General features: G+C 72.1%; 91 protein-coding genes, 2 tRNA genes, 1 other RNA gene, 5 pseudogenes and 1 CRISPR repeat array (1 of these 100 running past the window's edge). Of the genes and pseudogenes, 52 read left to right on the forward strand and 47 right to left on the reverse strand.

The window, feature by feature from the left end:
• A partial coding sequence (locus T328_RS21250) for an IS630 family transposase (RefSeq protein WP_496497707.1) occupies window positions 1–584 on the forward strand: 584 nt, incomplete at its 5' end.
• Window positions 585–1,019: 435 nt separating this feature from the next.
• Here the strand turns inward: T328_RS21250 and T328_RS21255 are convergent.
• On the reverse strand, window positions 1,020–1,742 hold the full coding sequence (locus tag T328_RS21255) for an NUDIX hydrolase (protein WP_496497708.1): 723 nt from the start codon (window positions 1,740–1,742) through the stop codon (window positions 1,020–1,022).
• A gap of 86 nt (window positions 1,743–1,828) precedes the next feature.
• Here T328_RS21255 and T328_RS21260 point away from each other — a divergent pair, with 86 nt between their 5' ends.
• From T328_RS21260 to T328_RS21275, 4 genes and pseudogenes are all read left to right on the forward strand, one after another.
• Window positions 1,829–3,583, forward strand: a complete 1,755-nt coding sequence (locus T328_RS21260; RefSeq protein WP_496497709.1) for an AbeC-like domain-containing protein — start codon at window positions 1,829–1,831, stop codon at window positions 3,581–3,583.
• Window positions 3,580–4,512 (forward strand): 5'-methylthioadenosine/S-adenosylhomocysteine nucleosidase family protein, encoded by a 933-nt coding sequence (locus T328_RS21265; RefSeq protein ID WP_496497710.1) that lies wholly within the window; start codon window positions 3,580–3,582, stop codon window positions 4,510–4,512. The genes T328_RS21260 and T328_RS21265 overlap by 4 nt, the downstream gene beginning before the upstream one ends.
• A 35-nt stretch (window positions 4,513–4,547) precedes the next feature.
• The gene (locus T328_RS21270; RefSeq protein ID WP_496497711.1) at window positions 4,548–5,210 is read left to right on the forward strand and encodes a hypothetical protein; all 663 of its coding nucleotides are present in this window, start codon (window positions 4,548–4,550) and stop codon (window positions 5,208–5,210) included.
• 344 nt (window positions 5,211–5,554) lie between these two features.
• Window positions 5,555–5,897, forward strand: a pseudogene (locus T328_RS21275) (hypothetical protein); the annotation flags it as partial.
• Window positions 5,898–7,139: 1,242 nt separating this feature from the next.
• Here T328_RS21275 and T328_RS21280 read toward each other — a convergent pair.
• From T328_RS21280 to cas3, 11 genes and pseudogenes are all read right to left on the reverse strand, one after another.
• On the reverse strand, window positions 7,140–7,739 hold the full coding sequence (locus tag T328_RS21280) for a hypothetical protein (protein WP_496497712.1): 600 nt from the start codon (window positions 7,737–7,739) through the stop codon (window positions 7,140–7,142).
• Window positions 7,736–11,077, reverse strand: coding sequence for a DUF3558 family protein (locus T328_RS21285; RefSeq protein WP_496497713.1), 3,342 nt, complete (start codon window positions 11,075–11,077; stop codon window positions 7,736–7,738). The genes T328_RS21280 and T328_RS21285 overlap by 4 nt, the downstream gene beginning before the upstream one ends.
• A 35-nt stretch (window positions 11,078–11,112) precedes the next feature.
• Window positions 11,113–11,625: a hypothetical protein gene (locus T328_RS21290; RefSeq protein ID WP_496497714.1), complete on the reverse strand. Its 513-nt coding sequence runs from the start codon at window positions 11,623–11,625 to the stop codon at window positions 11,113–11,115.
• A gap of 83 nt (window positions 11,626–11,708) precedes the next feature.
• Window positions 11,709–11,918 (reverse strand): annotated as a pseudogene (locus tag T328_RS21295) (M24 family metallopeptidase); the annotation flags it as partial.
• Window positions 11,919–12,225: 307 nt separating this feature from the next.
• A CRISPR array of direct repeats spans window positions 12,226–12,680; the repeat unit is 28 nt; unit sequence CGGATCACCCCCGCGTGTGCGGGGAGCA.
• Between the two features lie 19 nt (window positions 12,681–12,699).
• On the reverse strand, window positions 12,700–13,392 hold the full coding sequence (gene cas6e, locus T328_RS21300; RefSeq protein ID WP_496497715.1) for a type I-E CRISPR-associated protein Cas6/Cse3/CasE: 693 nt from the start codon (window positions 13,390–13,392) through the stop codon (window positions 12,700–12,702).
• 29 nt (window positions 13,393–13,421) lie between these two features.
• Entirely contained in the window at window positions 13,422–14,201 is a 780-nt protein-coding gene (gene cas5e, locus T328_RS21305) for a type I-E CRISPR-associated protein Cas5/CasD (RefSeq protein ID WP_496497716.1), read from the reverse strand.
• Window positions 14,198–15,424 carry a type I-E CRISPR-associated protein Cas7/Cse4/CasC gene (gene cas7e / locus T328_RS21310; RefSeq protein ID WP_496497717.1) on the reverse strand — a complete coding sequence of 409 codons (1,227 nt, stop codon included), beginning with the start codon at window positions 15,422–15,424 and terminating at the stop codon, window positions 14,198–14,200. Before cas7e ends, cas5e begins: the two co-directional genes overlap by 4 nt.
• Window positions 15,425–15,438: 14 nt before the next feature.
• A complete protein-coding gene (casB, locus tag T328_RS21315; protein ID WP_496497718.1) occupies window positions 15,439–16,062 on the reverse strand; it encodes a type I-E CRISPR-associated protein Cse2/CasB in 624 nt (207 codons plus the stop codon).
• Window positions 16,059–17,798 (reverse strand): type I-E CRISPR-associated protein Cse1/CasA, encoded by a 1,740-nt coding sequence (gene casA, locus T328_RS21320; protein ID WP_496497719.1) that lies wholly within the window; start codon window positions 17,796–17,798, stop codon window positions 16,059–16,061. The genes casB and casA overlap by 4 nt, the downstream gene beginning before the upstream one ends.
• A gap of 82 nt (window positions 17,799–17,880) precedes the next feature.
• Entirely contained in the window at window positions 17,881–18,282 is a 402-nt protein-coding gene (locus tag T328_RS21325) for a hypothetical protein (protein WP_496497720.1), read from the reverse strand.
• The gene (gene cas3, locus T328_RS21330; protein ID WP_496497721.1) at window positions 18,279–20,855 is read right to left on the reverse strand and encodes a CRISPR-associated helicase Cas3'; all 2,577 of its coding nucleotides are present in this window, start codon (window positions 20,853–20,855) and stop codon (window positions 18,279–18,281) included. Before cas3 ends, T328_RS21325 begins: the two co-directional genes overlap by 4 nt.
• A 353-nt stretch (window positions 20,856–21,208) precedes the next feature.
• On the opposite strand from cas3, the pseudogene T328_RS21335 reads away from it, so the two are divergent.
• Window positions 21,209–21,514, forward strand: a pseudogene (locus T328_RS21335) (tyrosine-type recombinase/integrase); the annotation flags it as partial.
• A gap of 95 nt (window positions 21,515–21,609) precedes the next feature.
• Here T328_RS21335 and T328_RS21340 read toward each other — a convergent pair.
• A tRNA-Ser gene (locus T328_RS21340) sits at window positions 21,610–21,694 on the reverse strand.
• Window positions 21,695–21,765: 71 nt separating this feature from the next.
• Between T328_RS21340 and ffs the strand changes: the two genes are divergently transcribed.
• The 9 genes and pseudogenes from ffs to T328_RS21385 all read left to right on the forward strand — a co-directional run.
• Window positions 21,766–21,862, forward strand: an RNA gene (gene ffs / locus T328_RS21345) — signal recognition particle sRNA small type.
• An 84-nt stretch (window positions 21,863–21,946) separates the two neighbouring features.
• Window positions 21,947–24,271, forward strand: coding sequence for a DNA polymerase III subunit gamma and tau (locus tag T328_RS21350; protein ID WP_496497722.1), 2,325 nt, complete (start codon window positions 21,947–21,949; stop codon window positions 24,269–24,271).
• A gap of 217 nt (window positions 24,272–24,488) precedes the next feature.
• Window positions 24,489–24,824 (forward strand): YbaB/EbfC family nucleoid-associated protein, encoded by a 336-nt coding sequence (locus tag T328_RS21355; RefSeq protein ID WP_027741379.1) that lies wholly within the window; start codon window positions 24,489–24,491, stop codon window positions 24,822–24,824.
• Between the two features lie 146 nt (window positions 24,825–24,970).
• Window positions 24,971–25,570, forward strand: a complete 600-nt coding sequence (gene recR / locus T328_RS21360; protein ID WP_496497723.1) for a recombination mediator RecR — start codon at window positions 24,971–24,973, stop codon at window positions 25,568–25,570.
• A 110-nt stretch (window positions 25,571–25,680) separates the two neighbouring features.
• The gene (locus T328_RS21365) at window positions 25,681–26,343 is read left to right on the forward strand and encodes a DUF5063 domain-containing protein (protein WP_496497724.1); all 663 of its coding nucleotides are present in this window, start codon (window positions 25,681–25,683) and stop codon (window positions 26,341–26,343) included.
• Window positions 26,344–26,623: 280 nt separating this feature from the next.
• Window positions 26,624–27,895 carry an aspartate kinase gene (locus T328_RS21370; RefSeq protein ID WP_496497725.1) on the forward strand — a complete coding sequence of 424 codons (1,272 nt, stop codon included), beginning with the start codon at window positions 26,624–26,626 and terminating at the stop codon, window positions 27,893–27,895.
• Window positions 27,896–28,280: 385 nt separating this feature from the next.
• The gene (locus tag T328_RS21375) at window positions 28,281–28,844 is read left to right on the forward strand and encodes a SigE family RNA polymerase sigma factor (protein WP_496497726.1); all 564 of its coding nucleotides are present in this window, start codon (window positions 28,281–28,283) and stop codon (window positions 28,842–28,844) included.
• Entirely contained in the window at window positions 28,841–30,370 is a 1,530-nt protein-coding gene (locus T328_RS21380; RefSeq protein ID WP_496497727.1) for a hypothetical protein, read from the forward strand. The genes T328_RS21375 and T328_RS21380 overlap by 4 nt, the downstream gene beginning before the upstream one ends.
• A gap of 178 nt (window positions 30,371–30,548) precedes the next feature.
• Window positions 30,549–31,244: pseudogene (locus T328_RS21385) on the forward strand (SURF1 family protein); the annotation flags it as partial.
• An 85-nt stretch (window positions 31,245–31,329) separates the two neighbouring features.
• Here T328_RS21385 and T328_RS21390 read toward each other — a convergent pair.
• Together T328_RS21390 and T328_RS21395 are read right to left on the reverse strand one after the other, a co-directional pair.
• The gene (locus tag T328_RS21390) at window positions 31,330–33,384 is read right to left on the reverse strand and encodes a S9 family peptidase (RefSeq protein WP_496497728.1); all 2,055 of its coding nucleotides are present in this window, start codon (window positions 33,382–33,384) and stop codon (window positions 31,330–31,332) included.
• Between the two features lie 145 nt (window positions 33,385–33,529).
• Window positions 33,530–34,822, reverse strand: a complete 1,293-nt coding sequence (locus T328_RS21395; protein WP_496497729.1) for a TRM11 family methyltransferase — start codon at window positions 34,820–34,822, stop codon at window positions 33,530–33,532.
• 256 nt (window positions 34,823–35,078) lie between these two features.
• On the opposite strand from T328_RS21395, the gene T328_RS21400 reads away from it, so the two are divergent.
• Window positions 35,079–37,646, forward strand: coding sequence for a polysaccharide lyase family 8 super-sandwich domain-containing protein (locus tag T328_RS21400; RefSeq protein WP_496497730.1), 2,568 nt, complete (start codon window positions 35,079–35,081; stop codon window positions 37,644–37,646).
• Window positions 37,647–37,752: 106 nt separating this feature from the next.
• A complete protein-coding gene (locus tag T328_RS21405) occupies window positions 37,753–38,286 on the forward strand; it encodes a GNAT family N-acetyltransferase (RefSeq protein WP_496497731.1) in 534 nt (177 codons plus the stop codon).
• 107 nt (window positions 38,287–38,393) lie between these two features.
• Here T328_RS21405 and T328_RS21410 read toward each other — a convergent pair whose 3' ends face one another.
• Window positions 38,394–39,581 carry an MFS transporter gene (locus T328_RS21410; protein WP_496497732.1) on the reverse strand — a complete coding sequence of 396 codons (1,188 nt, stop codon included), beginning with the start codon at window positions 39,579–39,581 and terminating at the stop codon, window positions 38,394–38,396.
• Window positions 39,582–39,789: 208 nt separating this feature from the next.
• Between T328_RS21410 and T328_RS21415 the strand changes: the two genes are divergently transcribed.
• The 6 genes from T328_RS21415 to T328_RS21440 all read left to right on the forward strand — a co-directional run bounded on the left by T328_RS21415 (window position 39,790) and on the right by T328_RS21440 (window position 45,800).
• A complete protein-coding gene (locus tag T328_RS21415) occupies window positions 39,790–40,437 on the forward strand; it encodes a class I SAM-dependent methyltransferase (RefSeq protein ID WP_496497733.1) in 648 nt (215 codons plus the stop codon).
• Between the two features lie 74 nt (window positions 40,438–40,511).
• On the forward strand, window positions 40,512–41,075 hold the full coding sequence (locus tag T328_RS21420) for a DinB family protein (RefSeq protein ID WP_496497734.1): 564 nt from the start codon (window positions 40,512–40,514) through the stop codon (window positions 41,073–41,075).
• Window positions 41,076–41,219: 144 nt separating this feature from the next.
• Window positions 41,220–41,759, forward strand: a complete 540-nt coding sequence (locus T328_RS21425; RefSeq protein WP_496497735.1) for a SigE family RNA polymerase sigma factor — start codon at window positions 41,220–41,222, stop codon at window positions 41,757–41,759.
• Window positions 41,740–42,702, forward strand: a complete 963-nt coding sequence (locus T328_RS21430) for a hypothetical protein (RefSeq protein WP_496497736.1) — start codon at window positions 41,740–41,742, stop codon at window positions 42,700–42,702. The genes T328_RS21425 and T328_RS21430 overlap by 20 nt, the downstream gene beginning before the upstream one ends.
• Window positions 42,687–43,460 carry a hypothetical protein gene (locus T328_RS21435; protein WP_496497737.1) on the forward strand — a complete coding sequence of 258 codons (774 nt, stop codon included), beginning with the start codon at window positions 42,687–42,689 and terminating at the stop codon, window positions 43,458–43,460. Before T328_RS21430 ends, T328_RS21435 begins: the two co-directional genes overlap by 16 nt.
• A gap of 78 nt (window positions 43,461–43,538) precedes the next feature.
• Window positions 43,539–45,800 carry a hypothetical protein gene (locus T328_RS21440; protein WP_496497738.1) on the forward strand — a complete coding sequence of 754 codons (2,262 nt, stop codon included), beginning with the start codon at window positions 43,539–43,541 and terminating at the stop codon, window positions 45,798–45,800.
• On the opposite strand, the gene T328_RS21445 is transcribed toward T328_RS21440, so the two are convergent.
• The gene (locus T328_RS21445; RefSeq protein WP_496497739.1) at window positions 45,760–47,346 is read right to left on the reverse strand and encodes a hypothetical protein; all 1,587 of its coding nucleotides are present in this window, start codon (window positions 47,344–47,346) and stop codon (window positions 45,760–45,762) included. The two genes, T328_RS21440 and T328_RS21445, sit on opposite strands and share 41 nt — an antisense overlap.
• Window positions 47,347–47,679: 333 nt before the next feature.
• Between T328_RS21445 and T328_RS21450 the strand changes: the two genes are divergently transcribed.
• Entirely contained in the window at window positions 47,680–49,842 is a 2,163-nt protein-coding gene (locus tag T328_RS21450; RefSeq protein WP_496497874.1) for a tetratricopeptide repeat protein, read from the forward strand.
• Here the strand turns inward: T328_RS21450 and T328_RS21455 are convergent.
• The gene (locus T328_RS21455; protein ID WP_496497740.1) at window positions 49,832–51,223 is read right to left on the reverse strand and encodes a hypothetical protein; all 1,392 of its coding nucleotides are present in this window, start codon (window positions 51,221–51,223) and stop codon (window positions 49,832–49,834) included. The two genes, T328_RS21450 and T328_RS21455, sit on opposite strands and share 11 nt — an antisense overlap.
• 583 nt (window positions 51,224–51,806) lie before the next feature.
• Between T328_RS21455 and T328_RS21460 the strand changes: the two genes are divergently transcribed.
• Window positions 51,807–52,397 (forward strand): toll/interleukin-1 receptor domain-containing protein, encoded by a 591-nt coding sequence (locus tag T328_RS21460; protein ID WP_496497741.1) that lies wholly within the window; start codon window positions 51,807–51,809, stop codon window positions 52,395–52,397.
• Here the strand turns inward: T328_RS21460 and T328_RS21465 are convergent.
• The 4 genes from T328_RS21465 to T328_RS21480 all read right to left on the reverse strand — a co-directional run bounded on the left by T328_RS21465 (window position 52,383) and on the right by T328_RS21480 (window position 58,169).
• Complete coding sequence (locus T328_RS21465) at window positions 52,383–54,392, reverse strand: SPFH domain-containing protein (protein ID WP_496497742.1); 2,010 nt, start codon at window positions 54,390–54,392, stop codon at window positions 52,383–52,385. The genes T328_RS21460 and T328_RS21465 overlap by 15 nt on opposite strands.
• Before the next feature lie 14 nt (window positions 54,393–54,406).
• Window positions 54,407–55,888: a TIR domain-containing protein gene (locus tag T328_RS21470; protein WP_496497743.1), complete on the reverse strand. Its 1,482-nt coding sequence runs from the start codon at window positions 55,886–55,888 to the stop codon at window positions 54,407–54,409.
• A gap of 79 nt (window positions 55,889–55,967) precedes the next feature.
• Window positions 55,968–56,954: a phosphotransferase family protein gene (locus T328_RS21475; RefSeq protein WP_496497744.1), complete on the reverse strand. Its 987-nt coding sequence runs from the start codon at window positions 56,952–56,954 to the stop codon at window positions 55,968–55,970.
• A gap of 12 nt (window positions 56,955–56,966) precedes the next feature.
• Window positions 56,967–58,169: an ROK family transcriptional regulator gene (locus T328_RS21480; protein ID WP_496497745.1), complete on the reverse strand. Its 1,203-nt coding sequence runs from the start codon at window positions 58,167–58,169 to the stop codon at window positions 56,967–56,969.
• 256 nt (window positions 58,170–58,425) lie between these two features.
• Between T328_RS21480 and T328_RS21485 the strand changes: the two genes are divergently transcribed.
• The gene (locus T328_RS21485; RefSeq protein WP_496497746.1) at window positions 58,426–58,791 is read left to right on the forward strand and encodes a hypothetical protein; all 366 of its coding nucleotides are present in this window, start codon (window positions 58,426–58,428) and stop codon (window positions 58,789–58,791) included.
• 402 nt (window positions 58,792–59,193) lie between these two features.
• Entirely contained in the window at window positions 59,194–60,186 is a 993-nt protein-coding gene (locus T328_RS21490) for a glycoside hydrolase family 26 protein (protein ID WP_496497747.1), read from the forward strand.
• Here the strand turns inward: T328_RS21490 and T328_RS21495 are convergent.
• Genes T328_RS21495 through T328_RS21515 form a run of 5 tightly spaced genes read right to left on the reverse strand, consistent with a single transcriptional unit; the run spans window position 60,183 to window position 66,107 of the window.
• Window positions 60,183–61,958, reverse strand: coding sequence for a sulfatase family protein (locus tag T328_RS21495; protein WP_496497748.1), 1,776 nt, complete (start codon window positions 61,956–61,958; stop codon window positions 60,183–60,185). The genes T328_RS21490 and T328_RS21495 overlap by 4 nt on opposite strands.
• Window positions 61,951–62,886, reverse strand: a complete 936-nt coding sequence (locus tag T328_RS21500; protein ID WP_496497749.1) for a dihydrodipicolinate synthase family protein — start codon at window positions 62,884–62,886, stop codon at window positions 61,951–61,953. Before T328_RS21500 ends, T328_RS21495 begins: the two co-directional genes overlap by 8 nt.
• Window positions 62,887–62,899: 13 nt before the next feature.
• On the reverse strand, window positions 62,900–63,616 hold the full coding sequence (locus T328_RS21505) for an SDR family NAD(P)-dependent oxidoreductase (protein WP_496497750.1): 717 nt from the start codon (window positions 63,614–63,616) through the stop codon (window positions 62,900–62,902).
• Complete coding sequence (locus T328_RS21510) at window positions 63,613–64,782, reverse strand: mandelate racemase/muconate lactonizing enzyme family protein (protein ID WP_496497751.1); 1,170 nt, start codon at window positions 64,780–64,782, stop codon at window positions 63,613–63,615. Before T328_RS21510 ends, T328_RS21505 begins: the two co-directional genes overlap by 4 nt.
• Window positions 64,779–66,107, reverse strand: coding sequence for an ROK family transcriptional regulator (locus T328_RS21515; protein ID WP_496497752.1), 1,329 nt, complete (start codon window positions 66,105–66,107; stop codon window positions 64,779–64,781). The genes T328_RS21510 and T328_RS21515 overlap by 4 nt, the downstream gene beginning before the upstream one ends.
• A 186-nt stretch (window positions 66,108–66,293) precedes the next feature.
• On the opposite strand from T328_RS21515, the gene T328_RS21520 reads away from it, so the two are divergent.
• The 6 genes from T328_RS21520 to dgoD all read left to right on the forward strand — a co-directional run bounded on the left by T328_RS21520 (window position 66,294) and on the right by dgoD (window position 74,008).
• Window positions 66,294–67,145 (forward strand): SMP-30/gluconolactonase/LRE family protein, encoded by an 852-nt coding sequence (locus tag T328_RS21520; RefSeq protein WP_496497753.1) that lies wholly within the window; start codon window positions 66,294–66,296, stop codon window positions 67,143–67,145.
• An 87-nt stretch (window positions 67,146–67,232) separates the two neighbouring features.
• Window positions 67,233–68,816: an ABC transporter substrate-binding protein gene (locus T328_RS21525; RefSeq protein WP_496497754.1), complete on the forward strand. Its 1,584-nt coding sequence runs from the start codon at window positions 67,233–67,235 to the stop codon at window positions 68,814–68,816.
• 5 nt (window positions 68,817–68,821) lie between these two features.
• Complete coding sequence (locus tag T328_RS21530; protein WP_496497755.1) at window positions 68,822–69,775, forward strand: ABC transporter permease; 954 nt, start codon at window positions 68,822–68,824, stop codon at window positions 69,773–69,775.
• The gene (locus tag T328_RS21535; protein WP_496497756.1) at window positions 69,772–70,650 is read left to right on the forward strand and encodes an ABC transporter permease; all 879 of its coding nucleotides are present in this window, start codon (window positions 69,772–69,774) and stop codon (window positions 70,648–70,650) included. Before T328_RS21530 ends, T328_RS21535 begins: the two co-directional genes overlap by 4 nt.
• Before the next feature lie 8 nt (window positions 70,651–70,658).
• On the forward strand, window positions 70,659–72,875 hold the full coding sequence (locus tag T328_RS21540; RefSeq protein WP_496497757.1) for a dipeptide ABC transporter ATP-binding protein: 2,217 nt from the start codon (window positions 70,659–70,661) through the stop codon (window positions 72,873–72,875).
• Entirely contained in the window at window positions 72,872–74,008 is a 1,137-nt protein-coding gene (gene dgoD, locus T328_RS21545; RefSeq protein WP_496497758.1) for a galactonate dehydratase, read from the forward strand. The genes T328_RS21540 and dgoD overlap by 4 nt, the downstream gene beginning before the upstream one ends.
• A gap of 50 nt (window positions 74,009–74,058) precedes the next feature.
• Here dgoD and T328_RS21550 read toward each other — a convergent pair whose 3' ends face one another.
• From T328_RS21550 to T328_RS21560, 3 genes are read right to left on the reverse strand one after another with little or no spacing between them, the layout of a single operon-like run.
• Entirely contained in the window at window positions 74,059–75,510 is a 1,452-nt protein-coding gene (locus T328_RS21550; protein ID WP_496497759.1) for an aldehyde dehydrogenase family protein, read from the reverse strand.
• Entirely contained in the window at window positions 75,507–76,646 is a 1,140-nt protein-coding gene (locus T328_RS21555) for a mandelate racemase/muconate lactonizing enzyme family protein (RefSeq protein WP_496497760.1), read from the reverse strand. Before T328_RS21555 ends, T328_RS21550 begins: the two co-directional genes overlap by 4 nt.
• On the reverse strand, window positions 76,643–77,296 hold the full coding sequence (locus tag T328_RS21560; RefSeq protein ID WP_496497761.1) for a GntR family transcriptional regulator: 654 nt from the start codon (window positions 77,294–77,296) through the stop codon (window positions 76,643–76,645). The genes T328_RS21555 and T328_RS21560 overlap by 4 nt, the downstream gene beginning before the upstream one ends.
• A 99-nt stretch (window positions 77,297–77,395) precedes the next feature.
• On the opposite strand from T328_RS21560, the gene T328_RS21565 reads away from it, so the two are divergent.
• The 3 genes from T328_RS21565 to T328_RS21575 all read left to right on the forward strand — a co-directional run bounded on the left by T328_RS21565 (window position 77,396) and on the right by T328_RS21575 (window position 79,784).
• The gene (locus T328_RS21565) at window positions 77,396–78,046 is read left to right on the forward strand and encodes a bifunctional 4-hydroxy-2-oxoglutarate aldolase/2-dehydro-3-deoxy-phosphogluconate aldolase (protein ID WP_496497762.1); all 651 of its coding nucleotides are present in this window, start codon (window positions 77,396–77,398) and stop codon (window positions 78,044–78,046) included.
• 344 nt (window positions 78,047–78,390) lie between these two features.
• Window positions 78,391–79,032 carry a DUF433 domain-containing protein gene (locus T328_RS21570; protein ID WP_496497763.1) on the forward strand — a complete coding sequence of 214 codons (642 nt, stop codon included), beginning with the start codon at window positions 78,391–78,393 and terminating at the stop codon, window positions 79,030–79,032.
• A gap of 32 nt (window positions 79,033–79,064) precedes the next feature.
• Window positions 79,065–79,784 (forward strand): PIN-like domain-containing protein, encoded by a 720-nt coding sequence (locus tag T328_RS21575; RefSeq protein ID WP_496497875.1) that lies wholly within the window; start codon window positions 79,065–79,067, stop codon window positions 79,782–79,784.
• A gap of 34 nt (window positions 79,785–79,818) precedes the next feature.
• Here the strand turns inward: T328_RS21575 and T328_RS21580 are convergent.
• From T328_RS21580 to T328_RS21590, 3 genes and pseudogenes are all read right to left on the reverse strand, one after another.
• Window positions 79,819–79,953: pseudogene (locus T328_RS21580) on the reverse strand (transposase family protein); the annotation flags it as partial.
• Between the two features lie 6 nt (window positions 79,954–79,959).
• On the reverse strand, window positions 79,960–80,151 hold the full coding sequence (locus tag T328_RS21585) for a hypothetical protein (RefSeq protein ID WP_496497764.1): 192 nt from the start codon (window positions 80,149–80,151) through the stop codon (window positions 79,960–79,962).
• A gap of 12 nt (window positions 80,152–80,163) precedes the next feature.
• Window positions 80,164–81,012 (reverse strand): helix-turn-helix domain-containing protein, encoded by an 849-nt coding sequence (locus T328_RS21590; protein ID WP_496497765.1) that lies wholly within the window; start codon window positions 81,010–81,012, stop codon window positions 80,164–80,166.
• Between the two features lie 330 nt (window positions 81,013–81,342).
• Between T328_RS21590 and T328_RS21595 the strand changes: the two genes are divergently transcribed.
• Window positions 81,343–82,023 (forward strand): ATP-binding protein, encoded by a 681-nt coding sequence (locus T328_RS21595; protein WP_496497766.1) that lies wholly within the window; start codon window positions 81,343–81,345, stop codon window positions 82,021–82,023.
• Window positions 82,024–82,135: 112 nt separating this feature from the next.
• Here the strand turns inward: T328_RS21595 and T328_RS21600 are convergent, their stop codons facing one another.
• Window positions 82,136–85,372 (reverse strand): AAA domain-containing protein, encoded by a 3,237-nt coding sequence (locus T328_RS21600; RefSeq protein WP_496497767.1) that lies wholly within the window; start codon window positions 85,370–85,372, stop codon window positions 82,136–82,138.
• Between the two features lie 522 nt (window positions 85,373–85,894).
• On the opposite strand from T328_RS21600, the gene T328_RS21605 reads away from it, so the two are divergent.
• The 5 genes from T328_RS21605 (at window position 85,895) to T328_RS21625 (ending at window position 90,949) form a co-directional block, all read left to right on the forward strand.
• Window positions 85,895–86,902 carry an ADP-ribosylglycohydrolase family protein gene (locus tag T328_RS21605; RefSeq protein WP_496497768.1) on the forward strand — a complete coding sequence of 336 codons (1,008 nt, stop codon included), beginning with the start codon at window positions 85,895–85,897 and terminating at the stop codon, window positions 86,900–86,902.
• A 255-nt stretch (window positions 86,903–87,157) separates the two neighbouring features.
• The gene (locus T328_RS21610) at window positions 87,158–88,345 is read left to right on the forward strand and encodes an efflux RND transporter periplasmic adaptor subunit (protein WP_496497769.1); all 1,188 of its coding nucleotides are present in this window, start codon (window positions 87,158–87,160) and stop codon (window positions 88,343–88,345) included.
• Window positions 88,342–89,082, forward strand: coding sequence for an ABC transporter ATP-binding protein (locus T328_RS21615; RefSeq protein WP_496497770.1), 741 nt, complete (start codon window positions 88,342–88,344; stop codon window positions 89,080–89,082). Before T328_RS21610 ends, T328_RS21615 begins: the two co-directional genes overlap by 4 nt.
• Window positions 89,079–90,302 carry an ABC transporter permease gene (locus T328_RS21620; protein ID WP_496497771.1) on the forward strand — a complete coding sequence of 408 codons (1,224 nt, stop codon included), beginning with the start codon at window positions 89,079–89,081 and terminating at the stop codon, window positions 90,300–90,302. Before T328_RS21615 ends, T328_RS21620 begins: the two co-directional genes overlap by 4 nt.
• 170 nt (window positions 90,303–90,472) lie before the next feature.
• A complete protein-coding gene (locus T328_RS21625; protein ID WP_496497772.1) occupies window positions 90,473–90,949 on the forward strand; it encodes a hypothetical protein in 477 nt (158 codons plus the stop codon).
• 111 nt (window positions 90,950–91,060) lie between these two features.
• On the opposite strand, the gene T328_RS21630 is transcribed toward T328_RS21625, so the two are convergent.
• The 6 genes from T328_RS21630 to T328_RS21655 all read right to left on the reverse strand — a co-directional run bounded on the left by T328_RS21630 (window position 91,061) and on the right by T328_RS21655 (window position 96,195).
• Window positions 91,061–92,302 carry a sensor histidine kinase gene (locus T328_RS21630; RefSeq protein WP_496497773.1) on the reverse strand — a complete coding sequence of 414 codons (1,242 nt, stop codon included), beginning with the start codon at window positions 92,300–92,302 and terminating at the stop codon, window positions 91,061–91,063.
• Between the two features lie 79 nt (window positions 92,303–92,381).
• Entirely contained in the window at window positions 92,382–93,035 is a 654-nt protein-coding gene (locus T328_RS21635) for a response regulator transcription factor (RefSeq protein WP_496497774.1), read from the reverse strand.
• Window positions 93,036–93,355: 320 nt separating this feature from the next.
• The gene (locus T328_RS21640) at window positions 93,356–94,126 is read right to left on the reverse strand and encodes a DUF8758 domain-containing protein (protein WP_496497775.1); all 771 of its coding nucleotides are present in this window, start codon (window positions 94,124–94,126) and stop codon (window positions 93,356–93,358) included.
• An 88-nt stretch (window positions 94,127–94,214) separates the two neighbouring features.
• Window positions 94,215–94,895: a DUF488 family protein, N3 subclade gene (locus T328_RS21645; RefSeq protein ID WP_496497776.1), complete on the reverse strand. Its 681-nt coding sequence runs from the start codon at window positions 94,893–94,895 to the stop codon at window positions 94,215–94,217.
• Between the two features lie 242 nt (window positions 94,896–95,137).
• Window positions 95,138–95,211 (reverse strand) — tRNA-Pro (locus T328_RS21650).
• A 12-nt stretch (window positions 95,212–95,223) separates the two neighbouring features.
• A complete protein-coding gene (locus T328_RS21655; protein WP_496497777.1) occupies window positions 95,224–96,195 on the reverse strand; it encodes a metallophosphoesterase in 972 nt (323 codons plus the stop codon).
• 95 nt (window positions 96,196–96,290) lie between these two features.
• Here T328_RS21655 and T328_RS21660 point away from each other — a divergent pair, with 95 nt between their 5' ends.
• A complete protein-coding gene (locus T328_RS21660; RefSeq protein ID WP_496497778.1) occupies window positions 96,291–96,758 on the forward strand; it encodes a GatB/YqeY domain-containing protein in 468 nt (155 codons plus the stop codon).
• Between the two features lie 112 nt (window positions 96,759–96,870).
• Here the strand turns inward: T328_RS21660 and T328_RS21665 are convergent, their stop codons facing one another.
• Window positions 96,871–99,192 (reverse strand): transglycosylase domain-containing protein, encoded by a 2,322-nt coding sequence (locus tag T328_RS21665; protein WP_496497779.1) that lies wholly within the window; start codon window positions 99,190–99,192, stop codon window positions 96,871–96,873.
• A 385-nt stretch (window positions 99,193–99,577) separates the two neighbouring features.
• Between T328_RS21665 and T328_RS21670 the strand changes: the two genes are divergently transcribed.
• On the forward strand, window positions 99,578–99,934 hold the full coding sequence (locus T328_RS21670) for a WhiB family transcriptional regulator (protein ID WP_027753002.1): 357 nt from the start codon (window positions 99,578–99,580) through the stop codon (window positions 99,932–99,934).
• Between the two features lie 170 nt (window positions 99,935–100,104).
• On the opposite strand, the gene bagB is transcribed toward T328_RS21670, so the two are convergent.
• Entirely contained in the window at window positions 100,105–101,346 is a 1,242-nt protein-coding gene (bagB, locus tag T328_RS21675) for an ATPase BagB (protein WP_496497780.1), read from the reverse strand.
• Window positions 101,343–102,326: an ATPase BagA gene (gene bagA / locus T328_RS21680; RefSeq protein WP_496497781.1), complete on the reverse strand. Its 984-nt coding sequence runs from the start codon at window positions 102,324–102,326 to the stop codon at window positions 101,343–101,345. The genes bagB and bagA overlap by 4 nt, the downstream gene beginning before the upstream one ends.
• Before the next feature lie 96 nt (window positions 102,327–102,422).
• On the opposite strand from bagA, the gene sp36 reads away from it, so the two are divergent.
• From sp36 to T328_RS21700, 4 genes are all read left to right on the forward strand, one after another.
• Window positions 102,423–102,578, forward strand: a complete 156-nt coding sequence (gene sp36 / locus T328_RS21685; RefSeq protein ID WP_106963055.1) for a Sp36 family protein — start codon at window positions 102,423–102,425, stop codon at window positions 102,576–102,578.
• Window positions 102,578–103,045: a RidA family protein gene (locus T328_RS21690; RefSeq protein WP_496497782.1), complete on the forward strand. Its 468-nt coding sequence runs from the start codon at window positions 102,578–102,580 to the stop codon at window positions 103,043–103,045. Before sp36 ends, T328_RS21690 begins: the two co-directional genes overlap by 1 nt.
• A gap of 101 nt (window positions 103,046–103,146) precedes the next feature.
• A complete protein-coding gene (locus T328_RS21695; protein ID WP_496497783.1) occupies window positions 103,147–104,124 on the forward strand; it encodes an NUDIX hydrolase in 978 nt (325 codons plus the stop codon).
• A gap of 236 nt (window positions 104,125–104,360) precedes the next feature.
• Complete coding sequence (locus tag T328_RS21700) at window positions 104,361–105,194, forward strand: MBL fold metallo-hydrolase (protein ID WP_496497784.1); 834 nt, start codon at window positions 104,361–104,363, stop codon at window positions 105,192–105,194.
• Between the two features lie 192 nt (window positions 105,195–105,386).
• Here the strand turns inward: T328_RS21700 and T328_RS21705 are convergent, their stop codons facing one another.
• Window positions 105,387–106,061 (reverse strand): Crp/Fnr family transcriptional regulator, encoded by a 675-nt coding sequence (locus T328_RS21705; RefSeq protein WP_407565948.1) that lies wholly within the window; start codon window positions 106,059–106,061, stop codon window positions 105,387–105,389.
• 423 nt (window positions 106,062–106,484) lie between these two features.
• Between T328_RS21705 and T328_RS21710 the strand changes: the two genes are divergently transcribed.
• Both T328_RS21710 and T328_RS21715 read left to right on the forward strand, forming a co-directional pair.
• A complete protein-coding gene (locus tag T328_RS21710; RefSeq protein WP_496497785.1) occupies window positions 106,485–107,552 on the forward strand; it encodes an ATP-binding cassette domain-containing protein in 1,068 nt (355 codons plus the stop codon).
• Window positions 107,549–108,370 (forward strand): ABC transporter permease, encoded by an 822-nt coding sequence (locus T328_RS21715; protein ID WP_496497786.1) that lies wholly within the window; start codon window positions 107,549–107,551, stop codon window positions 108,368–108,370. Before T328_RS21710 ends, T328_RS21715 begins: the two co-directional genes overlap by 4 nt.
• On the opposite strand, the gene T328_RS21720 is transcribed toward T328_RS21715, so the two are convergent.
• The 3 genes from T328_RS21720 to T328_RS21730 form a co-directional block, all read right to left on the reverse strand.
• Window positions 108,367–111,999: an AfsR/SARP family transcriptional regulator gene (locus T328_RS21720; RefSeq protein WP_496497787.1), complete on the reverse strand. Its 3,633-nt coding sequence runs from the start codon at window positions 111,997–111,999 to the stop codon at window positions 108,367–108,369. The genes T328_RS21715 and T328_RS21720 overlap by 4 nt on opposite strands.
• A gap of 160 nt (window positions 112,000–112,159) precedes the next feature.
• Window positions 112,160–113,014 (reverse strand): geranyl diphosphate 2-C-methyltransferase, encoded by an 855-nt coding sequence (locus T328_RS21725; protein WP_496497788.1) that lies wholly within the window; start codon window positions 113,012–113,014, stop codon window positions 112,160–112,162.
• A 162-nt stretch (window positions 113,015–113,176) separates the two neighbouring features.
• A complete protein-coding gene (locus tag T328_RS21730) occupies window positions 113,177–114,325 on the reverse strand; it encodes a family 2 encapsulin nanocompartment cargo protein terpene cyclase (protein WP_496497789.1) in 1,149 nt (382 codons plus the stop codon).
• A gap of 235 nt (window positions 114,326–114,560) precedes the next feature.
• Between T328_RS21730 and T328_RS21735 the strand changes: the two genes are divergently transcribed.
• Together T328_RS21735 and T328_RS21740 are read left to right on the forward strand one after the other, a co-directional pair.
• Complete coding sequence (locus T328_RS21735) at window positions 114,561–115,184, forward strand: TetR/AcrR family transcriptional regulator (protein ID WP_496497790.1); 624 nt, start codon at window positions 114,561–114,563, stop codon at window positions 115,182–115,184.
• A gap of 71 nt (window positions 115,185–115,255) precedes the next feature.
• On the forward strand, window positions 115,256–115,343 hold the beginning of the coding sequence (locus T328_RS21740) for an MFS transporter (RefSeq protein ID WP_496497791.1). Its footprint extends 1,469 nt past the window's final position; only the first 88 of its 1,557 coding nucleotides appear in the window; its start codon is at window positions 115,256–115,258; its stop codon lies off the right edge, out of view.

The following is a 115,343-nucleotide window of genomic DNA, read 5'->3' on the forward strand; positions in this document are numbered from 1 at the left end:
CGGAGAACGCCCTGGTCCTCGCGGTGGACGAGAAGTCGCAGATCCAGGCGTTGGACCGCACCCAGCCGATGCTGCCCATGGCACCGACGACGCCGGCGACGGTGACGCACGATTACGTACGCCACGGCACGACCAGTCTGTTCGCGGCCCTGGACATCGCCTCCGGGTCGGTCATAGCGCAGCACTACCGCCGCCACCGCCACCAGGAGTTCCTCCGCTTCCTGAAAACCATCGACGCCGCGGTCCCGAAGGACCTCGACCTGCACCTGGTGCTCGACAACTACGCCACACACAAGACCGAGGCGGTGAAGAAGTGGCTGATCCGCCACCCACGCTTCCACCTGCACTTCACCCCGACCTCCGCGTCCTGGCTGAACCTCGTCGAGCGCTGGTTCGCCGAACTCACCAACCGCAAACTCCGCAGGTCCGCGCATCGGAGTGTCACCGAGCTGGAGCGCGACATCCGGCAGTGGATCAACGAGTGGAACAAAGACCCCAAGCCGTTCATCTGGACCAAGACCGCCGACCAGATCCTCGACACCCTCACCGCATACTGCCAGCGAATTAACGACTCAGGACACTAGGGAAGTCGAGGTGACGGCTCCATGCCAGGAGTACGACTCGGTCGGGGCGAGCGAGGGCAATCTGAACGACGTTGCCTCTGTCTAGCAATGTTAAGGACTCTCAACTTCCGCCATGGGGTCGGTCGGCAGGCTTGTAGCGTGTCTCCGTATTGGCTGCTTCCAGGGTTCAGGGGGTCCGTCGGCAGTTTCTGACCTGGGTGGACGGGGGGCGGCCAGTCTTCGGTCGACAGCGTTGAATGCAACTGAAACTGTAACCGCATCTGGGGTCCTCATGGGCGGTTGGCGATGGCATCGCTGATGTATTTGCTGCCGAGGATGGTCAGCGGCGGGCCGCGATCGCGGAACTGTGGGCCGCCACTCGCCTTTTCAGGTCTGCAGATGCAGTTTGCGCAGCTGGCGGGGGAATGGGATGGGAGGAAGCCGGCGGTGGGCGGGCTATGCTCCGTGTCCGTTGCTTCGCAGCAAAGGCGGGCTGAGCAGCCACGCTTCCCCCCGGCGGTAGAGGGCGGCTGGGCGTCCGGTGGGTGGTAGTCGCTGTTCCCCGGTGGCCCGCACGAAGCCCTTGGTGTTGAGCACTTTGCGGCGAAAGTTGCTCGGGTCGAGGGGCTGCCCCCAGATCACCTCGTAGATCCTACGCAGCTCGCTCAACGCGAACGACTCTCCGCAGAAGGCCGTCGCGATGGCGGTGTACTCCAGCTTCCTGCGGACCTCCTCCAGGGCGTCCGCGATGATGTCGGAGTGGTCGAACGCCAATCGGATGGTGGCGCTCGTGATGTCCGACACCGGGGCCCAGTAGGCGCGTTCGGCGTCGGTGCCGCCCACGGGCACGGGAAGGTCCGGCCCCAGGGCGAGGTAGGCGATGGTGACGACGCGTCCTCTTGGGTCTCGTGGCGGATCCCCGTAGGCGCCGAGTTGCTCCAGGTGAAGCCGGCTGCCGTCGATCCCGGCCTCCTCCCGTAGTTCGCGCAGGGCGCCGGCGCGCAGGGTCTCGTTCTTCCGGACGTAGCCGCCGGGCAGCGCGGCTCGGCCGAGGTACGGCTGACGCCCGCGATCGATCAGGAGCACCATCAACTGCTCGCTCCTGACGGTGAAGATCGCCAGGTCCACGGTGACCCACGACGGCTCCACCTCGGCGGCGCCCTTCAACTGGTCGTTCATCAGAGCCCCTAAAGGTCATATTGACTTAAAGATGCCTGGGCATTTATGGTCTCATGGACCTTAACCCCGCGAGGTAGGGGCACAGCATGATCAGTACACATGCACTGCCGGCCAAGGAAACGGTCGATGAACCCACCGCGGCCACGCGCCACTTATGCGCGGGCGTGTACGTCGACGAACGATTCCGCGACCTTGTGATCGACGAGGTGTGCACTGCCCCGTACCGGAGGGTCGCCCCCTCCTACGGGTTCGACATCGTCCCCGTCATGCGCCACGCCTGGCGGGCCGCGGCGCTGTCCACCGTCCTGCGCGTGGCTCTGGTGGGAGCGGTGGCCGTCCCGGCCCTGGCCGGCGCCCTGCCGTGCGCCGTCCTCGTCGGGTGCGGCCTCGCCCTGCTCTGGCTGCTGCGCGTCACGAGGATGCTGCGGGAAGCCGATCGGAAGCGGCAACCGAAGAGGACATCGAAACGCCGCGAGTGGGAACACGCGATCATCAAAAGCGACTTCCTCGGGCTGGTCTTTCCCTGGAGGAAGACCGAGAAGCCGCCCGTGTTCCGGCGTATCCGTGTCGTCGCGCTCTCGGTGACCGCGACCGGCGCGGTCGTCGCGGTCTCTCATCCGGGCCAGGCGCTGGTGGCCCTGGCCGTCGCCACGGGCACGGCGGTCTTGTGCCTCGGGGTAGGCGCCACGCGGCAGCTGATGCTCAACCGCATCCACCAGGCACGGAATCTCCGGCCCGCACGCCTGTCCGGCCGGCAGAGGGCGGCGGACCTTCAGCAGCGGCACGCCTGCGCGGTCTACCGCCGGCCCCGCCACAGCGAGGACGACGACGATGAGGAGGAGGGTCTCACCTTCTTCACCGTCTTTGGGGACAGATCACCCTTCGTCGGGGCCGGTGAACTCGTCTATCAGTGGAACCCGCCGATGAACATCCAGCTGTTGCGCCCGAGCGACGACGACGGCGCACAGCTCCATGACCTCGAACACCGGGAACCGCCTTTCCAGACGCACGAACTGGTCGACCACCTGCGTGATGCGATGCGACTGCTCGACACCGACAGCCAGGATGTCCGGCTCCCCATCCAAGTCCGCGACCGCGTCTACGTGGCCGAGACCGACGTGGCGGCGGACCCGTCCCTTCTCGCACTGCCCCTGGACGACGCCGAGCTGCGAGCCGTCATCAACACCCCGGGAGCCAGACGGCACCACTTCCTCGAAGTCACAGCCCCCATGGCGGGTTCGGAGTTCGTTGCGACCGTCCTGCTGCGCGTCAGCGTCCAGGGAAGGACCTTGAGTATCTTCATGGCGGCCTGCGTTCTCGCCCACACGCCGCGCTCCTTCCAGCGGACCGAGGAATTCGGTCAGCAAGGCGCCATGGCCGTGGTCTTGTCCGCGTTCTGCGAACTGGGTGCGCTGCCACAGGAGATCCAGAAGTCGTGGCGGGTCGTCCGTCACCTGCGTGCCCTGGGAAAGGCCGCCGTGCTCCCCCGCGACCTCACCAGCGAGCCGAGGCGCAACATCTTGACAGGAAGCCGGGTGAGCATCAGAGAGAAGGCGAGTCAGGCGTGGTCCAAGGTGCAGCTGGAAAAGAGCGATATCCTGGGCCAGATGAAGACGATCGAGCTGAGGTTGCTCCGGGCCGCCAGTGACTTCCTGTCCACCAAGGACGTGGACATATCCGAGTTCACCAACCGCGCCCTGAAGATCATCAACAGCGGGATTTTCAACTTCGGCGACAACAACAGCTTCGACAACAATGCGGTGGGTGACGCGGCCCACGTCGGCGCCGCGGGGAATCAGCCCGCGGGCTCCGGCAACTCCAGCGAAGGAGGAAAACAGTGACCGGCAACCGAGGCATCATCAGCAACGGGAGCAACAATAATTTCAGCAACAATGCCATCGGAGAACATGCCAAAGTTCTCGGGGGAGCCGCCCCATCTCACGTCGGCGACGCCGCTGGCGGCGACAGGAGCGACTCCGATCCCACGTCCACGTGGGACATCGGAGTAGTCACTATCCTCAGCGATGAATTACGCGCCGTGATAGACGAGTTGGACCTGCGGCGCCACAAGGAACCCGGCGGCCTCTACTTCTACCGGGGCAGCCTCACCACTCCGGATTCGACCGTTCGTGTGGTGGCCGCCCAGAGCCAGAGCCAGGGCCAGCGGTCGGCGATGGCGGCCCTGGAGAACCTGCACCGCCACTACGCGCCGCGTCTGTGGGCCATGGTCGGCGTGGGCGGCGGCATCGACACCGAGCGTGCACGCATCGGCAACGTCATCGTCTCCACCGATGTCGTCTACTACGAGAACCGCAAGATCAACCCACACGGTGACATCCGGCGCCGCGGGGAGCACCGCCAGGCACCTGCCCCGGTCGTCCACGCCGTCAACGCCTTCTTCGCGGAGAACGGGATGCCGGCACACCTGCGCCGACGACTCCGCTCGCGCGCCCCGGAGGAATTCGACGTCTACCCGGGACTGATCGGGTCGGGCGAGGCCGTCATCGCGGACCGGGACAGCGAGATCCGACACTACCTCAAGGGCTACCACGAGAAGGTCCTGGCCGTGGACATGGAAGCCGGAGGGCTCAGCCAGTACTGGCAGGAGCACTCCGTCCACGGTGCGGAGAACCCCGGCTGGATCGTTATCAGGGGGGTGTCTGACAACGCCGATGAGAAGAAGGGTCACGAATATCACGAACTCGCGGCCCGGAACGCCGCGCACGTCTTGCGGGAACTCCTTCCCTTCATCTGCTCACCGCAGTCCTGACGGGTGATGCCACGCAGTCACAGGAGATGGTTCGGATGACCCCCTTCCTCCTCGGGATAGGCAGTTCACTGATAGCCAGCGCGATCGCCCTCGGGTTCGGCCTCCTCCGCAGCTCACGCCCGCAGTGGTGGCTGATCGCCGCCTGCTCCTCGTTCACCGGCACCGGCCTCCGCCGCGTCTACCGCCAGCAATCGTCCGCCGAACAGGACATCGCACGTGACCTCCGCCGTGCCCGCTGGATCAAGGTGTTGTCAGGACGCGGAAACGTACTCACCCGCGAGGCATTCTCCCCTGTGTGGTCCGGGGAATTGGCACCCGACTCCGTCCAGGTCCTACTACCCGACTCCCAGGCCCGAGGAGACTCCTGGCTCGATCGACGCTCGCATGACATCGAGCGGTTCGATCCCGGTTACACTCCTGACCTGCTTAGGAGCCAGGTGCGGACGAACGTGGACTACCTCGCCCACGTCACGTCCTCGCGGAGCAATGTCGAACTCCGCGAGTTCAACCTTCCCAACACCTGCCGTGTGATCGCAACGGACCATGCCGCCTTCCTGACCTTCTACAGCAGCTCCACACACGGCAGGAACACGCCTTGCCTGTACGTCCGGGCACCGAGCCTCTTGTACACCATCGCCCTTCAGCAGTTCGACATCGCCTGGATGCACAGTTCCCCCACCCACCCCACCCATCTCTGATGTGCTCTCTGAAGCCGCCAGGCATGCGAGCGTCGAGACACAAGGTGGGGACTGCTGCGTGATCAGGTGGCAGAGGGGTTTACGCAGCCAGGGCTGCGGTTGGGGTCATGATGGTCTCGTACTCGACGGGGCCAAACGGGCCACGCGTCTCTGACGTCGACGCCGGTAGTAGGTGCGCCCGATCCAAGTCGCGATCGCGATCCGCAGTTCCCCCGCTCGCCGTCAGGTCACCACGACCCGCTGCCTCCACGGATGATCCTCACCAGGCGCTGCCCCTCGTCGTCATCGATCTCGCGCACCCGTACTCGTTCTGACGCTCGCACAGCATGACAATCAAGGGGGATGGGGTCCGGAACGGCCGGCTGCACAACGCCCGGCACACCGTGGCCACGGTGCTGATGCTCCTTGGCGTGCCGGATCGTGTCATCGACATGATCATGGGGTGGGAGCCCGGGTACATCCGCGCGCATGCGGGCGCGGTACCTGCACGTGCCGGATGCTATGCGCAAGGACGTCGCCCAGAAGATCGCCCGCGCCATCCGGGGACCACCCGAAACACCCTCTGTGGACAAAAACCAGGACAACGAGAGCGGAGAGCCACGACGAAGGGCCCTGCTGAAGAACAGCAGAGCCCTTCGTTTTGCCTGGTCAGGCGGGGTGCGGAGGATACGAGATTCGAACTCGTGAGGGTGTGAACCCAACACGCTTTCCAATTCGCCGTGTGTGCGTCCGGGGTGGGCGGCGGGGTTCTGACCTGTGGCTGAGCGGGCCTGGGGCAGAGTGTCGGACGGCGGTGGACTGACGTGAATGCCACCAGAACTGCAACCAGGCGGACCGCCTTGACCGAGGCAAAACCTGTCGCCGTTCGGTGCTACGCCTCTTCGCCGCTGACCGCCACTGCCGCGCAGTTCGCCGGGTTCGCCAGTTTGTCCGGCGTTTTCGGCCTCACCATCCGGTCCGTGGCCGGACGGGTTGAGCAGCACCTGCCTTGGTTCACCATCGTCTTTACAGGCACCGGGTGACGCGGACCGGTGTCCGCGTCACCCGGTGCCGCTCACTTGCCCACCAAGGTCGAGGCGGGTGATGGTCACCGCGGCGGTGGGAGCACCCAGCCTCGCCAGTCTGCTCCGCGGCCTGCGGTTCACCCCGCGCGTGCGGGGAGCACCTCCTGCGGCCCCTGCCGGCCTACAACGTCCGCGGTTCACCCCCGCGTGTGCGGGGAGTACTGCAGCATCTCCAACGCAAGGTTCGCCGCGACCGGTTCACCCCCGCGTGCGCGGGGAGCATGCCAAGTTCAGCACCAACGACTACACGGCCCTTGGTTCACCCCTGCGTGTGCGGGGAGCACACTCGTTGCGCCACGGTGCGAAAGACGAGGGGCGGTTCGCCCCTGTAGGTCCTCAATCGGAGTGTCCCATTCCAGCGGGCCCGCCTGGGACTTCTCGATCGTCTCATTCGTGGGCCACGGCTGTTCCGTCTCACGATCTTGTCCCTTGAGCTACCGTCCTGTCTGCTGGCATGCGATGGTCTCTACCGGTTGGGGTCGGTCTTTCCTTGGCTTCGACGGCTGTCCTCGGCCGGAGCCATGAGGAATGCTGCTCAGGCTCATCACCGCTTCCCGCGTGTTGACAGGCCACCCACTACCGTTCGCGCACACCGCGACGGGCGGATACGGCCGCCTCGATGCCGTGCCGGCGCTGGCCGAAGTTCAAACAGATTGCGTCCGCCCGTTCGGTGAGTTCTGCAAGGCCGCGTAGTCGGCGTATCTCCCGGCCGAGGGGGGGTGCACCGAAGCCAAGTCCCGGTGGGTGGGAACGAAGAGGCATTCCTGACGGTCTGGGAGCCCTTCGCCCCTGCGGTGTCAGGTTGGCTCCGGTTCCCGCTGGGGGCGGTGGCGCTCCTGATGGTCGCGGACCGCAACCCTGACCGTCATGGGCTGCCCCACCGGCACTCCGGGGCACGGCGGAAAGCGGCGGTGAGCGCGGCGTCCTCCTGGAAAGGCATCCCGTGGAAGGTCACCAACTCGAGGCGGGCGAGGGTGTACGGGGCATGGAGCGTCTCCGCACCAATCCACTCGGCGTTCTCCGTGTACTCGAAGAGCTTGGAGTACAGCTTGTCGATGTCCTTGCGGTAGCTGTTCAGTAGCTTCCTTCCGGCTGCCGTCGGCGCTTGGTCCATTGCCGCCAGTCCCTTTCTGGTCCTTCCGACGTTGTTGAGCGTTTTCCTGAGGAATGCCTGGATGGGCTTTCGGTCCGCTTCGGTGGTGTTCTTGGTGATCACCGGGGCGATCATATTCGAAAGGGAGACGGCCTCCATCGGCTTGTCCGCGGTGCATAAGTCGGCCATCCATGAGGCGAGTTCGGCGTTGACCGCGTTGCTGGGGCGTGGCTTCGCCGGCTTCGCATGGTCCTTGGGTTCTGCGGCGGTGCCGCTGCACGCGGATGTTGCCAACAGCAGGGCGAGGAGCGGCGTCAGGTGACGGCGCATCGTGGAGACCTCCAGGGGAATTTGAATGAGTTCACCGGTCATCTGTCATCCGTCGGCAGGCCGTGGAGGATGACGGTGGCGAGCGCGGCCCCTGCCGTGCATGACTGCTGTGTGGTGCCGGAGCCTGTAGGTGTGACCTTGACTGTGAAGGACTGGTCATGCGGCACTGAGACGAGGGTGAAGCAGGCGCGGCGGGCGGGCACTTGTAGGGCACGGCGTCCGCCGACCCGTAGGGGCTCTTCCCCGCGGTCGCGTTCCGCATTGTGGGTCCCGTCTCCCCAGGCGTGGGGCTCGAAGGTGACGAGCCCGTACTCGGTGAGCCACTGGCACTTCCGCGCGTGCTCGTCGGCGGCCGTTTCGGCTCCGGGGCTGAGGCCGATGGTGCTGACGTCGTCGTCGGTCAGTACGGTGCAGGGATGGAGGGTGGCGCCGCCGCTCAGCGGGCCCGCGAGTCGAATGGCGGGGGGTTGCCCTGGACGGCGCAGAGGAGCGCCGCCTTTGGTGCTGTACCACTCGGACGTTTCGCGGTGTTTGATCAGGGCGATGGTGACGGCGCGAGCTGAGATGCTGGCCGCGTTGATGTCGGTGACCGCCGCATTGAATCGGCCCATGTCCCAGGGATCCAGGGACTGCAGGCAGGCGTCGGCCGCACGTGCGGTGCGGGTCAGGGCCGCGTCCCAGTCCTTCTGCAGCTGTGGGTGAGGAACGGGTAGGAACCGCTCAGCTGTATCCGTGTGGCGTCTCATGCGGGAGCACGTCGTGCGCAGCTTGTCCAGGTGTGTCCTCGATGTCAGGCCGCCGAACTTGGTCGCCGCCACCGCGTAGTCGTCGTGATCGGACAGCAGTACCTTCAGCTGTTCCACGCCCCCCACCGCCTTCCACGCGGCGACACGGAAATCGGCTTCTTCAGGCGTCGGTCGGGGCACTGCCACGATCTGCTGGGAGGTCTCAGTGTCGAAGCTGAGGGACAGGGTCGCGAGTGCGGTGCATGCCACCACCACACCCACTCTGCGCCCGAGCAGGCGTGGGGAAGACGAGGGCCGCCGGTCCATCCGGGTCCCTGTCAGTGTCCGGATACGCTTCGGTCCTGCCGCGCCGAGCGCGAGAACGGCAGCGTGGGTCAGCACGATCGCCAGGGCCGCGAGCAGAACGCCGATCCCCAGGGTGGTCGCGACCAGCGGGGGCATGAACTGCCAGGCGGCGTCCGGGTGCCACTGGCATGACTCTGTGGTGACACCGAGCGGCACACCGCAACCGTCGGCGTTGAGCAGCGCGAACACGCAGGTGAGGGCCACGAGACCGGCACCGGCTGCCGCAATGAGGGCCCGGACGAAGCGCTGGCGGCCCACCACCAGGCAGGTGACGACCGCCGTCACGACCACACCGGCGCACAGCAGGACCTCCATCCACACGGTGGCCAGCCACTGCCACAAGGGGAGGATCGGCCGCGCCGTCGCATCGGGCGGTTTCATGAGAAGTGCGCCGAGCACTGCCCCGGTACCGCTCAGCAGGCCGCCGACTACTGCCGCCGCGACCACGGGACGCAGCGACGGCATGGTCCAGTTCCACATCCTCGCGGTCTCGTCCCCCGAACCAACGGCTCGGAGTCTCCACACCGGGATGCCCGAGGGTGGGCGCCGGGTCCACGCAAGCAGCGCGAACACCCACAGAACGCATGTGCTGACGTAGATCAGCCGGTGCGTGGCCACGTGCTGGCTCACCACCAGCCACCGCAGGAGCCAGTCCGGCGCCCGCTCGTCCCACGCTGCGGCGTCGATCCCTGTAATGGATGCCGCCAGCTGCCGTACGGGCAGGGAGCCGGTCACATGAGGGCCCAGGACCGTATCCCATTTGGTGAACCACGCGCCGAACACGCAAGTGGTCGCCGCAAGCCCGGCCAAGTGACCCGGCAGCACCGAGCGCCCGCGGCTGGAGTGCACCCACAGGTCGGCGCACTGTGCATTCCACCACAGCAGTGCCGCCATGACCGGCACGATCAGAAGCAGCCCCGCCGGCCGCGGCGGCAGCAACTGGGTGCTCGTCTCCTGGGATGTGACCAGTTGACCGAGCACGATGCCTGCCCCGAGCGCTAATCCCGCGCCCAGCCCGGAGGGCGAATCCCGGCCTGTGACCGCCGCATACGCGACCGCCCGCCACATCGCGTTTGCGGCGATACCGGCAACCAGGACCGCGGCCAGCCACGGGACGATCTGCATCGATGTTCTGAGCGCGCCGATGCTGAGCACACCTAGCTGGTCGGCCACCAGGACCGCCGCCGCGCCGGCCAGGAACATGGGCAGGGGTGTGACGGCGAACAGGCCCGACGGGTCCTCGGCCATCCGTAAGCGCTCATCCCACCGCGGGTGCGTGCGCCACAGCCGTAGAAACGCGTCGAGCTGTCGAATGGACCACTTCCGGCTCGCGTCACGACCGTCCTGCGCCCGTCCGTCGTCGGGTCGCCCGCCGAGGCCGGGCAGGCGCGCGATGTGCCTCAGCGCGTCCGCGTCCGCGTATGTCTCCCGGGTGCGCAGCACGTCGGCGCGCGCCAAATAGACCAGACCGGCCAGCACTGCCGCTCTGACCAGGTCCTGCACGGTTCCCTGCCACGGCTGCCGCCACACGCTGACGCCGGCCGGCGACGGGGCCGGGAGGAGGCTCACCACCGCGTAGGGAAGGAGCACCGCCGCAAGGAATGCGCGCCACAGGGCGACGCCCGCGTAGGTGATGTCCACATCGCGATTGCGGATGTGCGCCAGCTCGTGCAGCACCACGGCCCGGAACCCCTCCGGGTCGGTGGCACGCTGCACAAGCAAGCCCCCGTGCAGGCACACGGTGTACCGCCCCATGCGGCCGAACACCACGGCGTCCACGGCCGTCGACACCGTGTCCACGACGAACTCAGGCGGCGTTGACAGCTGTGCGGCGGCGACGAGTTCTGCCAACTCGGCGCTCAGGCCACCGGCATCGGCGCCCCCCTCGGCGGCGTATTCGGCGAGCGGCACCAGGCGCCTGCGGTGCCGGCGCCAGCGGGGAGTCGCCCAGTACGTCACGAAGGCGATCAGCAGCACGGCCGCGGTGGTGCCGACCGTCCAGCGCAACGCAGCGTCGTGGACGTCCGCCGCACATGCGGCGATCGCGCTCATGGTGCGGTCCGGCGGTACGGCCGCCAGGACACCGCTCATGTTCTCGATGCCCCCGGCGCCGACGCACAGCGCCTCGCGGCCCCCCGAAAACCCGTCGTCGTACGGCGTCAGATCATAGAGAAAGGACACACTGCTGGCCACGATGAGCAGCAGGAGCAGCACGAAACGCAGCGTCGTGCCCGCGTTCACGACGCGCGTGTCGACGTGGACGGCGTCTTCGTCCCGCTCTTCCTCCACGTGCCCGCGGGTGGGCTCGTCCCCCGTGAGCCGGCTCATTCCGATGAGGGCGGCGGCAGCAGCAACTCCACCGCAACACTGTCCGCGAGGGCCTGGGCGCGTTCGGCGTCCATCCCGACCGCCTCGGCGCGGACACGCACTTTGTCGCGCACGGCGGCCACCTGGACCGGCGTCAGCTCGGGAACGGTGGGGGTCGTGGCCCTGCGCCAGGGAAGCCACCGACGCACCGCGGGGCCGAAGCGCGGCATCACACCGTCCACCCCCTTCCTGACCATCTGGTCGAGAGCGGCCCAGACCACAGGCGCCACCAACGGGACGAGATACTCGAGTCCGAAGCTGAGCGGGTCGTGGCGGCACCTGTTCCGGCTCAGCAGACGGAGTCCGTCACCGTCGTCCGGGCAGCGTTCCAACACCGCGTCAAGCAGCGGAAGTTCCTCCGGCGCGGTCTGCGCGACGACGGCGCGTACCACCGCGCGCACGGTAGGCCGAGGGCGACCCCCGACCGGCGGCTCCGGGGCTTGTGCGGGCGACGCCTCGCTCTCGCTCATGGGGACCAAGGCTAGCTCCGCGACCGGCACGCGAGAGGTCTTTCGCGCACAACAACCCTGAATGGCGTCGAGTTGGGGCGGCACTCGGCGACGGCCAACTCTCGAGCCGTGTTGCTCAGCCAGCGCCCGCCATTCTCGGTCATCGTCACGATGACGTCGACTCGATACGTGCGCCGAACCGGCCCTGCAGGTAGATTCTTGGCGAGACGGAGAAGCAGATGCCGCCGGGCACGAGTGGGCGGTTCTCACCCTCGATCACGTAACGGGGGTTCGTGCGTCGTGACGTCGATGCCGGTCGCGAGTACGGCGAGAAGCAACGCACGCTGACGAGCCTCGCCCGTGAACGCGACGTCACGAGGTACTCATTGCCACAGTGGCCAAATCCTGGGAAAACCCCACTCACAGCCGCGGAAGCGTTCACAACGGCATCGTGAGAATCCGGCAGCCTGAATGCGACAGAACAGAAATACGTCTCATGGCCCTGTCCCTTGGGCCGGGCAGAGGCCACCGTCAGTGAGAAAGAGTCACCGGAAATGCGAGTCTACAACCCCCGCGGTGCGGGGAGCACAACTCATCCGGCGTCGGAGTGGTCAGCAGGGTGGGTTCACCCCCGCGGGTGCGGGGAGCACTCCTCGGCGGTCGGGATGGCCAGTCCGGTCGACGGTTTACCCCCGCGTATGCGGGGAGCACGGCGAGGCGCTGGAGCGGCGCGGTGGTGAGGACGGTTCACCCCCGCGTGTGCGGGGAGCACAAGCAGTTCCCAGTGCTGCCGGTGGGCGTCAACGGATCACCCCCGCGTATGCGGGGAGCACGACCAGCGTCGGATACGGGGCGTCGACCTGCTCGGATCACCCCCGCGTGTGGGGGGAGCACGTGCAGCTACCCGCGTGCTCGCGCTGCATCATCGGATCACCCCCGCGTGTGCGGGGAGCACGTGGCTTCGGTGCCGCACTCGGTCCACGCCACCGGATCACCCCCGCGTGTGCGGGGAGCATCCGCGCAGCGCCTCGTAACGCTCGGCCGGGAACGGATCACCCCCGCGTGTGCGGGGAGCATCCTTCCTGTTCTGCAGTTTCATCCCGCCTTTGCCTGTTCTTGACTAATACCCGTCTCGGTCCGGAGTGGGAGGATGCTCAGCATTCCGCATCCGAATGCCTTTCCTCGTCCCACGCCGTTCACGATGGCGTCCTGGAGCGTCGCAGCGTCCACTACTGTCGCTGTGCCGTCGAACTGCGCTACGGCGTGCCGCATTCCCCGTCCTTTGATCCGATGGCCGCTATCCGTGGCGTCCGGGCGGGGGATCATGACCATGGTCTCCAGCGCCAGGCCGGCCTTGCCTGCGCGGCTGAGCCACCATTCCTCGGCCTGCTCCCCGTGGAGGGCGACCCGCTGCCCGGGCCTGCCCGGCCCGGTGTGGCCGCGGGCGTACTGCTTCGAGGGGTTGGCCGTGAGGCGGTAGCGCACTCGCATGCCGTTTGTGAGGGAGTCCAGCAGGCCCTTCATGCCGATCACTCCTACGTCCCCGTAGCCGTCCGGTAGCGCCGAGACGTCGGGGCGCTGGCTGCTCTGGATAAGTACTCGCATCCCCGCGCCTGCGGATTCGACGCGGAAGAGCACGCCACCGGAACGGCGTGGCTGTTCGCCGAGATCATCGGGGAACAGGGACATGACGCGGCGGTGGAGACCACCGGCGTCGGCGAGGTCGCGCAGCACGTCGGCGCGGTCGAGGCGCGGGGTGATGCGGGTCAGCCAGAAGGGCGAGGACATGGCTCTCCATTGGGGCGGGCGATCCGTTGTCAGGCGAGTGGCGGCGCCGAAGCGGGTGTCAGCAGCTCGTTGGTGAGGGGCACATGGCCTTCGAGGACGGCGCGTGGCTCGTAGCGCCGGTTGTGGTGCTCGAAAGAGACCGGGTGGTCATAGCGCAGTTCCGCGCGCGCCGCGGCCGACGCCGCCTCGGTGTTGTTCGTATCACGCGGCAGGTCGGTGATGGTCCGCAACCAGACCTCTTCTCCGCGCTCCAGCGCTCGCCGTGCGCGTTCACGTTGCGGCTTGCCGTCCTCCAGCCATGGGTGCTGCGTCAGGACGGCCTCCATCGGCTCGCTTAGCTGCGCAGGGCCGCCGGTTGGCGGGGGAACGATCGGCCGGGCCGGGAGGAACGCCTTGCGGCCGAAGAACAGCGGCCACTCTGGACGCCGTAGTTGGGCGTCCAGGCTGTTGATCAGGTCGGGTTCGCCTTCGAGTACGACCAGGAAGAGCGCGTGGGCGAGGTAGTAGCGGCGGCTGAGGATCGTCCTGGGTTTCTTGCCGTCGGTGTTCACCACGCCGCGCGCGGTCTGGTAATCCTCCTCCAGGACGCCCTCGCGTTCCACGCGCACCCCCATGCGCAGCCGGGCGAGCTGCGAGATGCGTTCGGTGTCGTCGCGACGTACTCCGGAGGCGGCGCCCAGCAACCCGACGATGCCGGACTTGGTGGGCTCGGCTGAGGTGTCGCGCCGCGCGAAGCGGGAGCGGATGCCCCAGGACTGCATCGGCGCGTCCAGACACAGCACCAGGGAGGTGGGCTGCTGGGACGTCACCGGCTGGCTCCCGCGGCGGTGGCGAGGCTGGTGACAAGCTCGTTGATCGAGTCGGCATGCTGGGCGTCGGTGATGTCCGGCAGGGTGGCGTCGATGGAGGCGTAGGCGCTGTGCGTGAGTTCCTCGTCGCCGTAGAAGGTGCGGACCTGCTCGAAGTGGTGGGCCAGGCGTTCCCCGGACTCGGTCATGATGTCGGGCACGCCGGCCACGGGGCGGAGAAAGGCGTTGGCGAGGTTCCAGGAGCTGTGGGTGCGGACCACACCGAGTACGGCGCCGACAGGGGTGGAGGCTGCCATGGTGTTCTGCTTGCCGGTGGGGATGGCGCGGATGAAGGACTGGAGCCAAGCGCGTGTGGCACGGCTGATCAGGTCGGCGTCGTCGCTTGTGCCGGCGACGTTCTCGCGGAGCTGGCAGAGGTTGAGGTTGGCGTAGCGGTAGTAGCAGGCGGCGTTGAAGTCGACAGTGCCGATCATGTCGGCGCCCGGCCCCGCGTCTTCCTTGTAGTGATCCATCGCGGTGTAGTAGTCGAACTCGTTCGCGACCGTGTGGGTGGACAGCGCGTGGGCAACCTGGCAGGCGGCGTCGATGTTGAAGTCGGTGTTGTCGGCGAGCATACGGCCGAAGAGCGCGATGTCCGCGGCGGTGGTTACCTGCCCCCGGAAGATGTCCAGGGCGGCCTCCTTCGCCGCGTCTGTGAGTGTTTTCGGCTTCGTGGCCACCAGCTTGGTCGCCGTGCCCTCGTTGTCGTCTTTGTCACCGGTCTTCTTCTTACCGGCCTTTTCTTTCTTCTCTTCAAGGCTCGCAATCGTCGCGTCGGCCTTCTTCTTCAGCTGCGTCCACTGTTTCGTGCAGTAGTCGGCGAGTCGTTGAGCTGCGCCCTTGTCGACGAACAGCAGGTATTGAGTCAGCCCGTTGGGTTCGGTGCCGGCCCTCATGCTGGTCAGTGCGTGCGCGGCGACGAGCAACGCGACGTTCTCGTCGCACTTCTTCTGCTTCATCAGCAGCGGCTTGGTTGCGTCGCACAGCCGCTTGGTACGCCATCCGAGTTCGGAGCCATCGAGGCCGTGACTGGTGAAGAGTTTCCGCGCCGCTGCCTTCTGCGCCTGGCTGGAGATCCGGGCGCGCAGGTGCCCACCGAAGGTGGCCGTCTTGGGCTGGCCGAGGTCGTCCCGGTTCAGGTTGCTGACGGGGAAGGACTGCAGCACATGAAGCTCGATCAGCACGTGGACACTCCGGTTCAGGTAGTGGGGGTCGGCTCGGATGAGGGCTCTGGCGGAGAATTCGGGCCCGAGGACTTGGCGTAGTGGTAGTCACGGGACCAGGCCAGGCGGATCTGCTGGCGACGGTCTGCCAGCCAGCCGCGCGGGTCCGGGTTCATCAGGACCGTCAGGTCGTCGAGGAGCCGTGCGATGTCGTAGGTGATGCCCTTGGTGCGCAGCAGCTGGATGCTTTGGCGCAAGTAGTGATGTAGCGCTGGACCATCGACAGACACCAGGTGCACGAAGCGCCGCAGCACAGCGTCCTCTCCCCGCTCCCGGGCGAGTTCGCCCATGGCCCGCCCGATGGTGCGCGCGTAACGGCCGGGTGCGGGCCGAGGCTGGGGCGAGAGCGCGTACAGCCCGGCCACTTCCAGCCAGACCTTCTCCTCGCCAAGCGGTGGATTGAGGTCGTAGATGATCTGGTACGCATACGCCTCACGGACTGGCCCGGAGAAGCACCGGCGCAGTACGGCCAGTCGGGCGCGGGCTTGCTGCTGCGCGAACTCGTTTCCCCCGTTGATGCTCTGGTGCAGCTTGTACAACCAGTCGACGAACTCCCGCCGCGCGCTCTGCACGTCCGCGACTTCGGGATCTGGGCTCATCCGATTGCCTCTCCGTCTTCGTCGTCGGCGTCGTCGATCCAGTCGTCCATGGCGCGCCGGAAGGTCGTCAGGGCCGTGCGTCGGCGGTTGCCATAGGCGGCGTGGACGGCGCCGGCGGCTACCGAGGCACGTTGGCGGCGCAGCTGTGCAGTCATCCACTGCTCAGCGGCCCGGTCCGCCAGCCCCAGCACAGTCTGTAGCCATTGCTCGCAGCACTCGCGCCGGCGTCGCGCGTCGCCGAGGTCCGCGCCCAGGTCGCGCAGAAAGTCACCGAAGGGCGCATCCAGGCGGGGCCAGTAGAGGATCTCCAAACTGAGCCTGGCTTTCTCTTCTGGGCGCCGCTCACCCTTGCGCTTGGGTGGCGCAAAGCTGGAACGGTATTCCAACTGAAGCAGGTGCAGGGCCCTGCCGAGGGAGTCGGCCAGTTGAACCGCACCGCCGATCAGCTCGCCCAGGTCCTCGTCGTGCGCACGCAACAGCGCCACCGGTACTGGGACGGATTCTTCCTTCCACGCGTCCACGGTGGCGGCCATCTTCCCCAGCTGCTGCCCGAAGACCCGAAGGGTGTAGACGGTGTGGTCCGGAATCAGCTCGCGGGCCACGGAATCGGCGATGTGGGTGAGCGCGGCCGGGCGTCGACGGGCGAAGACCTCGCCCACTCCCGGAGTCGCCCGACCGGACCGCTGTGCTGTACGGGTGGCGGTCGTGGGGCGGTCCCCGTCGTTATCGCGCAGCAGCAACTCGACGGCGTGACGCCACACACCGAGCAGGGGCTCCAGCTTGACCGGCTTAAGGTCCTGCCAACTACGGCGCCCCGGCTTGGATGCCCGGTAGGCGGCCATCAGCTCGTAGAGAGGCAGCTTCTTCTTGTCCAGTGTGGCGCCCGGTGTACGGACGATCTCGTACACCATGGGTCCGGCATCCGTATCCCGGGCACGCAGCAGGGCATGGCGCGACGGCCAGGTGAGCAGGTCCGTCCAGCCCTCTGGATCCCGTGGTAAGGGCTCCAGGCTGCTCGGCTCATCGCGCTCCCACAGTGGAGAGTCCTTGGCGGTGGTCATCGCGGTGGGTGCGCGGCCGACGGCGTAAGGCACCAGGTTCAACGTCAGCGTCTGGTGCAGGTTGGCGCCCTCGACCAGGGTGCAGCCGAAATAGTTGGCAGGCCCCCGCTCGGACTTTCTCTCCTTGCTCACCGGCGTCTTGGTGCCGCCGGGGTCGTACGCCATGAGCGTGACGAGCCAGCGGGCCGCCTCGTCCGCCGGGATCTCGATTCGCCGTGTGGCCGGAGTGTGGTCGAACAGCGTGGCGTTGCTCCCGGTGGAGCGGTACGACACCAGCTCGGCGACGCCGTTGAAGTCCCGGTCGATGTCTTCGCCGTCCGTGCCCGCCCCCTTGCGGATCGCCAAGGAGCGGCACTGCAGGAAGGGGTGGTCAGGGTGGAACAGGTCGAACCGGCCGGCCCACTTGGTGCCGTACTCGCCCAGCTCGTCCTCGGGTAACCCGCTCTCGGAGCACCACAAGCGCTGCCAAGCCTCCGTGTCCGCCGGCCCGTAGGCGCGATGGGCGACGGCCAGCAGCAGGCGGTGGAGCGCGGCGGTGACCGGTGGAGCCTCGGCGACCAACCGGCGGTAGCGCCCGGCATGCACGAGCGCCTCGAAGATCCCGACCTTGGTCAGGGCGCCGTCATCGTGCTGAACAACCGGCAGCCACGGCTCCGTGAACAGGTCGAACTCCACGCTGGCCCCTCCCTCACCCCAACGCGAACGCCCAGTTTTACAGAGGCAGCGACGACTGAAAGGCGGGTTCGCTGAAACTCCCTCAGCCGGTCTCGTCACCGTCCACGATCAGCCCGATCCGAGGCCGGTACGAGACGCGCACTCCAGCGATCTCTGCTATCCCGGAGGACGGCAGGACCAGTGGTCGGGCCTGCTGCAGCCACACACAGCTACGGAACAAGGGCGGCACCCCCGTGTCGCGCAGCGCGAGCACCAGCCGAGCCGGTACGTCCTCCACGGCCTCAAGCCGCAGCAGCGAGGCACGCAGCCGCTCGATGACGCCTACGTCCGCCGCAGCCGAGAGATCTTGGAGATCGACCGGGGCACCGCCGGCCTGCGGCAGCACAGGTCCGTGCTCACCGTCTCGGAACAGGACTGCGACGGTGACGCTGGGTCTGGAGTAGGTGCTCGCGTCGTCATCCATCAGGTCATCGAGCGAGGTCATCCGGTCCGGCCGTCCTTCCGGGTGTCGGAACCGCTGCCGGTGCGAGTGTTGCGCGCGCTCTCGGGGTATTCGGTCAACTCCCCCAGATCCAGGCCGGGCAATGGCGAGGGGATCTGGATGGCCCGCGGATGAATGCTCTCCGTCTCCCGCTTGTACGTATGAGCCGTCCCGTGGACACGTCGCCACTGGTACTTCCACGCCTTCGGGTGCTCTAGATCACGGTTGAGGTCGTAGACGAAGTCCACCAAGTCCTGCACCTCCTCCGGGCAGCGGATCTCATCCCTCTCGTGGAGCAAGGCCCAGGTACGTACGAGGACCGCCTCGTCGTAGACGCTGCGCGTGTAGGCGGGGAACGATACTTCGCAGCCGCCGACCCGAGGGTGATGCTTGTACGTGATGCCTGTAAGGGCGAGCCGCATTGGGAGCTGCTGGCGATCTGGACGGTGGTGGCGCTGCAGTCGACCGATGCGCTGGATAAGGCTGTCGACGGGTGCCACAGCGCTGACCATGGCGTCGAAGTCGACATCCAGGCTCTCCTCCAGGATCTGGGTGCCAATGACAACAGCGCGCTTCGGACGGGCACCGACGCCAGGGTCACCGGGCTTGCCGAACTTCTGCCGGATCGATGCCTCGACCGAGGCCCGGTCGCCGGCTGTCAGCTGGCCGTGGATCAGGAGGACCTCGGGGCGTTCCTCATAGGTAAGGCCCAGGGCGGAGATAAACCTGGCCACGTCGGCGGCGGCCTTCCGGGCATGTCGGACAACATTGTGGACAATCGCCACACACAGCCCCTGCATGGCCTGATCGACGGCCCACTGGGCCGCCTCCACCGCGTCGAGCTTGTGCACCAGCTCGATCACTCGACCGCGGTTGAGATCAGAGGCATCGACCGGCCTCGGCAGCACTGGCTGATCGACGTCGGCGCCCGCCCACACCACCCGCGGATATGGACACGTCGACGGTGCGGAGTCATCCGCGGTCGCCAGCAGTCGATGCACGGGCGTACCGAGCGCTCCAGCTCGCCAACTCGCGACCAGGCGCCTCTCCTTGTGCGCCGGGAGAGTCGCCGACAGCAGCACGACCGGGACGCGCAGCGCCCCCAGCCACTCCATCAGACGCTCCATCAGCGTGGACATGTGCAGGTCGTAGCCGTGCACCTCATCGAAGATGACGACCTTGCCGGACAGGCCCACAAGCCGGACGAACACGTGCAGCGATCGGATAGCACCCATCAGAGCCTGGTCAACCGTGCCGACGCCGAGCGGCGCAAGCAGCCCACGCTTGCCGGCAAACCAACTACGTGCGCGCCGACTGCCCGGCCCGTCTCCGCCGTCTGCCTCCTCCTCATCGATGGCGAAGTCCTCTTCGTCCACATTTTTCGGATCGGGCCGATAGGGCTTTGGCGCGTCGGCACGACGGGCCGCCAGATACTCCGCCGCGTTACTGTGCAGCAACTCCAATCGATACGGCTCACCCAGTGAGACGAGTAGCTGATCGGCCACATCGAACGCCTGGTTGCTGCTCACCCGCGACGGCATGGCGACGAAGAAGCCATTCGACTCCGCGACTCCAGCCAGCGTCGCGGCGGCCTGCAACGCCGCCTGGGTCTTGCCCTCGCCGGTCGGTGCCGAGATGACGAGGACACCCGGGCCGTCAGCGGCCATGGTGACGCTCTCCACCACCTCCTGAATCGCACGCGGTGCCTGTTGGTGAGGGAAGAGCGCACGGAATGTGGTGTCTGCCGGGGGCACCCACCGCTCCCAACGCAGCCGCTCGACCTTGCAACCCTCTGCCCTGCGGGCGACGGCGGTGTACTCGTCCAGATCGACGTCCAGCTCCGCGTAGTCGGCCGGCGCGCGATCAGAGGCCAGCCAGTCGCTCACGGTTGTCAACGCGGCGAGCGCGAGCGCGGCCTGGGAATCAAGTTCCACCTCACGCCATGGCAGCGTCCGCGGGTCCGGCAGCCTCCACGCGAGGCGAAACTCCTCGACCAGGCGACCGTGCACCTCGGCCCAGTTCTTGCCCCCGCCGCCGTTGCGATTGCGGCCGGCGGCGCGCACAGTGGCCAGTCGGGGAACGGTGCCGTGGTGCCCGCCGAGCACCCGAGCAACGGTCATTGAAGTCTCTGGAGTCGCGCCCCACTCACGGAGTGTGGACTCGACGCGCGACGCGGTGATGACGCCGTGCGGAACGTCGGATCGCAGCCCCGGCGTCAGATGTCGGCGGGTTCGTAGCACTGCCCGCGCCAGGGCGGGGTCGAGGAGTTTGGCGGCGATGTCGGACCGCAGGCCCTGAAAGGCGGGCGAGCATTTCCCCGCATCGTGTAGCCCACAGAGGAACGCAATCCAAGACCGTGCATCGCCCAACGGTACGAACGAGGCGACGAGCCGGTCGCGCAACTGCCGCCCCAGCAGACGCCCCAGCAACTCCTCGGCGACTGCAGCAGTGTCGATGGCGTGGCAGATCAACGGATGCGGCTTCTCACCCCGCCCTGCCTTCCCCCACACCCGCCGGACATCCGTATGCTCGGGCCCGTCGAGTTCCTTACCATCTTCCACCATGGACATCACCATGCCGCGACCACATCGCGGGCGGGGACGCTTCCGCCGATCCTTGACAACCGAAGTGACGCAAAAGCGCGGATCTCGACGGTAACGTCGCAGGTCACGAAGTGTCCTCCCCGCACGCGCGGGGGTGAACCGAAATCGTCAGCCGTGCCGGAGTGCTCGCGATGGTCCTCCCCGCACGCGCGGGGGTGAACCCGTCACCGGCAGGTGCTCCAGCAGGCTGCTCGTGTCCTCCCCGCACACGCGGGGGTGAACCCCGGCCGCGGATGTGGAGCAGGCCCTGCGCGAAGTCCTCCCCGCACACGCGGGGCCCCTCAACCCGAAGAACTCGTGACGCCCTTGAAGCTGCACCGCGAGGAACCTCCCCGACCGGTGGCCCTCTGGTGCCAAGCACGGACTACGACGCCTGGAAGCAACTGCTCACCGATGCCGGGGTGCGCGACGGGCGCTTGCACGACGCCCGGTACACCGCCGCCACGGTCTTGCTGATCCTGGGAGTGCCGGAACGGGTCGTGATGCAGATCATGGGCTGGCCATCGACCGCGATGGCTGCCCGGTACCAGCACGTCACCGGCGGCATCCTCAAGGACGTAGCCAAGCCGGTCGGCGGGCTCGTCTGGGAGGTGGCGCACGGCACGGACGAGGGGCGGCAGGAGGAGCCCTAAGCGTCCCGTTGAGACTACAAATGAGACTGCGGACAACGACAGGTCCCGCCGACGCCATCGGCGGGACCCTTCGTTTTGCCTGGTCAGGCGGCGTGCGGAGGATACGAGATTCGAACTCGTGAGGGTGTGAACCCAACACGCTTTCCAAGCGTGCGCCCTAGGCCTCTAGGCGAATCCTCCGCGGGCCACATTACAAGACGGGACGGGGTGGGAGCGAACTCGTTCGTGAGGGTTGGGATCGGTTAAGGTGGAGTCGCCCCTCACGCGGCGCTAACTCGCTGAACTCCCCCAGGGCCGGAAGGCAGCAAGGGTAGGTGGGCTCTGGCGGGTGCGTGGGGGGCGCCTCGTTGTCCGGGGTGGGGCGCGGTCGACGGGGGTGGGGGTTCTCGTGGGTGGGCGCCGTTGTCGGCCGTCACCGATATCGTCGTAGTCGTGTCGCAGCTCGCTCTGTATCGCCGCTACCGGCCCGAGACCTTCGGCGAGGTCATCGGGCAGGACCACGTGACCGACCCGTTGCAGCAGGCGCTGCGGAACGGGCGGGTCAACCACGCGTATCTGTTCAGCGGGCCACGCGGCTGCGGGAAGACGACGAGCGCGCGCATCCTCGCCCGCTGTCTCAACTGCGAGCGGGGGCCGACGCCGGAGCCGTGCGGGGAGTGCCGGTCGTGCCTCGACCTGGCGCGGAACGGGCCGGGGTCGATCGACGTCATCGAGATCGACGCCGCGTCGCACGGCGGTGTGGACGACGCGCGTGAGCTACGCGAGAAGGCGTTCTTCGGGCCGGCCGCCAGTCGGTACAAGATCTATATCGTCGACGAGGCGCACATGGTCACCTCCGCGGGGTTCAATGCCCTGCTGAAGGTGGTAGAGGAGCCGCCCGAGCACCTGAAGTTCATCTTCGCCACGACCGAGCCGGAGAAGGTCATCGGGACCATCCGGTCGCGGACGCACCACTATCCCTTCCGCCTCGTCCCGCCCGGCACCCTGCGCGACTACCTCGCGGACGTCTGCCGCGTCGAGTCGATTCCGGTCGAGGACGCGGTCCTGCCCCTGGTCGTACGGGCCGGGGCGGGCTCCGTGCGGGACTCGATGTCCGTCATGGACCAACTCCTCGCCGGCGCCGGTGCCCAGGGTGTGACGTACGCCATGGCCACCGCCCTCCTCGGGTATACGGACGAGGCTCTGCTCGACTCCGTCGTCGATGCCTTCGCGGCGGGCGACGGGGCGGCGGCGTTCGCGGTCGTGGAACAGGTGATCGAGGGCGGGCACGATCCGCGGCGGTTCGTCACCGACCTGCTGGAGCGGCTGCGGGACCTCGTGATCCTGGCCGCCGTTCCGCACGCCGGCGACAAGGGGCTGATCGACGTTCCGGCGGACGTGCTGGAGCGGATGCGGCGCCAGGCCGACACCTTCGGCGCGGCCGAGCTGAGCCGCGCGGCCGACCTCGTGAACGAGGGGCTGACCGAGATGCGCGGCGCCACCGCGCCGCGGCTGCAGCTGGAGCTGATCTGCGCCCGGGTGCTGCTCCCCGGCGCGTACGGGGACGAGCGCTCGGTCATGGCCCGGCTGGACCGCCTGGAGCGCAACGCCGCGACGGGCCCGCCCTCCATGGGGTACGTACCGGGGCCGGACGCCCACCAGCCGGGTGCCGGCGGGGGCGGAGGCGTAGGTGAGGGCGTAGGCGGGGGCGGGGGCGCCGAGGCCGCTCGCGCGACCGTTGCGGAGCGCGGCGGGCCGGTCACTCCTGGTTCCGGATCCCCCGGTGCTGCCTCTTCCGGTGCTTCCTCTTCCGGTTCTGGGTCTTCCGGCTCTGGGTCCCCTGGTTCCGGGTCTTCTGCTTCTGGGTCTTCTGGTTCCGGGTCCTCTGGTTCCGTCGCCTCCGGTTCTGGGTCTTCCCCCGGTGCCGCGGCTGCGGCGGCCGGTGGCGGCGGTGCCGGGGGGCAGGGGCGGCGGCCCGGGGCGTGGCCCGGGAGCGGCGGGGCGGCGGCTTCCGCGGGGGCGGCGGCTCAGGGTGCGGCTTCCGGGGCTGTGGCGCAGGCACCGGCCGGCGGGGGCGTTGCCGCGGCGGCCGGCGGGGGAGTGCCCGCGCAGCAGGGGGGCGGCGTGGCGGGGGCCGCTTCCGTACGGCAGATGTGGCCCGACATCCTTGAGGCCGTCAAGCACCGGCGGCGCTTCACCTGGATTCTGCTGAGCCAGAACGCCCAGGTCACCGGGTTCGACGGCGGGACCCTCCAGCTCGGCTTCGCCAACGTCGGCGCGCGGGACAGCTTCGTCAACGGCGGCAGCGACGAGGTGCTGCGCGAGGCGCTGGCGGAGCGGTTCGACGTGCAGTGGAAGGTCGAGGCCATCGTGGATCCGACGGGCGGCGCGGGCGGCGGCCCCGCGGCCGGACCCGGGCCCGGCGGCGGTGGTCCCGGCGCAGGCGGCAGCCCGGGCGGCTCCGGGGGCGGTCCCGGGTTCGGCGGCGGCGGCGGTGGGGCCGGGCTGCGGCAGTCCGTGCAGACCGCGCCCTCGCCCTCCGTACCGGCGCCCGCTTCCCACCAGCCCCGGCCCCCGGCCGGCCCGGGCGCCGGAGGCGTGCCCGGTGGCCCGCCCGACCCCGGCCCGCCCCCCGACCCCGGACCGCCTCCGCCGCCGCTGGAGGAGGACATCCCCGACGAGGACGACCCCGACCTCGACGACACCGCCCTGTCCGGCCACGGCCTCATCGTCCGCGAGCTGGGCGCCACCGTCATAGAGGAGATCCGTCACGACTAGGCGGCCCGCCCTGCTGCGTACTCCGGAAGGATGACGACGGCAGGAGGCGCGGCGACTCCCCCCGGGGCAACCACACCAGGGCGCGTCCTCCCTGCGATGGACGGCGGTGCGGCGGGTGAGAACGTAGGCTCGCCTGGACCGGCCCGACACACGACGACCGACGACCCGTACGACGTAGGAACAGACAACTGCAGTAGCGCGACAAGGAGCGAGCGACGTGATGCCTGGTGGTGGCCAGCCCGACATGCAGCAGTTGCTGCAGCAGGCCCAGAAGATGCAGCAGGAGCTCGCCTCCGTCCAGCAGGAGCTGGCCGAGACGCCGGTCGAGGGGAGTGCGGGCGGCGGGCTCGTGAAGGCGACGGTGACCGGCTCCGGCGAGCTGACCGGTCTGGTGATCGACCCGCGGGCCGTCGACCCCGAGGACACCGAAACGCTGGCCGACCTCGTCGTGGCCGCCGTGCGCGACGCGAACAACGCCGCGCAGCAGCTCCAGCAGGAGCGGCTCGGCCCGCTCGCGCAGGGTCTCGGCGGAATGCCGGGGCTGCCTTTCTGACCGCTCCGACCCCGCTCCGCCGGGGTTGTTTCCCGGCCGTCCGGATCTGCCGGGTTTTCCGGAGCCGGACGCCGCGCCCGGAGCGGGTTGAACCCGGCGGTAGCGGCTAGCTTGGTGCAGGAGAGCGGACACGAGAGAGGCTTTGCGTGTACGAAGGCGTGGTCCAGGAGCTGATCGACGAATTGGGCAGGCTGCCCGGCGTCGGTCCCAAGAGCGCGCAGCGCATCGCCTTCCACGTCCTGCAGGCCGAGCCGGCCGACGTCCGTCGGCTGGCGCACGCGCTGACCGAAGTGAAGGAGAAGGTCCGCTTCTGCTCGGTCTGCGGGAACGTCGCGCAGGAGGAGCAGTGCCGCATCTGCGCCGATCCGCGCCGCGACCCCGCCGTCCTGTGCGTCGTCGAGGAGCCCAAGGACGTCGTCGCCGTCGAGCGGACCCGTGAGTTCCGCGGGCGGTACCACGTGCTCGGCGGCGCGATCAGCCCCATCGAGGGCGTCGGCCCCGACGACCTGCGGATAAGGGAACTGCTCGCCCGGCTCGCGGACGGCGCCGTCACGGAGCTGATCCTCGCCACCGACCCCAACCTCGAAGGCGAGGCCACGGCCACGTACCTGGCCCGCATGGTCAAGGCCATGGGCCTGAAAGTGACCCGGCTGGCCAGCGGCCTGCCGGTCGGAGGGGACCTCGAGTACGCGGACGAGGTCACGCTCGGGCGCGCTTTCGAAGGGCGGCGATTGCTCGATGTCTGAAACGGAACCACGTGCCCGCCGGCTGGATCCCGGCGTAGCGCCCAACAGCCCGGCAGGCCGCCACCCGCGGCCGGGTGGTGTGCGGGGCGCCGACACAGGAGGTCTGCTCGATGTCTGACGCCACCCTGCACCAGGCCACCTCGGCCCCGGACAGCTTCGCGGTCCAGATCGCCGACTCGATCGAGAGCTTCATCGTCGCGGTCACCGAGGTCGCGAAGGGCGACGAGCCGAACAGCGCCGTGCCCTTCCTACTGCTGGAGGTCTCGCAGCTGCTGCTGGCCGGCGGCCGTCTCGGCGCGCACGAGGACTTCGTGCCGGACGAGCGGTACGAGCCGGACACCGGCCCCGAGCCGGACGTCGACGAGCTGCGCGAGCGGTTCGCCGAGCTGCTGGACCCGGTGGACGTGTACTCCGAGGTCTTCGACCCGTACGTGCCGCGCAGCACGCCCGTCGCCAGCCGGATCTCCGACGACCTGGCCGACGTGATCACGGACCTGCGGCACGGCCTCGCGCACTATGCCGCGGGGCGGGTCAACGAGGCCCTGTGGTGGTGGCAGTTCTCGTACCTGTCCAACTGGGGGCCGACCGCGAGCGCCTGCCTGCGCGCCCTGCAGTCGCTGGTGGCGCACGTGCGGCTGGACACGCCCCTGGGGGAGCTGGACGGGCTCGACACCGACAGCGACGCGGCGCTGGACGACGGCCGGCTGGAGGAGGAGGCGGGCCGCGTGATGGCGGAGGAGATCGCGGAGCCGCTGGGGCTGCGGCGTAGCTGAGCGGGGCGTACGACCGTACGGCGGGCGCGTGCGGAGGGCCGGGGGCGGATCGGCGCATGCGGGGTGGCGCGTACGGGGTGGCGCGTACACCGTGCGTACGTCCGCGGTTCGTCGGCGCGTCACGCGTACCGGCCGACTCCACACCCCCGGGTGTGAGCTGCCTTACGTTTCCGTGTGCCCGCGGTGGTCCCGGGCAGGTTCGTCACCGAGTCGGCGCGCCCAAGCGGAATCGCCGGCTCGGTAGACTGAGCCGACCGAAACACCATTGCGAGGAGCGCACGTGGGCCTTGTCGTGCAGAAGTACGGCGGCTCTTCCGTCGCCGACGCCGAGGGCATCAAGCGCGTCGCCAAGCGGATCGTCGAGACCAAGAAGGCCGGCCACCAGGTCGTCGTCGTGGTGTCCGCGATGGGCGACACGACGGACGAGCTGATCGATCTCGCCGAGCAGGTCTCCCCGATCCCGACCGGCCGCGAACTCGACATGCTGCTCACCGCGGGCGAGCGCATCTCCATGGCGCTGCTGGCGATGGCGATCAAGAAGCTGGGCCACGAGGCGCTGTCGTTCACCGGCAGCCAGGCGGGTGTGATCACCGACGCCGTGCACAACAGGGCGCGGATCATCGACGTCACGCCCGGCCGGATCCAGGAGGCGGTGGACAAGGGCGCCATCGCGATCGTCGCCGGCTTCCAGGGTGTTTCGCAGGACAGCAAGGACATCACGACGCTCGGCCGCGGCGGCTCGGACACCACGGCGGTGGCGCTGGCGGTGGCGCTGGAGGCGGAGGTCTGCGAGATCTACACCGACGTGGACGGCGTGTTCACCGCCGACCCGCGGGTGGTGAAGAAGGCTCGCAAGATCGACCGGATCCCGTACGAGGACATGCTCGAACTGGCCACCAGCGGCTCGAAGATCCTGCTGCACCGCTGCGTCGAATACGCCCGCCGGTACAACATGCCCATTCACGTCCGCTCCTCGTTCTCGGGGCACCCGGGCACCTGGGTAGGCAATATCTCCGAGGGAGCAGAAGGCATGGAGCACGCGATCATCTCCGGAGTCGCGCACGACGTCTCCGAGGCGAAGATCACGGTGGTCGGCGTCCCGGACAAGCCGGGCGAGGCCGCCGCCATCTTCCGGGCGATTGCGGACGCCGAGATCAACATCGACATGGTGGTGCAGAACGTCTCGGCCGCCGCCACCGGCCTGACCGACATCTCCTTCACCCTCCCCAAGACCGACGGCCACCGCGCGATGGAGCTGCTGACCAAGGCGCAGCCGGTGATCGGCTTCGAGTCGCTGCGCTACGACGACCAGGTCGGCAAGATCTCCCTCGTCGGCGCCGGCATGCGCTCGCACCCGGGCGTCACGGCCACGTTCTTCGAGGCGCTGTCCGATGCCGGCGTCAACATCGAGCTGATCTCCACCTCCGAGATCCGCATCTCGGTCGTGACCCGCGAGGACGTCGTCGAGGACGCGGTACGTGCCGTGCACACGGCGTTCGGCCTCGACAGCGAGAGCGACGAGGCGGTCGTCTATGGCGGTACGGGCCGCTGAGCCGCCGCACGCCGCACCGCCGCCGTATCGCCGTACCTCCGCCGCACCGCCGTGCCGTCCAGTTGTGACCGATCCGTTGGTCCGTACCGCTTGCGTTGCACGCCCTTACCATCCGACGATTTCGGTTCGCGCCGTCTGCAACCGCGGCGGCGCCGTGGAGCGTCTCTGTCCCTGCCCGCAATGGCCGGCTGGCCGGCTGGTCGGGTAGCGAGGGAGTGGGCATGGCAGTGCGTGCGGCAACACGACCGGTGCCGCGGCCGTGCGCGTACAACCTTGACGGGGGTCGGTGTGTCAAACAGGCGTGGCAGAGGCACTCAGCATTGCGACCCTTCCGGCAGGCCCCGGGTTGCGCCCCGGTACGTCCGCGGCGTCCAGGGGGCTGCCGGTGATCGCGCCGTGGTCGTCGCGGCAGGCCGCGACGAAGACCGCGGCGGACGCTGACGACGCCATGGCGGAGGGCACCAGCGTCGACCACCTCACCGAGACGTACCAGACCCACTACCGGTCGCTGCTCGGGCTCGCCGCGCTGCTGCTCGACGACCTCGCCTCCTGTGAAGACGTGGTGCAGGAGGCCTTCATACGCGTGCACTCGGCGCGCAAGCGGGTCAAAGATCCGGACAAGACCCTCGCCTACCTGCGGCAGACGGTCGTCAACCTGTCACGTTCCGCGCTCCGCCGGCGCATCACCGGGCTGAAGTTGCTCTCCAAGCCCATGCCCGACATGGCCAGCGCGGAAGAGGGTGCGTACGAACAGCTGGAGCGCGACCAATTGATCAAGGCGATGCGCGGGCTGCAGCGCCGGCAGCGCGAGGTGCTCGTGCTGCGTTACTTCGCGGACATGACCGAGGCTCAGGTGGCCGAGGCGCTGGGCATCTCGCTCGGCTCCGTCAAGGCATACGGCTCCCGGGGCATCGCCGCACTGCGAACAGCCATGGGAGCGCGGGCATGAGCGAGCGTTTCTACGGATCGGGGCCCCCGTGGGAGCGGGGCGCCGAGGAAACCGGCGGGTCGGGATCCGGGGCCGGCGCCGGGGCGGGTGGCGCGGTGGACGTGGCCGAGACGGCCGAGCTGTCGGCGCGCTCCGACGAGGTGACGGTGGTCGGGACAGTGGCCAGGACGGCGGCGGGGTCCGAGGGGCCGAAGGCGGCGTCGGGTGCGGGCTCGGACGAGTCGGGTGCGCAGGGCGCCGCGGCCGGGGCGGGTGGTTTGGACGGTCCGGGTGGTTCTGGCGGCTCGGGTGGGTCTGACGGCCCGGGTGGGTCTGGCGGCCGGGTCGGTTCTGATGGCCGGGTCGGTTCTGACGGCCGGGGTGGGTCTGGCGGCTCCGGTGCTGGCGGCTCCGGTGGTTTTGACGCCTTCGGTGGTTCGGCTGGGCCGGGTGGTTCGGCCGGCGCCGGCGGTGCGGGGGGTTCCGGCGGTGCCGGGAACCCGCGCTGGCCCGGCGGCTATGGCGACGGTGACGGCGGTGACGAGGACGGCGAGGACGAGCTGCGGCTGCTGCTGCACTCCGCGGTCGGCGGCCTGGAGCCGGCGCCCGGCACGCTGGAGTACCTCCAGCGGGCGGTGCCCGCACGGCGTACGCGCCGCCGCCAGCTGGTGGCCGTCGCCGCGGTCGCGGTGGTCGCGCTCGCGGTCTCGGTGCCGGCGCTGATGACCGTCACCGGCTCGACGGGGGAGAAGAGCCCGCACCAGGACGTCGCCAACAGCCAGTTGCCCGGCAGCGGTCAGGGCGGGGGCGGCGCCGTGGAGGGCAACGACTCCGACGCCACCGCGGGCAGCAAGGAGCCGAGCGGCAAAGAGGAGAAGACCAAGAGCCCGGGGCACGACGAGAGCAGCGTCGCCCCGACCGGCGGCTCCGAGGACACGACCGAGGCGGAGCCGTGTGCGCCGGCGCACATCAGCGAGCCGGTCGCGGCGAGCGGCACGCCGGACGAAGCCGGCCGGGTCACCGGATCCTTCACCGTCACCAACGTCTCCACCACCTCCTGCGTGGTCGAGTCGTCCGGCGGCGTGCGGGTGGGCGGCACGTTCGGCGCGGCGAGCGCGAGCGCGGTCGACACGCGTACGCACACCGAGGGCGACGCCGCGACGGACCTGCTGCCGCCGCCGGAGCCGACGGCCGCCACGCTGGTGCTGGCGCCCAGCGAGTCGTACGTGGTGGAGTTCGCCTGGGTGCCGGAGACCAGCCGCGACGGCGGCTGCACCACCACTACCGGCTCGCCGAGCCCGGAGCCCAGCGGCGACACGCAGTCGGCGCCGCAGGAGGAGACGCAGTCCGAGCCGGACCCGGAGACCGACACCGGCGGCGGCGACACCGGCGGGACCGGCGAACCGGGCGACGGCGAGGGCACGACCGACGGCTCCGTCACCCTGACCCACACGCCGGAGGCCGACTCCTCCGCCGTGGCCAGCGTCACGGTCGAGAACGCCTGCGCGGGCACCGTCTACTACACGGAACCGCTCCCGGGCGCCTGACCGCTCCGGCGCGCCCGACCGGTTGCGCGCGCGCCCGACCGTTCCCGCGTGCCCGGCCTCGCGCGTCCCCGGCGCGTCCGGCCCCGCGCGTCGGACCCGGCCCGGCCGACTCCGCGCGTCGGACCCGGCCGCGGCCCCCTGGGCGGGAGGCCGCCGGGGGAGGCCGTACCGTGGAGGCGTGTACCGGTTCCTGCTGACGCCCCGGTGGTGGGTCGTCAACATCCTCGCCGCGCTCGCCATCCCGGTCTGCCTCGTCATGGGCAGCTGGCAGCTGGGCCGCTTCGAGACGCGGGTGGACACCCACCAGGAGCAGCAGGAGAAGCAGGACCGCGGCGGCGACGGCGTTGCCGGCCGGCCGATGGGCGAGTTGCTGCCGGTGACCCAGGAGACGACCGGCGAACCGGCCACGGTCACCGGGCGCTACGGCCCCCAACTCCTCGTCCCCGACCGCACCCTCGACGGCGAGACCGGCTTCTACGTGCTGACCCTCCTGCGCACCGACGACCCCGTGGGCGGCGACGGCGACGCCGGAACCCGTACCTCCGTCCCCGTCCTGCGCGGCTGGCTGCCGGGCGAGGCCGACCCCGCGAAGGTCCCCGAGCCGCCCGCCGGCGAGGTCACCGTCACCGGCGCGCTGCAGGCGTCCGAGCACCAGGGCTCCCCCGGCGTGCACACCGAGGGCGGGCTGCCGCGCGGTCAGGTCGGCATGATCAGCGCCGCGGCGCTGGTCAACGTCGTGGACGACCAGGTCTCCACGGCCTGGATCACCCTCCTCAAGGCCGACGGCGGGATGCGGCCGGTCCCGGCCGAGGTGCCGCAGGGCAGCGGGCTCGACCTCAAGGCGTTCCAGAACCTCGGCTACACGGCCCAGTGGTTCGTCTTCGCCGGCTTCGTGATCTTCATGTGGTATCGGCTCTTCCGCCGTGAGGCGGAGGTCGCACGCGACGCGGGCCTGGGCCTCACCTCCCCCGATCCTGCGGCGAGAGCCGAAGGTCCGGGTCCCGGTCCCGGTCCCGGTCCGGAGGCGGATCGGCACCCGGGCCCGGATCCGGCCGCGGCGGCTGCGGAGCCGTCGGCTCAGGACGCAGATGACGGCGGACGAAGTCGAGCTCCAGCCTCAACTGCTTGATCCGCTCGTCGACGACCAGTGAGCCGTGCCCCGCGTCGTAGCGGTACACCTCGTGCGGGTGCCCGCGGTCCGCCAGCCGCTCGACGTAGTTCTCCACCTGCCGGATCGGGCACCGCGGGTCGTTGACCCCCGCGGAGACGAACACCGGTGCCCGCACCTTGTCCACGTACGTCAGCGGGGAGGACGCGGCGTAGCGCTCCGGGACGTCCTCCGGAGAGCCGCCCATCAGCGTACGGTCCATCGCCTTCAGGGCCTCCATCTCGTCCTGGTACGCCGCCACGTAGTCGGCGACGGGCACCGCCGCCAGCCCCAGCGCCCAGCTGTCCGGCTGCGTGCCGAGGGCGAGGAGCGTCAGATACCCGCCCCACGAGCCGCCGCCGATCACCAGCCGTTCCGGGTCCGCGAGCCCCGAGGCGACCGCCCACTCCCGCACCGCCGCGATGTCCTCCAGCTCGATGAGCCCCACCCGGTGCTTCAGCGCGTCGGTCCATTCCCGGCCGTAGCCGGTGGAGCCGCGGTAGTTGACCCGGACCACGGCGAAGCCGTGGTCGACCCAGGCCGCCGGGCCGGCCGCGAAGGCGTCGCTGTCCTGCCATGTCGGCCCGCCGTGCACGTCGAACAGGCACGGGAACGGGCCCTTGCCCGCCGGCCGCTGCACCAGCGCGTGGATCCGCCCGCCGGGCCCGTCCACCCAGGCGTCCTCCACGGGCACCGAGCGCGGTGCCGCGGGCCCCGGCGACTGCAGCACCACGGCCCCGTCGGCGGACCGCACCCGCGGCGGCTCCGCGCCCGACGACCAGTGGAACTCCACCGTGCCGTCCGGCCGCGCCGTCGCCCCCGAGATCGTCCCCGGCGGGGTCTCGACCCGGGTCAGCGCGCCGGAGCCGGGGCCCTCCAGCCCGTACCGCCAGAGTTCGCTGCGTGCCTGGTACGTATGCAGCACGAGCAGCGCGCTGCCGTCCGGATACCACTCCGCCGACACGTCCCCCGGCAGGTCCAGCTTCAGCTCTCCGGTCTGCCCCGTGACCGGGTCCCAGATCATCGGCTCCCACCGGCCGCGCCGCTGGTGCCCGACGAGCAGCCGCGTGTCGCCCGCCACGGGCGCGAAGCCCAGCACCTCCAGGCCCAGCTCGTCACGGCCGCCCTTGGTGTCGTCCAGCTCGGCGACCACCGCGTCCCCGCCGGTGGTGCCGCCGACCCGCAGCACGCGCAGGGCGGCGTGCATCGCGTCGCCGTGCTCGGTGTGCTCGATGGCGAGCAGCCTGCCGTCGTACGAGAGGCCGCCGACCCCGGCGGACTCCCGGTGTCGGTAGATCTCGCTGGGCTCGCCGCCGGGCCGGACGAGGTGGATCGTCGTGCCCGTCTCCTCCGTGGACCGGCCGACCAACGCCGTGCCGTCCCGCCCGAGCGCGAGGCCCGCCGAGTACGCCGGGGGGAGGCCGGGCGTCGCTGCCCGGTCCTGGCCCGGGGAGGCGCCCGCGAACGGCTGCCGCCGCCACACCCCGAACTCGTCCCCGTCGGTGTCGCAGAACCACCACACCCACTCGCCGTCCGGCGTCAGCGCGCCGTCCGTCGTGCCGTTCGGCCGGTCGGTGACCTGGCGGATGCCGCCGGTGCGCCGGTCCCAGGTGTACAGCTCGAACGTGCCCGTCACGTTCGACACGTACAGCGCGCGGTCCGGCGCGTCCTCCGCCCACCCGGGCAGGCTGATCCGCGGCGCCCGGAACCGTTGCTCCCACGCCGGCGCCGCGCCCGCGGGCGCGCCGCCACCGCCGTCTCCGTATCCCTCGCCGTATCCCTCGTCGTGTCCCTTGCCGTGTCCTTCGCCGCCACCGTTCGCGTCGGTGCCGGCACGTCCCGCCTTGCCCCCGTCGATCTCGCTCATGCCGACATTCTGCGGCCTCGCCGCAGCTGGGCGGAGCCCGCACCGCCAATCTGTGGATAACTGCACAGTTGTGGATAAACTCCAGCCGCCGCGCCCCGCCCTGAAGTCCCCCGCGCCCCGCTCCCCCCGCCCCGCTCCCCCCGCCCTACGGCCGCACGCCCGACACCGCGTACTCGAAGAGGGCCTTGTTGCTGTTCCGCTTGCGGATGACCTCCACCTCGACCCCCGCGAAGCCCGCCGCCCGGAGCAGAGCCGCGTACCACTCCTGCGCCGGCACCTGGTTCCCGTAGAAGGTGGAGTTGCCGATCACGTAGACCGCCCGCCCGCCACCGCGCACGTTCTTGTACGCGGCCTGGAAGTGCGCCCACATGTCGTGCACGTACTTGCCCACGTAGTTGGCCAGCAGCGGCCCGTTCCGCCCGCCGTCCGTGCGGATCGCCGCCTGCGTCCGGGCCAGCTCGCCGGCGACGGGCTCCGGCACCCCCTCGGCCGCCGGCCCCGGCGGGCGCCAGGCCCGTATCCGCGAGGTGGCCGCGCCCCAGGTGCCGCCGATCGCCTGCCAGTCCAGCCGGCCCGCGTCCTCCGCCCGCCGCAGGTGCCGCATCCAGTACATGTACGGGCGCAGCTCGCGGATGTACGACATGCGGTTCACGTACGGCGGCGAGGTCAGCAGCAGGTCGGAGGGGGTGAGCCGGCCGGCGGCGGGCTGCATGTCGCGGGAGTCGCCGTACAGCACGCGCGCCGCGCCGGGCAGCGGGGTCGCGGCGCTCGCGAGCGTGGTGTCGGCCTCGCGCCGGAAGGTCTCCAGCACGGCCCGGGCGGCGTCGAGGTCGAGCACCCCGGGAGTCCCGCCCGCCGCCGCCGTGCTCGTCTCCCGTTCCTCCTTGAAGGACATGCTCTGGTGGTTGAACGCCGCGTTGCTCGACGCGATCAGCGTCCTGCAGAACGCCACGTCCAGCAGGTCCCGTCCGCCCGGCGGCAGCCCTCCCGCCGTGACGTCCAGCGCCCGGCGCACCGCCTTCAGCGCGTCCAGCGCGCTCGGTGCCCACCACCGCCCGATGTTGTGCAGCTCCGGTTGCCACAGCCCGGCGGCCTGCGGCAGCAGTTCCTCGGCGCGCTGCACCAGCGGCGCGAGCGCCCGCCGGGTCTCGCGCAGGTGTTCCGGCTCGTACGCGGCCGTCTTCATCTTCCCCAGCCAGATCAGGAACGGGTTCACGTCCAGCGACTGCCCCGTCAGCCCGTGCTCGGCGGCGGCGAGCGGGGTGGTGCCGGTGCCCGAGAACGGGTCGGTGACGACGGATCCGGGCGGCATCCGGGCGGCGTAGCGGCGCACCAGGCTCACGGAGTAGGCAGGCGTCAGCCGGAGCCAGCCGTGCCGGCCGGCGCCGGCGTTGGCGCGGTAGGTGAGGTGCGCGTTCTGACGCGTGTCCGACCGCATGCTCTCGCTCTCGCCGACGGGGGTGGGGGTAGCGTGGATCGTAGTGGGCGGTGGCCGGTCGACCGGCGGGAACGGGCCAGTCCCGTCGTACTGAACGGAGGCCCGCCGCGATAAGACGCGCGCGTGTACGCGGCGGCCGTCACCTCGCCGTACTCCCCGGTGCGATCTTCCCGTACGGGCTCGTAAGCGCTTGTCGGCGCATCCTCCATCTGCTTGACTCCGGCTGCCAGTGCCCAACGCACCGGGGGAGGACCCCATGGAGTTCACTCGCAGACGCCTGATGTCCACCCTCTCCGCCGCCGGCCTGCTGGCGGTCCTCCCGCTCCGCACCGCCGCCGCGTCGGCGCGCCCCCGGGCCGCAGACGCCGCCCTCCTCCTCGCCCACACCCGCGCCGTCTTCGCCGGCACCCCCGCGACCAACGCCCGCCCCGAGGCCGCCGCCAAGATCGCCGCCATCCACGACACCGCCCGCGCCAACCTCGCCGCGATGGCCGACACCGGCAGCGCCACCGGCGAGTTGTTCGCCGGCGTCCCCCTCGGCACCAGCGACGTCAACCTCGCCACCTCGTACCGCATGCTCTACGAGATCGCCCTCGCCACCCGTACCCCCGGCGGCGACCTCCACGGCGACTCCGCCGCCCAGCGCCGCGTCGTCGACGGCCTGGTGTGGCTGCACGAGCGCTACTACGGCGACCAGTCCCAGGGCTACTACGGCAACTGGCACAACTGGGAGATCGCCATCTCCACCCACGTCGGCAAGACCTTCGCGCTCCTCGCCGACGTCCCGGACACCGTCCCCGCGGGTCTGCTCACGACGTACGTCGCCGCCATGGACGCGTACCTCCGCAACGGCAAGGACGGCGACGTCGACCTCGACTCCCGCTTCCACACCGGTGCCAACCTCGCCGACATCACCACCAACCGCATCATCCAAGGCGCCCTGCTCGCCGCGGCCCAGGAGACCGGCGGCGAGGCGCGAATCGCCAAGGCCCTCGAAGACCAGCTCACCGTCTTCGCCACCATCGACCCGTACGACATCAGCCACGGCAACACCGACGGCTACTACGCCGACGGCTCGTTCATCCAGCACCACTCGGTCGCGTACACCGGCTCGTACGGCAAGGCGCTCCTCACGCGCGTCGTCCAGACGCTCAAGATCCTCGACGGCACCGGCTTCGCGAACACCGACGCGCTCGTGCCCGTCGTGCAGCGCTGGGTGCGCGACGGCTTCGCGCCGCTGATCTTCGAGGGCTGGATGATGGAGATAGTCAAGGGCCGCGCCGTCTCCCGTACGACCTCCGGCTACACCGACGTCGCCGTCGTCGTCGAGGCCGTCGTCGACCTCGCCGACTACGCGACCGGCGCCGACGCCGCCGCGCTCAAGAGCTACGTGAAGCACATCCGCGCCACCTCGCGCGCCGCGCTCGACCCCACGGGCTTCGTCTCCCCCGTCAGCGTCGTGCGCTACGCCGACATCGTCGGGGACGACGCCGTCCCGCCCGCGGACCTCAACGCCGCCGCGCGCAGCGTCGCGTTCAACGCCATGGACAGGCACGTCCACCGCCGCCCCGGCTTCGCCTTCGCGCTCGCCCGCAGCTCGGACCGCATCAGTAAGTACGAGTACATGAGCGGCGAGAACCTCATGCCCTGGTTCCAGGGCGACGGCGCGTACTACCTGTATCTCTCCGGCCAGGACCAGACGCGCGCGTACGGCGTCGACTACTACACCGTCGTGTCCCCCTACGGCCTCGCGGGCGCCACCGCGCCCGTCGAGCGGCGCGGCACCGTACCGGAGCTGTACGACGGCAGGCTCTGGTACGAGAACCCGGGCCACCCGCTGAACTTCACCTCGTCCTCCGAGTCGCAGAACACGTACGTCTACTTCCCGCGCGGCACCAACCGCCACTCGGGCGGTGCCGTCCTCGACGCGTACGGCACGGCCGCGATGGTGCAGTCCGACGACGTCGCGTACGCCGAACGCGACCTCCTCCCCGACGACTTCGTCGTCTACCGCAACGCGACCGCCGTCAAGTCGTGGTTCATGCTCGACGACGAGATCGTCGTCCTCGCCGCCGGTGTCGGCGACCGTGCCGGACGCGCAGTAACTACTACCGTCGACGCCCGCACCGCGGACCCGTCCGCCGCCGTCACCGTCACCGGTGCGCGCCGCGACGGCCGCGCCTGGGAGGGCCCGGGCACGGCGGAGCTGCGCTGGCTGCGGTACGCGGACGCCGCGGAGGGCACCGCCGTCGGATACGTCTTCCTGGACGACGCCCCGCCCGTCCGGGTCGGCCTGGAGGACGTCACGCGCAGCCGCCGCGTCGTACGGACCGGCAACCCGGACACGGCGGTGACGCGCACCGTGTTCAGCGCCACCGTCGACCACGAACCGGGGCGCAGGCGCGCGCGCCTGGCGTACGCCCTGGTGCCGCACGCCTCCGCCGGTCGGTTGGACACGTACCGCAGCCGCGGCCCGGTGAACGTGATCGCCAACTCCACGCGTATGCAGGCCGTCCACCACTCCGCCCTCCGCCTGACCGCCGCCAACACCTTCACCCCAGGCCGCCACGACACCGCCGGGCTGAGCATCGACGGCCCGGCCTCGGTGCTCGTACGGACCGGGGACGACGGGCGCATGGGCGTGGCCGTCGCGGATCCGACGATGGACCGCGACACGGTCACGGTGGTGCTGCGCGGGCTGCGGCTGCGGAAGGCCGCGGGGGACGACGGGGTGCGGGTGAGCCGGGTGCCCGGGGGGACGAAGCTGGTGGTGGACACGCATCACGCGTACGGCAGGAGCCTGACGGCGAGCCTGGAGAGGTAGGCGGCACTTGGTCCGGTACGGGGTCATGTGCGCGGAGGTAAGCGGGTCTACGCTGGAGTGACAGGGGCTCGTGCGGGGGCCGGCCGGCCGGACCGGGGGAGGACGAGTGGCTGAGTTGTTCTTACGTGGCCTGAGCCGGTGGCAGGCGGACACGCAGCGCGAGGCCGTCGCGGACGTGTACGTCGCGTCGTACAACGGCCGGGTCGGCGGGGCGGCGCCCGAGCGGGAGGGCTTCCTGCGGCGGCTCGAAGACCACGTGCAGCGGCCGGGCTTCGAGATGGTCCTGGCCGGCGGCGACCGCCCGGTGGGCTGCGCGTACGGGTTCCGGGCGGACCGCTCCGGCGCGTGGTGGCCGGACTTCCCGGAGGGGCCGCCGCTGGCGCTGACGGAGGTCACGTCGGCGCCGCGGGCGTTCGTGGTGGCGGAGTTGATGGTGGTGCCGGACCAGCGCCGCCGGCACGTCGCCACGCGCCTGCAGCAGCACCTGCTGGCCCGCTGGGCTTCGTCCCCGGCGGTGGCGCTGCTGCCGCAGGACAACGACGCGGCGGGCGCGGCGTACCACACGTGGGGCTGGACGAGGACCGGCAGCCTCCACCCGGTCCCGCCGACGCCGCCGCTGGACCTCTGGACGCATAAGTAGGAAGACGACCTACTCCGGAGCGCCGCCGAAGCCGATCTCGTTGCCGCGAGCGCCGGCTTCTCCGAACGGGGCTCGATCGCGTCGGACCCTCAGGTCCCCGCCGACCCTCAGGTCCCCGCCGCCGCCCGCTCGGCCGACAGCCGCCGCTCCAGCGGCCGTACCGCCACGCTCGCGGCCAGCGCCAGGCAGCCGACCACCACCCACGGCAGCACCCGCTCCACGCTGTACAGGAGGCCGAAGAGGCCCGGCGTCACCATGTCCGCCGTCGCGAACGAGTACTGGAACGCCGCCAGATACGTCCCCCGCGACCCCTCCGGCGCCGCGTCCGCGGACAGCGCGTTGGAGGCGGGCCCGTGCAGCATCTCCGCGGCGGCCCACAGCAGCATCACCAGCGCCAGATAGCCGACCAGCACCGGGCCGCGCGGCAGCAGCACGGCGAGCGCGAGGGCCCCGCACCACCCCGCCCACGCGACGCCGCCCCACGCCATCGCGCCGCCGCGGGAGGTGCGCCGGCGGATGCGGCGGGTGACCTCGGCGGTGGAGGTGGCGACGGCGGCGGTGGTGAGGGCGAGGAAGGCGCCGACCGCCCAGCCGGGCGCGTCCAGTCCGCGAACGACGTAGACGGGGGTGGCGACGGCGAGGAGGACGGTGCAGATGTTGAACAGTACGTTGACGCCGATCAGCAACAGATATGCGCGGTTGCGCAGCAGATGCCGTACGCCGTCGGCGGGCTTCCCCGCGCCGCCGTCGCCGTCGCCGGGCCGGGGGCGGCTCCGTACGAAGAAGGCGACGGCGCCGGCGGCGAGGACGAAGGAGAGCGCGTTCGCCAGGATCATGCCCCGGTACGCGTCCTGCGAGGCGAGCCCCAGCAGCACCCCGGCGAGCACGGTGCCGGCGCCGGTGCCGGCCGCGCGAATCATCGCGGTGCGGGCGAACCACTGGTCGCGGGCGCGGTCGTCGGACTGTTCGGCGATGAGTGCGAAGACCGACGACCAGTACACGCGCAGCCCGGCCGCCTCGACCAGCGCCGCGACGAACAGCGACGCCGCCCCGTCCACCGCCAGGTACACCAGGAACCCGCCGGCCTGCAGCAGTTGCCCGACGATCACCACCGGCCGCGGGCCGACGCGGTCCACGACCCGCCCGACGAGCAGCGGCAGCAGCAGCGCGGAGGCGGTCGCGGCGGTCATGAGCAGGCCGACGCGGGCCTCGGAGAGGTCGGTGACGGCGAGGAAGTAGACCATGGACAGCGGCAGGTAGAGCCCGGTCCCCAGGGCGTCGACGCCCAGCGCCACCGGAATCGCCCAAGCCGCGCCATCTCGCCGCCGCCGCACGCGCTCCGGTGCCCGCACCCGCACCCGCCCTCCGCCCCGCACCGACCGCTCCCGTCCGCCCTCGACGCCCCGTCCGCTCCATCCGCGCTCCGACAGTCAAGTGCAACGTTGTAACCCCGTGCCCGGTGAAGTCAATACGATTCACGGCCACCGGCTAACGTGTTGCCGTATGGCGGTATTGGACGCGCTTCACCGTTTCAACCAGCGGCATCCCTGGAGCCACAACGACCACTACGGGCCGTGGATCGCCCGCCGGGTGGCCGCGTCGGGGGCGCGGGACGTACTGGACGTCGGGTGCGGGGCGGGGAACCTGCTTGCGTTGCTGCGGCGGCGGGCCGGGGTGGTGACCGGGCTCGAACCCGACGCCGCGCTCGCCGCCGTCGCGGCCGGGCGGTTCGACGGCGATCCCGCGGTCACCGTCGTACGCACCGACTTCGCCGGCCGCGAACAGGGACGGCGCTGGGACGCCGTCACGCTCGTCGCCGTCCTGCACCACATGCCACTGCGCCCCACGCTGCGCGAGCTGCGCGACTGCCTCGCGCCGGGCGGGCGGCTGGTCGTCGTGGGGTGCTACCGCGGGGCCGGGGCCGCCGACGTCGTCGCCGCCCTGCCGGCCGCGGTCGCGACCCCCCTCGTCGGGCTGGCCAAGCACCCGGCCCGTGCCGCCGCGGTGCCGGTGCACATGACCGCGCCCACCGCCGACCCCCGGGAGACGCTGGCCGAGATCCGGCAGGCCGCGGCGGCGGAGCTGCCGGGCGCGCGGATCCGCCGGCGGCTGTTCTGGCGCTACAGCCTGCTCTACGACGCCCCCGACTGACGCGCTTTCCCGACCGGCGTCCGGGCGGCTAAATTCGCTTGCACGTCCGGGTGCCGATCAGCATCGTGTGTACGGTGAGTGACGACGACGTACCCCAGCGGTGGACCGCGGCCAGCGTCTACCCCGACATGTGGGCGGACCCCGACAAGGACCCCCGCAACAACGAGTCCAGTCCCGACGGCGAGTTGGCGACGCTGCAGGACTTCCTCTCCGGCTACCGGCTGACTCTGCGCATGAAGTGCGAGGGGCTGAACGCGGAGCAGCTGGCGCGCCGTTCCGTCCCGCCGTCGACCATGTCGCTGCTCGGGCTCATACGTCACCTCGCCGAGGTGGAGCGGGACTGGCGCAACTGGATCGTGCCGGAGAACCCAGCCCCCAGGATCTACGGCGAGAAGAACGCCGACTTCGACGGCGCCGCCGCCGACCAGGCGCTCGTCGACGCCGCCTTCGCCGACCTCGCCCGCGAGCAGGCGGCGTGCGACGCGGTGCTCGCCGAGTACGCCGACCTCGGCACCCGGCTGGCCACGGACGACACGTCGGTGCGCGAGATGTGGGTGCACCGGGTGGAGGAGTACGCCCGGCACTGCGGCCACGCGGACCTGCTGCGCGAGTGCGTCGACGGCCGGGTGGGTCAATGACGGCTCGGTGACGGCCCGGTGACCGCCGGAGGCGGCTGACCCGGCGGGGCAACCCGGCGCGGCCCTCATCGCGTTCGACGAGTGTGCGACGTGAAGTGGGGACCAGATGGCAGGGGCAGGCGCAGGCGCAGGGACAGGCGCAGGATGCTGAAGCGGGGCGCGACGCAGCCGCCCGGGTTCGAGGAGTTCGTGGCGGCCCGGGGGCCGCGGCTGCTCCGCGTGGCCTGGCTGCTCACCGGGGACGCCCAGCTCGCCGAGGACCTGCTGCAGACCGTGCTGGCCAGGGTGTGGCCGAAGTGGGAGCAGATAGCGGACGGCAGCCCCGAGGCGTACGTCCGTACCGCCATGGTGCACACTCACATCTCCTGGTGGCGCCGCAGCTGGTGGGGCGAGGTGCCGCACGGCGAGGTGCCCGACACACCCGCCCCGGCCGACCCGTTCGCCCGGGTGGACCTGGAGCAGTCCCTCGCCGCCGCGATACGGAGCCTCCCGCCGCGGCAGCGCGCGGTGGTCGTGCTGCGCTACTTCGAGGACCTGAGCGTGCAGGACACCGCGGCGACGCTCGGCTGCGCGACGGGCACGGTCAAGAGCCAGGCCGCCAAGGCGCTGCGTACGCTGCGCGGGCTGCTGCCTGCCGCCGAGCTGGTGGAGGGCGGTGAGTCCGGTGGCCGGGAGCACGGCTGAGCCGCCTGAGCCGGTCGGGCCGGTAGGGCCGGTAGGGCCGGTCGGGCCCGCGGAGTGGGCCGGGTCGGGCGGATCGGCGGGGTGGGCCGAGTCCGCCGAGTCGGCCGGGTCGGCCGAGTCGGCGGAGGAGGAGCGCGAGCTGCGTGTGCTGCTGGAGCGGGCCGTTCCGCGCCCGGTCGCGCCCGCCGAGCGGATGGAGCGGATACGGGGACGGGTGCTGCGGCGCCGCCGCCGGCGGCGCGCGGCGTGGGGGGCGACCGCGACGGCCGTGGCCGTCGGCGTACTGCTGCCGCAGCTGCTCCCCGCCGACGACCCGCCGCCCCGCTACGCGCCCCCCGCCGCCGGGGCCGGGACTCCGGATCCGGCGGAACCGCGGGCGGGGGAGGCCCGGTTGGCGGAGCTGTCCGACCTCACGCTGCGGGTGCCCGCGGGGTGGAGCAGCCGCGCGGTCCGTACGGACTCGCCGGAGGGCGCGTACGTCGGATACGTCGCGAGCCTGGCCCTCGAACCCTCCCCCGAGCCCTGCCCCACCGGCGCCGACGGCGCCTGCACCACGCCGCTGCGGCAACTGCCCCGGCACGGCAAGCTGATCACGCTGCAGCTGCTCTACGGGCCGGAGAAGGCCGATCGGGACCTGCGGAAGCGCGAGGCGGGCAAGACGTGCGTCGTCGCGGGCGGCACCGAGGAGCTGTGGGCCGTACAGCGCCCGGCGGGCGCGGCGGACGGGGTGCAGGTGCTGGCGACGGTGTGCCTGGCCACGCCGGCGAACGGGGACGTGGCGGAGGTTCGTTCCGTACTCGGCTCGATGCGCTTCGAGCCCGCCACGCAACCCGCCACGCAACACGGCACCCAACCCGGCACCCAGCCCGGCGGACGGTCCGGCGGACAGTCCGGCACGCCTTCCGCCACGCAGCCCGGCGCACGGGAATGGCCCGCCCGGTGACCGTCTCCCGCCGCCGGCTGCTGTACGCGGGCGCCGGGCTCCCCCTGCTCACGGCGACGGGCTGCACACAGGCCACCCCGTCGGGCGCGGAGAAGATCTCGCCGCCGGCCCCAGAACCCACGCGCTCGCGCGTCGCGGCGGCCCCCGTCCGACTGCCGCGGGACATACCGGGCCTGGGCCCGCGTATCCGCGCCGATATCCCCGCCGACACCCGCCAGGCCCTCGTCGTGACCGGCACTTCCCGTCGTTCGTCCGACTCGACCGCCGTGCTCTACGAACGCGGTCCCGGCGGCGACGGCGGCGACGGCTGGCGCAGCGGCCCCGCCTGGCCCGCCCACAACGCCCTCCGCGGCTGGACCCGCCACCACACCGTCGGCGACCTGCGCACCCCGGCGGGCGTTTACGGCCTCACCGACGCCGGCGGCCTCGACCCCGACCCGGGCACGAAGCTCCCGTACGACCACGGGCCCGCCTTCACCGCCACCGGCCGCGGCTTCGAGGGCGAACCCCTCGCCGGCTCCTTCGACTACGTCGTGGCGATCAACTACAACCGCCTGCCGGGCACCACCCCGCTCGACTGGACCCGCCCCCTGGGCGACGCCCGCGGCGGCGGCATCTGGGTCCACGTCGACCACGACGGCCCGACCAGCGGCTGCGTGTCGCTCGCCAAACGCCACATGCGCACGCTGCTGCGCCGCCTGGACCCGGCGAAGCACCCGGTGGCGGTGCTGGGCCCGGAGAGCTGGCTGACCCGCTGAGCCGGGGGCGCCGGTTGTCGGACCCGGCCGCTATCGTGAAGTGACGGAGAGTGAGCTGGGTGAGGGGCGGGGGACGCAATGGAGTGGGTGTACGGGGTCGGCGGGACGCTGGCTGTCGGTGTGCTCATGACGGTGTTGTCGTCGGAAGTCACCGACGCCTGGAAGAGGTTGAAGGCGTGGCTTTTCGGGCGCGGGGAACGGCGGGTGCCGGCGGGGGACACGGCCAGGGGTGAGCTGCGGGCCGGGGCGCCCGAGGACGCCGTGCCGCCGGGTCCGGCGTTCTTCGTCGATCGCGAGAAGGAGACGGCGCTGGCCGACGCGACCTTGCTGCCACGGCCTTCGCCGCCTTCGCCGGACGGGGCGGTGCCGCCCGTCCCGATGCTCGCGGTCAGCGGGCTGCCCGGCATGGGGAAGAGCGCTTTTCAGTCGCGTTGGGTGAGAGCGAACAGCGGGCGGTTCTCCGGCAAGCCGGTGTACGTGAACTTCGCGGAGCTTCCCGGCGGCTCGCAGACGGCTCGGCTGTCCGCGGCTGTCGCCGAGGCCCTGCAGCAGCTTGAAGTGGGCCCGCGCCACCTGCCGGACACGCTCGCCGGACTGACGCGGCTGTACCGGCAGTTGTCGGCACAGCGCCGGCTCCTCGTCGTCCTCGACCAGATCACCGAAGCCGCGCAGGTGCGCGCGCTCGTCCCGAGCGGCCCGGGCAGCGCCGTGCTGGCGGCCGGCCCGTCGCGCATCGGCGAGCTGACGCTCATGGGGGCTCGGTTACTGCCACTCCAGCCCCTGGCGCCTGAGCACGGTCTGGACCTGCTCACCCGCCTCGTCGGGGACGGGAGCCGGATCGAGGCCGAGCCCGAAGCGGCCCGGCAGGCGGTGGAGTTCTGCGCGGGGCTGCCGGTCGCGTTAGGGATCGTGGCGGCCAGGCTCGCCATGGAGCCGCGCCTGACGCTGCGTGCGCTGGTGGCCGAGCTGTCGGACGAGGAGCGGCGGCTGGAGGGCCTGTCGATCCCCGGGGAGGAGCTGGGCGTGTCCGCGGTGATCGGGATGGCGTACGCGAAGCTGCCCGCGGAGGCCGCCCGGTTGTACGGCCGGCTCGGGCTGCTTCCCGGGCCGCGGTTCGACGACGAGGTCGCGGCGGCCGTCGGCGGCGTCGGGACCGTGGTCGCCCGGCGGGCGCTGGCCCGGCTGGAGTCGGCGGGCCTGGTCGAGGCGGCGGACGGCAACGGGCGCCGGCGCTTCGTGAGCCTGGTGGGCCTGCATGCGCGCGCCCGCGGGACGGCCGAGCCGGAAGCGGAGCGGAACGCGGCGCTGGCCCGGGTGATCCGCCACTACGTGCGGCGCGTTGCGCAGGCCGACGAGGCGGTGATGGGGGCGCGCCTGCGTGTCACGGACCACGGGGAGGTGCTACGGGACGCGCCGCCCAACCCGTTCGCGGGCGAGGGTGCCAAGAGCGCCGCGCTGCAGTGGCTGCACCGCGAGCGGGCCGACCTGCTGGCCGTACACGAGGCCGCGGTCGCACTGGAGGACCACCGTGCCGTCTGGCAGTTGGCGGAAGGACTGACGGCCCTCTTCCTCAACCACCGTTATCTGCAGGACTGGATAGCCACCGGTCTGCGCGGCGTGGAGGCCGCCGTCCGCGACGGTGAGCCCGCGGCGGAGGCGCGGCTGGCCGCGCTGACGTCACGGCCGCTGACGGACCTCGACCGGCTGGACGAGGCGCGGGTTCTCCTCGAACGCGCCGGCGCCCGGCTGGCCGACGTACGCGAGGGGCACGCGGGCTACGCGGGCCTGGCGGTGCTGCGCCCGTCGGTGCTGGAGTTCACCGGCCGGCTGTGGGACCGGGTGGATCCGCCGCGTGCCATCGCGACGTACGAGGAGGCGCTGGCCGCGTACCGCGGGGCCGGGGAGGAGCGAGGCGCGGCCATCGCCAGGTACCTGCTCGGTTGCGCGCTGGACGCGGCCGGCCGTCCGGCGGAGGCCGAGGAGTCCCTGCGCGCGGCCGTCGACGGCTTCGCGGGCCTGTCCGCCTACGGGCCCGGGGGCGATCGGCGCATGGGCGGCCGTGCCCGGGCGGCGATGGGCGACGTACTGCTGCACCTGGGGCGCCGCCCCGAGGCGTCGGCGGAGTACCTCGCCGCGGCGCGGTTGCTGCAGGCCGAGGAAGCGGCGCACTACGAGGCGGGGGTTCGCGAGAAGCTGGCGGCCCTGGCGCTGGAGGACGGCGACATATCCGGGCATCGGGAGCAGCTGACCCGGGCCGCCGAACTGTACGGGAAGGAGGGAAACCCCCGGGCCGGGGAACTCAGGGACGAGCTGACGCGCCTGTACCCGGAAGCGGAGTGAGCAGCACGTCCTCGGTGCGCCCCGCGAAGCCCAGGTCGGCCGTCCCGGCCGGCGTGACGCCGCAGCGCAGCCGCGCGTAGACCACGGCCGCCGCGACCGCGGTGTCCACCGGCGCTCCGGTGACCGCGACCTCCACGGCCGTGGGAGCGTCCCGGACGGCCACGACGTGGGTACCGCCGGTCGTCGGCACGCCGGCGGCGAGGCTGCCCGGGAAGTCGTCGAGGAGTGTGCGTGCCGCGCGGGCGGCGGCGTACGCGCCGTGGGCGGGCTCGGGCAGCGTGAGCACGGAGGCCCGTTCCGCGTCGGCGGAGCTGCCGTCGCGTATCTCGCAGGACAGATGCCGGAAGGCGTACGGGCCTTCGGACGCGGCGTGGTCCCCGGGGTGGCGGGCGGCTGCCGCGGCGGGGTAGCGGGTGACGGAGACGGCGTGCCCGTCCGTGGCGCCGCTCACCGTGGTCCGTACGACGGTGGCCGTATCGCCCTGGGGTGGGTCGCGGGGCTCGGCGCGGGGGTGGGGGAAGGGAGGCGACCGCGGTGGTTCCCAGGCCGGTTCCGGCAGGCGGAGCAGGCGGTAGAGCGCGGTCCGCAGGAGGTGCTGTGCCTTCCCGGGGGCCCGGAACGCCCGTGCCGCCACGCTCGCCGCTCCCGCGGTGTCCTGCTCCTCCACCGCCCGGTCGATCTGCCCGCGCAGCCCGCGGGCGGGGTCGAGCCGTACGGCCGTCCGGCCCAGCTCCGCCATGGGCGTGCCGGGGACGACCTCGTCGCCGAACGCGGCCAGCAGTACGGGGATACCGAGGGCGGCGGCGTAGAAGGTGACGGAGCCGTGGTCGCCGACGACGGCGTCGGCGGCGCGGAGCGTGGCCTGCCAGCCCTGCGTGGGCGGGATGAGGAGCAGCCCGGCTTCGCGGGCCGCGGTGAGCACGGTGCGCAGCTGCTCGGAGCCGTGGGCGGAACGCACGTTGGGGTGGGTGACGAGGGCGACGCGGTGGGTGTCGGCGGGCAGGTCCGCGAGCAGCCGCAGCGGCAGCTCGGGATCCTGCCCGAGGAGCGACTGCGGACCCCAGGTGCTGCTGACGACGACGAGCCGGCCGGCCGCGGGTACGCCCAGGGCGGCGCGGTACGCGGCGCGCGACGTGCCGGAGACGAGGAAGCGGTCGTAGCAGGGGTCGCCGGCGTGGACGACGTGGGCGGCGCGGGCGGCGGCGCGCGGGGCGTGGGCGAGGAGGGTGTCCGCCTGCTCGGGGTACGACACCACGTACCACGCGCGCTCCTGCTGGAGCAGCGCGGGCGGCACCACGCCGGCGAGCCGCAGCCCGGAACTGCGGGAGTCGGGTACGAACTTGTGGAAGCCCACGCCGTGGGGGAGCACCAGGACGGGGCCGCGGGTGCGGCTGAGGTCGGCGTTCTCGCTCGCGGTGACGAGGGCGTGGTAGTCGAGGTCGGGGAGTTCGTCCCAGGTCGCGGTCAGGGCCCCGGCCGTGGTCAGCAGCTCGCGTACGCCGTGGTGGAAGGCGGAGGTGGGGTCGAGGGCGAAGACGACGTCCACGCGGGGGTCGTCGCGGAGGAGGGCGGGGAGCGTTTCAAGCAGGCGAACGGTAGAAGTGACGGTGCGCGCTACGGCGACGAGGGTGCGCTCGGCGGGAAGAGTGCGCCAGCGGTTCGCGGTTCGCGGTTCGCGGTTCGCGGTTCGCGGTTCGCGGTTCGCGGTTCGCGGTTCGCGGTTCGCGGTATTTTTCCGTATCACTACCTATGTCAACCCCCGGGCGAGAGTTACTTCCATGCTCTGTCGCCACCGTAGCCTCAGCCTCCGATGTCATTCTCCCGGGTTACTCTTCGGAGTCGTACCAACTCGCTACGGTGTGCAGGGGAGGGGTGTGTGGTGACGGATCCGGTGTCGTTCGCCGCGATCTCCGGGGCGGCGCTCGGCGCGGTCGGCATGGGGATGGCCAACGAGGCGGGCAGGGCCGCGTGGGAGACGGCGGGGGCGCTGGTGCGCAGGATCGCCGGGCGCGCGGTCCCGGCACCGCGGCGGCCCGCGGAGCTGGAGCGCGTGGCGGCACTGCTGCGGGAGGCCGCCGGGCACGACCCCGAACTCGCCCGCATGTGGGAGCGGTTCGCCTCGACGCTCCCGGCCGGCGCCGCCCCCGCCGGGACACCCCGGCTGCCCGCCGCGTCGCGGCACTTCACCGACCGCCGCCCGGCGTTACGGCTGCTGGACCGCGAGGCGGACCGCAGGTTCGACGGCCGCCCGCGAGTGGCGCTGCTCCACGGGCCGGAGGGCATCGGGACGACGGCCACCGCCCTGTACTGGGGCGGCCGGCGCGCCGACGGCTTCCCCGAGGGTCAGGTGCACGTCGATCTGCACGGCTGGTCGTCGCACAGCGCCCTCGGCCCGGCCGCGGTGGCCGGCCGCCTCCTGCGGGAGTTGGGGCTGCCGGCGGAGGAGATTCCGCATGCGGCGGACGACAGGCTGGCCCTGTGGCGGCGGCTCGCCGCCGACCTGCGGCTGCTGGTCGTCCTCGACCACGCCTACTCCGCGGCTCAGGTACGGCCGCTCCTGACCTCCGCCCCCGGGGTGTTCACGCTCGTCACGGCCCGCCATCCGCTGCCAGGGCTGGACGCCGTGCCCGTGGTGCTGGGGCCGCTGGCGGCGCGGGACGCCCGGCGGCTGCTCACGCGTTTCGCCGGCGCCGAGGCCGTGGCCACCGCGCCGGAGGTGGCGAAGGACCTGCTGGTGCGCTGCGCCGGGTCACCGTACGCGCTCCGTACCGCCGCGCCCCTGCTGTCCGCACCCGGAGTTCCGCGGCAGGGCGCCCCGGACACCGGGCCCGTCGCGGCCCTGACCGAGTCCGCCTACCGCGCGCTCGACGCGGACGCCGCCCGGCTGTACCGGCTGCTGGCCTTACGGGACTGGCCCCACGTCGACGCCAGGACCGCCGCCTGGGCGACGCAGCCGGACCGGGACCGGGACCGGGACCCGGGCCGGGACCCGGACCCGGATCTGACGCGCGCCGCCGCCGCCCTCCTCGGCCTGCTCGCCGACCGCGGCCTGCTGGAGCCCGCCGGCCCCGACCGGTACCGGTTCCGCCCCGCCGTGCGCCGCCACGCCGAGCTGCTGGCCCGGCACGAGGACGGCCCGGAGGGGTGCGCGGAGTCGGCCGCCCGTGTCGTACGGGGCTACGCGGACCTCGCCGAGGACGCCGCCCACCAGGCGCTGCCACTGAGTTGGCGCGTCCCGGAGCCCGCCACGCCCGGCCCGTACATGGACCCCGCCGAAGCCCTTGGCGTCCTGGTGCGGGAAGCGGCGAACCTCTCCGAGGCCGTGCAGGCCGCCGCGGACGCCGGGGACCGCGCTACGGCCGTACGCCTGGGACGTTCCCTCTGGCCGCTGCAGCTCAAGGCCGGCCGGCACGCCGAAGCCCTCCCCGCGCTCCGCGCGGCCCTCCGCCTCACCGCGGCGGACCGCGAGCCGAGCGCCACCGCCCTCCGCGACCGTGCCGCCCTGCGCTTCCAGCTGGCCATGAGCCTGACGGAACTGCGCGAACACGGGGAGGCCGAGACCGAGTTCCGGGCCGCGGCCGACGACGAGAGGCGCGCGGGCCACATACGCGGGCACGCCTCGGTGGTCGAGGCGCTGGGCCTGCTGCGGCTGCGGCAGTGGGAGTGGCAGGAGGCGCTCGCCTTCTTCGACGAGGCGGACACGCTATACGGGACCATCGCCCCCGGCGACGAGGGGCGGGCCGACCTGCCCCGTGCCCGGCCGCTCATCGAGCGCCACCGGGGGCGCGCGCTGCGCGGCGCCGGACGGTTGGAGGAGGCGATGGCTCTGCTGGACGGTGCCGTGCGGTCGTTCCAGGACATCGGGGACGACTACAACCGCGCCCGCGCCCTGACCGACCTCGCCGAGACCCACGTGCTCGCCGCCGCGCCCGCCGCGGCCCTGCCGCTGATCGACGAGGCCATCGCCCTGCTGGACGCGCAGAAGGCCGCGTACCCGCTGGCCTACGCGCGGTCCGTACGGGCGCGCTGCGTCACTCCTTGAGCGGGGTGACGACCACGCGGTGCTCGCTCGCGCCGGTACGGACCACCAGGCCGTGCTCGGCCAGGTCGGCCGCGCTCCGCCCCGCCGCCAGCCAGGCGTGCACGGCGGAGGCGTACGCCGCGGGGTCGGCGTCGGCCGCGCCGGGCGCGGCGGAGAGCGCGAGTGAGTCGCCGCCGCGGGTACGGACGGTGCAGTCGCCGGGGCCGGTGACGTACGCGGCGAGGGCGCAGTGCGCGTACCGCCGCAGGGTCTCCGCGCACCAGGCGGCGGGGGAGCCGAAGCGGGGGTCGTCGGGTGCGCCGTGGCGGAGGATGACGTCCGCGAGGTCGAGGCGGCCGGGGTCGCGGGTGTCCTCGGGTACGGCGGTGTGCACGGCGCCGTACCCGGCGGGCTCGTACGCGGGATCGGCCCAGCGCCGCAGCTCGACGGCGCCGTCGAGCGCGCCGCCGCCGACCGCCCCGTCGCCCGCGCTGCCGGAACCGCCACCGGCCGCCCCTCCGGCCGCCCCACCGCCCCCGCTGCCGGCCGCCCCACCGCCTCCGCCACCACCCGCGCCCCCTTCGGGCAGCCTGGTGAGCACCCGCATCGGTGCGCCGCGCCGCACCGGTTCGTACGCGGGCAGCGGCAGCGGCTCCAGCAGCGCCGGCCGCTCGGGCTCGGGCAGCTCCATCAACTCGTAGAACAGCGCCCGCAGCCGCCCCGCCGACTCGCCGGGCACCGACGAGGTGAACCGCGCCGGCCCGGGCCGCGGACGGTGCGCGGCGAGCAGCGCGTCGAGCTGCGCGGGCAGCGGCGCGAACGGATCCAGCCGCGGCGACTCGGCCAGGAAGGCGGCCAGCGGGGCGCGCGGGTCGACGTGTGCGAGCGGCGCCGCCGCCAGCGCGACCGGCACGCCGAGGGCCGCGGCGTAGTACGTCACCGCCCCGTGATCGCCGATGACCGCGTCCGCCGCGAGCAGCGCCTGCCGCCACGCACCCAGCGGATCGACGAGCCCCAGTCCGCCGCGCCGCGCCCCGTCGAGCCACGCCCGCACCTGCCCGGGGCCGTGCCCCTGCCAGATGTTGGGGTGCAGGACGGCCAGCACCCGGTACTCGTCGGCCGGCAACTCGCCGGTCAGCCGCGGCAGCAGAGCCGCCAGCACGTCGCCCGTCCCACCGTCGCCGAACAGCCCCTCGGGGTTCCAGGTGGCGGACACCACGACGAGCCGCTGCCCGGCACGTACCCCCAGAGCCCGCCGGAACCGGTCCCGGTGCCCGCGGGCGGCGAGCATCCGGTCGAAGCAGGGATCCCCGGCCAGCACCGCGGTCCCGGCCGCCTCGGGGCACGACTCCCGCAGGCGCTCCGCCTGCTCGGGGTGCGACAGCACGAAGGCGTCGGCCACGGGCCGCCCGTCCTCGTCGAGCAGCCACTCCGGCGCCAGCCCGAAGACGGGTGCCCGGCGTCCGGCGTCCGGCGACCGGCGACCGGCGACCGGCGACCGGCGACCGGCGACCTGAGCCTCTTAGTATATCCAACACCATGTGACAAAACTGCCAACTTGCCCTGCAATGCTCGCATTTGACCACCCAGGCTTGCGGAGATGGCCAGGTCCACGGGCGTACGCACCGCCTGCTCCCAGGGCAGCACCGGCACCCCCACCTCCGCCAGCAGTTCGCCGACACCCCCCTGGAACGGCGAGGACCCCGTGCAGGTCGCCAGCATCTGCACCCGCAGGTCGTCGTCGAACAGCGGCTTCACGTCCAGCAGCCGGGTAGCGGACGTCACGTTGTGCACGACGAACAGCACCAGCCGGCACCGTCCCCGAGAGGCCCACCGCCGAGCCCCGTCCCCCACCGGAACCCGTACCCAGCCCTCCCGTATGTCCGCCATCCAGCCCCCCAGCCCCACAGTCGGTCCCCGACGTGACAACCCGCCACCCTAAGCGGTGCGGTGCGGCACCGGCAGACGACCGCTAGCCTGCTGGGATGGGCATGGCGGAGTTCGTCCTCACCGCGGTGGGCACCCTGGCCGGTGTCGTCGGCACGTACTTCGCCTACGTCTCCGTACGCGGCCGCTCCGACCGCCGCCGCCCGCCGCCCCCCGCCCGAGTCCCCGCCCGAGTCGCCGCCCGCGACCGGGAGTCGGTCCCCGCAGGCGGCCTCGCCGGCCCCGCGGCGTACGACGTCTACGTGTCCCACGGTCCCGCCGACGCCGCTTGGGCGCGCACCTTCGCCGGCCGGCTGCGCGCGAGCGGGCTGCGCGTGGCCGACGACGAGGTGGTGCGCACCCCCGGCGGCGTGCGGGTGCACGCCGTCGAGCAGGCCATCCGTGACTCCGCCCACGGACTGCTGGTCTTCAGCCCGCAGTCGACGGACGACGGGTGGGTGCTCCAGGAGTACGCCTCCCTGATGGAGCGGTCGATCGAATCCGGCAGGTTGTTCATCCCCGTTCTGGTCGGTGACGTCGTCCTGCCCGAGTTCGCGCGTACGCGGTTCAGCGCGGACTTCCGCGACGTGGACGACGACACCTACGGGCGCAGACTGGAGCAGATGGTCCGGGCGTTACGAAGCGGCTGATCCGCCGTCCGCCCCGGCGCCGCCGGCATGGCCGACATCGTCGGCGTCCACCGCGTCCACCGCGTCCACCGCGTCCACCGCGTCCACCGCGTCCACCGCGTCCACCGCGTCCACCGCGTCCACGACTCCCAGGGATTCCACGCCGTCCTCGATACCCTTCGCGAGCTCGACGCCCTTCGGCAGGGCCGCCTTTCCGGCGTGCCGCTGTGCCCTGTCGACCAGCGCGAGGGCGCGCTGCAGCGGAAGATGGCGCAGCAGCTCGTCCGCGTTTCCGCTCACGAATTCCGGCACGCCCATGTCCTTCAGCTGGCGGAGGAACATCTCCATGGCGATGGTGTCGCGCCCGAGCACCTCGATCTTCCGCTCCAGCACCACCGTCTCCAGCATCCGGTCCTCCCGCTCGCCGCGCCGTTCGCGGTCGCGGATACGTTCCTGGATGACCGAGTTCTCCTCCTCCGCCTCCAGCTCGCGGGTTTTCATCTGCTTGTCGGCGAGCCGCCGCCGGGCCTGGTCGAGTTCGGGGTCGGAGGACTCGAACTCACCCAGCGTCGTCCCCCGCGCCTCGATTCCCCAGGCGGCGAGCGCGTTGCGTACCTGGGAGGAGACATCCGTCCGCGTACTCGCGTACATGCTGAGGAACTCCTCCACCGTGGAGGCCGAGGCGATGGCGTTGAAATACGTCTCGACCATTCCCCCCAGCACCCGTTCCACGAACCGCTGCACCGGCAGGGGGTCGTTCACCAGGCCGCCCAGGCGGGAGGTGTGGGCGCCGCCGAACCGGCTGACCAGCGTGGGAGCGGCCGGCTCCGGGATCTCCAGGGTCTGCGAGATGTCCACCTGCAGCCGGTGCCCCATGACGTTCACCACGATGGGCTGGAGCGCCGCGTCGTAGTTGCTCGGTGAGCGTTCCTTCTTCGTCCACTCGATGATGAGCGTGCGCGTGGGGATGAGCACGACGCGCACGAACCAGGGGTTCAGGGCGTATACGGAACCCTCGCCCAGCGTCTCTTCCTGTACGCCCCGCTGTCCGCCTCTGGCGAGGAACTCCCAGGGCAGCCGGAAGTTGCTGTGGCCGGGGATGATCGGCCCGATGGGCCGCTCGTCCTTCCTGGCCTCGGCCCCGTCCAGGGTGACCACCACTCCGGTCTCGCCGATCTGGATGGCGATTTCCTTCAGGTGATCCGCGGTGAGTCCGTCCTCCCGCGCACTTCCCACGGTGGTGGTGCTGATCACCTCGAAGAGGTCCGGATTGATGTTGTAGTGCGACCCGCCGGTGAGGATGGCCAGTTGCCTGCCCTGCTCGCCGCCGTCGCGGAGGAATGCTTCGCCGTCCTGGAAGTTGTCGCACTCCACATGCCGGCCGAACGGCCGGTCCGGCGGCCGTACTTTTCCGTCCTTCGCGATGACGAGAGCCACGGTCCCCGGCTCCACATAGGTGCGGGGCGCCAACTCGACGTCGAAAAGCTCCGTGTTGATGTAGTACGAGGAATCGCCGGGGAGAATGGCGATCTGCCTGCCGTGTTCGCCGCCGTCGCGGAGGAACGCCTCGCCGTCCTGGAAGCAGTCGCACTCCACCTGCCGGCCCAGCGTCCGCTGCGCGGGCCGCCGGGCGCCCTCGCGTGCCGTCACGAGCCCGACCTTGTCCGCCGGCACGTATGTCCGCGGCACCAGCTTCACCCGGTACAGCAGGGGAGCAAGCCAGTAGGGACGGCCCGGGACCAGCACGCGGGCCTGTACGCCGCGGCTGTCCCGGTGCGGCGTGACGTACTTGAATCGCCTCTCCGGGTCGCCGCGGCCGAAGCGGCGCGTGACGATGCCCACCTTGCCCGCGGGCACCACGTGCAGGCCGAAGTTGATCCGCGGACCTCCGCCGCGCGGGGGCCGGGGCGGCGACGAGGTGTCCGACCGGGCCTTGGGGACGGAGACGGATCGCCGTTCGTGCCGTTCCAGGGCGATCAGGCCGAGGAACAGCAAGACCACGACCAAAAGTCCCACAAGTAATACGGTGATCATACGACTCCGCCCTCCGCTCGCAAACGCAGATGCACGGCAAGCACGGTTTCCGTCCACTGGTCATACCAGTCCGGGTACCGCTCGTTCTGCGGGTTACGAAGCGTGGGAAAGAACCCGGGAGGCCGAGCCGGACCGGTAAAGGCATGGTATTCCGAGACGGCGTCCTCCACCGAACCACGCCAGCCGTACGCCAACGAGAGTGCCAGGAAGTCGCGGTGACGGGCACTTGCGGGACGTGCCCTTTCCCGTTGTGTCCGAAACCCGTACCTGCCGCCCGAGAACTCCGCCCACGCGGCGTCCACCTCGCGCAGCAGCCCGGCGGGCAGCCGGCGCCCGTCGCCGCGCCGCAGCCAACCGCTCTCCAGCCGGTCGACGGCCCGCAGGAGCAGGGCGGTGGTCAGCACGTCCGCGTGCTCCCACTCCTCCTCCGCGAGCAGCGCACCGAGCCGTACCCCGGCCGGTGCGTCGGGCACGAGGCTCGCCGCCGGAGCCGATACGGCAGGCGGAACAGCGGGCGACGCGGGCGCCGCGGGCGATACGGCAGGCGACGCGGTACGCCCCGGCTGACCCGGCTGACCCGGCCGCCTCGCCGCCGGCCCAACCGGCGCGGGGGGCGGCGCGCCCGCGGCCTGGAGGCGGCGTAGCAGATCGAGTTCGACGTGCCCGGGCAGTGCGCCCGTACGGGCATCGAAATGCCAGCTACTCCCCAGCAGAAAGTGCCGGTCGCCCCGGACCAGAATGGGAAAGAAGGGGCGGCTGTGCCGCTGTCCCTCCAGGATTTCCCGGGTGATGTCCTCGGAGCCCTCGGCCTCCGGGGACATCAGGACGATGATCCCCAGCGCATGCCGGATCTGCGTGCGAATCGTCCACAGAACATCGTCGCCCCACGCCAGATGGCTGATGGACCATACGGGAAGACCCGCCCGGGACAGCGCGCTCAGCAGCCGGCGCGCGTAGTCCCGTTCCGGACGCGCGTAGCAGACGACGAAGGAGGGCTCCGCCGGCGGGTCGGGGGAACGGGCGGGCCGGTCACGGAGATCCGTCGCCTCCGACTCGCCGTTGCCGGCGCCATCTTCCCCGAGGATCACCCGGGCCAGCTCGTACACCTTGTCGTGGAAGGCCGCCCCGGTGACGTCCCGGAAATCGACCCATAAGCGGGTGGCCGCGAAAGGCAGCGCACCGATGTCGACGTCACTGTGGAGTACGGGGATGAGCCGCAGGCCGCGCTGCGTCGAGGCGTCCAGCAGCGCCGCGTACTCCTGAAGCACCCAGGGCTTGTGCACGGCCACCGGACTGAGCACCTGAATTCCGTGCGTGGAGCGGCGAATGGCGGCCTCCAGCTGATGGACGATGACATCGCCGGGCAGCAGGCTGCACTCGTCGAAAAAGACCCGCACCCCGTTGCGCCGGAGTCCCGCCGCCAGTTCTCCTGTCCAGGCGCGGTCCTCTGCCGCATAGGAGATGAAGACGTCAGCCACGCCGTTCCCCTTCGCCGAGACGCGCCATCGCTCCGCCTGTCCAGGATACGGGCGGAGCGCTGGGATCAGGGTGCGGTAGTCACCGGCGTGTACGGCCGAACAGGGCCATGGACTCGTCGAGACGGATACAGGCCCAGTCGTACTGCCTGCTGTCGGTGTGCCCGCGGTAGACGGTCTCGATGACCATGATCAGCGTCAGATGGAGGCAGTACAGGCGGCGGCGCACCCGCTGGTTCCCGGTCAGCTCCGGGTGGCCGTATCCGCGCATGAAGGGCACCGGGTGGCCGAAGGCCGCCAGTTGGGTGCCGGCGAAGCCGGATTCGATCAACGGATCGCCGAAGAAGGCGCGTTCGTGGTCGATGATGCAGACGATCTCGCCGTCGCGGACCATGACGTTGCCGCCCCACAGGTCCCACTCGACGAGACGCGGTTCGGTCACCTCGTCGAGGCTGCCGGCGTGTTCGGCCACGACCGCGCGGACGGTGTCGTAGTCCCATCCGATGTCGACGCTTCGGCGTTCGCCGTCGGCGAGGACGTCGTCGACCATGCCGGTGAACACCCGTCGCCAGCTCGGCTCACCGGGACCGGCCAGCGGGCCGAAGCCCGTCCCGCGGACGGCGTTGATCTCCCGGTTGGCCGCGCCGACCTGCTCCATCAGGGAGTCCCGCTCGGCGGCGGGGAGCTGCTTCCCGATGACGGCGAGGTTGTGGGCGTCGACGTACGGCATGAAGAAGTAGTCGGCGTCGCACACGTCGTGGCTCCCGTCGGCGAAGTCGACGGCGGGGACCGGCACGGAGGTGTGCGTACGGAGGAGGTCCAGCATCCGCAGCTCGGTCGACATCGCGCCGCGCTCGTACGTCATCACCTCCACGTGCGGCGGCGGAGCGATCTTCAGCACTACCTCGGCCCCGTCGCGCAGGCGGATGCGGTACGCGACGTTGAACCAGCCGTGCCCCAGCTCGGTGGCCCAGCCGTCCCCGACCGGGATCCGGTCGGCCCCGTAGGCGCGTCCGATCATGGCGCGCAGCGCGGCGGGGGACTGCCGGTTCTTGGTGATGCTCTCCACACCCGGATCTTCTCAGGCGAGGTGGGCGAAGGGGTCGGCGTAGAACCGGTCGAGGACGCAGATGGCGGCCGAGACCACCGCGGCGTTCTCGCCGAGGGTGCTCGGCGCGATGGCGCGCTCCGCGTCGAAGGCGCGGCGGCTCCAGCGCCGGGCCTCCGCGCGGATCTCCGCGACGTGGCCGGGCGTCTGCAGCGGTGTGCCGAAGAGGATCACCTGTTCCGGGGCGAGCAGGTCCATGATGACGGCGACGGCCTCGCCGATGGCCCGGGCCCGGTCGCGCAGCAGGTAGTCGGCGACCGCGTCGCCGGCGTGGGCGAGTTCGACGAGGTCGTGGACGGTGTGCCGGTGGGAGAGCAGCCCTTCGCGGATCGCGCGGTGCACCACGGCGCGGTCTCCGGCGACGGACATCAGGCAGCCGCTCCGGCCGCACTCGCACGGCTGCTCGGCGGGGCGGGAGAGCGGCAGGTGCGCGATCTGCCCGGCGCCCTCGCCCTGGCCGTGGTGCAGCCGGCGGTCGAGGACGATGCCGGCGCCGATGACGTTGCCGACGAAGAGGTGGACGAAGTCGCGCACCTCGCGGTCCACTCCGAACCACATCTCGGCGCGGCAGAGCGCGTGCTGGGTGGACTCGACGACGAGCGTGCCGGGGAAGCGGCCCGCGGCGAGCGCCGGGACGTTCACGTCCGTCCAGCCCAGCACGTCGTGGGCGCGGATGGTGCCGGTGGCGGCGTCCACCCGGCCGCCGGTGGAGAAGCCGGTGCCGATGACGTGTGCTTCGCTCGCCGCGGCCAGTTCGGCGGCGCGCTCGGCGGCCTCGCGGACGACGAGGGCGGGGTCGAGGCCGCTCGCGTGCTCGATCCGTACGGTCTCGCCGGCCGGCCGGCCGCGGAGGTCGACCAGCGCGATCCGGGTGAACTGCAGGCCGACGTGGATGCCGACGGCGTGGAAGCGTCCCGCGGCCAGGTCCAGCGGCACCCGCGGCCGGCCGGCCTCGCGGGACGGCAGCGCCGGCAGCTCCTCCAGCAGCCCGGCCCTGGTCAGCCCGGCGGTGATCCGCGTGGTGGCGCCGGAACTCAGGTTGAGCTGCTCGGCGAGGTCGACGCGCGGGGTGGGCCCGTGTTCGAGCAGCGCCCGCATCAGCGCGGCCACGTTGTGCCGGCGCACGTCCAGCGTGGCGGCGGCGTGCGCGGGCGGGACCGCGCTCCGGTGCCCCATGCCGCCGTCCTCTCTGCGGGTCTGCGGGTCTGCGTGTGGATTTCTGCCTGACGAAAATAAACGCCCGGGACAGGCGGCGTCAATCCGCCCGCGAGCGGGAGGAGTCCGGCCCCGCGGTGCGTCGCGAAGGTATGCGCGAGGGGTGGCCAAGGCAATTAACTTCCGGTAGAAGATAAATCGAAGCCGCTCCACCCGACGCTCACGACGCCCCCAGGAGGCACCCGTGACCCGCCCTGCACCTCCCGCACGAAGATCCATGCCGCGCACCGGAACCGGGCACGCCGACACCGCGGGACCCGGCCCGGCCGCCGCGTCCGGCCCGCGGGCCGCCGGACCCACCCCCGCCGCCGTGCGGCTCCCCGGCGGCTCCGGCGCCGGAAAGATCGTCTACAGCTCGTCAATGGCCCCGCAGCAGACCGTGCCCGGCTTCGAGGCCGGCTTCGAGGCCGGCACCGGCATCCTGCCGGGCTGCCACCGCACCTTCTTACGCGCCTCCTTACCGGCCTGCCAGTGGCAGGACCTGGTCCGCGCCGCCGTCGCCGGCCACCGCGTTCCCGGCGTCTCCCCCCAGCGCCCGGCAGTCGGCAGGACGTCGCCGACGGCGCGCACGACGCCTGGCTGACCGGCCCCACCGACGGCCTGCCCGGCGCGCCGGGCCCCGTCTGACTCCGCCCGCACCACGAGCCGTGCGGCGAGCGGACCCGACGGCATACCGCGCCGTGTACGCGCACGCCGCCTCCCTCGTCAACCGCCACCCGAACGTCGCGCTGGCGCCCATCCGCAACGGCTGGACGCGCCATACGGCGGCGACCCGTCGGCCTGCCGGATCCCCGAGGCCGACCTGATCGGGCCGACGGCTACCACCACGGGTGGACGTACGACACCTCCGACCCACTCAGACCTGCACTCAGACCTGCACTCAGACCTGCGGTCAGACCTGCGATCAGGCATGTCCGGACACCGCCGGCAGGTCTGCCGACCAACCCCCTCGGTCCCGTAACACCCGTAAGAGAGGACGAAAGACGTGAGCAGACTTCCGCGGACCGCGGCCCTCGTCGCGCCGGCCGCCGCCCTCCTGCTGCTGGCGGGCGCGACCCCGCCCGCGGCGGGCGGCGAGAGCGCAGCCGTCCCCGTCCTGGGGCACTGGCGCAACCACCACCCCGGCGACAACACCGAGGAACCCGGCTGGCTCTGGCGCATGCTGAAGGCCGAGGCCGCGTACGGGGACTTCGACGGCCACTGGCGCAACTACCACCCGCCGGGCGACCCGCCCATGAACGGCCAGGAGAAGCTCGCCGCCCTCATGGGCAAGCCGCTGCACATCTCCTGGCGGCCCCGCCCGGAGGGCGAGGGCTGGGCGTACACCGCCTCCGGCGCGTACGACGACACCATCGACCGCGTGATGCGGGACCTCAAGCGGTTCTGCGGCGCGGACTGCTGGCTCTCCATCGACATCGAGCCCGAGAACGACGTCGACGAGAGACCCGGGTCCGGCTTCACCACCGCCGACTTCCGCGAGATGTGGCACCGGGTCGCGGAGTCGCGGGAGCGCGTCGGCGCCGACAACGTCTCGCTGGTGTGGGTGCTGCAGGGCTTCGAGGAGTGGCAGCCGCTCTACGACGACCTGTGGCCCGGCAACGACGAGGTCGACGTCGTCGGCCACGACCCGTACATCCGCAAGGATGAGGCGCCGGAGCGGCTGGCCGAGAAGATGATCAGCCGGACGAGCTGGCTGGTGGAGAACTCCACGCCCGAGCACGACTACGCGGCCAAGCCCTTCCTCATCGCCGAGTACGGCTGCGACATCAACAACATCGGCGACCAGGAGGCGGCACGCGGCACGGAGGAGCACCGGGCGGAGTGCATCGACGGCGTCCGGGCCGCGCTGGGCGAACTCGGCGCGCTGGGGGTGGTCGAGATGGAGTTCTTCGACGCCCGGTCCGACTGGATCAACGACCCGCCGTCCCCGGACGGCACCGCTTACGACCGGCTCAAGCGCACCACCGAGGCCGGCTAGCCAGGGCCGCGCAGGGCCGCGGCGATGGCGCGCAGGCGCCGGGCGTCCAGGACGGCCGGCGCCAGCGCGGCCAGCTCGTGCAGCGTGAGGTGGCCGAGCGTCGCCACCCGGGGGTTGCTCAGCAGCCCCGGGACCGCCGCCGCCACGGCCGCGGCCGTCTCCGGGTCGGCGAGCAGCTCGGCGACCGGGCCGGCCGGCAGCTCCTCGGGCGGGGGCAGCTCCTGCGCCGTACGGCGGGCGAGGTCGCGCTGGCCGCGGACCAGCAGGTGCTCCCGCCCCACCCGGCCCTCCGCCGGCAGGCCCAGGCGCTCGTACTGCTCGGCCGGCGCCGCGTTCGCGCGCATGAGGCGCACCATCTCCCCGGCCATCCGCAGCTCCAGCTCGTCGTCCACCAGCGGACGTTCCTGCCCCGGGTCGGCCGCCAGGTCGAAGAGCAGCGACCCGTGGTGGTGCATGTTCTTCTGCCCGTGGGCCGGAATGCGCAGGACGGGGCAGCCCTTCGTGAACGGCAGCGGCCCGGCGAGTTCCGCGGCGCGCAGCTCGCCGGGGCCGAAGCGGCCCCGCATGTGCGTGGGCATCAGCGTGTACTCATACAGAGGCGCGTTGTCCGGGCGCGCGGCGGCACGCAGGTACACGTGGCGGCCGTCGGTCACGTTGACGTGACCGCCCCACGAGCCGAAGAGCCCGGCCCGGCGCACCGGCCGGTCCGCGGCCACCGTTTCGCGCAGCGGCACCCCCTGCATGTCCGGGGGCCGTTCGACGCCGAAGTACTCCAGAAAGGTGGGTGCCAGGTCGACGGTCTGGACGAGGCTGCGCCGCCGCGCGCCCGACACCCGGGCCCGCGGATCCCAGACGAACAGCGGCAGGTGGATGTTCTCGTCGTACCAGGGCTGGGCGTTCTTGCCCCACCAGCCGTGCTCGCCGAGCAGGAAGCCGTGGTCGGTGGTGACGACGAGCATGGTGTCGTCCCACATGCCGTGGCGGTCCATCGCGTCCAGCACCCGGCCGAGCGAGCGGTCGCACATGCTCAGCAGCGCGGCGTACTCGTAGCGGACGTGGTCGACGGCGGACGGGCGCTCGGTGACCTTCTTGTACTCGGGCCAGTCGTACGACGGTCCGGCGTAGTCGTGCGGGTAGAGGTCCTTGTACTGCTTGTACGTGAAGAACGGCTCGTGCGGGTCGAAGGTCTCGATCTGCAGGAACCAGCCGTCCTGGCGCTGGTTGTCCTCGATGAACGCCAGGCCCGCGTCGAAGGTCCGGGTCTGCGGGTGGTCGGACTCCTCGCGCAGGTGGGAGCGGTTGACCCAGTCCTGCCGCCACAGCCCGCCGCGGACGAGCTTGACCGCCTCCGGCACGTCCGGCTCGGCCACCTGCCCCTTCCAGGGGTCGCCCTCCTGGCCGCGGAAGAACTCCCAGGTGCGGTAGCGGGTGTGGTACGTGCCGCCACCGTCCTCGAAGTAGTGCTGGTGGTCGGTGGCCAGGTGGGTGTGCACGCCGTGCTCGCCGAGCAGCTGCGGCATGGAGTCGTCGAACGGCTCCAGCGGGCCCCAGCTGCGGTGCAGGAAGTTGTAGCGCCCGGTGTGCATCTCGCGGCGGGCCGGTATGCAGGGCATGCTGCCGCCGTAGTGGTGGTCGAAGACAGCGGTGCGCTCGGCGAGCCGGCGGAAGTTCGGGGCGTGCACCCAGTCGTTGCCGTACGGCGGCAGGAAGCGCCGGTTGAGGGTGTCGAAGTAGAGCAGGACCGCCCGTCGGCGGCGTGGCGTGTCAGTCATGTGCCGGGCCTCCCAGGCCGAACTCGGCGATGAACCGGTCCACTTCGGCCAGCGCCGGATCGCCGGAGCCGGAGCCGGAGCCGGACGGTACGGTCCGGGCCGGGCGGCGGCAGTACGGGCCGTCGATCAGCCCGCGCCGCCAGGCGACCGCCTTGCCCATGGCCAGGGACAGCCCCGGGTGCGGCCACCAGTGCTCCAGGTGGGCCGCGAGCCGCCCGTGCAGGGCCAGGGCCTCCTCCCGGCGCCCGCCGTCCCAGGCCCGCTGGACGTCCGCGTAGACCTCGGTGAACCCGCCCCCGGGCTGGACGCCGACGGCGCCGGCGGCCAGCGCCTCGGGCAGGTCGATGCCGGCGTTGCCCGCGATGCCCGGCAGCCCGAGGGCGGCCAGGCGGCGCACGTACTCCCCGGGGCCGCGGCACTCCACCTTGACCGCGGCCAGGTTGCCGTGCGCACGGCGGAGCCCGCCCAGCTCCTCGGGGGTGAGGCGGGTGCCGGTCTCGTGCGGCACGTACTGCACGACGACCGGGAGGGGCGCGACCGCCGCCAGCACGGTGGCCAGGTGGTCGAGCACCGCCTCCGGCGGCGGGGCGCCGGCGTGCGGCGGCAGCACGTTGAGCGCTCCCGCGCCGAGGGCGGCGTAGGCGGTGGCCCGCTCGGCGGCGACCCGGGTGGCGTGGTCGGAGACGGACGCGACGACCAGGGCGCCGGGCGGGGCGGAGGCGATCAGGGCGGCGAGGAGCGCGTGCCGCTCGGCGTCGGTGAGGGACGCGTACTCGGAGGCGAAGCCGGGGTACATGACCGAGCCGACCCCGAGGCTCCAGGTGTGCTCGGCGACGCGGGCGAAGGAGCGGCGGTCGAGGGCGCCGTCGGCGTGGAAGGGGGTGGGCAGGACCGGACTGACGCCCGTGACCACGGGAGTGCGCGGCATCCGGGCTCCCCGCTCAGCGCAGCCGGGCGAGCAGCCCGCAGTCCACCGGCAGGCAGGTGCCGGTGACCGCGGACGCCGCCGGGGAGAGCAGGAAGCAGGTGGCCGCGGCGACCTCCCTGGCGCTCGGAGCGCGGCGCAACGGGAAGCGTGCCTCGGCCGCCGCCATCCGCACCGGGTCGGTCCAGGTGGGTGCGTTGCGCGGAACGGGGACGAGGCCGGGCGCGACGGCGTTGCAGCGGATGCCCTCCGGGCCCCACTCGACGGCCATGGCGCGGGTGAGGCCGAGCAGCCCGGTCTTGGCGGCGGCGTACGGCCCCTGGCCCTCGGCCGCGCCGTGGGCGTGGACGCTGGCGATGTGCACGATGGCGGCCGGTTGCCCGGCTGCGTGGGCGCGCAGGGCGCGGCCCCACTCCCAGCTCGCCGTCAGCAGTACCTGAAGGGTGTGGGCGAAGCCGCCGGGCGTCACCTCGGCGAGCGGCGCCCGCTCCTCGGCGAAGGCGGAGGTGACGAGGGAGGTGACGGGACCGGGCGCGGCGTCGAAGGCCGCGGCCAGGGTGGCCTCGTCGGTGACGTCGCCGACGACGTGGGTGACGGAGGGCTGCCGCTGTACCGCGGGTGCCGTGTCCACGGCGACGACCTTCGCCCCGCGGCGTACCAGCTCCGCCACCACCGCGCCGCCGATACCGCCGCGGGCCCCGGTGACGACGGCGGTGCCGCCGATGTCGTTCACAGGTCCTCCTCTGTCTCGACGCCCGGCTCTGTCTCCGTCTGCGTCTCCGGCTCCGTCTCCGTGTCGGGCAGGAAGTCCAGGCCCTGCGCCAGCCGCACGCCGAGGCCGGGGCCGGCCGGCAGCGGCAGGCGCGCGGCCCGGACGCGCTCCGGCGGGTCGACGACCGCGGGCCTGTCCACGTCCTCGCCGTACATGAACTCCACCAGCGTCACGTCCGGGTGGACGGTGGCGAGGTGGGCGCAGACCGCGGTGCTGACGGGGCCGCAGGGGTTGTGGTACGTGAGGTCCACCCCGGACACCCGCTCGACGAGCCGCCGCAGCGCGGTGGGCCCGGTCGTGTACTTGGGGTCGAGCAGCAGCACCTTCAGGTGTCCCGTGGACAGGGCGGCGTCGATCTGGTCCGGGCGGTGCAGCGTCTCGCCGCCGGCGATCGGCACCTTGGTCCGCGCCGCGAGCCAGGAGACGGCCTCCGGGTCGGAGACGTCGACGGCGTCCTCCAGCCAGGCGATGCCCAGCTCGGCCAGGCGCGGCAGCGCCGCGGCGAGTTCGCCGGGGTCGAGCTTGTGGTGGGTGTCGATCATCAGCTCCCGCTCCTCACCGATCGCCTCCCGGACGGCGGTCGCGATGGCCAGCCCGGTGTCCACGATCGAGGAACCCGGCAGCGGCGGCCCGTCGAACGGCGCCACCTTGATCTTCCCGTGTCCGTCCGCGACCGCCGCCGCGGCCTTGGCGGCGAAGTCGGCGGGCCGCCGGCGCCCGCCGCTGCGGTTGATGTTGGCGTACACCGGCACGTCGTCCAGCGGTGTGCCGCCCAGCCATCGCCACAGCGGCTGGCCCGCCGACCGGGCGGCGAGGTCGCAGAGCGCCATGTCGAGGGCGCCCGTCACGGTGCGTTCGAGGAACCGCTCCCGCGCGCCCGGCAGGACCGCGCACGCGCGCCGCAGCTCCTCGCAGAGCCTGACGTGCCCCTCGCCCGCCACGTCGGTGCCGCGCACCCGGCGGGCGAGCCGCGCGACGGCCTGCGGCACGCGCTCGGGCCAGCCGCTGTCGGAGCACTCGCCGGTGCCCACCGCGCCGTCCTCCGTCTCGACCTCAAGGAACATCCAGGTCGACCTGGGGGTGGCGGGGAAGCGACGGAGGCGGACGTCGGTGATGCGTACGCTCATACGGGTTCTCCAGAGGGTGACGTCGAGCAGGTCAGGGCCCGGGCGGGGTCGTCGTAGAAGCGCTCCAGGGCGGCGGTGGCGGCCGAGACGACACGTACCTGCCGGGACAGTCCGCTGGGCACGATCACCTGCCCGGCGTCGAGCGGGGCCTGCGACCGGCGTGCGGCCTCCACGCGCACCTCCCGGATGTGTACCGGGACCAGCAGCGGGCTGCCGGAGAGGAACACCCGGTCGGGTGCGAAGAGGTCGACGAGCACGGCCACGGCCTCGCCGACGGCCCGGGCCCGCTCGCGCAGCAGGTAGTCGGCCGCGCGGTCGCCGGCCTCGGCCCGGCGGACGAGGTGGCGGAGCACGGGGGCGGCGGCCGGGTCCCCGGCCGGGGTCAGCCGCTCGGCGGCGGCCCGCGCGCCCAGCGCCCGGTCGCCGGCGACGGAGGTCAGGCAGCCGGTACGGCCGCAGTGGCAGGGGGTCCACGAGGGCCGGGAGAGGGGCAGGTGGGCGACGTCGGCGGCACGCGGCACGGGAGCGGCGAAGCCGCCGGCGCCGGGACCGTCGGCGCCGAGGACGAGACCGGCCTCGACGACGGTGCCGACGAAGAGGTGGGCGAAGCAGCCGGTGCCCCGCGCGCCGCCGAAGCGCAACTCGGCCCGGGCCAGCGCGCGGTGGCTGCTCTCGACCGCCAGCGGCGGGGGGAACCGGCCGGCGGCCAGGCGTACGAGGCCGGCCTCCGGCCGGTCGGGCGGGCCGGCGCCGGGCACGCCGGCGGCGGCACCGACAAGGCGGTCAAGGCGGTCGAGGCGGTCGAGGCGGTTGGGGCCCTCGGGGCGGTTGGGGTCGTCGGGGCCGGTGAAGTCGGGGGAGGTGTCGAGGCGGTCGGGCGCGGTGGCGCCGGCGACGCAGATGCCGGTGCCGACGATCCGTACCCCCCGACCCGCGGTGAGCCGGCGGGCCGCCTCGGCCGACGCCGCGATCACCTCCCGCGGCCCGCGCCCCGCGCGGGACACCTGGAGCGGGCGGCCGAGTGGTGTGCCGCGCAGGTCGACGAGCCCGACGGTGGCGCGCAGCGGGCCGACGTGCACCCCCACGGCGGCGAACTCCTCCGCGCGCAGCTGCAGCGGAACGCGCCGCCGCCCCACGTCCGCGGACGGCTGCGCGGGCAGCTCGCGCAGCAGTCCCACGGCGGCCAGCTCCGCGGCGATCCGGGTGACGGTGCCGGGGCTGACCTGGAGTATCTCGGCGAGCTCCGTCCGCGGCGTGGGCCCTCGGGTGGCCAGTGCACGGACGACGGCCGCGATGTTGCGGCGGCGTACGTCGTGAGCTCTCACAGGCCCTCCAGATAAGTTGTTAATGGAAAGTAATGGCGCGTCATGCCGGTGTCAACGCTCCACCGCGCCCGCCCGGGGAGCCTGAAATCGGCACTGCCGGATCTCTTGACGACCCCGGGGAGGCTTATTAACTTCTTGCAGGAATTAACTGGTTGAGCAGCCTCGACCCGTTTGGAGGCGCGCCGCATGGCCGTTGACCTGGTGCTCGACGTGCGGACCCCGATCGCGGAGGGCCCGGTCTGGGACTTCCGCACGGACACCCTGCGCTGGGTGGACGTCCGCCTGGGGCAGGTGCACCGCTTCGATCCGGACGCCGGCGAGGACACCTTCTTCGCCGTGGGCCGGAAGGTCGGCGCGGTCCTGCTACGCGCCGGCGGCGGGCTGGTACTCGCCACCGAGGCGGGCATCGAGACCTGCCAGGACGACGGCGCGGGGCGCGAACTGGTCGCCGCGGTCGCCACGGAGCCGCCCGGCGGCCGGATGAACGACGCACTCTGCGACCCGTACGGCCGGCTGTGGGCCGGTACGTGCGGCGCGGGACCGGGCGGCTCCGCGCTCTACCGGCTGGACGCCGGCGCCGCCCTGACCCCCGTGGTCACCGGCGTCACCACGTCCAACGGCCTCGACCTCAGCCCCGACGGCCGCACCCTCTACTACAACGACAGCCCCACCGGCGGCATCGACGCCTTCGACCACGACCCCGACACCGGCCGGATCTCCCGCAGGCGCCGCTTCGCCGACGTCGACCGCGGTCGCCCCGACGGGCTGACCGTGGCCGCCGACGGCTGTGTCTGGACGGCCCTCTGGGACGGCTGGGCGGTGCGGCGCTACACCCCGGACGGCCGCCTGGACCGCACCGTCGAGGTGCCCGTACGCCGCGTCACCAGCTGTGCGTTCGGCGGCCCCGGCCTCGACACCCTCTTCGTCACCACCGCGAGCGCCCGTCCCGAGGACGAGCGTCCGCAGCCGCACGCGGGCGGCATCTTCGCCCTCCGGCCGGGCACCCCCGGCCGCCCCTCAGGGGAGTGGGCCGGTTGACCGCACGCCCCCACCCGAACCCCACCCAAACCCCACCCGAACCGCAGCCCAGCCCAGCGCCCGTAGACGCGCGCGACGGAGGTTTTCATGCGTAAGCCGATTGTGAGGCCGGCCCCGCCCGGCGCGACCAGGAGGAACGTCCTGCGCTGGGGTGCTGCGGGGGCAGTGCTGCTGGGCACGGGGGCGGCGGGCTGCGACTCCGCCGTCGACCAGGAGGACGGGCAGGAGGGCGGCGATGGCTCCCGCGGCGGGGAACTCGTCGTCGCCGTGGGTCAGGACGTCCTCCCCAAGACGCCCTACAACCAGGGCGCGCCGAACGCCCCCTGGCGCCGCCAGGTGTTCAGCAGCCTCGTCCGGCTGGAGCGCAAGACCCACGACGTGCTTCCCGAGCTGGCCACCGAGTGGACCACCACCGAGGGCGGCAGGGTCACCACGCTCACCCTCCGGGACGGCGTGACGTGGCACTCCGGCCGTCCGTTGGACGCCGAGGACGTCGCGTACAACCTCGAGTTCCTGGCCGGCGACACCCCCGTGCCGCCGTTCGCCTTCAAATGGCTGGCGAGCCGGCTCGACTCGGTCGAGCCGGACGGCAAGCGCTCGGTGCGGCTGGCGTTCACCGAGCCCGTGAACAACGTCTTCGACATGCTGTCCTACATGGTCCTGATCGACCGGGAGTCAGCCGCGGAGCTGCTGGCCGGCGACGAGGTCATCGGCACCGGCCCGTTCACCTACGGCGAGTACCGGCAGGGCACGAGCCTGCGCCTGAAGCGCTACGAGAAGTACTGGGACGCCGGCAAGCCCCGGCTGGACAGCGTCCTGGTGCGGATCATGACGAACCCGGAGGCCCGGCTCGCCGCGCTCCGCTCCGGCCAGGTGCACCTGGCGACCGCCCTCACCGCGCAGCAGCTCAGCCAGCTCAAGGGCGACGACACGTTCGAGGTCACGCCGTACGCGACCTACTCCGCCAGCGTCTACCTGGGCGCCAACGTCGACGTACCGCTGCTGCGCGACCGGCGGGTCCGCCAGGGCCTGCAGTACGCCGTCGACCGCGAGCGCGTCGCCGCGGAGGTCTACGGCGGCGAGGCCATCGCCAACGCCACCCCCTGGAACACCACGAGCCTGGCGTACGACCCGGAGCTGGCCGGCCGGTACGCCCGCGACGTGGACCGGGCCAAGAAGATGCTGGCGGACGCCGGCGCGGACGGTGCCGAGGTGGTGCTGCAGGCGGCCCAGTCGGTGAGCCAGGTCGCCGAGATCGTGGAGTTCAACCTGCGCGAGGCGGGCCTGAAGCCCAAGATTGAGGTGCTCAACGCGACCCAGGTGCAGGAGCGGGTGGAGAACCGCACCTTCGAGGGCCTCTACATCGCCCTGCACGGCTACAACGAGCTGAACCCCGCCGACCTCACCTACGGCGCCGCCCCCTACCGCGTCGACGAGAACATCTTCCACTTCGAGGACCCGCGGTACGGCACGCTCGCCGAGGAGGCGCTCCAGGCGCGCGGCGCGGGCGAGCAGCGCACCGCGTACGACGCGCTCACCACCTTCCTGCTGGACGAGGCGTTCTGCTGCGACCTGGTGCAGTTCCGGAACCAGGCGGTCACCAGCGGCGTCGCCACCTGGGACTACTCCCTCTGGGACGACGTGCTGCTCGACTCCGCCGCCCTGAGCTGAGCGCCATGACGCTGTTCCTCCTGCGCCGGCTCCCCGCGGCCCTGGTCACCGTTCTGCTCACCTCGGTCGTCGTCTTCCTGCTTATCAACCTGCTGCCCGGCAGCCCGGCCGCGACGATCCTCGGCGACCAGGCGACCCCGGCCGACGTGGCCGCGCTGGAGCGGCGGATGGGCCTGGACGACCCGCTGGCCCAGCAGTACGGGGACTGGGTACGCGGCCTGGCCACCGGCGACCTCGGCGACTCCTACATCTCCGGGGTGCCGATCGCCGAGACCTTCTCGCAGACCGCGGGCGCCACCCTGGAGCTGACCACCGCCAGCCTGGTCGTCACCGCCGTCACCGGGCTCGCCTTCGGCGTGGCCGGGGCGACGGCCCGCCGGCGCGGCCCGCAGGCGGCCGTACGCGGGCTGAACGCGGTCATCTTCGGGATGCCCGAGTACGTCGTCGGCATCCTGCTCATCCTGTTCTTCGCCGTGACCGTACGGCTGCTGCCGGCCGGCGGGCGCGAACCGCTGCTGGCCGACCCCGAGATCGGCGTCCAGTACCTCCTCATGCCGGCGATCGCCCTCGGCCTGCACTCGGGGGTCGTCGTCGCCCGCCACCTGGAGACCGAGCTGCGCAAGCAGCTCGACGAGGAGTACCTGCAGACCGCGCGGGCCAAGGGGCTCTCCGCCCGGCGCGCGCTGTGGCGGCACGCGCTGCCCAACGCGCTGCCGCCCGTCGTCACCGTGCTCGGCATGCGCATCGGCCACCTGCTCGGCGGCGCCGTGATCATCGAGGCGGTGTTCGCCTGGCCCGGCCTCGGCCAGGTGCTGGCCAACGCCGTCACCAGCCACGACTACCTCATCGTCCAGGACCTCGTCGTCTACTTCGTCGTCGTCTTCATCGCCGTACAGGTGCTCACCGACCTGGTCCACGCCGCACTGGATCCGCGGGTCCGACTGGAGGGCAGCCCATGACCGCCGCAGAACCGGTCAAGGCCGGGTTCCGGCCCCTGCGCCGGAACCGGCCGCCCGGCGGCCGGCGCTGGACCCGGGCGCTGGCCACCCCGGCCGGGCGGACCGGTGCCGCCGTCGTCGCCGTGCTCGTCGTCGCCGGGCTGCTCGCCCCGCTCCTCGCGCCGCACGACCCCGCGTACCAGCAGAGCGGGGCGGCGCTGCAGGGCCCGTCGGCCGGCCACCTGCTGGGCACCGACGAGCTGGGGCGCGACGTGCTGTCCCGGCTGCTGTACGGGATCAGGCTGGACGTCGTCGTCATCGTGCTCGCGGTGCCGCTCGGCCAGGCGATCGGCATCGTGCTGGGCCTGGTGGCCACCACGCACCAGCTCGCCGACACCCTCGTCCAGCGCGTCCTCGACGTGAAGCTCGCCTTCCCCACGGTGATCCTCGGCGCCGCGCTGGCGACCTTCCTCGGGACCGGCTTCGCCACCGTGCTCACCGTCATCGTGATCAGCGGCATCCCCGTCACCGCCCGACTGACCCGTACCGCCGTACTCACCGAACGGGAGCGGGAGTACGTCACCGGGGCCCGCGCCATCGGCGCCTCCCGGCCCGCGATCCTCTTCCGGCACATCCTGCCCAACTCCCTCGACGCACTGATCGTCAACTTCGTGATGGCCGCCGCCGGTGCCGTGTTCCTGGAGGGCGCGATGGCCATCCTCGGCTTCGGCATCCAGCCGCCCGACGCCTCGCTCGGCAGCATGATCGAGAAGGCGCTGCCGCACCTGTCAGAACAGCAGTGGTACGTGCTCGGCCCCATCGCCGTGCTCACCGGCCTGGTCATCGGGCTCAACCTGCTCGCCGACGCGCTCAACGCCGCCCTGCGCCGCGGCTGAGGAGAGACATGACGGACGTAGACGTCACGAAAGGCGAATCCGCCGTGCAGCCCGGCGGGGCCCGGGCCGGCGATCCGGCCGCGCCGCTGCTGCAAGTGCGCGACCTGCGGGTGGAGTTCCCCACCCGGGACGGCACCGTGCGGGCCGTGCGCGGGGTGGACTTCGACGTGCTGCCCGGCGAGTCGCTGGCCGTGGTCGGCGAGTCCGGCTCCGGCAAGTCGGTGACCGCCAGGTCGCTGCTGCGGCTGATCCGCGAGCCCGGCCGGATCACCTCCGGCTCCGTCCGCTACCGCGGGCGCGACGTGCTCGCCATGCGGCCGCGCGAGCTGCGGGCGTACCGGGGCGGCGAGGTCGCCATGGTGTTCCAGGACCCGCAGTCCTCCCTCAACCCCGTCATGCGGATCGGCGACCAGGTCGCCGAGGCGGTACGCGCGCACGGCGGCACCGCCGGGAGGCACAGCGCCGGGAGGCACAGCGCAGCCTCCGCCCGCGCGCGGGCCGCCGAGCTGCTGGAGCTGGTGGACGTCCCCGACCCGGCCCGGCGGCTCGCCGACTACCCGCACCAGTTCTCCGGCGGCATGCGGCAGCGCGTGATGATCGCCATCGCGCTCGCCGGCGACCCGTCCGTCATCGTCGCCGACGAGCCGACCACCGCGCTCGACGTGACCGTCCAGGCGCAGATCCTCGACGTCTTCGCCCGCCTCAACGCCGAGCTGGGCACCGCCGTCGTCGTCATCACCCACAACCTCGGCCTGGTGGCCCGGCTCTGCGACCGGGCGCTGGTGATGTACGGCGGCAGGATCGTCGAGCAGGCGCCGGTGACCGAGCTGCACGAGCGACCGCGGCACCCGTACGCCTGGAGCCTGCTGAAGTCCGTGCCCCGGCTGGGCGGCGCGTCCGCGAGGGCGTCCGGCGCCCGGGAGCGGCTCTACGCCATCGAGGGCCGCCCGCCCGACCTGCGTGAGCCGGACGCCGGCTGCGCGTTCGCCCCGCGCTGCACGTACGCGGAGGACGGCTGCCGCGCGGCGGTGCCGCCGCTGACCGAGCGCGCCCCCGGCCACCTGGCCGCCTGCCGGGTCACCGCCGAGGGCACGACGCTGCCCGCCCCCGCCCCGCCGCCCCCCGCTGCCGGGGACGGGGGCGGGCACGCCGACGGGCCCCCGCAAGCCGCCCGCGCCGACGACGCCTTCGCGGACGCTGCCTCCACGGACGCTGCTTTCACGGACGACGACGTGCTGGCCCTCACCGGCGTCGCGAAGTCGTACACCGTCGGCCGCCGCGGGCCGCTCTCCCGGCGCGGCACCGAGCTGCGCGCCGTGCGCGGCGTGGACCTGAGGCTGCGCGCCGGCGAGACGCTCGGCCTCGTCGGCGAGTCCGGCTGCGGCAAGTCCACGCTCGCCCGCGTCGTCCTGGGCCTGGAGCGGCCCGACGCCGGGACGGTGACGCTGCGCGGGCGCGACGTCGCGGCGGCGGCCGGCGCTGAACTCAGGCGACTGCGCCGGGAGATCCAGATCGTCTTCCAGGACCCCTACGCCTCCCTCAACCCCCGGCACACCATCGGCCAGGTGATCGCCGAGCCGCTGCGCGTCCACGGCCTGGCCCGCCCGGGCGAACTGCCGGGCCGCGTACGCGAGCTGCTGGAGCTGGTCGGCCTCGACGCCGCCATGGCCGGCCGGCTGCCCCGCGACTTCTCCGGCGGGCAGCGCCAGCGCATCGCCCTGGCGCGGGCCCTCGCGGTCGACCCGGCCGTGCTCGTCCTCGACGAGCCGGTCTCCGCACTCGACGTCTCGCTGCAGGCGCAGGTGGTCAACCTGCTGCAGGAGCTGAGGGAGCGACTGGGCATCGCGTACCTGTTCGTCGCCCACGACATCGCCGTCGTACGGCACATGAGCGACCGGATCGCGGTGATGTACCTCGGCCGGGTGGTGGAGGAGGCCGCCGCCGACGACGTCTGCGCGCGGCCCCTGCACCCGTACACCGCGGCCCTGCTGTCCGCCGTTCCCGAGCCCGACCCGGCGGCCGAGCGCAAGCGCAGCCGCGTCGAGCTGCGCGGCGAGGTGCCGAGCCCGCTCGACCCGCCGGGCGGCTGCCCGTTCCACACCCGCTGCGCCGTCGGGCCGGCGGCCCGCGAGGGCCGCGGGCGGTGCCGTACGGAGCGGCCGGTGCTGCGCGAGGTCGCGCCGGGCCGCTGGTCCGCCTGCCACTTCGCCGAGGAGCAGCTGTGAAGATCACCGAGGTGCGGGCGCTGCCCGTCATGGGGCACCGCCCGCACCTGCTCGTGCTCGTCGGCACCGACGAGGGCGTGACGGGCCTAGGCGAAGCCGGCCTGGTCAGCCGGGCGGAGGCGGTGTACGGGGCGCTGGAGCACCTGCGACCGCTGCTGCTGGGCGAGGACCCGTTCCGTACGGAACACCTGTGGCAGGTCCTCTTCCGCGGCGGCTTCTTCCCCGGCGGCGCGGTGCTGTCCTCCGCCGTCGCGGCGGTGGACATCGCCCTGTGGGACATCAAGGGCAAGGCCCTCGGGGTGCCGGTGCACACCCTGCTCGGCGGTCGCGTCCGCGACACCGTCCCCTGCTACGCCCACGTACGCCCCCGTGGCCGGCCGGAGGACACCGCACGCGCCGCCCGCGCCCTGCGCGACGAGGGCTGGGGCGCGCTGCGGCTCGTGCTGCCCGCCCCGGACGGGCCCTTCGAGCCGCGCACGGCGGTACGGGCCGGGATCGCGGCCTTCGCAGCCGCCCGGGAGGCCGTCGGCGAGGAGACCGAACTCATCCTCGACGTGCACACCCGCCTCGACCCGCCCGAAGCGCTGTGGCTCTGCCGCGAACTGGAGCCGCTGCACCCGCTGTTCGTCGAGGACCCGCTGCGCAGCGAGAACCCCGACGCGTACCGGCGGCTGCGGCAGCGCACGGCCGTCCCGCTGGCCGCCGGGGAACAGCTCGCCTCCAAGTGGGAGTTCCGCACGCTCATCGAGGAGGAGCTGGTCGACTACGCCCGGATCGACCTCTGCATCGCGGGCGGCCTCACCGAGGCCCGCAAGATCGCCGGCTGGTGCGAGACACACCATGTGCGCGTCGCGGTGCACAACCCGCTCGGCCCGGTGGCCGCGGCGGCGGCCCTCCACTTCAACCTGGCCTGCCCCGCCTTCGGCATCCAGGAGCAGCCGCGCCGTCCTGAGACGCTGCTGCCGGACGTGGTCACCGGCCAGCCGCGGTGGCACGACGGCGCACTGCTGCCTTCGGCGGAGCCGGGTCTGGGCCTGACCGTCGACCTGGCGGCGGCGGAGGCCGCCCGCCCGCGGCAGTGGCCGGCGCCGCCGCGGCTCGCGCGTGCGGACGGCTCGTACACCAACTGGTGAACGAACGGACGGTCTGCCGCGGCGGCGCCTTGGGCCGGCCGGCATCGCGGTCAGCAGTCCGCGACGGCCACCGTCTGCGGCGTGAGGAACGCCTCCAGGCCCAGGTGTGAGCCCTCCACGCCGATTCCGCTGTCCTTCAGGCCGGCGAACGGAACTTGCGGCGTGTTCGGGGTTCCGGTGTTGACGCCGACGATGCCGACGTCCAGCGCCCGGGCCACGTCGGCGGCCCGCCGGGGGGCGCCGACCACGTAACCCCCCAGCCCGTGGGGGTTGGCCGCCACGGCTTCGAGGACTTCGGCAAGCGTGTCGTACTCCAGCACGGACACGGCGGGGCCGAAGACCTCCCCGCTCACCAGTGCGCTGTCACGGGCGGGGCGTACGCTCACCGCGGGCGCCGCGAAGTGCCCGGCCCGCGGCGGTGTGTTGCCGCCGCGCCAGACGTCGCCGCGCCACACGTCGCCGCCGGAGGAGTCGACGAGGCCGTCGATCCGGGCGGGGTCGGCGGGCAGCGCCAGGGGCCCGAGGGTCGTGGACTCGTCGGCGGGGTCGCCGAGCACGAGCCCGGCGGAGGCCCGGCAGAACCGGGTGGCGAAGTCGTCGGCCATCGACCGCGGCACCCACACCTGGTTCGCGGCGATGCACGACTGCCCGTTGTTGCGGTACTTCGCGACCATCAAGGTGTCCACGGCCAGGTCGACGTCGGCGTCGTCGAGGACGACGAAGGGAGCGTTGCCGCCAAGCTCGAACACCGCCCGGGTGAACCGCGGGGCGACCGCCGCGGCCAGCAGCCGCCCCACTCGCGTGGAGCCGGTGAACGTCAGGCCGCGTACCCTGCGGTCGCCCAGCCACACGTCGGATATCGCCGCGGGCTCGCCCACCACGGTCGACACGACGCCTCTCGGCACGTGCCGGTCGACGACCTCGGCCAGGTACAGGGCCGAGGCCGGCGCCACCTCGGAGGGCTTGAACAGCACCGGGCACCCCGCCGCGAGGGCGGGCGCGATCTTACGTGCCGGGATCGACACCGGGAAGTTCCACGGGGTGAGCACGGCGACCACGCCCAGGGCCCGTTCCCCCACCTCGTGGCGGAGACCGGGGACATGGCTCCAGACCCGGTCGGCGCGAGCGCTGACCGCGTCGGCGAACCACTCGAAGAAGGCGGCCGACAGGGCGACTTCGGCGCGCGCCTCCGCGATCCGCTTCCCGGTCTCGCGGGTGATCAGGGCGGCGAGTTCCCCGGCGAGCCGGTCCTCGCGAAGATCTGCGGCGACGTGCCGCAGCACCGCCGCCCGGCGTCCCGGCGCCAGGCCCGCCCAGTCCGGCAGGGCTTTGGCGGCGCTGTCCAGGGCCCGGCGGGCCTCCGGCGCACCGCCGTACACCACGGTCGCCCACGGGGCGCCCGATGCGGGATCGATCAGCTCGTGGTGCGCCGGGTGCTCGGGCTCCGCCGTCCCGCGGTCGATGCGGACGCCGCTGAGGGGCGGCCGGGTCGTGTGCGTCATGACAGCTCCAGGGTCTCGTCGTGGCAGGTCACCTGGTCCAGCGCCGCGGTGTCGAACCGTACGCCCAGGCCGGGCAGATCGGGCAGGTCGAGCCGGCCGCGCTCGGGCGTGGGCGGATCGAGGAGAAGCGGATCGCGCAGCGGGTTGTCCCGTACGTCGTACTCGACGCCGCTCACCGCCGCGGACCCCGCGGCCAGTTGCAGCGTCGCCGCGAAGGCCGCGGCGCCGCCGTAGAGGTGGGGCATGACGGCGGTGCCGTGCTCGTCCGCCAGGTCGCACACCGCGAGCGCTTCCGTGATCCCGCCGGCCTTGGCGACGTCGGGTTGCAGGACCGCGATGGCCGGCGAGGCCGCGTACGCCCGGAACCGCGCACGGCCGTAGAGGTTCTCGCCGGTCGCGATCGCCAGTCCGGTACGGCGGTGCAGCTCCTCCAGATCGGCCAGCTCGTCGCCGCGGAGCGGCTCCTCGATCCACTCGACGCCGGCATCGCGAAGCACCGGCGCCATCGCCACCGCCGCGTCGAGGTCCCACCCCTGGTTCGCGTCGGCGTAGAGAAGTACGTCTTCGCCGAGCGTCTCGCGGGCCGCGCGGAGATTGCGCGTATCGGTCTCCCGCCCGAAGCCGAGCTTGACCTTCACCGCGCCGTGCCCGGCACCGCGGCAGCCCGCCGCCTGCGCCGCCACGGACTGCGGCCCGAGGCTGCTCGCGTAGACCGGGACGTGTTCCCGTACCCGATGCGCGGCCACGCGCGCGACTGCGGCGCCGGCCCGCTGCCCCTCCAGGTCCCACAGGGCCACGTCCACCGCACTGATCGCCTGGCGGACGGGGCCGAGCGCACCCCACTGCCGCCCGACGGGGTCGAGCCGCTCGCACAGATCGGCGTGAACCGCCGGCACGTCGTCCACCCGGCGCCCGGCCAGCAGGGGCAGCACGCCCTCCCGCAGGGTGGCGGTGCGCTCGACGGTGGCCCAGGGGGGATAGTTGACCCAGCTCTCGCCGTGGCCCGTTCTCCCGTCCTCGTCGGTGAGCGAGACCAGGACCATCGCGCGGTGACGCAGCGGCGAGAACGACATCGCGATGCCGTCGCGAACCGGCGCGCGCAACACGCGCACCCGGCAGCTTGCGACGCGGGTCACCGGCGCCCCTCCACCTGCTCGGCCAGCACGGACCGCAGCCGGACGATGTGCGCCCGGGCGGCCTGCTCCGCGGCGTGCGGATCGCCCGCCGCCATGGCCGCGAAGATCGCGCGGTGGTCGGCGACCGCCGGCTTGGGTCCGCCGGTGACCTGCGTGGTACGCATCGCCAGCCGCACCTGAGACTGCACGTCGTCGAGCATGCGTAGCACCTCGGGGTTGCCGGCGGCCTCCCGGATGAGCCGGTGGAAGGCCATGTCGGCCTCGGACGCGCCCGTCAGATCCACCGCCGAGACCGCGCTCTCGTGCTCCCCGAGGACGTCCTCCAGCGACCGGATGAGCCGACGCCCGGCGTTCTCGACCGCGAGCCGCGCCGCGAGGCCCTCCAGGACCTCCCGGACCTCGTAGATGGCGATCAGGCTCTCGACGCTGACATCCGCCACCACGGCGCCCCGGCGCGGCTCCTCACGGGCCAGCCTCTCGTGCACCAGACGCACGATCGCCTCACGGACCGGGCTCCGGCTCACGCCGAGCCGGGCGGCCAGGGCCGGGACGCTCAGCCGGGTGCCCGCCGGGAGTTCGCCCGCGAATATCTGGTCGCGCAACTCCTGATGGACACGATCGGCGACGCGGGGGTCGCTCGCGACGGTCATGACTCACCCCGAGCTCTCCGTCGGTGGAAAACGGCTGCCGGGCAATCTTACATGTAATCTGGAAGGGTTACATGTAGAAGTCCCAGCGGAGGGAACGAGATGCCTGCGGGAGAGAAGCACGATCTGCTGAACGACCTGGAGCGCCACCGCGTCCTGACCATCTTCCGCGGCCAGTCGGCCGGGCAGTGCGTGGACCTGGCCCAGGGGCTCTACGAAGCCGGCCTCCGGCTGTTCGAGGTGACGCTGAACAGCCCGCACCCGCTCGCGAGCGTCGCCGCCGTCCGCGACCGGATCGGCGACGACGCGCGGGTCGGCGCCGGCACCGTGCTCACCACCGAGGAGGTGGCCCAGGTCGCCGACGCGGGCGCCCAGTTCGTCGTCTCCCCGGACGTCGACGCCGGGGTCGTCGAACGGACCAAGGAACTCGGCCTGGGATCCGTGCCCGGCGCCCTGTCGCCGACGGAGGTCCTCCGGGCGGTACGCGCCGGCGCCGACGCGGTCAAGGTCTTCCCCATCAGCTCGGTCGGCGCCGGCCACATCCGCCAGCTCCGCGGCCCGCGGCCCGACGTGCCGTACGTGGCCACCGGAGGCGTCGACGAGGAACTGGCCGCGGCGTGCATCGAGGCCGGGTGCGTCGGCGTGGGCGTCGGCGTCCAGCTGTTCGGCGACCCCGCCGACGTCGAATCCGTGGTCCGCGGCGCCGAGCGCTTCGCCACCGCCGCCAACCGCCCGAGCCCACCCCGGACCTGACCCCCACCGCCCTCCCGAAGGAGCCCTCGCACGCCGGCCACCCCCGGCCCGCCCGAAACGCGCGTACGAGCCGGGCGAGCGTACGGGCGTGGCCGTGCGGAGGCGCTGGACGATGACCTGCCATGCGCGGTGTTCCACACGGCCGTTGGGGTGCCGCGCGAGCGCCGCTCGCCGGCGGCCGAACTCGATCGGTTGCTCCGCCCTCGTGCCACGACGATGGCCTGAAGGTCGGGAGACGGAGTCTGGTTACCTCGAATGGAGCCCGTCTTTTCCGATCTCGGTGGAAGGCACGAGAATGGAGTACGGTCACGAGGGATCCGATGGGGGCGGAGAGGAGGAACGCGGTGTCGTATGAGCCGAAGCTCGCCGCGGCCCTTTCCGGCGCCACGCTGCGGCAGCTGTCCCACTGGCGCCGCGCTTCCGGCAAGCAGGGCGCGCTCCTCGTGCCGGAGATCTCCGACTCACGCCCGATCCTGTACTCCTTCCGTGACGTGGTGGCGCTGCGGGCCTGCGTGAAGCTCCGCAAGGAGACATCACTACAGAAGATCCGTAGGGCCGTGGACGCGCTCCGGGAGGATCTGGGTGAGCGGGGGCATCTGTCCGCCTACGCCCTCGTCGCGGGGCCGGAAACGATCTACCTGGCGGAGCCCGAGCAGGCAGTCGATCTGATCAGAGGCGGGAACGTGGTCATCCACCAGTTGGTGGACGTGCTCGCGCCCTTCTACAAGGACGGCCGCCACATTCCGGACCTGCTGAAGCCGCGCGACCATGTAGCCGTCGACTCCGCAGTGCGTGGCGGCGAGCCGGTGATCGAAGGGACACGGATCCCGGCGGCAGAGGTGGCTGCCCTGGTGAGGGACGGTGTCCCCCTGGACCGGGTTGGCGACTTCTACCCAGGAGTCAGTGCTGCGGCTGCACGCGACGCGGTCGATTTCAGCGACTACGTGGACAGCTACGTCGATGGCTCTCGGCAGGTTGCCGCTTGAAGCTGCTGCTCGACGAGAACGTTCCCAGGCCCATGGCAGAGATCGTGCGCATTCTCCTCGCCGCGCACGACGTGGTGCACGTCCACGAGCTGGACGGTTGGGCTGGCACGAAGGACATCGAGCTATACGCGAAGGCCAAGACCGAGAGCTTCCAGGCGATCATCACCAACGACGTCAAGCAACTGAACAGACCTATGGAGGTGGAGGCGATCGCGCGGTCGGGTCTCCACCGCATCCAGTACCGCCAGAACAGCAAGCACGGCGGCCTGGTCGGCCTCGGCACCGCGATAGCCACCGTATGCGCGGCGCTTCCTCACGCCTTGGCCGAGCTGGAGGCGGCGGGACGGCCAGCGACTCGTCTCTCTCACGGCCGTCGATCCCTCCCGACGCAGCCGATTGCAGGTCACGGACCCTGCTGTAGAGCCACCGAAGCACTGGCCAGGTCGCTGAACACGACGTTTACGAGGATACGCCACCGACCCCAACCGGACCTACGCGCAGATGCCGCCAGAGGGGCCCGCCGTGCCGGTTTTCATCGATGCCCAGCACCTCAATCCTGGGGCAGCGGCGCTTCGGTTCCCGCCGTGGCAGCGGTACGGAACGCGGCCATCACCACCGGCCAGGACACCCCAAGGTCCCGCGCGGCCTGCACCACCGTGGCCCCGGCGTCCCGCACTGCCCGCCCGGCCGCCCCCCCCGTAACCGCTCAGTTAGCCGCTTGCCCGCGGGTATCTGCGGCACCTGCTCGGTGAACGAGCGCCGCCCACAGCCGGCCTGATCGCACCACCAGCGCCGCTTGTGCCGCACCAGCTCAAGGCCGCGCTCGCCGTACGGCACATCCCGCGGCCGGGTGATCGCGCTGCCGCGCACCCGGGCCGCGAACGCCCCGCACTCCGGACAGGCCCGTTGAGGGGCGCCCACAGACCGCTACAGCAGGTGGTCGGCCTTGCCTGCCTTGATGTCCTGGATGAGCGTGCGCAGCGCCTCGCGTGTATCCGTGAGGTAGGTATCCTCTCGGCCCGCTACGGCTATGTACGCATTACCGTCAGGATCGGTGCCAATACGGAAGCAGTTGGAACTCTCCGCGCAGAACGGTTCTTCCCAGGAGATGTCGGGCATTTTTGTCTCCCATCAAGGCTTGCCGAGGGCGAGTATGAAGTCTCGGGACTTGTCGGAGTCGAGAGATGCAGCCTCCATCCAATCCAGTTGCGCACGATACTTGTCGAGTTGGGCTGGGGCGTGAGTGAACCCAGGCCCGTGGGCGGAGTCGAGTTGCACCGTGTCGAGCAGGGGCACGACTCCTGTCGCGTAGCTGAGCGCTTGCCCGGCCCCGGGAAACGCCCCGGACGAGAACGGCACGACTCTCACGTCCACGTGGCGCAGCTCGCTCATCTCGCACAGGTGGTTCAACTGGGCCCGCATGACCTTCGTCCCACCGAACTCGATCCGCAGGGCTGCCTCGTGGATGTAGGCGGTGTACGAGATCGGATCGCGCCGGTGCAGCACCTGCTGGCGTTGCAGGCGGAGGGCGACGCGCAGCTCGATCTCGTGGTCCGAGAGAGTCGGAAGCGCGGCGTTGCCCACCGCTCTGACGTACGCGTCCGTCTGGAGCAGCCCTGGCGCGTGCAGGAACACCCCGGCCCGCACCGAGGTGGCATGCCACTCCATCTCGGTGATGTCGAGCAGCCCTGCCGACAGCCGGCCTCGGTAGGTCTCCCACCAGCCCCTCGGCCGAGGGACTGCCATGGCGACGACCGCCTCGACGTACCGCTTGTCGTTGCACCCGTAGTTCGTGGCGAGCGTGCGCACACGCTCGGGAGTGACGGCACGAACGCCGGACTCGATGTTCGAGATCTTCGCTCTGTCCAGACCGAGCAACCGGGCAGCGAACTCGGTGGTTTCGCCGGCGTCGTTCCTCATCCTCCGTAGTTCCGCGCCGAGACGCTTCTGCCGTTCGCTGGGGACGCTCCGTGGTGGCATGGCGTGATTCTCCCGGGTTCGGCGGCAACCGGCCATGTTGCCGACTGCCGCGACGGGCGGGGTAATTTTCTCGATGGAGTGGCAATTGCCACCTCTCGTACCCTACCGTAAGTCACGCGACGCTCACGCAAGGCGCATGAGAAGAGCATCGCGCGAGCCTGCCCGCATCCTCCTGCCCTGGGAGGGGCGTGCCCGCGCCAGGGAGACGAGCCACTGCCTCGCCGCGTCGCCGAGCTGATCCGTGTCACACCGGTCCTGCCCCGACAACTCACCCCGTGCCGCCAACGGCACGGGCTACTCCCAGTGTTCACGCCGCCGAACGGAGTCGTCATGCCCGAAAACGCATCGCTGATCCCCGCAACGCCCGAACCCGCCCCCGCCGCAGCAGCCCCGACCGCCCGCCGCGCTCCCGCAGGTCGTCCCGGTCGTCAGCTGACCGCAGGCGGGGTGCGGTCCAGCCTGCCCGCGTACACCCTCGGCTCGCCGTACGTGCTCCAGTCCGCACCGGCGATCACTCAGTGCCCGCCGCCTCCCCCGGACCTCGGGGAACCCTCCGCCAGCCACTTCGTCTACGGGCTGACGCTTCCCGCTGCCGCCGGTACGCCGCTGATCGCGTACGAGGCCGCGGAGGCCGTCCTCGACGTGCACGGAGTCGAGGACGAACTGACCGAGCCGGCGCTCGGTCTCGTCCACGAACTCGCGGTCCACGCCTGCCGCTTCACCGGGGCGGGGGAGATGGTCCATCTCGTACTCCGCCGCTCCGGCGACGCCCTCCAGGTGGTGGCGTACGACACGCACACCCCGCACCTCAACTCCCGTCTCGCGGGTCAGTGCGCCGAACGCCGCCGGGTGTCTCTCGCCGCAGTTCGTGAACTGACGGAGAGGTGCGGCGGGGAGTGGGGGTTCGCCGCCTCGCATCCGCCCGCCGCGGGCGTGTGCAGCTGGGCGGTGATCACCTGTGGCGGGCAGGGGCCGGTGGCGTCTGCCGCTGCTCGTGAGGCGGTGGCCTGACCGGCTGCGCGGCGGGGGTCGCGCTGTTGGCATGTCGGCCCCGAGGTCACGCACGACCGCATGGCGCCGGGAGGTGCCGGTGCAGGGGCCGTTCCCGGACCGGGGCGGTGCGTCATCTGGTCCGGCGCGACGGAGCGGACGCGCCTCCGGCGCTGCGACCGGCGACGTGGCGTGCGTGCTCGGCGAAGACGGCCTTTCGGGTCTTGCATCCCTTTGTCGGGCATGCCCAGTACCAGTAGTGGTCCTTCTTGCCGGAAAGCGAACGCCGTAGCTCTGTGGGAATCGCGCACGTGCGGCATGCAGGTGGGCGGCTGAAGACTTCGGCGTTCTCGTGTTCCAGCAGGCTTCGGGCGTAGCGCGCGCTGGTGTGACGGGTCATGATCTCGCGGCGGGTCTGGTGCGAGAGCGTGTTCAGACTTCCCAGGAAGACGGTTCGCTCGTCAACGATCATGATCTTCTGATGCATGTCGTGGACGTGGACGACCTGCTGCACCGCTGCCTTGAGCGCCGGCAACAGCATGGCGAAGTCGGCTGCCTTCTGCGGGTTCTTGTGGTTGAGGCGATTCCGGACAAGCGAGTCCCGGTCGCCGACCACGAACACCGTTGTCCGGACGCCTCTGGAGGTCGCATCGCGCAAATAGGGAAGCAAGGTCTGCTGCCGTTTGCCGTACCAGGGCGACCACAGCCAGATGGAATGGCGGGCTTCAGCGATCGCCTGGAGGGCCGCGGGGAAGTACGAATGCTCGTCGTAGACGGCCTCCCACTTGAGATGGCCCTCGAAAGCCTCCCAGATCTCTTGATGCAACTCGCTCGTATCCGGTGGCAGTTCATCGGCTTCGAGACCGAGGTACCGGGCCGCACGCAGGCCCTTGACCATCGGATCGCGGCCTTCGACGGCGAGGTCGTGCAGGGCGGTGAGCACCGTACCGGGCTTGGCCCGCCGCAGTGATCGCCAACTCGTGACGACGTAGACGCGGCGCCGGGCGCGGCTCACCCCGACGTTCAGCAAACGGGCACCGTCTCGGGCGAACGGCTTGTCGCTGTCCAGTTTGCCGCTCATGGCCCATCCGGGCTGGATACCGTCCTCCACCAGGTCCATGATCACGATGTCGAACTCGCGGCCCTGGAAGCTGTGTGCGGTGCCGACGTCGACAGAGGTTGGATGACGGGTGCTGTCCTGGTCGTCGAGGTAGTCCCGGGTGGCGTCCACCTGCGCGCGATACGGCGTGATGACGCCGACGCTCTCCCCCTGTCCGCGGTGGTGTTCGGCGAGCGCGGCGGAGATGACGCTTCCTCCCGTCCACCACCGGCCGCTACCGGACTTCGGCTTGCGGACCAGCCCGAGCCCGTCGTCGTCGGCCAGCTCGTCGGTGGTCACCAGGACGATCTCGGCGTCCCCGCTGTGCACCCGACCAGGAGAGATTCGCAGATGGCCGCCATAGGCGATGCGGTTCACCAACTCCACGATGTGCGGGCCGAAGCGATGCGTGGTCAGGAGCGCGGCGCAGGCAGGGTGCGCCAGGGCGGTGTCCGGTGTCCGGATGCCGACCTGCGCGAAGCAGTCGGTGGTGAGCCAGCGCCGGAGGTGCTCCTGCCCTGGCCCGTCCAGCGGCGGGATGGGGCCGAGCTGGCAGAAGTCACCCAGCAGTACCGCCGTCTCCCTGGCCTTGGACAGGGCCACGACCAGCTCGGGAAGGCGCGCGGCGGCTGCCTCGTCGATGAGCACCACGTCGTAGCTGCCCTCAGCCACGGACTTGTTCAGTCGCAGTCGGGCCAGCGTGGTGGCGACGAGTTTCGCCCCGCGGATCAGTTCCGGCTCGGCTTCGGACTGGAGGCGTGCCAGGCGCTTCAGGAGAGCTTCGTGTCGCTTCTCCAGCTCCTCGCGCTGTTTGACCAGCGGTTCCGCTTCGGTGCGCAGTGCTTTCAGCTGACGGGAAATCCGGGGCAGCTGGTGCCGTTCGGCGGAGGCAACGAGCGTACGTTCTTCTTCCGTCGGGCCGGGCAGCGCCGCCGCGGCCGCGCGCCGGCTCACAGCACGTTCTTCCGCGGCCCGGACCGAACCCAGATGCCGGTCGGCGTCCTCCGCCTGGGTCCGGCGCAGGGCGACTTCCTGGTCCAAGCGCTGTAGCTCCGCGTCGTCGACGGGGTACGCGGTCTGCCGAAGGCCGGCGATTCGGGGCTTCGCGCCGGCTGCGAAGGCATTCCGGTCGCGCTCAAGGTCTTGTATTCGCCGGAGTTCAGCGTTCAATGCCTGTTCGAGTGCGGTGACGCGATCGTCGAGACGCGCGTACTCCTTCTTGTCGCGTCGGCGTATGCGGCCTGAATCGTTCCGCAGCGCGTCCCGTTCGGCCGCGGCAGTGGAGAGGCGGTCTTCCAGGCCGTGCTGGTGGGCGCGAGCCCGCTGTATCACGAGGTCGAGGTCGTCCAGTTCCGTGGCAAGAGCGGCCGCGGCCTGCAGCGCTTCGCGCTGTGGAGCGACCCTCTTCTGGTCTGTCAGCGCTTGATCCAGTGCACGCTCCGCAGCGGCAAGGGCGGCTGTGCCACGGCGGTTCCGCTCCTGCCACTCCGTGATCTGGTCATCGGCCTGCCGGACGGCCGTCTCGTTGGCCAGGCGTTCCAGGGCCTGCTGGTAGGCAGCCTCGTCGAATCCGCTGAGTCGCTTCTCCAACTCCGCGAGACCGCGCAGCACCGGGTGGGCTGTCAGTTCGACCAGATCGGACTCCGCCTCCTCGCGCTCCTGGACGGCATCCTCCAGCTTCGCTCTCACCAGTAGTGACAGCGAGACCCGGGGATCGTTGGCGACGGACGCCAAGTGCGGTGTTCCCACGCGCAGCAGTTCTCCGGGTGGCGGATTCCGGAGGGTGACTGCTCCCTGCAAGGCGTTGTCGACCGCCACGTTGGTGCCCGAGACGAGCAGCACTCGCCTGCCGCGGGTCACGTGGTGGTCGATGACACGGGCCAGCACCGTGGTCTTGCCGGTGCCCGGGGGACCCCAGACAAGTGCGGTACCCGGCCGGGTACAGGCGCGGAACGCGTCCGCCTGCGCGCCTTGGAAGGGGCCCTCGTCGGCGCCGGTCGCGTCGACCGCGTGCAAGTCGTTGTCGATGAACCGGGCGGCCAGACCGGGTTCTCCCAGTGCGCGCAACGCGTCAAGGAGGCTCTGGTCCAGGAACCCGGCGGGGCGCTGCGTCGCGAACAGGCTCAGTCCGCTGCGCGGCGCGTGCGCACCGACCCGTACGCGCAGGCGCTCTGCCTCGGCGACACAGTCGATCACCTGGTACGCGGTGCCGTTGGCGGCTTCGGCGGGAGACGTGGCGAGCCGCAGATCCGTCAGGTTGTCCGGGTCCACGGTTCGATTGGCCGTCGGCAGGGCGTACCACCCCGGCTCAAGGTAGGCGACTGCTCCCAGGGCGGCCTGGCGACCACGTCCCTGCGTTGCCCCAGGCCGTACGAGCCGGGAGACGGCCTCCGTCATTTCGTCGAGCCAGCGCGGCATGAGGCCCCCAGCATGGTAGACACCGGTTGGCTACGATATCGCGATCGTGTGGGCACTCAGTGTGACAACCGTGCTCCGGGTTTGCGCCGCCTCGCTTCCGCGGGGCGGCCGGCGGGGCTGGGGCTCTACGACCTCGTCGCCTGTGTCACGTGACTCGATCGGGTTCCATGGCGGCGGCTGACAGAGGAACGATGTGGACCGATCGGCATATCTCGGGAGAGGCGCGTGCACGCTCAGGCAGACCACGTTCAAGAACCTCGTCCAGGGTGAGAAGCAGTTCCATGTGCCTCTGGCACACTGGCCCGACGCCGCTGGCGTGGCCATCCGGGCCTCCTAGGATCGGTGGACGGGAACGACGTTCGGGGTGGGCACGGGATGAAGCGCACGACGGGGGCACTGCTGGGGCTGGCCATCGGGGATGCCATGGGCTTCCCCACCGAGTTCAACACCCTCGCCCAGATCGAGGCGAAGTTCGGGCCGTGGCGTTCGCTCCCGCTGCCGGTCTCCTCGGGCACGGCCTACGTCACCGACGACACGCAGATGACGCTCGCCCTCGGCGAGGCGCTGCAAACGGCACTGGCCGACGGCCCGCTTACCGCCGAGCGAATGGAACCACCGGTGCGGGCGCACTTCCTGAGCTGGTACCACTCGCCGGAGAACAACCGGGCCCCGGGGGGCACCTGCCTGCGCGCGTGCGAGGCGCTGGAGCAGGGCGGGGCCTGGCAGCGGGCCAGCGAGGTGGGGTCCAAGGGCTGCGGGGCGAACATGCGGGTCGCACCGCTGGGCCTGATCCCGGGGCTGAGCGCCGAACAGCGCTCCGGCGCAGCCCAGTTGCAGTCGGGCCTGACCCACGGGCACCCCACCGCGCTCGCCGCCAGCGACTTGACCGCGCACACCGTCCACCTGCTGGCCCAAGGCACGGTCCCGCGGGAGTTGTTGCCGCTGCTGCGCGCCTACGCGGAGGCGAACCGGGCGGTGTACCGGGCCGACTGGCTGGGTGATCTGGCCGAGCATGCCCAGGATCCGGACCGGATCTCGTTCATCTCCCGTGGCTGGGAGGAGTGCCTGGCCGTCCTGGACCGGGTCGAGGCCGCCTTGCCGGACGCCGATCCGGACGCCGACCCCTGCCTGGCCACCGGCGAGGGCTGGATCGCCGAGGAGGCGTTCGCCACCGCGCTGTTCTGCTTCCTCCAGCACCCCGAGGACCCGGTGGCCGCCGTTCGCCGCGGCGCCTACTCCTGCGGCGACTCCGACTCGATTGCCGCGCTGGCCGGGGCGTTCGCCGGCGCGTGCCACGGGGTGGCGGCCTGGCCCTCGGCGTGGGTAGAGGTCATCGAGTACCGCGAGCGCCTGCTGGCGCTCGGTGTGGCCTGGGATCAGTAGCCAGTCGCCATCGCCGCGGACAACCCCGGCATGCGAAGGCCGTGCTCACCGCCGCGCGTCCCGACGCTTCAGGTCGTGGCAGCCGGGGAGCCGTACCGGCTCGGCATGCAGCCAGGTCGGGGGAGCGCTCACCGCCGGGAAACCTGTCGCGCGCCAGCCTGGCCGGCATGCAGACGATGCCAATTCCCGCGGCCGCCGCGGCCGTCCTCCTCGCCCCCGGCCCGACCTGCGGCGACAACATGCGGAGGCCGAGCCATGATCGAGCCTGAGACCACGACGGGGAACACGACGGAGACCGCGACCCCGAGGCGGCAGCAGGACCCGGAGCCGGAGCAGGCGCCCGAGGACGCCCAGGTGCCGTCCCGCCGACGACGTCGTGGGCTCTGGGCGTCGGTGGCCGTCACCACCGTGGTGGCGGTCGGCGCGGTGGGCGCGGTGTACATGGGGCGGGACGACGGCGGGACGACGGCGGAGCAGCCCTCGAAGCTGCCGACGGCGAAGGTGATCCGCACCGACATGGTCAGCACCACCGAAGCGGACGGCACGCTGAGCTACAGCGGCGAACACACTGTGCTCGCCGAGGGCACTGGGCGGATCACCTGGCTCCCCGGCACCGGCGACGTGATCAGGCGCGGCGGCCGGGTGTACGGGATGGACGGCCACTCAGTACCGCTCTTCTACGGATCGACCCCGTTCTGGCGGGACCTGCAGAAGGGGATGTCCGACGGGTACGACGTCCTGGAGCTGGAGCGCAACCTGAACGCGCTCGGCTACGGCACCTACCTGAGCGTGGATCGCACCTACACCGCGGCGACCGAGACGGCCGTCAAGGACTGGCAGGAGGACCTGGGTGCCACCGAGTCCGGCGTGGTCGAGCCCGGCGACGTGGTGATGCAGCCGGGCGGGCTCCGGGTGACCCAGGTCGACGCGGTGCTGGGAGGCCCGGCGTCCGGCGGCGTGCTGACCGCCAGCGGCACCGAGCGGCGGATCACCGTGGATCTGCCGGTCAGCGACCAGGACATGGCGAAGCGGGGGGCGAAGGTCGAGGTGAAGCTGCCGGGCGGGGAGACCACCACCGGGCGGGTCTCCTCGGTCGGCAAGGTGGCGACAGCCGGGGACACCAACTCCCAGTCGCAGACCGGGGACGGCACCGAGAACGCCACCGTTCCGGTCTACGTCGCGCTGGACGACCAGAGCGGCGCGGGGGACCTGAACGGCGGCCCGGCGACGGTCGGGTTCGCCAGCGTCGAGCACAAGGACGTGCTGGCCGTGCCGATCAACGCGCTGCTGGCGTCGGCGGACGGGAGCTACCACGTCAAGGTGGTGAACGCGGCCGGGAAGGCCCGTTCCGTACCGGTCCGGCTCGGCATCTTCGAAAACGACGACGTCGAGGTGAAGGGCGACCTCACCCCGGGGATGAAGGTGCAGGTGCCTCGCTCATGACCCACGGGATCACCGCCGCCGGTGCGATCTCGGCCGACCAGGCGAACGCCGGGGAGACCACCGCGGTCATCGCGGTAGAAGACGCCACCAAGGAGTACCCCGGCGGGGTGAAGGCACTGCGCCGCGCGTCGCTCGCCGTCCACGCCGGCGAGTTGGTCGCGATCGTCGGACCGTCGGGCTCGGGCAAGTCGACGCTGCTCAACCTGATGGGGACGTTGGACAGGCCGAGCTCCGGCCGGGTCCTCATCCAGGGGTACGACGTCGCCGAGCTGACCGACCGGCGGCTGGCCACGGTGCGGGCCCGCTGGATCGGGTTCGTTTTCCAGCAGTTCTTCCTCACCCCGCACCTGTCCGCTCTCGACAACGTTGCGACCGGGCTGCTCTACCACGGCTTGCCTCCCCGCCGACGGCGCCGGCTGGCGCAGGTCGCCCTGGAGCGCGTCGGCCTCGGCCATCGTCTGCACCACCGTCCGAACCAGCTCTCGGGCGGCGAGAAGCAGCGGGTCGCGATCGCCCGCGCGGTCGTCGGCGATCCGCCGCTCGTGCTCGCGGACGAGCCGACCGGCAATCTCGACACCGCTTCCGGCGCCGGGGTGCTGGAACTGCTCACCGAACTGAACCGGGACGGCACCGCCGTCGTGGTGATCACTCACGACCTGGAGGTCGCGGCCACGCTGCCGCGGCGCCTGGAGATCCGCGACGGCCGGATCCACGCCGATACGGGGGTGGCTGCATGAAAGCCCTGCCAGACACGGGGGTGGCGGTGAAATCCCTGCCAGAGCCGGTATGGCTGCGCGCCGGCGACCTCGCCGCGGTCGGCATCGACGGGCTGCGCGGCCGGCCGTTGCGCGCCGTGCTGTCCGCGCTCGGCATCGCCATCGGCGTCGCCGCCATGATCGCTCTCGTGGGCATCAGCACCGCCAGCCGGGCGGCACTGATGGCCGAGATCGAGGAGCTGGGCACCAACCTGCTGACCGTCGAGCCCGGGACGACGCTGACCGGAAAGGACTCGCGGCTGCCGGCAGGCGCGGAGGGGATGGTCTCCCGCGTACCCGGGGTGACCGCGGTATCCGCGACCGGCCTGGTGGAGGACGCGACCGCCCGCCGCACCGACAAGATCCCGGCGGAGACGACCAGCGGCATCGCGGTGCAAGCAGGCCGGCCCGACCTGCTCAAGACCATGGGCGGCACCCTGCGGTCCGGCGCCTTCCTCAACGAGGCCACCAGCCGGTACCCGGCGGTGGTGCTCGGCGCCGACGCGGCCGAGCGGCTCGGCATCGACCGCGCCGGCGAGCACGTCTACATCGACGGGCAGTGGTTCCTGGTCGTCGGCGTACTCGACGAGGTCGCCCTCGCCCCCGAGATCGACCGCTCGGCCCTGGTCGGCTGGTCGTACGCCGCCCGCCTGGGCTTCGACGGCAACGTCACCACGCTGTACGAGCGGTCCACGGACGCGGCGGTGGAGTCGGTGCGCAGCGTGCTGGGTTACACCGTCAATCCCGAGCATCCGGAGGAGGTGCTGGTCAGCCGCCCCTCGGAGGCGTTGACCGCGCAGGCCGCCGCGGAGCGCACCTTCAACGGGCTGTTCTTCGGCCTCGGCGCCATCGCGCTGCTGGCCGGCGGCGTCGGCATCGCGAACATCATGGTGATCTCGGTACTGGAGCGGCGACAGGAGATCGGGCTGCGCCGGTCGCTGGGTGCGACCCGCGGACAGATCCGGCTGCAGTTCCTCACCGAGTCGGTGACCCTCTCGGTGCTCGGCGGGGCGGCCGGGGTGCTCATCGGCCTCGCCACCTGCCTCGGCTACGGCGGCTACCGCGACTGGCCCGTCGCCCTGCCCGGTCAGGCCATCGCCGGCGGCGCCCTGGCAGCCGTCACCATCGGTGCGCTGGCCGGCGTGTACCCGGCCCGCCGTGCCGCCAACCTGACCCCCACCGAGGCCCTCGCCACCAGCTGACTGGTCCCTTCCCCGGGCCCGTCGCCGGGGGTGTCTCCGCGTCGCCGAGACGACGCGGAGACACCCCCTTCGGTCTGCTCGCGCCGCCATCGGTCCGTGCCGAGCGTCCGGCCGACGACGACGGACGACGGTCACCGGGGGGAAACCTCCTGGCGGCCAGGCTGGTGGGCATGAAGACACACACTTTCGCCGCGGCGGCTCTCGTGGCCGCCGCCTTCTTCGGGGTGACCGCGTGCGGCGGCGGCTCGTCCGACGGGAGCGGGACCTCGTCGGCAGATGAGGGCCCCATGCACCAGAAGTTCCAGAAGTGCATGGAGGAGCACGGCATGGACGTACCTGACCCCGCCCAGGTGAAGGAGGGCGAGTTCGAAGTCCAACCCCCCGGGGAATCCTCCGCCGAGCAGGAGGCCGCCCGGGCGGCCTGCGCGAAGTACGCGCCCAGCGACAACGCCAACGAGGACATCACGGAAGCCGACCAGGACCGTGCGCTGAAGAAGGCCGAGTGCCTGCGCGAGCAGGGGATCGACGCCAAGGACCCCGAGCCGGGAACCCTGGACATCGGCATCGACGACGCCAGAATCTCCCAGGAGAGGCTCGTCGAGGCCTTCGGCCTCTGCAACAAGCAGGTCGGAGGCGAGGAGGGCTGACGGGGGTGGACTGGGCCGGGCCGCCGCCGGGTTCAGGCGGTCAGTGCCCGGGTCCAGGAGCCCGGCGCGGGTCCAGGGGTCCGGTACCGGGCTCAAGGCTCAGCGCCGGGCTCAGGCGGTCAGCGCCGGGGTGCCGACCGGGAGGGCCACCCGGACCGAGAGGCCGCCACCGGGGTTGGCCGTCGCGTGCACGGTGCCGTCGTGGGCGTGCGTGATGGCGGCGACAATGGACAGGCCGAGGCCCGCGCCCTCGGGCGACCCGGTCCGGTCCCTGCGCAGCCGCCGGAACGGCTCGAACAGCTCGTCGACCTGCTCCGGGGGCACGTGCGGGCCGGAGTTGCGGACCACGAGGCCGCCGTCGGGGAGCAGCTCGACCTGGACGTGCCCGCCGGCGACATTGTGCCGGATCGCGTTCTGCACCAGGTTGGCGACCAGGCGGGTGAGCAGCGTCTCGTCGCCGTAGACGGTGACCGGCCGGGCGGCTGCGGTGAGAGTGACGCCGCGGCGCTCGGCGAAGGCGAGCTGTTCGCCGACGACCTGGTCGACCACGAAGGCGAGATCGACCGGGGCCCGGACGGTCAGCTTCTGCTCTCCCTGCGCGAGCACGAGCAGGCCCTCGATGAGCCTCTCGGAGCGCTCGGTGACGCGCAGCAGCTCGCCGCGGATCCTGGCCACGCGCTCGGGTGACGGGTCGGCCAGGCCGACCTCGATCGCCGTCCGCTGGATGGCGAGCGGGGTACGCAGCTCGTGGGAGGCGTTGGCGACGAAGCGGCGCTGGCCGGCCACGGAGCGGTCCAGCCGGTCGAGCATGGCGTCGAAGGTGTCGGCGAGCACCTTGAGTTCGTCCTGCGGTCCGGTCAGCGCAATGCGCTCGTGCAGGTTGGAAAGCGACAGCCGGCGGGCGGTGGCGGTGACGCGGCGCAGCGGGCGCAGCAGCCGCCCGGTGAGCCACCAGCAGACCACGAACGCCAGCAGCACGATCACCGCGCTGGCGGCCACGATGATGACGAGCTGGGTGCCCGCCAGCTCTTTCTGCAACTGCGCCTTCTCCTGCGCGATGAAGGTCGAGCCGGGGCCCGGCACGTCGAGGGGGGCGGCCGGTGGCCGCTTGTACGGCACCGCCGAGCAGGGGAGGTGCGAGGGCCGCAGCGGGCAGGGGAGCCCGGCGACCGAGCCGGACGAGACGAACCCGTCCACCTTGCCGTCGACGACCCACTGCTGGAACCGCTGGGCGACGAACAGCACCACCGCGGTGATGAGCGTGAACACACCGCCGTAGAGCAGCGTCATCCGGGCCCGCACCGAGCCGCCCGGCATCGAGGGGACGTGCCGCACGATCCGTACCAGCCTCACGACCTGCACCTGCTTCCTGCGATGGTCGACACGTACTCGGCCCGGCGCCGGCGGACTCGCCGCGCCCCGGGCCACCGGGTCACAGCCGGTAGCCGCTTCCCGGCAGGGTCACGATGACGGGCGGGTCGCCGAGCTTGGCCCGGAGCTTGCTCATCGTCACCTTGACCGCGGTGGTGAACGGGTCGGTGTGCTCGTCCCAGGCCCGTTCCAGGAGCTCCTCCGTGCTGACGAACGCGCCCTGCGCGCGCATCAGGACCTCTAGCACCGCGTACTCCTTGCGGGACAGCGCCAGGCAGCGGCCGTCGCGGGTGGCCTGCCGGGTGGCCGAGTCCAGGACGATGCCGCCGCGCTCCAGCACCGGCGGCAGGGGCGGCGCGGCGCGGCGGCCCAGTGCGCGCACCCGGGCCACCAACTCGTCGAAGACAAAGGGCTTGGCGAGGTAGTCGTCCGCCCCCAGATTCAGCCCCGCGACCCGCTCGTGCACCGCTCCGGAGGCGGTCAGCATCAGGATGCGCACCTGCCCGCCGGCCCGGGCCAGCTCGCGGCAGACATCGTCGCCGTGCACTCCCGGCAGGTCCCGGTCCAGCACCAGGACGTCGTAGGCATTGACCGAGAGCCGCTCCAGCGCGCCGGCCCCCTCATAGGCGACGTCGACCGCCATCGCCTCCTTCTCCAGCCCTTCGGCCACCAGATCCGCGAGGAAACGCTCATCCTCGGCCACAAGAATCCGCATGCCCTGCATTCCCGCAGATCCCGGATAAGAGGGGGGTTAACGTACGCGAGCCGAGCGGGCGAAGGCGACGAACCTCCGATGAGAGGTATGCGGCGGACCGCAGCGCCGCCAAACTGGCCTGCGAGCATGCGCTAGGCGCATGCGCCAGGCGCATGCGGCCGGGCGATGCGGATGCCGGTCATCACCGCCTCGAACCGCGGGGCATCGCCCGCCTGCCCGGCCACCGAGGACCAGCCACAACGGCCTCTGACCCCACTCGCAGGCCCAGATGCCGCTCGGTGGACGGAGGCGCCCTCACGGTGCGTGCTGCCGCCCCGGCGCTACGCGCCTGCCCACGCGAAGGTGTGCTCGCCGGTCAGGTCTGGGAAGACGACGGCGTCCCCGCGCCGCTCGGCGAGCCCCCCGTCGACGGGCCGGCCGTGGTGCCAGACGGTCCTGCGTCCATGCGATCGCGCGCGGGGCGCCGAGCGTGGGGACGGCGACCGCTCCCGCGGTGTGCGGCGGGGCGTCGGCGGTGAGGGTGAACGAGCGGCTGCCGCGCCGCCGGCGTACGGAGAGGGGGCCACCGGGGACCGGGACGCGGCCCTGGGCCCAGTCGAGGTCGGCTGGCTGGGCGCTGTCTTGGAGGCGGACCAGGCTTCAGCCGGGGTGAGCCGGAAAGTGACCTCGACGGGCTGGAAGATGCCGAGGGAGGTCCCTCGTTGCTCCTTGTCCCTCTTGATGGCGCACAACGACGGCGCGACCAGAGGCTCGACGTACTGATACCGCTTCTTCCAACCAGCGTCCGGCGGCACGGAACCCACGAACTCCAGGGTGGCCAGGTCGGGTCGCAGACGCTCCGGCCGCGAGTCCCGCTTCTGGCCGTGTGGCTCTACATCGACCTCGATGATCGAGTATTTCGAGAACTGGGCGTCCTCGGCGAGCAGCCGAAACGGGACGGGGAATAACCGCACATGCCTGGGCGCCCCCTGATCCAGACGGATGCCGGCCACACAACTGGTCTCCCGGTACTTGTTGGACAGCTCCGGATACGTCTTGACCGTGATCATGATCCGTGCGCGCTGCCGTTCCCCGAATGCCGACGACGCCATGGTGTGCCCCCTCCATCGATCTCCCCGATCTGATTGGAAGAGAGGTATGCACCGCTGGCAAGGGCGCGTGCGAAAGCCGGGGGCGAAGTCAGGCCAAGGGATTCACCGGCACGGAGACCCGGCTGCGGACCGTCTCCAGGACGACCTGCCGGTGGCAGCGGCTCTCGTCCTTCTCGAAGCACAGCACCGCGACCCGCGATGCTTGGGCGTGCTCCGCAAGGCGGTCAAGGTCGGCCTGGGCTTCGTCGGACCGCAGAAGGCTGCGGAAGCGTGCCCGACCCACTTCGACGCGGCCGTCCCAGAAGGGCTCCCGGTTGTCCTTCGGGTTGCCCAGGCCACGCAGGTGTATGTACTCGATGCCAGCCTCGGCCAGGGCCTCCTTGAGGCGCGTCTTGCTGAAGCCCTTCTTGCGGCTGATCGGGGTGAGCCGTACGTCCGCCACGATGCTGACACGGCTGTCGACGAGCGCGGCGACGAACGAGTCGATGTCGCGTCCTTCGTATCCGGCGGACCAGAGACCGGGCGTGACCTGGGCCGCCTGGAAGAGATTGTCGAGGGGGACCGCAAGAGCCTCGGCCACCGCGCCGACGGTGAAGAATCCTGGCTGGGTCGCTCCCTCGCTCTCCAGGCGGCCCAGTGTCCCGACGGAGATGCCCGCTTCCTTGGCCAGCCGTTCACGCCTCCACCCCCGGTCCTCCCGCAACGCCCGTACCCGCCGGGCGAGCGCACGAGCGTGGTCGTGCGGAGGCGTTGGGTGATGACCTGCCATGTGCGGTGTTCCTCACGACCGTTGGGGCGGCCCGCCGCGGTGTTCCTGTCGGCTACGAGCCCTGGATTCGCGAATGTGCAGGTCCGAGGGCGCGTGCGCGCTGCGTTTCCTGCGGCACTGGAGACCGCTCCTCGGAGAAGCCGACCAAGATCTTCTCCCGGTTCTCTCCCAAGCGATCTCCAGGAATCACTCAGGGGCCCGATCCATTGAGTGGATCAAGCCCCTGACCTAGTGCTTTGCTGTCGGGGTGGCGGGATTTGAACCCACGGCCTCTTCGTCCCGAACGAAGCGCGCTGCCAAGCTGCGCCACACCCCGTGACTGCGAGCACTACTGTAGCCCACCCTGGCGGGTCGGGTGAAATTCGTTTCCGGGGGTGGGGGTCAGCGTGAGGAGCGTGGCTTCGGGGGGGCAGGCGAAGCGGAAGGGGGTGTAGCGGTTGGCGCCGCAGCCGGCGGAGACGTGGAGGGCTGCGCGGTGGGGGCCGGTGGTGTGGGAGGAGAGGCCCTTGACGCGGCCGGTGTCCAGGTCGCAGTTGGTCACCAGGGCGCCGTAGAAGGGGATGCAGAGCTGGCCGCCGTGGGTGTGGCCGGCGAGGATCAGGGGGTAGCCGTCGGCCGTGAAGGCGTCGAGGACGCGCAGGTACGGGGCGTGGACCAGGGCGAGGGAGAAGTCCGCGTCCGGGTCGGGGCCGCCGGCGACCGCGGTGTAGCGGTCGTGCTTGATGTGCGGGTCGTCCAGGCCCGTCAGGCCCAGCACCGCGCCGCTGTCCAGCTTGAGCCGGCCGCGGCTGTTGTCCAGGCCCACCCATCCCGCCGCGTCGAAGGCGTCGCGCATGCCCTCCCAGGGGTTGCGGGGCACGTTGCGGCGGAGGCGGTCGCGGCCGTTGAGGCCGTGTATGCCGCGGGCCTTCTCGATCAGGTAGCGGCCGGGGTTTCGGAACGTCGGCGCATAGTAGTCGTTCGAGCCGAAGACGTACGTCCCCGGGAAGTCCATCAGTGGTCCCAGCGCGTCCAGCAGCTCCGGTACCGCGTCGGGGTCCGACAGGTTGTCCCCCGTGTTCACCACCAGGTCCGGCCGCAGCCCCGCCAGCGACTGCAGCCAGCGACGCTTCGCCCGCTGGCCCGAGACCATGTGGATGTCCGAGACCTGCAGGACGCGCAGCGGCTGCATGCCCTGCGGCAGTACGGGGACGGTGACCCGGCGGAGCCGGAAGGCGCGGGGTTCGACGGCGGCCGCGTAGGCGACGCCGCCCGCCGAGAGGGCGGCCAGGCCCAGGGGCACTCCGTTTCGCGCGCGCATCGTCCTATCGTCGCAGAGGGATGGCATACGGGTCGCCCCTGGGCCTCCTCCCGCGCCGTCGAACGGCCGCCGGTGCGGCATGGGAGACTCCGACCATGACCACGCTCAAGTCGAAGCTGCAGGCCGACCTCAGGGTCGCCATCAAGGGCCGTGACGAGCTGCGCGCCGCCACCCTCCGTATGACGCTCACCGCGATCACGAAGGAGGAGGTCGCCGGCAAGGAGGCGCGCGTGCTCTCCGACGACGAGGTGCTGAAGGTGATCACCCGCGAGGCCAAGAAGCGGCGCGAGGCCGCGGACGCCTTCGCGGAGGGCGGCCGTGCGGAGTCCGCCGAGCGGGAGCGTGCCGAGGGCGAGGTGCTCGCGGACTACCTGCCGAAGCAGCTCGGCGACGAGGAGCTGGCCGCGCTGGTCGGCGAGGCCGTCGCCGAGGCGAAGGCGGGCGGGGCCGAGGGGCCGCGGGCCATGGGTGCCGTGATGAAGATCGTGAACCCCAGGGTCGCCGGGCGGGCGGAGGGCGGGCGCGTGGCCGCCGCCGTCAAGCGCGCCCTCGCGGAGGGGTGACGCGTACGGAGGGTGCGGCCCAGCCCGGTCCGGGGTCAGGTTCCCGGTAGCCGGTAGCCGGTAGCCGGCGGTCGGCGGCCTGTAGGTCCGTACGGCCTGCGCGCCCCCCGCCTCAGCCGCCGTCCGGCCAGCCTCCCGGGCCGCTGTTGCCGTTCCCGCCGTCCGACCAGCCGCCGTCCAGGCCACCGTCCGTCGTGCCCCCGTCGAGCGTGCCGCCGTCCGTCGTGCCGCCGTCGAGGGTGCCGCCGTCCAGGGTGCCTCCGCCGCCGTTGCCGTTCCCGCCGCCGTTGCCGCCTCCGATGAGGCCGCCCAGCGGGTTGTCCGGCTTGTCCTCGTCCTCGTCGTCGTCATCCTCGTCCCGGTCCGGGCGGTCCGCCGCCACCGGGACCTTGTACAGCGCCGGCGACGTCTTGCCCGCCAGGGCGCCGTCCATCGCGTCGCGCCAGATCGGGCCGGGGACCGCGCCGCCGAAGACGCGGGCGTGGTACGTGGGGCCGATCTGGATGTTCTCCATGGAGACGTCGTCCGTGGGCCCGCCGACCCACACGGCGCCGGCGAGGTCCGAGGTGTAGCCCACGAACCAGGCGGCCTTCCGCTCGTCCGTCGTACCGGTCTTGCCCGCGTTGTCCCGTCCCGTCAGGCCCGCCTCCTGGCCGGTGCCGTCCTCGACGACGCCCGACAGCAGGGTGTTGATCGTGCCCGCCGTCTTCTCCGACATGACGCGCTTGCACCGCGACTTCGGCACCGGGAGCTTCCTGCCCTGGGCGTCCTTGATCGACTCGATGGCGATCGGGCTGCAGTACTCGCCGCGGTTGGCGAAGGTCGCGTACGCGTTGGCCATCGACAGCGGCGCGATGGTCTGGCCGCCGAGGGTGAGCGAGGGGGACTCCTCCAACTCCCCGCCGTCGCCCCGGTGGACACCCATGCTCTGCGCCAGCTCCTTGACGGGGCAGATGCCGATCTCGGAGATGAGGGCGACGAAGTAGGTGTTGATGGACTTCGCGGTGGCCTCGCGCATGCTGTACGGGCCGACCTCCTCCTCCGTCTCGTTCGCGACGTCGGAGCCCTCGGTGTTGACCCAGTTCTTGCCGTCCTCGCAGGTCTCCACCGGGCTGGGGTACGCCATCTCATTAGGAGACGGGTAGACCTTGGTGTTCGGCACGCCCTTCTCCAGCGCGGCCGCGGCCGTGAACGGCTTGAAGGTGGAGCCGACTTGGAAGCCGTAGTTGGACCCGTTCATGGACTTCTCCACGGACAGGTTGATCATCGTCTCGTTCTTGCCCGACCCGTACGGCCTGGACTGCCCCATCGCGCGGATCTTGCCGGTGCCGGGCTCCACCATGCTCACGGCGGTGGCGACGGAGTCGTCCTGGTAGACGTGGCTCTTGATCGACTCGTCGGCGGACTTCTGCGCCGCCGGGTCGAGTGTGGTGCGGATGGTCAGGCCGCCGCGGTTCCAGCGCTTGAGGCGCTGCTCCCGCGTCTTGCCGAAGCTCTTGTCCTTGAGAAGTACTTCGCGTACGTAGTCACAGAAGAACCCGGCGCCGCTGACGGCGGTGATGCAGCCGCTGCGCGGCTCGCTGACCTTGAGGCCCAGCGACTCGGCCATGGCCTTGTCGGCCTCGGCCCGGGTGACGTAGTCGTTGCTGACCATGCGCCGCAGCACGGTGTTACGGCGCTTCTCGGCCTCTTCCGCGTCGTTGATCGGGTCGTACCGGCTCGGTGACTGCACGATGCCGGCGAGCATCGCGGACTCGGCGAGGGTCAGCTTGTCGGCGGACTTGCTGAAGTAGCGCTCGGCGGCGGCCTCGATGCCGTACGCCTGCTGGCCGAAGAAGGCGATGTTCAGGTAGTTCTCCAGGATCTCGTCCTTGGTCAGTTCCTTCTCGACCTGGATCGCGTACTTCAGCTCCTGGATCTTGCGCCCGAGCGTCTGCCGGGTGGCCTCGGCGACCTTCTCGGCGTCGTTGCCCGCCTCCTCGACGAAGACGTTCTTCACATACTGCTGGGTGAGGGTGGACGCGCCCTCGGAGACCGTGCCGGACTGCGCGTTGCTGTTGAGTGCCCGCAGGATGCCCTGGAGGTCGACGGCCCCGTGGTCGTAGAACCGCTCGTCCTCGATCGCGACGATCGCCTGCCGCATCACCGGCGCGATGTCGTCGAACTCGACGACCGTGCGGTTGCGGGAGTAGACGTCGGCGAGGTGGCCGCCCTCGCGGTCGAGGATGGTGGTCTTCTGGCTGAGCGGCGGGCGCTTGAGGTCCGCGGGGATGTCGTCGAACTCCGAGACCGTGCCCTTGGCCGTCAGGCCCAGCAGACCGGCGGCGGGCAGCGCGAGGCCCGCGAGCACGGTGCCGGCGAGGACGCTGACGCCGAGGAACTTCGCGGCTTGCTGCGTGGCGGTGAGTCCGCCGCCCGGGCGCTTGTAGGCCATGGGGTCACCCTAACTTCTGATTCCCCGGACAGCCGCCCGTCTGTTCGCCTACGCTGCTTTCGGCCATCACCACCGGCCATGGTTCACCTCACCTCCTGGTTCACTCCAGTGGGTGATGAGGCTTGACCGAATTGACGACATGTGACGGTCGAGGTCCGTTTGTAGGCGCGCGCTCCGCCCGCTTTGACCGGATTGTCCTTAGCCGGGAGCGCTCACTCCGGTGGGTGATCTGCTGCGTACGCATAGTCCGTTCGGGCCATTCAACTTTGGGCCTGACGGGGGTGTTGCGTTGCCGCACTCCTTCCGTAACGTCCTCAACTGGCAACGGTGCATATGCCCGTTGCCGCCGTGGGGGAGCCTCAATTCGGGAGAGGACGGCACCAGCATGAGCTGGGTTACCGACTGGAGCGCACAGGCAGCCTGCCGCACTGCCGATCCGGACGAGCTGTTCGTGCAAGGCGCGGCGCAGAACAGAGCAAAGGCGGTCTGCACCGGATGTCCGGTACGCACCGAATGCCTCGCCGACGCCCTCGACAACCGCGTCGAGTTCGGCGTATGGGGCGGCATGACGGAGCGCGAGCGGCGGGCGCTGCTGCGCCGCCGGCCGACGGTCACGTCGTGGCGCAGACTGCTGGAGACGGCGCGCGAGGAGTACGAGCGCGCGGGGACGCCGCTGCACGAGGGCGCCCTGCACGAGGACGCTCTGCGCGCGGCGGAGGAACTGCCGGTCGCCGCAGGCTGACCTCGGGCTCCGGGGCCCTGCCCTGCGCCCTGCTGTGAGCCCGCCCTGAGTTCGTCCTGTGGCCGCTGCTACGGGCCGCGCGCCGGCCGTGCGCCGTACGCCACGGCTCCGCCCCCCTGCGCCACGGCTCCGCTCCTCCCCGCGTGCGCACGGGCCCGCGTGCCCGGCGCCTACGTGCCCGGCGACGCCTGCGACATCAGCCGCTCGGCCACGTCCCGTAGCCCCGCGAGGTCGTGCACATCCCCCGGCAGCGCCGTGACCTGGGCCACGGGGACCTCAGGGTGCAGAGCCGCGAAACGGTCCCGGGTACGGCGCTCGTGCGCGAGGACCTGCATCCGTTCCGCGTGCAGCCGCAGCAGCGCCGCCGCGCTCGTACTCCCGGCGCTCGTACTCCCGGCACCCGTAGTCCCCGCGCTTGCGGCGCGTACGCCCTCCGCCCCCGCGCTCTTCGCGCCGCCGCCCGCGTCCTCCACGCCCCGCTCTTCCAGCGCCTCCGCCGCCGCCAGCGCCCGCTCCGCGCTCAACTGCGCCGCGTCGCTCTCGTGCACCCGGTTGAGCACCAGCCCCGCCAGCGGCATCCGGTCCGCCTCCAGCCGTTCGACGAAATAGGCCGCCTCCCGCAGCGCGTCCCGCTCCGGCGTCGCCACCACCAGGAAGGCCGTACCCGGCGCCTGCAGCAGCCGGTACGTCGCCTCCGCGCGCGTACGGAAGCCGCCGAAGAGCGTGTCCATCGCCGCGACGAACGTCTGCACGTCGCGCAGCAGGGAGGAGCCCAGCAGCTTGCCGAGCGTCCCCGTCATCATCGACATCCCGACGTTGAGGAACTTCATCCCCGCCCGGCCGCCCGCCTTCGCCGGCGCGGTCAGCAGCCGGATGAAGCGCCCGTCGAGGAACGACCCCAGCCGCTTCGGCGCGTCCAGGAAGTCCAGCGCGGAGCGGCTCGGCGGGGTGTCCACGACGATCAGGTCCCAGGAGTCACGGGCCCGCAGCTGGCCCAGCTTCTCCATCGCCATGTACTCCTGCGTGCCGGCGAAGCCGGCCGACAGTGACTGATAGAAGGGGTTCTCCAGGATGGCGCGGGCCCGGTCGGCGTCCGCGTGTGCTTCGACGATCTCGTCGAAGGTGCGCTTCATGTCGAGCATCATCGCGTAGAGCTCGCCGGGTCCCTCGATGCCCTCGACCCGGCGCGGGCTGTTGTCCAGGGCGTCGATGCCCATGGACTGGGCCAGCCGCTTCGCCGGGTCGATGGTGAGCACGACGACGCGGCGCCCGCGCTCCGCGGCCCGTACGCCGAGGGCGGCGGCCGTCGTCGTCTTGCCGACGCCGCCGGCGCCGCAGCAGACGACGATGCGGGTCTGCGGGTCGTCGAGGAGCGCGTCGGCGTCGAGGCGGGGCGCGGTGTCGAGGCTCACAGGGGCCACTGCTTTCCCAACTCGCCGGACAGCCGGTAGAGGCCGGCCAGATCCACTCCCTCGGTGAGCAGCGGCAGCTCGTACTGCGGCAGCTCCAGCCGCGCCAGCGCCGCCCGCTGCGTACGCTCCAGGGCCAGCCGCTGCGTGTGCTCGCGCGCCTGCCGCAGCAGCGGGGCGACCAGCCGCTCCGCCCGCGCGCCCCGGCTCGCGCCGCCCAGCCCGGCGGCGGACAGCGCGGTGGCGAGGGCGGCGGGGTCGGCTTCGGCGCGTTCCAGCACGGCGTCGTCCATGAGGGCCGGGCGCACCATGTTGACCACCGCGGCGCCGACCTGCAGCCCGGCTTCGCGCAGTTCGGCGACGCCGTCGACGGTCTCCTGCACGGGCATGTCTTCAAGGAGGGTGACGAGGTGCACCGCGGTACGGGCCGAGGTCAGCACCCGCATCACGGACCGGGCGTGGTTGTGGATGGGCCCGGCCTTGGCGAGCCCGGCGACCTCGGCGTTGACGCCCAGGAAGCGGGTGATGCGGCCGGTCGGCGGGGCGTCCATGACCACCGCGTCGTACGCGTGCCGCCCGTGCTTGTCCTGACGGCGGGCCGCCTCGCACGCCTTGCCGGTGAGCAGGACGTCGCGCAGGCCGGGGGCGATGGTGGTGACGAAGTCGATGGCGCCGAGGCGGCGGAGGGCGCGGCCGGCGCTGCCCATGCGGTAGAACATCTGCAGGTAGTCCAGGAGGGCCTGTTCGGCGTCGATGGCGAGCGCGTACACGTCGCCGCCGCCCGGCGCCGACGCGATCCGCCGCTCGCCGTACGGCAGCGGCTCGGTCTCGAAGAGCTGGGCGATGCCCTGCCGGCCCTCCACCTCGACGAGCAGCGTGCGCCGGCCGTCGGCGGCCAGGGCCAGCGCCAGGGCGGCGGCGACGGTCGTCTTGCCGGTCCCGCCCTTGCCGGTCACCACGTGCAGCCTTTGGAGCCCGCTCATGTCCGCGAGCCTAATTCCTCGTCGCGCAACTCAGCAGACCGCCTCCGGCCGACGGTCCCAAGCGGGGGACAGTCGGGGCGGGCTACAGTCTGGCCCATGACGAAGTGGGAATACGCGACCGTGCCTCTGCTCGTACACGCCACCAAGCAGATTCTGGACCAGTGGGGCGAGGACGGCTGGGAGCTCGTCCAGGTCGTGCCGGGGCCGAACACCGAGCAGCTGGTTGCCTACCTGAAGCGGGAAAAGAGCTGATGGCGGGGCGGGTCGAGGCCAGGCTCGCGGAGCTGGGGCTGAGCCTGCCCGAGGTCGTGCCGCCGCTGGCGTCGTACGTGCCCGCGGTGCTGAGCGGGCCGTACGTGTACACCGCCGGACAGCTCCCGATGGTCGACGGCGCGCTGCCGGTGACCGGGAAGGTCGGGGCGGAGGTCACGCCGGAGGAGGCCAGGGAACTGGCGGCGCGCTGTGCGCTGAACGGGCTGGCGGCGATCAAGTCGGCCGCCGGGGACCTGGACCGGGTCGTACGGGTGGTGAAGGTCGTCGGCTTCGTCGCCTCGGCGCCGGACTTCACGGCGCAGCCGGGCGTGATCAACGGGGCCAGCGAGCTGCTCGGCGAGGTGCTGGGCGAGGCGGGCGTGCACGCGCGCAGCGCGGTGGGGGTCGCGGTGCTGCCACTGGACGCGCCGGTGGAGATCGAGTTCCAGGCGGAGCTGGGCGCGTAGGCGGGGCGCGCCGATGCCGGAGTTGTCCACATAGCGGGGGTTGTCCACAGGCTGTGGTTGCCCCCTCGAACATGCCGACGGCAGCACGTAGGCTCCCGGTCATGTCCGAAATGAACGCCGCTGACGCCGCGGCCGGCGCTGACGCCGCGAGTGCGGCTGACACCGCGAACGCCGCTGACGCCGCGGCCGGTGTCGGCGACGGCGCGAACGGCGCCGGCGACGGCGGGAACGGCCGGTGGGCGCCGCCCGCCGAGCGCGTTCGCGCGCTCGCCCGCGGCGAGCTGACGCCCGTCACGCCGCGCCGCGCCGCGACGGTGCTGCTGCTTCGCGGCGCGGCGCCCGACGGCCCGTGGGTGTACATGCTGCGGCGGCGTGCGTCCATGGCCTTCGCCGCCGGTGCGTACGCCTACCCGGGCGGCGGCGTCGACCCGCGCGACGAGCGCCCGATGGACCCGGTGGCCTGGGCCGGGCCGTCGCCGGCGGAGTGGGCGGCGCGGCTGGGGGTGGCCGAGCCGGTGGCGCAGGCGGTGGTCTGCGCGGCCGTACGGGAGACGTTCGAGGAGGCCGGGGTGCTGCTGGCCGGGCCCTCGGCGGCGGAGGTGGTCGCGGACATCACGGGGGCGGACTGGGAGGCCGACCGCGCCGCGCTCGTCGCCCGCGAGCTGGGCTTCGCCGACTTTCTGGCGCGTCGCGGGCTGGTCGTACGGTCCGACCTGCTCGGCGCCTGGGCGCGCTGGATAACCCCGGAGTTCGAGGCCCGGCGGTACGACACGTGGTTCTTCGTCGCCGCCCTCCCCGAGGGCCAGCGCACGCGGAACGCCTCGTCGGAAGCCGACCGCGCCGAGTGGGTCAGACCCGCCGACGCGGCCGCGGGGTACGACCGGGGCGAGCTGGCGATGATGCCGCCGACGATCGCGACGCTGCGCCGGGTCCGGGACTACGGGTCGGCGGCCGAGGCGCTGAGCGCCGCCGGGGAGCAGGACCTGGCGGCGGTGCTGGCGAAGGCGAGGATGGAGGGGGACGAGGTGGTGCTGAGCTGGCCGGGGCACGCGGAGTTCACGATGAGGCTGCCGTCGTGAGGGCGGCGGCGCCGGGGGAGGCGGCATGGCCGGTGTGGGGCGGGCGTGGTCGCGGGCAGCGGTGCCCTGGCCGCGGCGGCGGGGGCGGTCGTATGACGGACGCAGTGGCAGAGGTGGTCGTATGACGGGCGCGGCGGCGTGGGAGGCGTATGACGGGCGCGGCGACATGGGAGGCCATATGACGGACGCGGCGACGTGGGTGGCCGTATGAGGGTCGCGGCGAGGTGGGTGGCCGTATGACGGGCGCGGCGGCGCTGCCCGGCCAGCCGCGCGGCGGCGTGCTCGGCGGACCGGCCACTGCCCGCGCGACGTGCGTGCTGGCGCCCAACGCCTCGCCCATGACGCTCGACGGCACGAACACGTGGATCGTCGCCGAGCCGGACTCCCCGCGTGCCGTGGTGATCGACCCGGGCCCTCTGGACGAAGGCCATCTGGCGGCGGTCGTGGACACCGCGGAGCGGGCGGGCCTGCGGGTGGCGCTCACGCTGCTCACCCACGGGCACGCGGACCACGCCGAGGGCGCGGCCCGGTTCGCGGAGCTGACCGGGACGAAGGTGCGGGCGCTGGACCCGGCGCTGCGCCTCGGCGACGAGGGGCTGGCCGCGGGGGACGTGATCACCGTCGGCGGGCTGGAGCTGCGGGTCGTACCCACGCCGGGGCACACGGCGGACTCGCTCTGCTTCCACCTGCCGGCCGACGCCGCCGTGCTCACCGGCGACACGGTCCTCGGCCGCGGCACGACGGTGGTCGCCCACCCGGACGGCCGGCTGGGCGACTATCTGGACTCGCTGCGCCGGCTGCAGTCCCTGGCGGTGGACGACGGCGTCGTGACGGTGCTGCCGGGTCACGGGCCGGTGCTGGAAGACGCGCAAGGCGCGGTGGAGTACTACCTGGCGCACCGCGCGACGCGGCTGGCGCAGGTCGAGACGGCGGTCGAGAACGGGTACCGCACGCCGTCGGACGTGGTGGCGCACGTGTACGCGGACGTGGACCGTACGCTGTGGCCGGCGGCGGAGCTGTCGGTGCGGGCCCAGCTGGAGTACCTGGAGGAGCACGGCCTGATCACCTGACGCGGTGCGTTGCAACCGGGCCGGCACAACCGGGTCCGCATGGCCGGGGGTCCGTACGCGATCCCGCGCCGTCCGCCACGGCCCGGTGTCCGCTCGGGCTCGGCTCCGCGGCTGCGCGGCCGAGTCGGCTCGGTCGCCGGGTCGGCTCCGCCTCCGGGTCGGCTCCGCCTCCGGGTCGGCCGCGCGGCGGGGTCAGCGACTCCTCTTGGCCAGGCGCTCCACGTCCAGGAGGATCACCGCCCGCGCCTCCAGGCGCAGCCAGCCGCGGCTGGCGAAGTCCGCCAGCGCCTTGTTGACCGTCTCCCGGGAGGCGCCGACCAGCTGGGCCAGCTCCTCCTGCGTCAGGTCGTGCACGACGTGGATGCCCTCGTCCGCCTGCACGCCGAAGCGCCGCGAGAGGTCCAGCAGGGCGCGGGCGACGCGGCCCGGGACGTCGGAGAAGACCAGGTCCGACATCTGGTCGTTCGTGCGCCGCAGCCGGCGGGCGACCGCCCGCAGCAGCGCGGAGGCGACCTCGGGGCGGGCGTTCAGCCAGGGCTGGAGGTCGCCGTGGCCGAGGCCCAGCAGCTTCACCTCGGTCAGCGCCGTGGCGGTCGCCGTGCGCGGGCCCGGGTCGAACAGGGACAGCTCGCCGATCAGCTCGCCGGGGCCGAGCACGGCCAGCATGTTCTCGCGTCCGTCGGGGGAGGTGCGGTGGAGCTTGACCTTGCCCTCGGTGACGACGTACAGCCGGTCGCCGGGCTCGCCCTCGTGGAAGAGCGCGTCACCGCGCGACAGCGTCGCCTCGGTCATGGAGGCACGCAGCTCCGCGGCCTGCTCGTCGTCGAGCGCGGCGAAGAGGGGCGCGCGCCGCAGAACGTCGTCCACGAGTTCTCTCCTTGTCGGGGTGCCCGGGCGACCGCGGGGCCGTTGCTCGGTCGGCCCGTCGCTTTCCATGATGCCGGACAGTAAAACAGTGCGATCAGTCACAAGTTTGACGTACCGCAGCGTGAACCGTACGCCAGGGGTCCGATTGGCGGCACTTTTCCGGTGGTCGGCGGAGGGCGCCCGGGGGCTTGCGCGGGGGCGTGCGCACGCGCGTGGAGGCCCGGGCGGGCGCTCAACGAGCCGGTCGGGGCGCCGCCGTGCGCGACGCGCGGGTTGACCCGTACGGCCCTATTCCGCTCTCAGCGAACGCACCTCCCGCAATCCGATAATCCGGACATAACGCCGCCGTGACAGCGCCCTGTGCGCGCCGTGCCAGCGGCCCTCGGCACGCTCCTTCCCGCAGACCAAGAAGGAGACACCCGTATGACTTACGCATTCCGGGCCGAGGGCCTGGTCAAACGGTTCGGCGCGACGACCGCGCTGGCCGGCGTCGACCTCGCGGCCCGCCAGGGCACCGTCCTCGGCGTCCTCGGCCCCAACGGCGCCGGCAAGACCACGGCCGTACGCATCCTCGCCACCCTCCTCCGCCCCGACGAGGGCGTCGCGACCGTCGGTGGCCTCGACGTCGTGCGCGACGCCGGCGAGGTGCGCCGGCTGATCGGGCTCACCGGCCAGTACGCGTCGGTGGACGAGGACCTGACCGGCGCCGAAAACCTCCTGCTCATCGGCCGGCTCCTCGACATGCGCACCGCCGACGCCCGGGCGCGCGCCCGCGAACTGCTCGCGCACTTCGAGCTGGCCGAGGCCGCCGGCCGCCCCGTGAAGACGTACTCGGGCGGCATGCGCCGCCGTCTCGACCTCGCGGCGTCCCTCGTCGGCCGGCCCGACGTCATCTACCTCGACGAGCCGACGACGGGCCTGGACCCGGTGCGCCGCGAGGACGTCTGGGGCATCATCCGCTCACTCGTCGGGGACGGCGTGACCGTGCTGCTCACCACCCAGTACCTGGAGGAGGCCGACGCGCTGGCCGACGAGATCTCCGTCATCGACCACGGCCGGGTCATCGCCCACGGCACCCCGGGCGAGCTGAAGCAGCGCGTCGGCGGTCGCCACCTCGACCTGCGCCCGCTGGATCCGGCACGGCTGCTGGAGTCGGCGGAGATCCTCGCGGCGGTGGCCGGCACGTACCCGGAGTCACCGACGCGCGGCACGCTTACCGTCCCCGTCGAGGGCGACGAGATGCTCACCGCGGCCGTACGCCGCCTCGACGAGGCCGGCATCGCGGTGGCCGAACTGTCGCTGCGGCTGCCCGACCTGGACGACGTGTTCTTCACCCTCACCGGCCACGGCACGGCCGCCCCGTCCGGGGCCGTCACCGAAGCGGCCGAAGCGGCCGAAGTGACCGAAGCGGCAAACCCTGCAGAGCCTGCCGACCCCGCCGGCCCGTCCGACCCGAGCGGCACGACCAAGACCGAGGAGCCCGTCCGATGACCACGCTCACCGCCCCCGAGCGGACCGCCGTGCCGTCCCGCAGGGAGAGCGCCGCGCGCCCCTTGCCCCTCGTACGGCACAGCATCGCGCTCGCCGGCCGCAGCCTGATCAAGACCGCGCGCACGCCCGAGCAACTGATCGACGTGACGCTGCAGCCGATCCTCTTCGTCATCATGTTCCTGTACCTGCTGGGCGGCGCGGTCGCCGGCTCGACGCAGGAGTACCTGCAGACCCTGCTGCCGGCGCTCATGGTGATGAGCACGGTCTTCGCCTCCGTCCAGACCGGCATCAACCTCAACGACGACATCAAGAAAGGTATCTTCGACCGCTTCCGGAGCATGCCCATCGCCCGCTCCGCGCCGCTGATCGGCTCGGTGCTCGGGGACCTGATCCGGTTCGTCATCCTGATAGTGGTGCAACTGGGCTTCGGCTATGCGGTGGGCTTCCGGATCGAGACGGATCCGCTGTCGGCGCTGGCGGCCTGCCTGCTGGTGATGTTCTTCGCGTTCTGCCTGACGTGGGTGTTCGTGCTGATCGGGATGCTGGCGCGGGAGCCGGGGGCGGTACAGGGCATCGGCTTCATGGCGATGTTCCCGCTGACCTTCGGGACCAACGTACTGGTGCCCACCGACACCCTGCCCGGCTGGCTGCAGGCGTGGGTCGACGTCAACCCGGTGACCGCGGTGATGGAGACCGCGCGCGGGCTGATGGTCGGGGGCGCGGTTGCGGGGCCGGTGCTGGAGACGGTGCTGTGGAGCGCGGGGGTGTTCGCGGTGTTCTTCCCGCTGGCGGTACGGGCGTACCGGCGGCGCGCCTAGGGGGTGCCGGGGGCGGGGCGGTCGGCGGTGTCTTCGGCGGTATCGGCGGTGTCCGTGCTCCCGGCGGTGTCCGTGTTCCCGGCGGTGTCCGCGTGCCCGGTCACGTATCCGCGCAGCAGCTCGATCGCGTCGCCCTGCTTGAGCGCGGCGCCGCGGGCCCGGGCCGGCTCGAAGCCCGTGCCGAGTTCGCGGCGCAGCCGGGCGGTCAGCTCCGTGGCGTCCGGCAGCGCGACATCGCCGACTCCGCGGACGGCGTCGGCCGCGCCGAGCAGCTCGGCGGCCCGGACGGCCGACGGCGCCGCCCACGGTTCCGCCGCCCTTCCTGCCACCTCCTGCTCCGCCGCTCCCGCTCCCGCCTCCGCCGCCAGCGTCGCCACGCCGACCCCGACGATCGCCACCACCGGCATGTCCTTCACCCTGACCCCGATATCGAGCGCCGTCGCCAGTTCCGTACGGGCACCGGCCAAGTCCCCCCGTACGCACGCCAGCAGCCCCCGCCCCGTCCGTACGATCGCCTCGATCTGCGGCACCGCCAACGTGCCCCGCCGCAGCGTCCCCAGCGCCGCCTCGTACCACCGCGCCGCCTCGTCCCACTCCCCCGCTCGGCGCGCGAGATCGCCCAGGACATCGCGGCAGAGCGCCGCGACGTGCGAGCGCCCGTCGCGCGCCGCCGTACGCAACACGCGGTGCAACTCCGCGCGCGCGGTCTCCGTGCGCCCCTGCGCTGCGTCGAGCATGGCGAGGCGGACGCGCAACTGCCCCACGTCGTCCTCGGCGTGCACCTCCCGCATCAGCCGCAGCGCCTCCTCGTACCCCGACCGCGCCCGTTCGGCGTCCCCCAGCAGCGCCCGGTACTCGCTGAGCTGGTGCAGCGCCATCGCCAGCCCCCACCGGTCGCCGACCTCGCGGAACCCGTCCGCCGCCGCCACCAGGTCGGCCGCCAGCCCCGGCGCGTACCCCCGGTTCTCCCGGAACGCGGCCCGGATCATCCGCAGCAGCGCCCGCGCCCACGGGTCCGGGTGCCCCAGCCGCGCGTCGATCGCGGCGAGCCCGCGCTCGTCGTCGTCCGTGAACATCGCGATGCCCGGTTCCAGCACCGCCAGCATCGGATGCCCGCCCTCCGGGTCGACGCGCGCCGCCAGCGCCGTCAGCTCCTCGACGCTCTCCGCGCTGGGCCGGGTCTGGCCGGCGGTGACGGAGTTGATCAGGTAGAAGCCGAGGGCGACGGCGTGCGGTTCGAGGGGAGGGTCGCCGGGGACGTCGAGCGCGAGGCGCAGCCAGTCGGCGGCTTCGGTGTGGTTGCCGAGGATCATCCAGTAGACGCCGAGGGCGGCGACCAGGCGGACGGCGGTCTCGGCGTCCTCGACGTCGACGGCGTGGCGCATGGCCGCGAGGAGGTTGTCGTGCTCGGCGTCGAGCAGGGCGATCCAGCCGAGCTGTTCGTGGCCGCGGACCTGCGGGTCGGCGCTCTCGGCGAGCCGGAGGAAGTACGCGGCGTGGGCGGTCCGTACGCGGTCGAGGTCGCCGGCCTCGGCGAGGCGGTCGCGGCCGAACTCGCGGATGGTCTCCAGCATGCGGTAGCGCGGCCCGGCGCCCGGCTGGGCTTGCGCGCCCTGCGCGCCCTGCGCGCCTTGCTGTGCTTCGGCGATCTGCAGCAGGGACTTGTCGGCGAGCGCGGCGAGCAGGTCGAGCGCGGTGACGACGTCCATGCCGCACACGCCCGCGACGGACTCGGGCGTCGCGCCGCCGGGGAACACCGACAGCCACTCCGCGAGCCGCCGCTCCTCGTCGTCGAGCAGCTCCCAGCTCCAGGCGACGACGGCCTGGAGCGTACGGTGCCGGGGCAGCGCGGTCCGGCTGCCGGTGGTCAGCAGCCGGAACCGGTTGTCCAGGCGGGCGGCGACCTGCTCGACGGGCAGCGAACGCAGCCGGGCGGCGGCCAGCTCGATGGCCAGCGGCAGGCCGTCGAGGCGGCGGCAGATCTCGGCGACGGTGGCGGCGTTGCCGGGGCCGACGGCGAAGTCGGGGCGGGCGGCGTGGGCGCGGTCGGCGAAGAGGCGCACGGCGGGGGCGGTCGCGGAGTCCGCGGCGCCCGGAGAGTCCGCGCCACCCGGGGAATCCGCGGCGGCCGGCGCCGGCAGGCCCAGGGGCGGCACGGGACACAGGGCCTCGCCGTCGATGCCCAGCGGCTCGCGGCTGGTGGCGAGGACGCGCAGGTCCGGGCAGCGGCGCAGGAGGTGGTCGGCGAGGTGGGCGGCGGCGGAGACGACGTGCTCGCAGTTGTCGAGTACGAGGGTGGTGGGCGCGGCGGCGAAGGCGTCGGTGAGCCGGGTCAGCACGTCGCGCGGGGGGAGGTGGCGGTTGTCGAGTACGGCGGTCTCGCGCTGGCCCAGGGCGCCGAGCACGGCGAACGGAACGTCGTCGCCGCCGGTCACCGGCGCGAGTTCGACGAGCCACACGCCGCCGGGGGAGGCGTCGAGCAGCCCGGCGGCGGCGGTCGTGGCCAGCCTCGTCTTGCCGGCGCCGCCGGGGCCGGTGAGGGTGACGAGCCGCGAGCCGCCGAGCAGCGCGCGCACCCGGCGCACCTCGTCGTCGCGCCCGACGAAGCTGGTGAGGGCGGCGCGCAGGTTGGTACGGGCCGGGGGCGCGGGTTCGTCGGGGGCGAGCGGCCCGGCGTCCGCGCCCGGGGCGGTCCGGGTGTCGCCGGGGCCCGGCCGCGTACGGTACGAACCGCTCGCGTCGCCGGCGCCGCCCGGTCGCGTACCGTACGGCCCGCTCGAACCGCTCGCCGCACCTGAACCGCCCGAAACGCGCGTGCCGTCGCACCCCGCCACGTCGCCCCGCAGCACCGCCACGTGCAGCTCCCGCAGCCGCTCCGACGGATCCACGCCCAGCTCCTCCGCCAGCAGCGCGCGGAACTCCTCGTACGCCGCCAGCGCCTCCGACTGCCGTCCCGCCGCGCACAGCGCGCGGATGAGCAGCGCGCGCGGGCGCTCGCGCAGCGGGTACGCCGCCGTGAGCGCCTCCAGCTCGGGGACCGCGGCGCTCGACCGTCCGGTGGCGTGCCCGCCGGGCGCCCGGGCGCCGCCGACGGGCCCGCCCTCGGCGAGTTCGGCCTCGACGCGGTCCTCGGTGGCCTCCAGCCGCAGCTCCTCCAGCCGATGCGCGGGCGCCGTCGCGAACGGCGCGTCCGCCACGTCCGCGAGCGCCGGCCCCCGCCACAGCGCCAGCGCCTCGTCCAGCCGCCGCCGCGCGCCCGCGGGGTCGCCCGCCGCCAGCGCCTCGCGCCCGGCGTGCGCCAGCCGCTCGAAGCGCACGGCGTCCACCGCCTCCGGCGGCAGCGCGAGCCGGTAGCCGGCGGGCCCGTACGCGATGGCGTCGGCCCGGCCGAGGGCCCGGCGGAGCCGGGAGACGAGGGACTGCAGCGCGTTGCCGGGGTCGGCGGGGGCGGCGTCGCCCCAGAGGTCGTCGGCGAGCAGCACCGTGCCGACGTACCGGCCGGGGTCGAGCGCGAGCCGTACGAGCAGGGCGCGCAGCCGGCCGCCGGCGATCTTCACCGGCACCCCGCCGACCGCCACCTCAAGCGGACCCAGCACTCCGATGCGCACGTAGGCCAGCCTCTCACGCACCCCGTGAGCGGCCGATCTCCTTTTACCCGCAGCTGAACCGCGGCGCCTGCCGGGCCCCGGAACCCGGCCCCGGAACCCCGGACACCGGCGCCGTCCCCGGTGAGCCCCGCCGACCACGGGCGTCCACCGGGCGAGCAGGGTCGATTCCGATCGGACTCGATCAGACCCGATCCGCGGCGATCAGCAGGTACTGGAAACTCCCGCTGCGGTACGCCGTGAGGAACACGTCCTCGATCCCCGTCGCCACCGAGGACTTGGCCCGCAGCTCCCAGTACGGGATCGTCGCCTCGGTCAGGTCGACGACCTCCGCGGGCACCAGCCGGTGCGCCGCCAGCTCCTTGAAGTACGTCGACCGCGGGTGGACGTTGCAGATGTAGTGCGCGTTGATCTGGCTGACCGCGCGGGACGGCAGACCGTACGCGTCGTTGTAGCAGCCGGTGATGGTCACGTACCGGCCGCCGCGGGCGAGCAGCCGGGAGTGCTCCTCGAAGAGCTGCGCCAGCTCCACGTACATGGTGCTCTCGTTGTTCCAGATCCCGCGGAACGCGCCCTTCTCGAAGCCCGTGTCGAGCATGTTCTTCAGGTAGAACCGCACCGCGCTCCCCAGGCCGCGGCGCTGCACCTGGTCGTTGGCGAAGGCGACCTGGGACTGCGAGATCGAGATGCCGTCGACGCGGCAGCCGAATCGTTCGTGCGCCATGAAACTCGTGCCGCCGCGGCCGGAGCCGGCGTCCAGCAGCCGGGCGGCGGGGTCGGGCTCGCCGAGGTGGTCCAGCAGGAGCGTGGCCTGCGCGGTCTCCAGGCGGTGCAACTCCGCGATCATCCGCGCTTCCCGGGTCTCCTCCGGACCCTCCAGCACGGACTGGTCGACCTCGCCGATGCCGTAGTGGTGGTGGTACGTCCCGCTGACGTCGCCGAGCCGGAGGTTGACCGGGTCCTTCTCCCGGTTCCAGTAGTCGGCGATGGAGTGCTGGTAAGGGCTGGTGAGGACGTTCGTGTCGGCGGCTGCCGCCATGGGCGTTCTCCTTCTGAGGGCGTGCTGCAGCGTGCTGCGGCTGAGGCTGCTGAGGCGTGGTCGAGCGCGTGCCGGGATCCGGGGCGCGTAGGACGTGGGTGACGGTGGGAATGAGCGGGACGGGTCGGGAGGGGCCGGGTGCCGCGGACGGGCCCGGCCCCGTCAGGCGGGCTGATAGCGCGCGCTGGTGGCGTGCCACTCCCCGCAGCCGCCCATCCACGCCCACACCCCGGCCAGGAAGCGGCCGAGCTGCGGGGAGCCGGCCGCCGTCAGAGCCGCGGCCTCCGTCTCGTAGGTGTGCATCAGCTCGTCGTGGATCAGGGCCGTTCGGTCCACCGCCTCCTGGAGGGTGCAGCCTTCCTCGGCGACGATCAGGTTGGGCAGGTTGGTGTCCGTGGGGTCTTCCTTTCCCATCGAGTACAGATCGTTGAGGAGCACACTGGCGGTGCCGGCGTAGAGGTATGTGCGGCGGACCCGGGCGTCGGCGAACTCGTCGGGCGGCAGCTCGTACCCGCTGACGGGATCCACCAGAACCATGCAGGGGAAGAACGCGTTCTCGTAGCGGTGCAGCAGGTACTCCCAGACCGCGGGTGTGCGCTCCGAGGCACGCCACTCGGCCTCCTGGCCGTACGCGACGAACATGACGGCCAACTCGTGCCGCAGCCGGGCGACCTGGGTGGGGCCCGCGTACCGCGAGAGGTGGGCGAGGGCGGAGCGGAAGGCGCGCAGCACCGGCTCGCGCTGGACGGTCTCCTCGAACCGCGGCATGTAGCGCGCGGGGAGGCGCACGGGGTCGACGACGGCGTGCGCCAGCGCCAGCCGCGGGCCGAGCAGGGCGGGGTCCGCGTCGTCCCCCTCGTCCACCCAGTGGTCGTCGACCGACCACTCAGACAGGCCGCACTTGGCGGCGGCGAGCAGCCGGTCGGGGTCGTCGCAGTCGGGGTGGGCGAGCATGAAGAGGCGGCCGAACTGGTGCGAGCGCAGGCGCTCGATGCGGCCGGTGAAGATGCCGGTCTCCTCGGCCCATGCCACCAGGCGCTCGTTGACCTCCTCGCCGAGCGCGGGGTCGTCGCGGAGGGCGCCGGGGCAGTGCAGCGGCGGGATGCGTACGCCGCCGCGCTCGGTGCGTCCGCCGGGCGGGGCCGCGGGCTCGGTACGGGGGGAGGGCTCGGGCTCCGGCTCGGACGGCGGCGCGGCCTCCGGCGCGTACCCCCGCAGCGGGCGCGCGGCGGCGGTGCCGAGGCCGGTGGGGCCGAGGGAGAGGAGGGCGCGGAGCGCGTCGGCGGGTGCTTCGGTCGGTGCTCCGGTCATGCGTGGCACCCGGCCTCCGCCGAGGCCGGCGAGGAGATCGTCATACTTCGACGCTAGGCATCCGGGCTGAGTGCGGCAATCGCTCGAAAGAGTATGCATAAAAGGGGGATTGGCAGGGTGGAGGGCCCTTCGTGAGATTTACCGGATAGAACGGTTGCGTTTCTCCCGGCCGGGATCTAGCGTGATGGTACGAAACCGTTCCGTACGATAAAGGCCCCGACGACAAGGACCAGCCATGCCCGGCAGACACGTCGGCCAACACCCCGGCCAGACCTCCGACGCCCGGATCCGCCGCCCCCGCATGACCCCCGAGCGCGAGCGTGAGCTGCTCGAAGCCGTCCTGGGCGTGCTGCGCGAGTCGGGGTACGAGGCGCTGTCGATGGACCTCGTCGCGACCCGTGCGCGGTGCAGCAAGGCGACTCTGTACCGGCAGTGGCACAGCAAGGCGGAGATGGTCGCCGCCGCGATGATCGCGAACCGGCCCGTGGACCCCGAGGCCGTCGACACCGGCTCGCTCCGCGGGGACCTGCTCTTCCTCGTCGAGGAGCTGTCCACTACCGCCGAGAAGGACACCGCGCTGATCGCCGCGATACATCACGCCGCGCTCACCGACACGGACCTGGCCGCGACCCTGCACGCCTCACTCGCGGACTACGAGTTCACGCACCTGTCCGCGCTCCTCGACCGCGCGCTGGAGCGCGGCGAGCTGCAACGGCGGCCGGGCGCGGCCGAGTTCCTCCCGCAGCTGCTGTTCGGCGCGGTCGTCACCCGCCCGCTGATCGACGGGGCGTACGCCGACTCCACGTACCTCGTCCGGTTCGTCGACGTGGTGCTGCTGCCGGCGCTGCGCCACTCCTGACCCGTACGACCCCCGCCCCCGGCGCCGTCGGCCCCGGTCTCAGAACCCTCCGACCCCACACGGAGCCCGCCATGTCCCGTACCCGCGCCGAGTCCGGCACCGGCCCCGCCGACGACCCCGCCGGCCGGTCCGGCACGGCCGACACCGCCGCGGCCGACG

This window comes from Streptomyces sp. CNX435 (genome assembly GCF_059570575.1).

What these genes read in the sequence shown, in the direction of transcription:
- T328_RS21560 (WP_496497761.1), bottom strand. Translation starts at nt 77,296, where the DNA reads ATGACCGTCGCGAGCGACCCCCGCGTCGCCGATCGTGTCCATCAGGAG.
- T328_RS21435 (WP_496497737.1), top strand. Translation starts at nt 42,687, where the DNA reads ATGGCCCGCCCGGTGACCGTCTCCCGCCGCCGGCTGCTGTACGCGGGC.
- cas6e (WP_496497715.1), bottom strand. Translation starts at nt 13,392, where the DNA reads ATGTCCTCGCCCTTCTGGCTGACCCGCATCACCCCGCGCCTCGACCGC.
- T328_RS21645 (WP_496497776.1), bottom strand. Translation starts at nt 94,895, where the DNA reads ATGGCAGGTCATCACCCAACGCCTCCGCACGACCACGCTCGTGCGCTC.
- T328_RS21715 (WP_496497786.1), top strand. Translation starts at nt 107,549, where the DNA reads ATGACCACGCTCACCGCCCCCGAGCGGACCGCCGTGCCGTCCCGCAGG.
- T328_RS21520 (WP_496497753.1), top strand. Translation starts at nt 66,294, where the DNA reads ATGGCCGTTGACCTGGTGCTCGACGTGCGGACCCCGATCGCGGAGGGC.
- T328_RS21665 (WP_496497779.1), bottom strand. Translation starts at nt 99,192, where the DNA reads ATGGCCTACAAGCGCCCGGGCGGCGGACTCACCGCCACGCAGCAAGCC.
- T328_RS21640 (WP_496497775.1), bottom strand. Translation starts at nt 94,126, where the DNA reads ATGGCGTCGTCGGCATTCGGGGAACGGCAGCGCGCACGGATCATGATC.
- T328_RS21670 (WP_027753002.1), top strand. Translation starts at nt 99,578, where the DNA reads ATGAGCTGGGTTACCGACTGGAGCGCACAGGCAGCCTGCCGCACTGCC.
- T328_RS21425 (WP_496497735.1), top strand. Translation starts at nt 41,220, where the DNA reads ATGCTGAAGCGGGGCGCGACGCAGCCGCCCGGGTTCGAGGAGTTCGTG.
- T328_RS21440 (WP_496497738.1), top strand. Translation starts at nt 43,539, where the DNA reads ATGGAGTGGGTGTACGGGGTCGGCGGGACGCTGGCTGTCGGTGTGCTC.
- T328_RS21400 (WP_496497730.1), top strand. Translation starts at nt 35,079, where the DNA reads ATGGAGTTCACTCGCAGACGCCTGATGTCCACCCTCTCCGCCGCCGGC.
- cas3 (WP_496497721.1), bottom strand. Translation starts at nt 20,855, where the DNA reads ATGGTGATGTCCATGGTGGAAGATGGTAAGGAACTCGACGGGCCCGAG.
- T328_RS21500 (WP_496497749.1), bottom strand. Translation starts at nt 62,886, where the DNA reads ATGCCGCGCACTCCCGTGGTCACGGGCGTCAGTCCGGTCCTGCCCACC.
- T328_RS21395 (WP_496497729.1), bottom strand. Translation starts at nt 34,822, where the DNA reads ATGCGGTCGGACACGCGTCAGAACGCGCACCTCACCTACCGCGCCAAC.
- sp36 (WP_106963055.1), top strand. Translation starts at nt 102,423, where the DNA reads ATGACGAAGTGGGAATACGCGACCGTGCCTCTGCTCGTACACGCCACC.
- T328_RS21590 (WP_496497765.1), bottom strand. Translation starts at nt 81,012, where the DNA reads ATGCCACCACGGAGCGTCCCCAGCGAACGGCAGAAGCGTCTCGGCGCG.
- T328_RS21655 (WP_496497777.1), bottom strand. Translation starts at nt 96,195, where the DNA reads ATGCGCGCGCGAAACGGAGTGCCCCTGGGCCTGGCCGCCCTCTCGGCG.
- T328_RS21540 (WP_496497757.1), top strand. Translation starts at nt 70,659, where the DNA reads ATGACGGACGTAGACGTCACGAAAGGCGAATCCGCCGTGCAGCCCGGC.
- T328_RS21380 (WP_496497727.1), top strand. Translation starts at nt 28,841, where the DNA reads ATGAGCGAGCGTTTCTACGGATCGGGGCCCCCGTGGGAGCGGGGCGCC.
- T328_RS21605 (WP_496497768.1), top strand. Translation starts at nt 85,895, where the DNA reads ATGAAGCGCACGACGGGGGCACTGCTGGGGCTGGCCATCGGGGATGCC.
- T328_RS21495 (WP_496497748.1), bottom strand. Translation starts at nt 61,958, where the DNA reads ATGACTGACACGCCACGCCGCCGACGGGCGGTCCTGCTCTACTTCGAC.
- T328_RS21415 (WP_496497733.1), top strand. Translation starts at nt 39,790, where the DNA reads ATGGCGGTATTGGACGCGCTTCACCGTTTCAACCAGCGGCATCCCTGG.
- T328_RS21460 (WP_496497741.1), top strand. Translation starts at nt 51,807, where the DNA reads ATGGGCATGGCGGAGTTCGTCCTCACCGCGGTGGGCACCCTGGCCGGT.
- T328_RS21260 (WP_496497709.1), top strand. Translation starts at nt 1,829, where the DNA reads ATGATCAGTACACATGCACTGCCGGCCAAGGAAACGGTCGATGAACCC.
- T328_RS21625 (WP_496497772.1), top strand. Translation starts at nt 90,473, where the DNA reads ATGAAGACACACACTTTCGCCGCGGCGGCTCTCGTGGCCGCCGCCTTC.
- casB (WP_496497718.1), bottom strand. Translation starts at nt 16,062, where the DNA reads ATGAGCCCAGATCCCGAAGTCGCGGACGTGCAGAGCGCGCGGCGGGAG.
- T328_RS21480 (WP_496497745.1), bottom strand. Translation starts at nt 58,169, where the DNA reads ATGGGGCACCGGAGCGCGGTCCCGCCCGCGCACGCCGCCGCCACGCTG.
- T328_RS21730 (WP_496497789.1), bottom strand. Translation starts at nt 114,325, where the DNA reads ATGACCGGAGCACCGACCGAAGCACCCGCCGACGCGCTCCGCGCCCTC.
- T328_RS21595 (WP_496497766.1), top strand. Translation starts at nt 81,343, where the DNA reads ATGCCCGAAAACGCATCGCTGATCCCCGCAACGCCCGAACCCGCCCCC.
- T328_RS21550 (WP_496497759.1), bottom strand. Translation starts at nt 75,510, where the DNA reads ATGACGCACACGACCCGGCCGCCCCTCAGCGGCGTCCGCATCGACCGC.
- T328_RS21280 (WP_496497712.1), bottom strand. Translation starts at nt 7,739, where the DNA reads ATGACCGGTGAACTCATTCAAATTCCCCTGGAGGTCTCCACGATGCGC.
- T328_RS21620 (WP_496497771.1), top strand. Translation starts at nt 89,079, where the DNA reads ATGAAAGCCCTGCCAGACACGGGGGTGGCGGTGAAATCCCTGCCAGAG.
- T328_RS21565 (WP_496497762.1), top strand. Translation starts at nt 77,396, where the DNA reads ATGCCTGCGGGAGAGAAGCACGATCTGCTGAACGACCTGGAGCGCCAC.
- T328_RS21255 (WP_496497708.1), bottom strand. Translation starts at nt 1,742, where the DNA reads ATGAACGACCAGTTGAAGGGCGCCGCCGAGGTGGAGCCGTCGTGGGTC.
- T328_RS21660 (WP_496497778.1), top strand. Translation starts at nt 96,291, where the DNA reads ATGACCACGCTCAAGTCGAAGCTGCAGGCCGACCTCAGGGTCGCCATC.
- T328_RS21615 (WP_496497770.1), top strand. Translation starts at nt 88,342, where the DNA reads ATGACCCACGGGATCACCGCCGCCGGTGCGATCTCGGCCGACCAGGCG.
- T328_RS21710 (WP_496497785.1), top strand. Translation starts at nt 106,485, where the DNA reads ATGACTTACGCATTCCGGGCCGAGGGCCTGGTCAAACGGTTCGGCGCG.
- T328_RS21725 (WP_496497788.1), bottom strand. Translation starts at nt 113,014, where the DNA reads ATGGCGGCAGCCGCCGACACGAACGTCCTCACCAGCCCTTACCAGCAC.
- T328_RS21390 (WP_496497728.1), bottom strand. Translation starts at nt 33,384, where the DNA reads ATGAGCGAGATCGACGGGGGCAAGGCGGGACGTGCCGGCACCGACGCG.
- T328_RS21290 (WP_496497714.1), bottom strand. Translation starts at nt 11,625, where the DNA reads ATGAGCGAGAGCGAGGCGTCGCCCGCACAAGCCCCGGAGCCGCCGGTC.
- T328_RS21575 (WP_496497875.1), top strand. Translation starts at nt 79,065, where the DNA reads ATGGCAGAGATCGTGCGCATTCTCCTCGCCGCGCACGACGTGGTGCAC.
- T328_RS21510 (WP_496497751.1), bottom strand. Translation starts at nt 64,782, where the DNA reads ATGAGCGTACGCATCACCGACGTCCGCCTCCGTCGCTTCCCCGCCACC.
- T328_RS21610 (WP_496497769.1), top strand. Translation starts at nt 87,158, where the DNA reads ATGATCGAGCCTGAGACCACGACGGGGAACACGACGGAGACCGCGACC.
- T328_RS21695 (WP_496497783.1), top strand. Translation starts at nt 103,147, where the DNA reads ATGTCCGAAATGAACGCCGCTGACGCCGCGGCCGGCGCTGACGCCGCG.
- T328_RS21690 (WP_496497782.1), top strand. Translation starts at nt 102,578, where the DNA reads ATGGCGGGGCGGGTCGAGGCCAGGCTCGCGGAGCTGGGGCTGAGCCTG.
- T328_RS21270 (WP_496497711.1), top strand. Translation starts at nt 4,548, where the DNA reads ATGACCCCCTTCCTCCTCGGGATAGGCAGTTCACTGATAGCCAGCGCG.
- T328_RS21485 (WP_496497746.1), top strand. Translation starts at nt 58,426, where the DNA reads ATGCCGCGCACCGGAACCGGGCACGCCGACACCGCGGGACCCGGCCCG.
- T328_RS21530 (WP_496497755.1), top strand. Translation starts at nt 68,822, where the DNA reads ATGACGCTGTTCCTCCTGCGCCGGCTCCCCGCGGCCCTGGTCACCGTT.
- T328_RS21585 (WP_496497764.1), bottom strand. Translation starts at nt 80,151, where the DNA reads ATGCCCGACATCTCCTGGGAAGAACCGTTCTGCGCGGAGAGTTCCAAC.
- bagA (WP_496497781.1), bottom strand. Translation starts at nt 102,326, where the DNA reads ATGAGCGGGCTCCAAAGGCTGCACGTGGTGACCGGCAAGGGCGGGACC.
- T328_RS21365 (WP_496497724.1), top strand. Translation starts at nt 25,681, where the DNA reads ATGTCTGACGCCACCCTGCACCAGGCCACCTCGGCCCCGGACAGCTTC.
- T328_RS21700 (WP_496497784.1), top strand. Translation starts at nt 104,361, where the DNA reads ATGACGGGCGCGGCGGCGCTGCCCGGCCAGCCGCGCGGCGGCGTGCTC.
- T328_RS21635 (WP_496497774.1), bottom strand. Translation starts at nt 93,035, where the DNA reads ATGCGGATTCTTGTGGCCGAGGATGAGCGTTTCCTCGCGGATCTGGTG.
- T328_RS21735 (WP_496497790.1), top strand. Translation starts at nt 114,561, where the DNA reads ATGCCCGGCAGACACGTCGGCCAACACCCCGGCCAGACCTCCGACGCC.
- T328_RS21525 (WP_496497754.1), top strand. Translation starts at nt 67,233, where the DNA reads ATGCGTAAGCCGATTGTGAGGCCGGCCCCGCCCGGCGCGACCAGGAGG.
- T328_RS21325 (WP_496497720.1), bottom strand. Translation starts at nt 18,282, where the DNA reads ATGACCTCGCTCGATGACCTGATGGATGACGACGCGAGCACCTACTCC.
- T328_RS21535 (WP_496497756.1), top strand. Translation starts at nt 69,772, where the DNA reads ATGACCGCCGCAGAACCGGTCAAGGCCGGGTTCCGGCCCCTGCGCCGG.